This window comes from Serpentinicella sp. ANB-PHB4 (assembly GCF_031432315.1).
Taxonomy (GTDB): domain Bacteria; phylum Bacillota; class Clostridia; order Peptostreptococcales; family Natronincolaceae; genus Serpentinicella.
Genome location: NZ_JAVKGO010000001.1, coordinates 115344 through 230686 on the forward strand (window position 1 = coordinate 115344; position 115343 = coordinate 230686).

The following is a 115343-nucleotide window of genomic DNA, read 5'->3' on the forward strand; positions in this document are numbered from 1 at the left end:
TGGGTTAAAATCAAAGAAGATTGGCGCAATAGTCAATCAACATTAAGAAACTTTGGCTTTGAATAAATTATAACAATTTTTTCAATGAATATTCCTCTTCAACTTACAGAAAATAATGCTAAATATCTGTAAGAAAGGGGACTTAATTTATGATAAATGAACAAATGTGGAAAATATTTAAGGCATCCGGAAATATAGAGGCTTTTATGTATGTAAAAACATATAATGAATTTAATCAGCAACAAAATAATTATAAATCCCAAGAAATCACTCAACTGGATGAAACAAAGTTTGTAAACGAAAGTCAATAAAGAATATGTGGGGCAAAAAAATATGCTTGTCAATACAGATGGAATTGTACTAAAAAGTTCTAAATTCAATGAAAATGATAGCTTAATAGTTATTTTTACAAGAAAATTAGGGAAAATAAGTGCTGTTGCAAAAGGCTCGAGACGTCCAAAAAGTAATTTATTATCAGGTGTACAGCCTTTTTGTCACAGTGAGTTTATACTTTACAAGGGAAAAAGTTTATACACGGTATCACAATGCGATGTCAAAAACATTAACTATAAACTAAGAGAAAATTTAGATGTACTTTCATATGCAACATACTTTCTAGAACTTGTATCAGCAGAAACAAATGAAGGACAAACAAATAATCGTCTATTTAACTTATTAGGAAAAACCCTCTTATTATTATCTAAAGATAACATCGAAATTGATACCATAGTAAGATGCTTTGAATTAAAGTTTCTTGACTATACTGGATACAAACCTCATTTGGAAAGTTGTGTAAATTGCAACTGTTTACGGTCCGAAAAATGGATGTTTAGTTCTGAACGTGGAGGATTATTGTGTGGTCAATGTCAAAATTACCAAGATGGTACCATTATTTCTACTTACACAATTAAATTAGCTAAATACTTACTATTTAAAGATATTACTGAAATTCAAAAACTCAAAATAAGTAATTTTCTAAATGAACAATTAAAAAAAGTTTTAAAACATTATATTTTTGTGCATATTAATAAACATAACTTTAAAAGCTTAAACTTAATTGAAAAAACATATAGGAGTGAGTAGAATGGAAGTAAATTTAGAGATGATAGATACAATTCGAGAAAGAACTGGTGTTTCTTATAGAAAAGCAAAGGAAGCATTAGAAAAAACAAATGGTAATCTTGTAGATGCACTAATAATTATAGAAGAAGAGCCTAAGAAAGATTGGAGTAAAAATGTAAGTGATACAAGCAATGAGATTATAGAAAAATTAAAAAAATTAATAGAAAAAGGAAATGTTACAAAAGTGATCGTTAAAAGAGAAGGCGAAACGCTAATGAATATACCTGTTACAGCAGGTGCTATAGGTGTAATACTTGCTCCTTTGGCAGCTTTATTAGGAGTATCTGCTGCATTGCTAACAAAAACAAAAATTGAAATAGTGAAGAACGATGGAGAAGTGGTTGACCTGGGTAATATAGCAGTAAATAAAATGAACGACGTTAAAAACAACTTTGAAAATATTGAAGAAACATTAGACAATCTAAATGATACAGATTATTAGATCGAATCATTGACAAAAAAGTCATTATTTGATAAATTTTTATTAAGATTTGGAAGATAAGTAAAGTCTTTCGTTCCGGAGTTTGGGGTGAAAGACTTATTTTTAGTTTTTAGGAGGAGAGCAGATGGTAACATCAGAGAAAACGATGGACAAAATAGTATCATTAGCAAAGTCTAGAGGCTTTGTATTTCCAGGTTCAGAAATATATGGTGGGCTAGCAAATACATGGGACTATGGACCTTTAGGAGTAGAATTAAAAAACAACGTTAAAAAAGCATGGTGGAAGAAATTTATACAACAGAGTCCATATAATGTAGGTTTAGATTCAGCTATTTTAATGAATCCTAAGACATGGGTAGCATCAGGGCATGTAGGTGGATTTAATGATCCTTTAATGGATTGTAAAAAATGTAGAGCAAGACATCGAGCGGATAAATTGATAGAAGATTATTACCATAATAAAGGTGAAGATGAAATTGTCGATGGTTGGACTAATGAACAAATGAAGGACTTTATAGAAGAAAATAAAATAGTTTGCCCTGAGTGTGGTAAAAAAGAGTTTACAGATATCAGACAGTTTAACTTAATGTTTAAAACATACCAAGGAGTAACAGAGGATACAAGTACAGAATTATTTATGCGTCCAGAAACAGCACAAGGAATTTTTGTGAATTTTAAAAATGTACAAAGAGCCTCCCGAAAAAAAGTGCCTTTTGGAATCGGACAGATTGGTAAGTCCTTTAGAAATGAAATTACACCAGGTAACTTTACTTTTAGAACAAGAGAATTCGAACAAATGGAGCTAGAGTTTTTCTGCAAACCAGGAGAAGATCTAGAGTGGTTTAAATATTGGTTAGATTACTGTGAAAACTGGTTATTAAACCTAAATATTAATAAAGATAATATAAGACTGAGAGATCATTCAGAAGAGGAGTTATCTCATTACAGCAATGCTACCACAGATATAGAATTTAGGTTCCCATTTGGTTGGGGAGAGCTATGGGGTATTGCAGATAGAACAGACTATGATTTAAAACAACATAGCGAACACTCAGGTATTGACTTTACATATACAGATCCTGTTACAAATGAAAAATACGTGCCTTATTGTATAGAACCATCATTAGGAGCTGATAGAGTTACGTTAGCATTTTTAGTTGATGCATACACAGAAGAAGTTATTGATGAGAAGGATACAAGAGTATTATTAAAATTACATCCTGCATTAGCACCATTTAAAGCCGCTATCCTACCATTAACAAAGAAGCTAAAGGATGAAGCTTTAGAACTTTACAGTACGCTATCAAGTAAATTTGTGGTCGATTATGATGATGCTGGCAGTATCGGAAAAAGGTATAGAAGACATGATGAAGTCGGAACGCCTTACTGCATAACTTTTGATTTTGATTCTCTAGAAGACAAGTCCGTTACCGTAAGAGACAGAGATACAATGAAGCAAGATAGAATAAAAATTGAGGAACTAGAAGCATATTTAGAAGAAAGGTTACAATTCTAAATTAATATTAATCAGTCGAAGTTTCAAAATTCGACTGATTTTTTTACAAAAATATAAAAAATATATAGAAAAAATTGAATAAATGTGGTAAATTATTTATATGCTGTAGCATAATTAATAAATAGTGTATCACAATAGTGAGGTGATCATAATTCAACTTACGAGTAGACAAAAAAAGATAGTTGATATTGTAAAAGAACATCAACCGATAACAAGTGAGCATATTGCAAAATATCTTACAGTAACAAGAGCTGCTTTAAGACCTGACCTTTCAATACTTACTATGACAGGTGTCTTAGATGCAAGACCGAAAGTAGGTTATTTTTATTTAGGACTTCCTAAAAACAATCAACTATTGGAAGAAGTTTCAACCATTAAAGTTAAAGATATTATGTCACTTCCCATTGTAGTTACAGAAGAAACGACTGTTTATGACACCATAGTCACGTTGTTTTTAGAAGATGTTGGTACTATATACGTTAGTTCGGCAGGGGACTTAAGCGGTGTAGTATCTAGAAAGGATTTATTAAAAAGTGTTATTGGCGGAGTCGACATGAATAAGATGCCAGTTGGAATGATTATGACCAGAAAACCTATAATAACAATAACTCAAGAAGAAAATGTGATGATTGCAGCAAATAAAATTATCGAAAACGAAATCGATAGTCTGCCTGTTGTTGAGTTAAGTGATGACGATAATAAAACTAAAACTAAGTACAATGTCATTGGAAGAATTTCAAAAAGTAATATAACTAAACTTTTTGTAGAGTTATGTAAAAGTTAGGAGGCGTTATGGTGGAAAACAAAAACGAACAACTGGTAATTTATATTGTCTCAGATTCAATTGGAGAAACAGCAGAACAAGTTGCTAAAGCAACTATTAGTCAGTTTAATATGACAGATTATGAGATTAGAAGATATCCTTTTATAAGTGAAAAAAATCAAATTAAAGAAATTATAGATGAAGCTAAGGAATTTAAATCAATTATAATTTTCACAATGGTATTAGATGAATTAAAAACTTTTTTAATAGAGTACGGAAGTAAGAACGAAGCAACCTTAATAGACGTACTATCACCAGTGCTTTCAGGGTTTCAAAATGTTTTAAACATAGAGCCTAAAAAAGAGCCAGGATTAATACGTAAGTTAGATGAAAAATACTTTAAAAAGATTGAAGCTATAGAATTTGCAGTAAAATATGATGATGGGAAAGATCCTAGGGGCTTAAAAAAGGCTGATTTAATATTAACAGGAATTTCTAGGACTTCAAAAACACCTTTAAGTATGTATCTTGCACATAAGCATATAAAAGTGGCCAATGTACCTTTAGTTCCAGAAACCCCCATACCAAGGGAATTGTACGAAGTACCACCTTGGAAAATTATAGGATTAACTACTAATCCAATTAAACTAATTGAAATAAGACAAGAAAGGCTAAAGGCTTTAGGTCTAAAAAGTGAAGCAAACTACGCAAGTGTAGAGCGTATTTTAGAAGAATTAGATTATGCAGAAAATATCATGAAAAGACTTAGATGTCCTATTATTGATGTTTCATCAAAAGCAGTAGAAGAAAGTGCAAGTATTATAATAGAAATTTTTAGAGAAAAGGGTCATCAATTTAGTAATGGTAGGTAATAATTAAAAATTTATTATAAATGCTATAAATAATTTTGGAGGTGCTTTTGAGTGGCGAAGTTTGTTTATAATTTCAATGAAGGATCAGCAAAAATGAAATCTTTATTAGGTGGTAAAGGAGCCAATCTTGCTGAAATGACAAAAATTGGTCTTTCAGTTCCAGAAGGCTTTACAGTTACAACTGAAGCTTGTAATGAGTATTACAATCAGGGTGCAAAATTATGGGAAGATCTAAAAACAGAAATTTTTAATCATTTAAATGAATTAGAGAAGATGACAGGAAAACAATTAGGTAGTATTGATAATCCTTTATTAGTTTCTGTTAGATCTGGTAGTGTTATATCAATGCCAGGAATGATGGATACAATACTAAATCTAGGCTTAAATGACAAATCAGTTGAAGGTATGGCAAATGCTACAAATAATCAAAGATTTGCATATGACAGTTACAGAAGATTCATCCAAATGTTTGGAGATGTTGTTTTAGAGATACCTAAATATAAATTTGACAATATATTAGAAAAAAGAAAAATTGATAATAACATAGAAGATGATACACAATTAACTACTGAAGACCTTAAATATATTGTTCAGCAGTATAAAGAAGTAGTAAAAAAAGAGTGTAACATTGATTTTCCACAGGATACTAAAGAACAATTACTTATGGCTATAGAAGCAGTATTTAAATCATGGAATAATCCAAGAGCTATAGTATATCGTAAACATAACGATATCCCGCACCATTTAGGAACAGCAGTTAATATTCAATCTATGGTATTTGGAAATATGGGAGATACTTCTGGTACAGGTGTTGCATTTACGAGAAATCCTTCAACAGGAGAAAACTTACTATATGGAGAGTTCCTATTAAACGCTCAAGGTGAAGATGTTGTTGCTGGTATACGTACACCTAAGCCGATTGCAGAATTAGATCGTTTAATGCCAAAAGTATATAAGCAATTTGTTGATCTTTGCGACCTATTAGAAAACCATTATAGAGATATGCAAGATATTGAATTTACAATTGAAAATGAAAAATTATACATACTTCAAACTAGAAATGGTAAAAGAACAGCAGCTGCAGCAATAAATACTGCGGTAGAAATGGTTGAAGAAGGTTTAATTACAAAAGAAGAAGCAGTAATGAGAGTAGAACCTGCTCAACTTGATCAACTATTACATCCTACTTTTAATCCAGAAGAATTAAAAAATGCACAATTACTAACAAAAGGACTTCCTGCGTCTTCCGGAGCTGCATCAGGTAAAGCGTACTTTAATCCAGAAGATGTTGTAAAAGCTAATAATGCAGGTGAAAAAGCTATACTAGTAAGAGCCGAAACGTCACCAGAAGATATAGAGGGAATGTATGCAGCTCAAGGTATATTAACTGCAAGAGGTGGAATGACTTCTCATGCAGCTGTTGTTGCCCGTGGGATGGGTAAGTGCTGTATTGTTGGAGCTGGAGATATTAGAATAAATGAAGAAAATAAAACTTTCACAATAGGAACAGAGATATATGATGAAGGTCATAACATTTCTTTAGATGGAAATACAGGAAGTGTTTATGAAGGTACAATCGCAACAAAGAGCCCTGAGTTACTAGGAAACTTTGAAGTATTAATGAAATGGTCAGACGAAATTAGAACACTAAAAATTAGAACAAATGCTGACACACCTAGAGATACAAAACAAGCAATAAACTTTGGTGCAGAAGGTATTGGATTATGTAGAACAGAGCATATGTTCTTTGAAGAATCTCGTATTTTTGTTGTACGCCAAATGATATTATCAAGAACTGTTGAAGAGAGAAAAACTGCATTAGATCAATTACTACCAATGCAAAGGCAAGATTTTGAAGAAATTTTCAAAGCAATGGGAAGCAGACCAGTTACAGTTCGTTTACTTGATCCACCGCTACATGAATTCCTACCTCATGAAGAGGACGATATTGTAAAACTTGCAGAAAAAATGAACATGACAACAAAACAATTAAAAGATGTAATCGAAGGACTAGATGAACAAAACCCAATGTTAGGTCATCGTGGATGTAGATTAGCAGTAACTTATCCAGAAATTTATGAAATGCAAGTTAGAGCTATTTTAGAAGCTGCGATAAACCTAAAGAAACGTGATAATATGGAAGTTATTCCTGAAATTATGGTACCTTTAGTAGGACAATTAACAGAGCTAAAATATATAAAAGACCTAATGATAAAGGTAGCGAATGAAGTAATTGAGGAACATGGAACTAAAATAAGTTACTTAATTGGGACTATGATTGAAGTTCCAAGAGCAGCCCTAACAGCAGATGAAATTGCGGAAGAAGCTGAATTTTTCTCATTTGGTACGAATGATTTAACACAAATGACATTTGGATTTTCAAGAGATGATGCAGGTAAATTCATAGGCGAGTATATTGACAAAAACATTTTTGAAAAAGATCCATTCCAGCGTATTGATAGAACTGGCGTAGGAAAATTAATGGACATATCAGTAAAATTAGGTAAACAAACAAGACCAGACATTAAGTTAGGGATATGTGGAGAGCATGGTGGTGATCCATCATCAATAGAATTCTGTTACTTATTAGGTCTAGATTATGTATCATGTTCACCATTTAGAGTACCAATTGCACGATTAGCTGCGGCGCAAGCAGTTATTAAAAATAAATAGTATTAATAATAGATAAAAATAAAATGGAGTTGTCGTAAAGACCTCCATTTTATTTTTTAATTATTAAATAAATCTTTTAAAATTATAATTTATTGGGTACAACAATATAGATTAAACATGCATTGGCTAAAGCATTAATAAGAGGTGATAACTGTGGATGTAATATTTAGAGAACTAACTGAAAATGACGAAAAAGATAAGTTAGCTTCTTATGCTCAATTAAGTAAAGAAACGGTAGGAAGAAAAAAACATGAAGAGAAATGTAATATACGTACATGTTATCAGAAAGATAGAGACAAAATTATACACAGTGAATCATTTAGAAAACTAAAAGGTAAAACCCAAGTGTTTATTGCTAAAGATGACTTTTTTAGGACTAGGTTAACCCATACTTTAGAAGTAAGTCAAATTTCAAGGACTATAGCCAGAGCCTTGAAATTAAACGAAGACTTAGTAGAAGCTATAGCTTTAGGCCATGATTTAGGGCATACATGTTTCGGACATAGTGGAGAACAAGTTTTAAATCAGCTAACAGGTTGTTTTCGTCATAATGAACAAAGTTTGAGAGTTGTAGATCAATTAGAAAGAAAAGGAGAAGGTCTGAACTTAACATATGAAGTAAGAGATGGGATATTAAATCATACCAGAAGTGGTATTCCGACAACATTAGAAGGAAAACTTGTTAAAATAGCAGATCGTTTAACTTATTTATGTCATGATATACAGGATAGTATTAGCGCAGGAATATTAAAAGAAAAGGATATTCCGACCAATATAATTGAAACTTTAGGTAATAGCCATAGTAAAAGAGTTAACAAGTTTGTAAATGATATTGTTAATGAAACTATAAATAAAATAAATCTAGGATACGAAGTAGATATATATCAAAGCAAATACATTGAAAAAATAACATTACAGTTAAGAGAATTTATGTTTAAAGAAGTGTATAACAGTGAATTTTGTTTGAAAGAAAAAGAAAAGGGGACCTATATAGTTAAATTTTTGTTTAATTATTTTGTAGATAACATTGAAAAAATACCTGATCGATATAAAGTGCAACAAAATAATTGTAATGAGTTAGTGGTAGACTATATTGCAACTTTAACAGATAATGATGCTATTAGATTATATCAAAATCTAATTATACCATATCCTGAAAGTAAGCGTAGTATCTAAATGATAAAAAATAAAATTTTATGAAGGATTTTTATCAGTTTATGTCGAATACTTTCTATCTATCTGGAAAATTTAATAACTTTTTATTATATTATGTACAAATTATGAATAAAATAAAAAGTAGACAAGAAGGAGATTTTTAATAAAAGAAGAAGTAATATATATAAATGAAAATTAAACTAGGTGATATTATGGAAGGTTTTCCAGAACATATAATTAATGATGTAAAAGAAAGGAATGAAATTGTAGATGTTATTTCAGACCATATAAATGTAAAGCAAAGTGGGAATACATACAAAGCGTTATGTCCTTTTCATAGTGAAAAAACACCATCTTTTGTAGTAAATAAAGAAAAGCAAATTTATAAATGCTTTGGTTGTGGCGAAGGTGGAGATGCTATTAGTTTCATTATGAAAATTGAGAACCTAGACTTTATTGAAGCAGTAAAGTATTTAGCACAAAGAGTGAATATGCAAATTGACTTTGAAGATACAAACGTATCTAAAGAAACAAGCAGAAACATTAGTAAATATCTTCAAATTAATAAACATGCAGCTAAGTACTATTACCAAAATCTTAAAGTGCCAGGTAATCCTGCTTTGAATTATTTAAAAAATAGAGGGTACTCTATAAGAACTATTAGTCAGTTTGGTATTGGATATGCAAAAGATTCGTGGAATAGCCTAATTTCTCATTTGAAACAGCTAGGATACGCTGAAAGTGAAATTGAAAAAGCTGGCCTTATTATACCTAAAAAAAAAGAAGGCTACTATGATCGATTTAGGAATAGGGTGTTATTTCCTATATTTGACGTTAGAGGCAACGTAATTGCTTTTGGTGGAAGAGTCTTAGACGAGAGTTTACCAAAATATTTAAACTCTCCAGAGACAGAGTTATTTAATAAAAGGAAAACATTATATAACTTAAATAACGCAAGAAAAAATGTCCATAACAACCAGATAATTGTAGTTGAAGGATATACGGACGTAATTGCCTTGTACCAAGAAGGCATAAAAAATGTAGTAGCAACTTTAGGAACTGCCTTCACCAAAGATCATGGAAATACTTTAAAACGATATTGTAATGAAATTGTTATATGTTTCGACGGTGATAGTGCAGGAGCAAAAGCAACTTCCCGGGGAATTGAGACTTTAAAAGAACTGGATATAAGAGTAAAGATAGCTATTTTGCCAGAAAAAATTGATCCAGATGAGTATATAAAAACAAAAGGCAGAACAAAATTCTACGAGTTAATCCACACAGCTATGAGTTTAATTGATTATAAAATCTTTGTTTTAAAACAACAATATAATATAAATATTTTAGAAGAAAAAATTGAGTTTAGCAAAGAAATAGTTAAAGTAATAAAACAAGTTAAGAGCCATATAGAAAAAGATTTATACATTAATAAAGTCCATAGTGAATTTGACTTATCAATTGACGCATTAAAACAAGAAATATATGGGAAAAGGGTATTGGATGATAACAAGAGTAATAATAAGTATACTTATAACAACAAAAGAAATAATAATAAGTATATCGAAGCAGTTTCATATGCTGAACAAAAAGGTCATATAATCGCTGAAAGGCAATTAATCAATATACTAATCAAAAATACAACAAAAGCATTAGATATTGTTAATAAAGTAAAATCAACTGACTTTTTAATAGGAAACCATCAACGAATTGTTGAATATATAAAAGAGAAATTAAATAACAAGATCTTAATAGAAGAGAATATAATTATTAATGATTTACCTGAGCTTAAAAATGATATTTATGAAATAGTAAATTTAAATATGAAACATGTCAATATTGATGTAGTCCTAAATAACTATGAAAAGAACCTTAAGAAATATAAACTACTTTACGAATTAAAAGTATTACAAAAAAAACAACATGAAGTTATGAACAGGAGAAATACTACTAAGGAAGAGGTCGATCAGGAATTGTTGAATATAGGAATACGTATTATGGAAATCAACAGAGATATACAGAGTATTAAATAGCAGAAAGGAGGGAAAAAAGTGAGCAGTATAAAAGATGTGAATAAAGAGTCGATAAAGAAGTTAATAGAAAAAGGCAAAAAAAGAGGTATGATAACGTATACAGAAATCATGGACACATTTGATAACATTAATTTAGATAAGGAACAAATAGATGAATTATATGAACATTTAGCTACTATGGGAATCGATGTTGTCGGAGAAAAAGAGGATATTGAAATAAATGATGCGGATATTAATGCTGATGATATAGAAAAAGAAATTGTAGAAGAAAATATAGAGGATGATATAGCTCTATTAAAAGGTGTCAACATAGATGATCCTGTCCGTATGTATTTAAAAGAAATAGGAAAAGTACCTTTGTTATCTGGAGATGAGGAAATAGATTTAGCCACAAGAATGGAACAAGGTGATGAATACGCAAAGAAAAAACTTGTAGAAGCCAATCTTAGACTAGTAGTAAGTATAGCGAAGAGATATGTAGGTAGAGGCATGTTGTTCTTGGATTTAATACAAGAAGGTAACCTGGGTCTAATAAAAGCAGTAGAAAAATTTGATTATAGAAAAGGCTATAAGTTTAGTACTTATGCAACGTGGTGGATCAGACAAGCAATAACTAGAGCAATTGCTGACCAAGCTCGTACTATCAGAATACCAGTTCATATGGTTGAAACCATTAATAAGTTGATTCGTGTATCTAGACAACTATTACAAGAATTAGGAAGAGAGCCAAAACCGGAAGAAATCGCTGAAGAAATGGACATATCAGAAGAAAAAGTGCGTGAAATTCTCAAAATAGCACAGGAGCCTGTTTCTTTAGAAACACCAATAGGGGAAGAAGAAGACAGTCATTTAGGCGACTTTATTCCAGATGATGACGCTCCAGCACCAGCTGAAGCTGCAGCTTTTTCTCTTCTGAAAGAACAGTTAGTTGATGTTTTAGACACTTTAACGCCAAGAGAACAAAAGGTTTTAAGATTAAGATTTGGTTTAGATGATGGACGTGCAAGAACCCTTGAAGAAGTAGGCAAGAAGTTTGAAGTTACAAGAGAAAGAATTCGACAAATAGAAGCAAAAGCATTAAGGAAGTTAAGACATCCAAGTAGAAGTAAAAAGTTGAAAGATTATTTAGAATAAAAAATAGATTCGCTTAAAGCGAATCTATTTTTCTACCAATATTGTTTTTGTTTACCGTACTCGATTTTTTTATTTAATTCTTCGTTAGTTTCTTGATTGTCTATTTGATCTTGAAGATCATGCATTAGCTGCTCGGACTCTTCTTCCCATTCTTGAGTTCTACCGCCCCAGCTAAATTTTGAAATTTCCTCTGTTGGTTTAATATCTTTGTTCTTTTTATTAGTATGGGTCATATTGATCCCTCCTTAAGTATTAGTTTTTAAAAAGAAACAAAAAATATACAAGATAGAAAGGTAATAAAATAGAAATGCAATTAACGCCAAGACTAAACAAAATAGCAAATGAAATTGAAAAGCAAAGTAAGGTCGCTGATATAGGAACAGATCATGGGTATTTACCTATTTATTTAGTTCAAAAACAAATAAGTAGTTTTGTAATAGCTTCAGATGTAAACAAGGGACCATTACAGACTGCTGAAATTAATGCAAAAAAATACAAATGTCAAGATAGTATTAGTATTCGCCAGGGAAGTGGTCTTGAGACTTTGACAACAGGTGAAGTTGATACAATTATTATTGCAGGTATGGGTGGGATTTTGATAAGTGAATTATTAGAAGCTAATCCCCAAATAACAAAAAGCATAGTGAAGTTTATTCTCCAGCCAATGCAAGCCCAAGATGTACTAAGACGGTATTTAGTACAAAATAATTACAAAATAGATAAAGATATCCTTATAAAAGAAGATGAAAAAATTTATGAAGTTATAGTTGCATCAGAAGGAATACAGCATGTAGAGAAAGAAATTTTTTATGATATAGGGTTTCATATTGAAGATAACAATATAGAATTAGCAATCGAATTTGTTGAAAGAAAGATTCAAAAAGAATCAAGAATTTTAACACAAATCAAGTCTTCTAAAACAAGTGAAAATAACAATATATACGAAAAAAGCATGAGAAAACTGCATTCACTTAAGGAGGTCAAAGCGTGGTTACAGTCAAAGAAATAACAGATATAATTGAACAATTAGCACCAAAAAAATTAGCTTTTAATTGGGATAACGTTGGTCTTCAAGTTGGCAGTAACGGTGATGAAATTAATAAAGTACTGTTATGTTTAGATGTTAATGATGAAGTTATAAACGAAGCCATAGAAGAAGAGGTGCAGCTAATTGTAGCACATCACCCACTAATTTTTTTACCTTTGAAAAATATTTTAGAAGAAGACTATAAAGGTAATATCATACATAAAGCTATAAAGCATAATATTAATATTTATATTGCCCATACAAATATCGATGCAGCAGAAAAAGGGCTCAATGCATATATTGCAAATAAAATAAGACTAAATAACTTACAAGTTTTAGACCCTATTAGCACCCAAACCTATTATAAAATAGTTGTCTTCGTTCCCGAAGAATATGAAGAAAAGGTAGCCAATGCACTTTCAAAAGTAGGAGCGGGACATATTGGAAATTATGACCACTGCACTTTTAGATCAAGGGGGCAAGGTACGTTTAGGCCTTTAGAAGGTACAAATCCTTTTATTGGTGAAAAAGGGGAAATAGTAAAAACAGATGAAGTGAAAATTGAAACAATCGTACCAAAATCATATTTAAGTATTTCGATAAAACAAATGATAGATGCACACCCCTATGAAGAAGTGGCATATGATATTTATAAGCTTGAAAATGAGGAAGAAATACGTAATGGAATTGGTCGAGTGGGAAAACTTAATGAAGCAGTGAGATTTGAAGAATTAATCCATAACTTAAAAGAGACCTTCTCTTTAAATAAGTGTAAAGCAGTTGGAGACTTAGAGGATTTTATAGAAAAAATAGCTATAGTAAATGGGAGTGGAGCTGACTATATAAAACTAGCGTCACAAAAAGGGTGTGACCTATTAGTAACTGGGGATATTAAATACCATGATGCCCAGTTAGCAGCTGAACTTAAACTAAATTTATTAGACATTGGACACTATGAATCAGAAGTTTATTTTAAAGATTTACTTTTTAACTACTTAGAAAAAGAATTTATTAAAAAAGATATAAATGTAAACCTCTTAAAAACAAAAACTAAAAACAATCCATTCTTAAACGTATAGGAGGATAATATATATATATATATATCCGACATTATTGATACCTAAAAGGGTCCCCCTATGGGTTTATAAATATAACTCTTTTGACTAACAGTATAAGATGTGATAATATATAAATTCTTCATCAATGTTCTAGCACCAAAGCGTAATAAGCAATAATATATTAAAATTTATATATTAAGAAGAGTAACACTTTATAAGTTTACAATATTTACATTTTGACAAAAGAACGAAAAACATGTTACGATAGTACTCCTGAAGAACTTAAACAATTAAATATATTAGCGAGTAGGTCAGATGATCGCGGGCACAGATAACTGTGAACGAGGAAAGTCCGAGCTCCGTAGAGCAGGGTGCTGGGTAATACCCAGTAGAGGTGACTCTCAGGAAAGTGCAACAGAAATAGACCGCCCAACATTTAATCTAAGTATTCTAATAATTTACATTATATTATAGTACTTAGATTGAGTGTTGGGTAAGGATGGAAAGGTGAGGTAAGAGCTCACCAGCAACTAGGCGACTAGTTGGCTCTGTAAACCCCACCCGGAGCAAGACCAAGTAGGGAGATTTAGTGCGGCTGCTCGTCGCGTCCCGTGGTAGGTTGCTTGAGTCTATTGGTAACAATAGACCTAGACAGATGATCATCCAAGACAGAACTCGGCTTATAGATCGACTCGCTTAACTTAAAAAACACTTCCTTAATAGAAAGTGTTTTTGTTTTGCCTTAATATATTGTCTGGAAGAATTTTGAGAAATTAACTTTTCTAATTATTGAATATATAGGCGCTTTTTCTTATTAAAGCGTAAATAATACATATAGAAATAATAACTATTCCGATAACAGAACATGCAATAATAGAGGGTATTGATACTGTGCCTTCTGATGTTCTTGTAATATAGATTCCAAATAAAGCCCAATTAATAACTAGCCCATAAAATATATCATTGTGTTTAAATATAAATAAAAGACCCAGTATTATACCTATTGACATGACAATTACTGTCCAAAATGGCTGCGAAATACCAAATCCATTCCAGTCAATTGAAACTAAAAAAGTCGTAATATTAGCAATCGTAGCAATACTAATCCAGCCAAGATAAACACTAAAATTTATAAAAACAAAATAAATTTCTTTTTTTGGTTTAGATCCCTTACCAATACCTAAGTTTCTATAAATCATAATTAAAGAAATAAGCATGACAAGCATAATGATTACAGAAGTTCCTATATAAAGATAGTGCCATGCAAATATCCATGACATATTGCCAATACCAAGAATAATATTCCAAATTCCAATTTTATCTACGAAAGTTTGTTCCTTTTTCTTAGTATTAAAAGCCACTATTAGTTGATAGACAGTAAATATACCAAGTAAGGTATAAATTAAACCCCAAATGGAAAATGTGAATCCAGCTGGTGTAAATAAGTTAGGATAAAGGGCAGATATTTCACCAGTAGTTAGGTTGTTAATGGGCAACTGATTTGCTAAAAAGTTCACAACTATTGTGCCAATAAAAACTAGAAGATTAAAAATACTTAGTACACGCTTCCTATCCATTAATACTACCTCCGTCATAAATCATATTTATAAACTTATACCCATAAATAATATATTCAAATTTAAAAGTATTAAAACATTAAATCAAAATATTTACGTGTTATTATTACATACATGGGGGTATAGGATAAATAAAGATGAAATATCCCATATTCAAAAGAAGTTTCTAGTAATTGACACCCACTAATGTATATAATACGATATAATTTAATGAGAAAATTTATTAGTTAGGGGTCATTTCGTTTTGAAACATAAAAAATTTATAAATATATTAATAATAGTAATGTTGCTTTTGGTTTGTATATATATAAATCAACGGTTAAATTTAAATACCAAAGATGATTTAATGGAGTTATTTGATCAATTTAGAGAAAGTCAGTATATCGGTATTATTTATATTGTTCTGACGGTTATATTGAGTGTTTTATGCGTTCCCATTTCTTGGATGAAAGCTTTAGGTGGAGTTTTATTCGGGGTGAGATATGGTTTTATATATTCACTAACTGCAGCAACGATTAGTGCCAGTATATCTTTTTTTATTTCAAGTCACCTAGGAAAAGAAGCTGTACAGCGGATATATAGAAAACGTATAGTCGATGGTATTAGTAATAAAAATCAAAAGTATTTTAAATTAATACAAGGGATAAAGCCTGTTTATATTGTTTTATTACGAAACATCTATTTTGTACCTTTTTCATTAACGAATTATCTTTTGGGTATTACAAATATTCCCTTCAAAAAATATATTTTATACAGCATTGTAGGGATGGTTCCCGGGACATTTACGTATACTTATTTTTTTGCTAGATCAATTAATATGCATGAAAGTCCAACCGAAATGCTGTTGCCATTATTCATTTCTGCGATATATTTTTTAAGTTTATATATTATTAAGAAAAAAGTAAATTTAAAGGGAATGGCAGAAAAAGATAACTTAGTAGAGAGTAAGTAGTAACAAAATGTTTCAAGTAACAAAACGTTACTTGAATAATTAAACTAGAACTTCAATTAATGAAACAAATTGTTACAAACAGCAATTAACATTTATTAACAGCTTTAAACCATTTAAATTTCAACGAAATAAAGTTTACAAACTTGGCACAGATATTGCAAATTATATTATTATAATCAATAACAGTTAGATTATTAACTATATAAAATCTATTTGGAGGTAATATTATGAAAAAATTTAGAGTTGGATTAGTTGATTACTCAGTTTATTTACCTGAAAAAACAATTACTGCAGAAGAACTTTCCAAAGAAGTAAATATAAGCCCTGAGATTTTAAGAGACAAAATGGGGATTGGTAGAAAATACGTAGGTGGACCTGAGGACCATTCAGGTATAATGGCTACAAAAGCATCTAAAGCAGTAATAGAAAAAGCTAACATAGACCCAAAAGAGATCGACATGATCTTATATGCAGGGGAAACCTATGCTGAATATGTTTGTTGGACAGTAGGAATAAAAGTACAAGAGGAAATAGGTGCAACAAATGCCTATGCATGGGACTTATCCTTTAGATGTGCTGGAACCCCCCTTGCTCTAAAAGTTGCAAAAGACATGATGTTTGCGGATGAAAGTCTAAATACAGTTTTAATAACAGGTGGAAATACAAATGCATACTTAATTGACTATGAAGACCCAAACCAATCATTTATGTTTAATATGAGTCCAGCTGGGTTTGCGATGATTATTAAAAGAGATCATTTTGAAAATGAAATATTAGGATCAGGGATTATAACAGAGTCTTCATTTGCTGAAGATGTAATAGGTAAGTATGGTGGTACTCTATACCCTATCACAGATGAAATTGGACAGGATCCTGAAAAACTAAGAAAAGCAAAACTGATAACGTTAACAGATCCAGAAGGTATGAAGAAAAGACTAGCTACAAAATCATTGCCTTCCTTTACTGGTGCTGTTAGAAAAGCACTAAAAGCTTCCGATTTACAAGAGAGTGATATAGATTTTATTGGTATTAATCACATCAATCCAAAAGCACACTATGCTATTATGGCAGACCTTGGTATTGAGAAAGAAAAAACATCTTATTTGATAAATGACGGTCATTGTGGCCATGCAGATCAACTGATAGCACTAAACCATGGGATTAATGAAAATAAAGTAAAAGATGGTTCTATTTTAGCACTGTTAGGTGCGGGTACTGGTTATGGATTTGGTTGTTCAATAGTTAGATGGGGTAAAGTACAAGAATAAGTTTGTATTATTAAAAACAATAAGGGGGACTAACATGAAGGTCATTGGTATTACAGGCAGTCCTAGAGAAAAGAGTAATACAGAATATTATGTACAATACACACTAGATAAAATTAAAGAACATGGCATAGAAACAGAGCTAATAACATTAAGAGATAAAAAAATTCACCATTGTACCGGTTGTTATGGATGTATAACCGCTAAAGAATGTACACTAGAAAAGGATGACTTCGAAGAAGTATTTAACAAAATGCTTGAAGCGGATGGGATATTAGTAGGCTCTCCCGTATATAATTCTTCATCAACGGCTATCGTAAAAGCTTTACTTGATAGAGCAGGGTTTCTTGGAAGATGGATTAATAATGATATGAAAGATAAATCAGAAAATTACCAGTGGAAAGGAACTGCATTTTCGGGTAAAGTTGCAGCACCTATTACCGTTGCAAGAAGAGCTGGTCAAAACTTCACATTTGCAGAATTAGCTTTATGGATGACAGTAAATGATCTAATAGTAATAGGATCTCATTATTGGAATGTGGGTGTAGCTGGAAAAGGTGGAGCTGTAGATGCAGAAGAGGATTTAGAAGGGGCTAGTATTATGGACCATTTAGCAGATAATATGGCCCATGTAATAAAACAATTAAAAAAATAAATCTGAAAAACCTCCTGTTTTATAAAGTGTACCCTTTGTAAAGGACTTTTTAAAAAAAGACTATGCTACACTAGAAAGATGATTCCTGTACTGTACAGGGGTCATCTTTTTCAAATTCCACTGATATCTGTAGTTGTTGTAATAAGACATGTAACTCTTAATTTCACGCTTTAATTCAGCTAGTGTTTCACAAGGCTTAATAGATGCTTCATCTTTGAAGTGACCAAAAAATGATTCCTGTGGAGCGTTATCCCAGCAGTTTCCTCGTCTCGACATGGATTGTTCTAAACCATATTTCTTAACCATTTTCTGATAGATTGGACTTGTATAATGAAATCCTTGATCTGAATGGATGAAGGCTCCATCTGCAAATTTAACTCTCTTGTTATTTCTCAACTGTAAAAGCGTATCTGTAGCGATATCTAGAGTGATACGATCAGAAACGTTATAAGCTAAAATTTCATTGGTTGAACCATCTTTAATAGTGGATAAATAAGCTTTCTTTCCCTTTCCATAAAATAAATAAGTGATATCTGTTAATAATACTTTTCCAGGTATATTTTGTTTGAACTGTCTATTTAATTTGTTTGGTAATACAGTATGTTCCTTAGTTGCTTTCGCCATCTGACGATATGGATTAGCTTTTCTGATAGGACATATAATGCCATATTTCTTCATAATCCTGCGAATACGTTTTAGGTTGTAATTGATATTAAATTCGCCTTCTAAAGTCATTTTAATTTGACGAGCACCCTTCTTGCGTCTTTTATAGTTAAAGGCTTTAAGTATCTTCTCTTTAGCAAGTTCATCTTGTTTGTCACGTTGTTTTCTTCTCTCAAGTGACGCTAATGAGAAATAATTATAGTATCCTGAAGGGGACACCTTGGCTTGCTTACATAAATACCTCACTTTGTTTTTTAATTTAAACTTTTCAATTACGGATTTAATTAGTTCAAACCTCTGGGATACAGGAATGTTTATTTCCGTTTCTTTTTCAGCCTCCTCTCTGCCATATCGATCTTTTTTAGTAATTCTAACTCTGCTTTTAATAAGCTGTTTTGAGCCTCTAACCTTTCATATTTCTCTTCGATAGAGAGTTGCTTTTCACTTGGTCTACCGGGGTTTTCTTTACGGGTGTCTTGTAAACCCTCTACACCATTTGCTTGGTATGCCGCACGCCATCTTTTCCCTGAAGACTTTATACGGTTTTTTCCGATAATGTCTATATCAAATCCATGTTCGTCAAATATTTGTCTTGGAAATTTACCTTTTTCATTTTCAGTAATAAAAATTCGTTTAAATTCATCAGTATAAGTGATCCCTTTTGCACTAACAGATTTAACGTAGTGATTTTTAGATAATATTTTTATTTCCTTTTCCGTAAACAATCTCTTACTCATTTTATTTCCCCATTTACTATTTTTTCTTAATTATACACAAAAGTACCCTATAAGTAGACTTTTTTTAAGTGTCTACTCTATAGGGTACATTTTATTATATAGGAGGTTTTTTTATATTAATGTAGTATATACTAATATAAATAAGTTTTGAGGGGGAGTCTATAATGAACGATAAGATAGATAAGTTAAAGAAAATAGTAGAGAAATCCAGCAATATTGTTTTTTTTGGAGGGGCTGGGGTATCTACTGAAAGTAATATCCCTGATTTTAGAACAGATAAGGGAATATTTAATAAAAAAGAAGAATATCCTCCAGAGATAATGCTTAGCTATAGTTTCTTTAAAAAGCACCCTGACAAGTTTTACAAGTTCTACATAGAAAATATGGTATATGCCCATGCACAACCTAATGCTGCACATAACGCCTTGGCTAATCTAGAAAAGCAAGGAAAATTAAGGGCTGTCATAACACAAAATATAGATGGGTTACATCAAAAAGCTGGGAGTAAAAATGTACTTGAACTTCACGGAAGTATCTATAAAAATCATTGTATGAGCTGTGATAATGGATATCAGCTAGCAGATGTTGTTGCCAGTAAAGGGGATATACCAAGATGTAATAAATGTAATGGTATTATAAGACCTAATGTTACTTTATATGAGGAAGCTTTAGACAGTAAAGTAATTGAAGATGCAATTAACTATATTAAAAATGCTGAAGTATTAATTATTGGAGGTACTTCTTTAGTTGTATATCCAGCAGCCGGATTAATCAATTATTTTACAGGTTCAAATTTAATTCTGATCAATAAAGATCAAACACCCTATGATAACAATGCAAACCTAGTCATTAATGATAGTATAGGTGAGACACTAAAAAAATTGATATAAAATTGTATATAACTTAATTAAATTTAAAGCTATAAAAGCAACTACACAATGTAGTTGCTTTTATGTTTTTGATAATTCTAGCACATAAAATCCCTAATAATTTGAAACAATAAATTATATCAAAGTTAAATATTAGGAGGATTAAATATGAACAAAAAACAAACTAAGTTTGTTTGTATACTAGTAACATTATTTTTAATATTTATCCAGATAGGTTGTGGAACTGCTAGTGAAGAGGATGATCCACCGGAAACCGGTGAAGAAGAAAGAGCATTAGAAAGGCCACCTATGGAGGAAATGATAGTATCATCGGAGCACTGGAAAGACGAATATCCGTTAATATATCAATCCTTTATCAATACATCCAGGGCAAAAGATTGGGAAATAGAAGACACATCTTTAGGAGGCCTACATCCTATAGACTATCTTGAGAGATATCCAGAAATAGCAATTTTGTATGATGGAATAGGTTTTGGGAAAGAATACTTTGCAGCAAGAGGGCACTACTACTCTTTAGATGATGTTATTAATACATCAAGACCAAAACCAGGTGCTTCATGTTTAGCTTGTAAAACAGGAGAGTATGAATATTTACATGTTAAGTATGGGGATGAAATGTTTGCAATGGATTTTCACACCACTGTACAGGAAGTACAACATCCGATTAGTTGTTATAACTGCCACAGAAATGAACCTGGAAAAAATATTCACGTAACATTGCCACATTTAGATAATGCAATAGAGAATTTAAACCTAGAAATTGATCCTGGAACAAGGGCATGTGCCCAATGTCATGTAGAGTACTTTTTAGAACCCGAAACCAAAGAAGTAATTTTACCTTGGGATAACGGTTTAGGTGTAGATGAAATTGAAGCGTATTTTGATGAAAGAGATTTTTACGATTGGAAACATCCGAGAACAGGGACACCATTGATCAAAGTTCAGCACCCAGAATTTGAAATGTATACTGGTAGTATACATGATGGATTTGGAATAAGTTGTGCAGATTGTCATATGCCAACCATGGAAGAAGAAGGTGAAACATATACATCACACTGGGCAAAAAGCCCTCTAAAAACAGTTGGTGAATCCTGTGGTTATTGTCATGGAGAAGGAGAACAGGAACTTATTGAGTGGGTCGAAGATATACAAAAAGAAATAGATGCAAAAAAAGCAGAAGTGAGTACTTTACTAGTTCAATTAATTGAAGAGTTTGCTGAAGCACTAGAAGAGAGAAGTTTGGATGACGATACAGTTGAAGAACTATGGAGTCTTCACAGGAAATCACAGTACCGTTGGGATTTTGTTTTCGTAGAAAATAGTACAGGATTCCATAACGCCGATAAGTCAAGAAAAACCTTAGAGGATGCAAAACAATATGCAGAGGAAGCACTAGAAATATTAGCAAATCACAGAGAATAAATATCAAACCACCACGATAATAAGTGGTGGTTTAAAAAATAAAAAAAGGAGGGGTTTACCCTATGGGTAAAATGTTAAAATTCCTTAGATCTATGAAGTTAGGGTTAATATTACTTGTAATCATTGGAGTTTTTTCTGTCATAGGTTCTATTATTCCACAAGGTAGAGATGAAGCATTTTATTTATCGAGATACTCGGAAAATATGTCAAGACTTATAGTGAGTACAAAAGCGTATGATATTTTCTATTCAAAATACTTTATTTTTGGATGCATAGCACTAATGATTAATCTGTCACTGTGTAGTATAGTGCGTTTAAATATAATTATCAAAGAAATAAGAAAGATACCAAGTAATAAATCTATGAAACAGATACAGACTGAATTTAGCAATGCACAAGAAATAGCTAAAAAATATGGTTTTAATAAAATTAATCATGAGGAAGATGGGCAGAAGCGTACATACTACTATAAAAAAAATAAAGTGGGATACTTTGGGTCATGGATGATACATCTTGGTGTTTTATTGATTATCTGTTTCTATTCCTACGGTCATTATACTGAATTTACTACCTCTGTATATGGTGTGCCTACAACGTCTAAACCTATAGAAGGTACTGAGTTAAATTTAAGAATCAATGAATTTGATATAGAGTATAGAGAAGATGGTAGTATTGAACAATATATTTCAAAAGTAGATTTGTTAACATCTGATAATCAACATATAAAAAGCGAGAAAATTTATGTCAATAATCCTATGCGCTATGATGGATTAACTTTTTATCAGACAGCTACTGGTTGGGCATCAAATATACAAGTTTATCACAATGACACATTAATAATGGAAGACATATTTTATGAGAGTACTGTTATGTACGAAAATAGAGATGATATTGTAATCCAGTTTAACAAGTTTTACCCAGATTTAATAATGACCCCGCAAGGCTTATTTTCTGCATCTAATGAGATGAACAACCCCCATGTTTTATATACAATTTTTTATAACGGTCAAAGAGTAGATATGAATGTTTCTTCTATAGGTGAAACGATAGAGTGGAACAACTACAAGTTTATATTTGATAATCCTCAGATGTACACATATCTTCAAATTAATGAAATGAAAGGAAAAATGGGGGCTTTGATTGGATCAATTATTATAGTCATTGGACTTGTATTATGTTTTTATTTTAAGCCAAAAGAAATTTTAATACATCAGAAGAAAAATAAAATTGTATTATATGGTAAAAATTTATCAATACAGGTATAGGAGGAGAATTATATGATTAAAGAAGGGAACGCTTTTTTTATAGCTTTAGGCTTGTATAGTTTAGCAACAATCGCTTACATTGTTTTTTTTATGTTAAGAAAAGAAAAGTATGCGAAGTATGGGAGTTTGATAATAAAATTAGGGATTGCATTTCATACCATAGCATTGACAGTACGGACAGTAGAGGCAAGTAGACTTCCATTGTCAAATCAATATGAGTTTGCAACAAGTTTTGCATGGGGTATAGCACTATGCTTTGCTGCATTTGAAAAAAAATATAATTTCAAAGCACTAGGTACATTTGTAACACCACTTATATTATTAATAGCTTTTTATGCAGCTTTACAATCTAGAGAAATAAGACCTCTTATGCCAGCACTTCAAAGTAGATGGATTATAATACACGTTTTAACAGCTGTTATAAGTTATGGTGCTTTTGCCGTAGCGTGTGGTATATCTCTGATGTACTTAATAAGAGATAAGTTTAAAAGTGATAACTTTATTTCAAATCATATACCAGACTTTAAGACTTTAGATACAATTAGTTATAGAGCAACTGCAATTGGATTTATAATGTTAACCATAGTTATAGTAAGTGGTGCGATATGGGCAGAACAAGCTTGGGGAAGATATTGGCAATGGGATCCTAAAGAAACTTGGTCGCTTATTACATGGATTATATACTCCGTCTATTTACATGTAAGACTGACAAGAGGGTGGAAAAACAAAAAGGCCGCAGTTTTTTCTGTATTAGGTTTTATTGCAATACTTTTTACATATATAGGGGTTAATACATTATTGACAGGGTATCATTCATACGCTTTTATAAGTATGTTATAATGTACGAAGTATAAAAAAACTTTATAGACATTATTTAGTAATAATGTCTATAAAGTTTTTAAGGATTTTTGCTGTAAGGCCCCAAATAACTTGATTCTGGTATTGATAAAAATAAATCTCATAAAAATTAGTGCGCCAATCATAATTTCTGCCTCCTTGTATAAGGTGATAAGGAAAATCCTCAGAAAAGTTTAGGCTAAGGTCTATTTTTTGCATAGTAGGTGGATTTTGAATGAAATGAGATAAAGGGACTGTAAATATTGAGTCTACCTCATCTTTATTAAGCTTTAACTTATTTATATTTATGTTTTTGTTTATAGCGCAGAAAGAATAGATGGTTGTATTAAACAGTGTTGAAATTGGTTTAAGTTCACCTACGACTTCTATGTTTTCTTGTTTGATACCAATTTCTTCTTCAGTTTCTCTAATCGCAGAAAATAGAGGTGACTCATTTGGTTCTATTTTACCACCTGGAAAGCAGATTTCACCTGGTTGGTGTTTTAATGTAAATGATCTAATTTCAAATAATAGATGTAGATCATTGTTAATTTCAATAATGGGAATTAATACAGAGTAACTATTAGCGCGATCATTGTTTTTACTATTATTAGAAAAAGCCTTTATAATATCTTGGTAATTCATATTTGACACCACTTTCAATGTTTTATTTAATAGTATCATGTATTAACTAATAATTTCAAATTAGTATGAGGTGATAGAATTGTCTATATACACGAAAATAGGAGATAGGGGCACAACAAGTTCAGGCAATGCACTAAAAGAAAAAGATGATATTTTAATCGAATGTCTTGGTACATTAGATGAGTTAGTATCATTACTAGGAATAACTCGTACACACATAACTGATATACCAGTAAATAATAATATTCTAAATATCCAAAGAAAGTTATTTATAATAGGCGCTGAATTAAGCCAGAATAATAAACAAGGAATTGACCCAAAAGATGTAAAATGGCTTGAAAGTATTATAGACAATACAATGAAAGATCATGTGATTGAAAACTTTATAGTACCTGGAAATAATAAAGAAAGCAGTTATTTACATATGTCACGAGCATTAACTAGAAGATTAGAACGACGGCTAGCTTCACTAAAACGAACAAATAATTTCAATATACTCATCTTAGAGTTTATTAACCGATTGTCAGATGTATTTTTTGCAATGGCAATTGATTTAGAATAACTTTACAAAAGGGGAAGTGTTAAAATGATAAAAAATGTATTAATTAACGAAGAAGTAATAAAGGAAAAGGTTACGGAACTGGGTGAACAAATAACAAGAGATTACAGCCAGCACAATGAAATTGTAGTAATTGGTGTACTTAAAGGTGCTAATGTCTTTATGGCTGACTTAATTCGTAAAATTAAAATCGACACAGTGTATATCGATTTTATGTCTGTATCAAGCTATGGGGATTCTACAGAGAGTTCGGGTGTAGTAAAAATACTCAAGGATTTAGATTTAGATATAAGTGATAAGCATATAATAGTGATAGAAGATATTATTGATACTGGACTGACCCTTGATTATCTAACTAAAAATCTAAAAGATCGAAATGCTAAAAGTATAAAAATATGTACATTATTAGATAAACCTTCAAGACGAAAGTGTGCCATAGAAATTGATTACTTAGGGTTTGAAATACCAGATAAATTTATAGTTGGTTATGGGATAGATTATGCAGAAAAATATAGGAACCTACCATATATAGCAGTTTTAGACTAGTCAAAATCTTTTTTTCATTGTGTATATTATATTAAGTAAGACTCCATACTAGTATTAAACTATTTAGGGGAGGTATACAATGGAAGCTAAATTTGAGGAAGTAAAACAAAATTTCATTAATGCTGATTTAGACGGTAAAATAGAAATTTATACAACGACACAGGGACTTTCAGTGGATCAATTCAAAGAACTATTGAAACATTTTCCTTTGCAACATCTAGATAAACTTGAAAAAGCAATGGCATAGATAACAAATTGAAATCCTCTTTATTAAAAGAGGATTTTAATTTGTTATAAAGTTGTCAATACTTAAATTAGAAAATAATAAAGGAGGACAACATGAAAAATATTAATGCTTTTTTTCAATTTTTAACAGGTCAAGTAAAGGGGTATAGTAAGAATAGAAGTAGTAGTCGAAGGTTTAATGCATATTATATGCAATCTAAAGAGGATCAAAGGAATCAAACAGCAAAAGTATTTGATTATGTTTTAGTACGTTTTATGGTTTTTTTAGTAATATTTACATTTACATATGTGGAGTTTAATAACGTGTATACATCTGGATTAACAGCTTTAGTTATTTTAACAGTAATCCATTTTATTCTAATAAAACATAGAGAAAAAAAACTTAGTAAAAATAAAATCTTAAAACGTAAATCCTTAGCAGGTCAAAAGGTGTATAAAGAATTAACTAATAAAACGCAAGAAGAGGCACAGGATTATATCTATAATTTATTAAGTACATTACATTTTAAAAATATTAAATTTGAGTCGGTTCAAAATAAAGTTATTGAGTTAAATGCAGCATTAAATGGCGAACGTGTTAACATACTATTTTATTTATACAAAGCCGATGTAGATGTTGAATTAAAAGAAGTAAGAGAATTTTTTCAGAATTCAGTTAAAAACGAGGTGAACAAAGGAGTAGTAATAACAACATCAGACTTTACTCAAGATACCTATAATTTCTTAGAACAATTACATGGGAAATTTAAATTGATTCTAATTAATAAAGATATGCTATTACGAGTGATTGATAAATGCAACTTATTTCCTGATGAAGATGAAATAGATGAAATTATTGAAAATAAAATAAGCAAAAAAGAAAGAAAATGGAGTCAATATAAAAATGTGATGTTTTCAGGACAAAAAGTAAAAGGCTATTTTTTACTATCCATATATTTACTTATACTATCCAGACATATACCATATAGTACTTACTATAAAACAGTTGCGTTAACAACCTTACTGTTAGGACTAATTTCATTGGCAGCATATATGTTAAAGAAAAAAAACAAAACAAAAGATGTAATTGATATCGATCAGTTATTTAATAAATAATATAGACTAAAAAATTATAAATATTATAAAGGCTTGTTCATGGGTATAAGTAATATATTAGAAAAATTATCTATTGAATAAGATAGAAAAATAATATAATGAAGATTTTTACGAGCTAGTGTAAAATTATTTAGGAATTGATTTTTAGTGATTTATTTGAGAAACAAATATCTAATGGTTTGATTTTTTGCATCAAAAGACGTATAATTTACTTTGTATGATATACATAAAGGAGGAAAAACAAATGAGTAAAAAGATGATACCAATTGCATTATCAAACAGACATATGCACTTAAGCCAAGAGCATATCGAGATCCTTTTTGGAGAAGGATATGAGTTAACAAAATTTAAAGATCTATCTCAACCAGGACAATTTGCAGCACAAGAAAAGGTTGATGTAGAAGGACCAAAGGGAACAATAAAAGGAATAAGGGTACTTGGACCTGCGAGAAACAGTACGCAGTTAGAGATTTCATTAGCAGATGGGTTCGTATTAGGGATTAACCCACCAGTAAGAGATTCAGGAGATATTGCTGGTAGTCCAGGTGCAAAATTAATTGGACCAAAAGGTGAAGTTGTAATCGAAGAAGGGATTATTGCTGCTGCAAGGCACATACATATGGGTGTTGAAGATGCAGAAAAGCTAGACGTAGTAGACAAAGAGAGGGTACAAGTGAAAACAGAAGGCGAGAGAGCCTTAATATTTGAAAATGTACTTGTAAGAGTTAACCCATCATATGACCTTGAAATGCATGTAGATGTTGATGAAGGTAACGCAGCAGGAGTAAAAAATAGAGAATTAGTAGAGCTTATTAAATACTAATAGAGGTGAATATGATAAAAGATATAGCAAAATACATTGATCATACAGTACTAAAAGCCGAAACCACTGAAAACGAAATTAAAAGATATTGTGATGAAGCTAAGCAATATGGATTTTACTCCGTGTGCATAAACAGTGCAAATGTTGAGTTTGTAGCTAATCAACTAAAGAATAGCCACGTTAAAGTCACTTCCGTTGTCGGATTTCCACTAGGAGCTTCTTCTACAGAAAGTAAAGCTTTTGAAACGACTTTTGCTGTTAAAAAAGGTGCCGATGAAATAGACATGGTTATCAATATTGGAAAGTTAAAGGAAGGCGATACTGACTTTTTACTTAATGATATAAAATCAGTAGTAGAAGCTGCCAATGGCGCAATAGTAAAGGTTATTATAGAAACTGCATTGTTAACGGAAGAAGAAAAAATTCAAGCATGTAAAATATCTAAAAGTGCAGGAGCTCATTTTGTAAAAACATCTACAGGATTTAGTACTGCTGGAGCTAATATTGAAGATATAAAATTAATGAGAGAAGTAGTAGGTCCAGATTTAGGAGTGAAAGCTTCAGGTGGTGTTAGGACATTAGAAAATGCCACAGCGCTTATTGATGCAGGTGCATCCCGTATAGGTGCAAGCGCATCCGTAAATATTGTCTTAGGAACCACTGATAACAATTCAAAAGGATATTAATAAATATAAAAAAAGCCCTGTAATAACAGGGCTTTAAACATTAAATCTAAATAAAATAACGTCACCATCTTTAACAATATAATCTTTTCCTTCAAGTCTAACAAGTCCTTTTTCTTTTGCAGCATTATGACTACCACACGTTACTAAATCATCATAAGCAACCACTTCTGCTCTAATAAATCCTTTTTCAAAATCCGTATGAATTTTCCCGGCCGCCTGAGGTGCTTTAGTACCTTTTTTTATTGTCCAAGCTCGAACTTCCTTAGGTCCTGCTGTTAAATAACTTATAAGACCAAGCAATGAATAGGAGGCTTGTACTAATCGGTCTAACCCAGATTGACTTAAACCAAGTTCTTCTAAAAACATGTCCTTTTCATCATCATCCAACTCAGCAATTTCTGCTTCTATTTTTGCACATATTACAACAACTTCGGCATCTTCATTTTTAGCAAATTCACGTAGTTGCTTAACATAAGGGTTATTACTACCACCTTCAGCAACTTCATCTTCAGAAACATTTGCAATATAGATGATAGGTTTAGAAGATAACAAGTCTATATTTTTTAAAATTTCTTTTTCTTCAGCATTAAATTCTATAGATCTAGCAGATTTTCCTTCTTCTAAAGAAACTACTATCTTTTTGAGTAGAGTTAGTTCGGGAAGTAAACTTTTATCACTTTTAACCAATTTCTCAGTCTTTTGAATTCTTTTTTCCACCATTTCAAGATCAGAAAAAATAAGTTCAAGATTTATTGTTTCAATATCTCTAATAGGGTTAACATCGCCATCTACATGAGTGATATTGGAGTCTTCAAAACACCTTACAACATGGACAATAGCAGCAACTTCACGTATATGTGATAAAAACTTGTTTCCTAAACCTTCTCCTTTACTAGCGCCCTTAACTAGACCAGCAATGTCATAAAACTCAATAGTAGCTGGAAGGACTTTCTCTGATTGATGCATCTCTTCCAATGTATGTAATCGGTGATCTGGTACAGCAACTACACCAACGTTAGGCTCAATTGTACAAAAAGGATAGTTAGCAGATTCTGCACCTGCTTGAGTGATGGCATTAAAAAGTGTACTCTTACCTACATTTGGCAACCCAACAATCCCTAATTTCATTATAATCTTCCTTTCTCATTTCTAAGTCTAAACAACAAAAATAATTATATATGAAGCAGTAAACATTAGCAACCGATATATTATTATTTAGCTTATTATTCCAACAATATGACTTATTAATCTTATTAAAAAATGAAAAAAAAACCAAAATAAAAATAGCAAATCGTGAGAAAATAAGTACAGGAGGTGAATAAATGAAAAACAAAAAAAATCTAATGTTTCTATTTTGTTTAGTACTTGTTTTTGCAGCTTTTGCCACAGGGTGTAGACCATTAGAAAGACCAGATCCTACACCAGCGCCAGACCAAAACCAACAAACAGAGTTGCGTGAGACTACACCTGGAGCTGACACGCCAGAGGGAAATCAGCAACCTAACAACGATATGACAGGTGTAGGTGATTTATCTTCAAGAGCAGATACAATAGCAGATGCTGTAACTGATTTACCAGAGGTTGATAGTGCCACAGTTTTAATAACAGATAACACAGCTATTGTAGGAATAACTACAATGGATGACACCATGGGTGACAATAATGTTGGCCAGAACTTACAAAATGATGTAGAAAGAGTTGTTAGAGAAGCGGATAGAGAAATTGATAGAGTTTCGGTAACGACTGACCCTGATTTATTTACCAGAATTGAAAATATAGCGAATGAAACAGGTCAAGGTAGACCATTAAGTGGTTTTGGAACAGAAATTGAGGAGATACTTCGAAGAATCACACCTACAAACCCAGCAAATTAAGAAATCAAAATGAACGAAGGTGAAGATCATTCTTCTCCTTTGTTCATTTTACATAAGCAATAGTTGATTTGTAAAAAATAAATTTAAGGTATATAATAGCTTCGTAGCAATAATAAGAGGGGGTGACAATTTGAATCCAATAGCATTTGAGTTATTTGGTATACAAGTAGCTTGGTACGGAATACTTATATCTTTAGGTATAATATTAGGTGTTATATTAGCAACTAAAAGAGCTGTGGCGGTTGGGTTGCATGAAGAAACTGTTGTAGATATGTGTTTGCTTGCAATACCTGCTGCCATACTCGGGGCTAGAGCGTACTATGTTATTTTTAAATGGGATTATTATAGTCAAAATTTATCGGATATTTATAGATTTCGCCAAGGAGGGCTTGCGATCCATGGAGGAATAATTGCAGGTGTTGTAGTAGGTTATTTATTTTGCAAGAAGAAGAAAATAAGTTTCTTAAAGTTAGCTGATGTTTGTGCACCCAGTATAATACTTGGACAAGCTGTAGGACGATGGGGTAATTACTTTAATCAAGAAGCTTATGGTAGAGCAACCGAATTGCCTTGGGCAATTGAGATTGATGGAATGATGGTACATCCAACATTTTTATATGAATCTTTGTGGAATTTTGCAGTTTTCTTTTTCTTACTTTACTTTACAAAGAAGAAAAAAGCAGATGGACAACTTTTTTTATTGTATCTAATACTATATTCTGTAGGAAGATTTTTTATAGAAGGGCTTAGGACAGACAGCTTAATGATTGGCCCTTTAAGAGTGGCTCAAGTAATAAGTATTGTTTTAATTATTGTATCTATGGCTTTTTATTATACTTTACAGAAAAAACCAAATTCCAATAAAAAATGATCTATATTTTGCATAATAGTTAGAAATAGAGAATAAAATGATGAAAATAAAAGAATAACAACAAAATTCTTCCAAATATCGACGTAAATTACTTTGACTTAATGCAAGTTTTTGTATAATATATGTGATACCACACTAAAAATATGGGGTGATCATATGATAAAAAATGATATACAAAATATGCAAAGACAATTAAATGAGTTTATTGTAAATGAAGTGGAGTATGAGAAAATATATGATTTAAGTGTTCAACTTGATGAGTTAATCATAAATTATTACAGAGAAGAGAAACTTCCTGTTTAGACTTCGGTAATATAAAACAAAATAAGTATATTCTTACAAAAGTGCTAAAGGGCAATCTGTATACAGATTGCCCTTTAGCACTTTTGTCCTATATTTTAAAAAAATAAAAAAAAACAGATTAGAGAGAAGGAATTTCACAATTGTTAACGAATTTATTAATAAAGTGGTGAAGAGTGGTATAAAGTGGGGGCAAATCCCAAAGGCGGGGTGACAATGTTTATAGGAGAATTTAATCATAATATTGATAGCAAGGGTCGTATAAGCATGCCTTCAAGATTTAGAGAAGAGCTAGGCACTAATTTTATTGTTACTAAAGGATTAGACAATTGTCTATTTGTATATTCTATGGAAGAGTGGAAAATACTTGAGAATAAACTAAAGACTTTACCAATGACAAATAAAGATGCTAGAGCGTTTGTCAGATTTTTCTTCTCGGGTGCAGCAGAATGCGAATTGGATAACCAGGGAAGAATAAGAATCCCCAATAATCTACGTGAACATGCGCTTCTTGAAAAAGAAAGTATCATTATTGGCGTTGCAACAAGAATAGAAATTTGGAGTCAAGAAAATTGGGAAATATATAACAACCAATCTCATTTAAGTTACGATGATATTGCATCAAAGATGGAAGAATTAGGAATTTAAGGATGTGACGATTAGATGGAGTTTTTTCATATGCCAATTATGCTAGAAGAATGCATAGAAAATTTAAATATAAAGAAAAATGGGATTTATATTGACGGGACCCTTGGAGGAGCAGGACATTCAAAAGAAATAGCTAAGAAACTAGATGAAAATGGTTTGTTAATTGGGATTGACCAGGATATTAATGCTATTGAGGTAGCAAAAACCAGATTAGCAGACATGAAATGTAAGATAAAGCTAGTACATAATAATTTTGAAAATATAGCTGGAATTTTAAAAGACTTAAAGATTGATAAGATAGATGGAGTTTTACTAGATCTTGGTGTGTCATCCCCTCAACTTGATAAAGCAGAAAGAGGATTTTCATATATGAATGATGGAGAGTTAGATATGAGGATGAATCAAAGTAGTCCATTGAGTGCAATGGAGGTAGTTAATAATTATTCAGTCAAAGATCTAACTAATATAATATGGAAATATGGTGAGGAAAAGTGGGCCAAACGTGTTGCATTATTCATTGAAGATGAAAGAAAAAAACAGAAAATTGCTACTACTGGACAATTAGTGGAAATTATAAAAAAAGCAATACCTAAATCAGCTAGAAAAGAGGGATCGCACCCAGCAAAGAAAACTTTTCAAGCTATACGTATAGAAGTAAATAAAGAGTTAGACATAATTGACAAGACGATTAAACAAATAACAGAGCATATGGCACCAAAAGGACGTATTTGTATAATTACCTTTCATTCGTTGGAAGATAGAATTGTAAAAAATACTTTTAAAAAATTAAATGATCCATGTATTTGTCCGCCGCAGTTTCCTGTTTGTACATGTAATCAAAAAAAGAAGCTTGAAATTATTTCAAGAAAACCAATAGTACCAAGAAAAGTAGAGCTAGAAAACAACAGCAGATCTAAAAGTGCAAAATTAAGAGTAGCAGAAAGGGTATAGAGTCAAGTTCTAAAGGGATAAAGGGGTGAATAAATTGGTAGTAGCTGAAAAAAAATATGAATACAATTATCATGTAGAAGAAAAACAAAATGAAGTGTTTAAAGAGCAGAAAAGATTAAAAAAACAAAAAAAATATAGTGTTAATAAAGTTGTTTTCTTTTCATTATTGTTTATCGGTGCAGCTGCCTGTTTATTAATTTTAGCTAGGTATGTAGTTATAAGTGGAGAGACACATAATTTAAACGATCTAACTAGACAACTTTCTCAGCTAGAGAATCAAAAACAAACCCTAGAAATTGAATATAAGAGTATGACATCTTCAAGAGTAATACAAACTGAAGCAATAAATCGCTTCGATATGCGTTCTCCAAATGCAAACCAATATGTCCATATTAGTGTGGATAGAGAAGAGGTTAACTATATATCTAAACAATTAGATAATAAATTTAATTCTCAACCTGAGTATAGAAAAAGTACAATTAATCAGATATTTGCCAAGATAACAAGTGCATTCAATATATAACAAAAGGGTAAGACTGAAGGGGGAATTAGATGTCTGTCCCAAATATTTCTACTAAAAAAAGATTATTATTCATTTTTGGTACTGTCATTTTTGCAATTTCTATCTTAACAATTCGGCTCGGCTGGATACAAATAGTCAGAGGAGAGAAACACATAGAGTTAGCCAATATTCAACAAACAAGAGACACACCCCTTAGTCCTGAAAGGGGGACTATATTTGATAGAAATGGCAATATGCTTTCGGTAAGTACTAGTACTTTTATTCTTTGGGCAAGACCTAGTGAAATAAGAGATGCTGATAAAGCAGCGGATGTACTCTCAGAAATTTTAGACTTAGATCGTGAAAAAACATATGAGAAGATAACCTCAAGGGTTAGTTTGGTAAGGATAGCAAGAACAGTCGACGATGATACACGAAGAGAAATTATACAGGCTAGAATTAGAGGGTTATCCTTTGAACCAGATTTTAAAAGAAACTACCCATACGGGGATTTTGCAGCTTATATACTAGGCCATACTTCTGATGATGGAGAGGGCATTGCAGGTATCGAAATGGCTTTTAATAAATATCTTAAAGGTACACCAGGAAGAACAATAAGACTAACTGACGGGAAGGGAAGACAAATTGACAATAGTCCTCTTATGTATCATCCTCCCGAAAACGGATTGAACGTGGTTTTAACAATTGATGAAGTGATACAACATTTTACAGAGAAAGCAGTATATAACGCTCTAATAGAAAATGATGCTAAGCGTGTTATGGCAATAGTTATGGAAGTAAAAACCGGTGACATACTGTCCATGTCTGTAAAACCTGACTACGATCCAAATTCTCCTAGAGTACCTTTAGATGAGAACTTAAGAATTCAATTAGATGAAATGAATAATGATGAGAAACTTGAGACTTGGTTTGACATGTGGCGTAATCCACTTATTAATGACACTTATGAACCGGGATCTACATTTAAGCTATTTACTACATCAGCGGCATTAGAAGAAGACATTGCGACGCCTGATACTGAATTTTACTCGAAAGGTTATGCAATAGTTGGAGGGCGAAAAATAAAGAGTTGGCGATGGTATAATCCTTTTGGACATCAAACTTTAACTGAAGCGGTACAAAACTCAGATAACCCAGTTTTTATTGAATTAGCACAGAGAATGGGTGTAGATACATTTTATAAATATATAGATGCATTCGGATTCACAGAAAGAACAGGTATTGACCTGCCTGGTGAAAGAAGTTCACTTATGTATAATATAAATAATGTAGGACCTGTAGAGTTGGCAACTATGTCTTTTGGCCAAAGTATATCTATAACACCTATCCAACTTATTACTGCAACATCTGCTATAGCAAATGGTGGAAAATTAATGCAACCTAGAATAGTAAAAGAGCTTGTCGACGAAAATAATAACGTTGTACATCATTTCGAGGAAAAGATGGTGAGACAGGTTATTTCAGAAAAAACCTCACAACAAATGCTAGAAATAATGCAATCAGTAGTCTCTACAGAAAATAAAGCTTATATACCAGGGTATAGAATAGGTGGGAAAACAGGTACTGCACAAAAAGTAATTGATGGTGCGTATGCACAAGGAAAACATATTTCTTCATTTGTAGCTGTAGCGCCTTGTGACGACCCAGAAATTGCTGTATTAATCGTAATAGATGAACCAAATGGTTATAGTCACTTTGGTGGAGTGATTGCAACACCAGTAGCTAGAGATATATTAGATGAGACGCTAAGATACTTAGATATTAAACCAAAGTATAGTGAGGAAGATGAGGAAAAATTTGTTCAAAAGGAAGTTGTTGTACCAGATATTCGAAATATATCAATTAAAGAAGCTTCCACAATACTTAATCAAAGTAATTTAAACTACACAACAGATCAAGATTTTTCAGATATGACCGAAACATTAAGTTATGACAATATGACTGTAAGGGATACTTTTCCTAAACCGGGAGCAAAAGTACAAGAAAATTCAACTATAATATTATATACAGAACTAAATACGGAACGATCAAATGAAATTAGAGTACCAGATTTAACGGGAAAAACAATAAGAGAGGTTAATACTATTTTAAACGGGTTAGGACTAAAATTAAAATCTCAAGGAGAAGGCTATGCATCACAACAATCACCTAGTCCTAATGAGTTGGTTAAACAAGGAACCGTAGTGACTGTTGAGTTTAGAAACAATATAAATGGCAACCGAAATTAATATTTCGAGTTGCCATTTTAAAAGAATGCATAAGTTATTATAAACATCTAATTTCAATTTAATAAATAAAGGGGGGGCTATGTTGCTCTTAAAACATTTACTTGAGGGCGTTACTAAAACAAATGATGACATGAAAGTAAACATTGATAACATTTGTTATAACTCAAAAGAATGTAAAAAAAACAGCTTATTTATATGTATTCCTGGCTTTAAAGCTGATGGGACATTATTTATTGATGAAGCTGTGAAAAATGGGGCAATAGCCGTACTTTCAGAAGAGGAAATATCTTCTGAAAATGGAATTATATCGATTTACAGTAAGGATGCTCGCAAGGCAATGGCAAAGATAGCTGCGAATTATTACAATAATCCAAGCAAATCACTAAATCTGATTGGTGTTACGGGTACAAATGGAAAAACTACAATATCTCATATGATTAAAAATATATTAGAAGAAAGCAATGATAAAGTAGGATTAATTGGAACAATATCAAATTGGATAGGAAAAGAGGAAAAACAAGCAGTACGAACAACTCCAGAATCTTTAGATTTACAAGCGCTTTTCAGAAATATGCTTTCAGAAGGTATAAGAACCTGCGTTATGGAAGTATCCTCCCATGCTTTAGTGCTTAAAAGAGTGGATCAAGTGGAATTTGACATAGGTATATTCACAAATCTATCACCAGATCATCTAGACTTTCATAAAACAATGGAAAATTATAGAGATGCAAAAAAACAATTATTTTACAAAACATTAAGGTATAATATTATTAATATGGATGATATTCACGGTGAAAGTATTCTGCTGGATCTAAAGCAAGAAAAAACACCTACTATAAGTTACGGAATGAGTAATTTAGCAGAAATAAGAGCTGAAAACATAAAAATGTCAATAAAAGACGTTAGTTTTGAATTAATAACACCAAAATATAATCAGTTTGTTAATATCCCTACGCCGGGTTTATTTTCTGTATATAATGCATTGGCTGCAAGTGCTACTGCATATGCCCTTGATATAGATAAGAATTTTATAGTGTCAGGTTTAAAAAAATCAATGACACCTGGAAGATACGAGACTATACAAGAAATAAAAGAATTTACTGTAATTATTGATTATGCTCACACAGAAGATGCATTAGAAAATGTTTTGAAATCAGCTAAAAAATTTGCAACGGCGAATCTCATTTGTGTTTTTGGTTGTGGCGGAGAAAGGGATAAAAGTAAAAGAGCGGGTATGGGCAAAGTATCAGGTTTGTACAGTGATTTAACGATTATTACAGCAGACAATCCAAGAAATGAGGATTTAGACAAAATTATTAATATGATAAAAGATGGTATTGATACAACAATAGGCCAGTATATCATTGAAAAAGATAGAAAGAAAGCTATACGATTAGCATTAAAAAAAGCGAAGAAAAGTGATATTATAATTATTGCAGGAAAAGGACATGAAAAAAATCAAACAATAGGAAATAGCATATATTCTTTTGATGATAAGCAAGTAGCGCTTCAAATTGCAAGAGAGGAAGGAATAATACATGATAAAACAAAGGATAGATAATATTTACAGCAAATGTGAAGGTACGATCATTACAAATCCCCAGACAACGATACTAGGAATATCTACTGATACAAGAACGATTAAACCAGGAGAAATGTTTGTTGCTTTAATTGGGAAAAACTTTGATGGGCATAATTATATTGAAGAGGCAATTAAAAAAGGTGCAAGTGCGGTATGCTATGAAAAAGGAAAGTACAATCCTGCTGAGAATGATACTAAATCTGTTTCTTTTATTCAAGTTGAAAATACACTTGCTAATCTTCAAGAAATTTCTACTTATTATCGAAATTTATTTGATGTACCTTTTGTAGGAGTAACAGGAAGTACCGGAAAAACAACAACTAAAGACATGATCAGCCATGTGTTATCACATAAGTACAATACACATAAAAATGAGGGAAATTTTAACAATGAAATAGGATTACCTCTAACACTCTTGAATTTAGATAAGTCCCATCAATATAGTGTATTAGAAATGGGTATGTCGGAAAAAGGTGAAATTGAAAATCTAGCTAAAATCGTAGAGCCAAATATAGCCATTATAACAAACATTGGACTATCCCATATTGAGAATTTAGGTAGTAAAGAAAACATAATGTCAGCAAAGTTAGAAATAAGTACCTTCTTAAAACAAAATGATATTTTACTTTTAAATGGAGATGACGAACTGCTTAAAAATTATACTCCATCCAATAGTTTTAAAACAGTTTTTATTGGATTATCTAAAGAAAATGATTTTTTTGCTGAAGAAATTAACACCGTAAATGAAAATGGATATGAATTTGATGTAGAAATAGGGAAACATAAGTACAGGTTTGAAATTAAACAACCAGGAATTCACAATGTTTATAATGCTTTATTTGCAATTTGGGTTGGTATCTATGCTGAGATGAACCCAGATGAAATAAATACTGCATTAAGTACATTTAAACCGACGAGAATGAGACTGGAATTAATCAAGTTACCTAGATACACAATCATTAACGATGCGTACAACGCCAATCCGGACTCAATGAACGCTGCCTTAAATGTCCTATCAGGCCAAAAAGGCAATAAAAAAATAGCTGTGTTAGGAAATATGTTTGAAATGGGAGAACACGCAGAATATGGTCATCGCATGGTTGGAGAATACGTAATCAAAAACAAAATAGATACCTTAATAACGATAGGAAATATGGCTACATGGATTGCTGATGAAGCTAAAAAATTAGGTTTTGATACTAATAAGATCTATGAAACGCACTCCAATGATGAAGCATTCAAAAAAATTGTCGAGATTACAAATGATGATGATGTCATTTTACTAAAAGGGTCAAGAGGAATGAAAATGGATGAAATTGCAACTAATCTACAAGAGAGGAGCTAATTCATGATACATCAGAAACAGCTTATATATACCATAATTATTGGCTTTTTTATAACTATTATCTTAGGGCCTCTAATTATACCATTTTTAAAAAAACTTAAAGTGGGCCAGACGGTAAGAGATGAAGGGCCAAAAAGTCATTCAATAAAAAGTGGCACACCCACAATTGGTGGAATAATAATTATCATATCAATTTTTATAACATCTTTAACATCAGGAATTATTAATCGGGATTTATGGGTTGCTTTATTTGTTACATTAGCATTTGGAATTATAGGTTTCATAGATGATTTTATAAAAGTTGTAATGAAAAGAAATCTAGGCTTACGAGCGTACCAAAAATTAATTTTACAAATTATTGTAGCTGTAATTTTAGCTATATATAAAACATCACAGTCCCACGAAGCGATCAATACTAAAATATTAATACCTTTTATAGATGGTCAATTTGAAATAGGAAGCCTAAGCATACCGCAGTATCTTGATTTAGGGGTACTATACATACCGTTTATAGTTTTTGTAGTTGTGGCTACAGTTAATAGTGCTAATCTTACTGATGGCTTAGACGGATTAGCATCAGGGGTTACATTAATAATTGCTGCTTTTTTTGGATTTGTAGCAATGCAAGAAGGATTTACTAGCTTAGCTATTTTTGCTAGCGCAGTTACTGGAGCATGCTTAGGTTTTCTGAAATTCAATTCTCACCCTGCTCAAGTGTTTATGGGTGATACTGGATCACTAGCATTAGGTGGCGCAATAGCATCGTTGGCAGTTTTGATGAACGTAACTTTAATAATACCAATTGTTGGAGGAATATATTTTGCTGAGTCTTTATCAGTAATTATTCAAGTTTTCTCTTTTAGGTTAACTGGAAAACGTGTGTTTAAGATGAGTCCATTACACCATCACTACGAGTTGTCAGGGTGGGCTGAAACTAAAGTAGTTACAGTGTTTTGGATTACAACAGTAATACTTTGTTTAATAGGATGGTTAGGTTTGTTTTAGAAAGCAGGTGATTAAGTGGATTTACATAATAAAAATGTTCTAGTGATTGGATTAGCAACTACAGGTATACCTCTTGTAAAAGTATTAGACGACCTAGGTGCAAGCATTATAGTAAATGATGCTAGAAATGAAACTCAACTAGAGGAAACCTTAAAAAAGTTAGGTGAATTTAATGTTAAATATTACTTAGGAAAACACCCTATTAATATTGATGAACTAGGTCATATAGACTTAGTAGTTGTTTCTCCAGGGGTTCCATTGGATATCCCATTTATTAAGCAGATAAAACAAAAAGGTGTGAAGTTGATTGGTGAAATCGAATTAGCCTATCGGCTTATGAAAGGCCAAATAATTGCAATAACGGGTACAAATGGAAAAACTACTACAACCGCATTAACAGGAGAAATATTTAAAAATGCTAATAAGAATGTGTTTATTCTGGGAAATATCGGAACTGCTGCAATATCTAAAGCATTAGACACTAAAGACGATGATTTTATAATTTTAGAAATTAGTAGCTTTCAATTAGAAAGTTGTGATAAGTTCCATCCAAATGTAGCAACTGTTTTAAACATAACTCCTGATCATTTAAATAGACATTATACCATGAATAATTATATAGATATTAAATTTTCTATTTTCCAAAATCAAACTATAACAGATTATAGCATTATTAACTATGATGATTTAGATTGTCGTAATAAAATTGATAGAACAAATGGAAAAGTAATTTACTTTAGTAGAAGACAAGAACTTGAGGAAGGTATATTTGTCAAGGATGATTATATAGTAATTAAGAAAAACGGTATAGAGAGAAAAGTTATAAACACTGCAGATATATTATTACCTGGGAAACATAATTTAGAGAATGCATTAGCAGCAACTGCTATGGCATATATATATGGGATAGATATTGAAATTATTTCAAATTCACTAAAATGTTTTTCAGGTGTAGATCATAGACTACAAGTAATCGCCAATATTAATGGTGTAGAGTTCATTAATGATTCTAAAGCAACCAACGTAGAGTCTGCAAACAAAGCGATTGAAGCAGTTGAGAAACCAATACTTCTAATTGCTGGAGGAATGGATAAAAATACTGATTTTACTTCATTTATTAGAGTTATAAAGAAAAAAGTTAAAGTTTTGTATGTTTTCGGAGAAGTAAGTAAAAAACTCTTTGAAACAGCAAAACTGAATGGTTTCGATTCTGTACATATTGTCAAAGATCTTGATGAAGGAGTATCAAAAGCATATAACCAAGCCAGTGAAGGGGAAGCAATTTTACTATCCCCTGCTTGTGCTAGCTGGGATATGTACACAAACTTTGAAGAACGTGGGAATCATTTCAAGCGCATTGTATCCAAATTAAAGGGGTGAGCTGTATGAAGCAAAAAAAATCCTATGATGAAACAATTTTGATTACAGTAGCTTTGCTCGTGACTTGTGGAATAATTATGGTTTTTAGCTCGAGTTATGAATATGCTAGAGATGTTATGGGGGATGAGTATCATTTCTTAAAAAGAATTCTAATTTGGGCTAGTATAGGGACTGTTGCAATGTGGTATTTCACAAATTATAGCTATTGGAAACTTGCGCGTTTTGCTAACATAATACTAATGATCACAATTGCTCTATTAGTTGTAGTAATAACACCTATAGGTAAGGAAGTTAACGGAGCACAAAGATGGCTTGGGGTAGGTTCATTTACAATTATGCCCTCTGAAATCGCAAAGTTTGCAGTTATTATTTTTGTTCCTGTAAGCATTAGTAAAAAGAAAGAAAAAATGCAGACGTTTATATATGGTTTACTTCCCTATTTAATTTTAGGAAGTATACTATTTGGGTTAATTTTACAGCAACCAGATTTAAGTACTGGGTTTGTAGTTTTTAGTATAATTATTGCAATGGTTTTTGTTGGTGGAGTAAAGTTAACCCATTTCTACGCATTGATGGCAGCTGGAGCTGCTAGTGGAGCTGCTCTATTTACGTACTTATTTGTATCGGGTAATAGTTATAAGGCTAGACGTATTACAGCATTTATTGACCCATGGGCAGATCCAAGTGGTGCAGGTTTTCAAGCAGTTCAATCACTTTTAGCAATAGGTAGTGGAGGGTTGTTTGGAAAAGGTTTTGGTGGTGGGATGCAAAAACGATTTTTTCTGCCAGAGCCTCAAAATGATTTTATATTTGCAATTATAGCTGAGGAATTAGGATTTATTGGAGCAACATGTATAATTTTATTATTTACCATATTAATTTGGAGAGGTATTATGGTTGCTGTAAATGCAAAGGATATGCTAGGTTGTTTAATGGCTACTGGAATAATAAGTATGATTATAGTCCAAGTACTTATAAATATTGCAGTTGCAACTTCTACCATGCCAGTAACAGGTATGCCATTACCTTTTATTAGTTTTGGTGGGAATGCATTAGTTATATTTATGGCTTCTATTGGTATTTTGCTAAATATATCTAAACATTCGAAACTTGAATAGGGGTTGAAAAAAATGAAAGTAATAATCAGTGGAGGCGGAACTGGAGGACATATATATCCAGCAATAGCAATAGCGAATAAAATACGTAAAGAAAATCCTAAAGCGGATATTTTATTTATTGGCACACAAAAGGGACTTGAAAGCGAGATTGTGCCTAAGGCAGGATTTAAAATAAAAACAATTACAGTTAGCTACTTAAAAAGAAAGATTTCTTACCACAATGTAAAAAGCGCCGTGATGCTATTAAGAGGAATAGTTCAAGCGAGAAGTATAGTGAAAAAATTCAATCCAGATATTGTTATAGGAACCGGTGGGTTTGTTTGTGGACCTGTTCTTTTTGTTTCAAGATACTTAGGTATAAAAACAATAATACATGAACAAAATGTTTTTCCAGGATTAACAAATCGAATCTTAGAAAAATACGTAGACAAAGTTGCCATTAGCTTTGATGATGCAAGAAAGCACTTTAAAAGTCAAGACAAATTAGTGCTTACAGGAAATCCAATTAGAGAAGAATTTTTAAATGTTCAATTGTCCGATGCAACCGAAAAGTATAAGGGTGTAAGCTCATTGCCTTTGGTTCTAGTTGTTGGTGGAAGCGGTGGATCCGATAGTGTAAATAAGGCCACTATAGACTTATTAAAAGAATATAATAATAGAAAGTTCCAACTATTATTTGTTACAGGGAAAAATCACTATGAGAGTGTAATGGAGGAATTGAAATCTAACAACAATCTATCCACAGTTGATAAAATTCTACCTTACTTAGATGATATGCCTCATGCATTAAAGGCAGCGGACATTGTTGTATGTAGTGCAGGAGCAATTACTCTCTCAGAAGTAACTGCACTAGGGAAACCTGCAATTATAGTTCCGAAAGCGTACACTGCAGAAAATCATCAAGAATTTAATGCCATTGCCTTAGAGAATAAAGGTGCAGCAGTGGTTATTAAAGAAAATAAATTAACTTCTAAAAATCTTTACGATAGCTTGACATTAATTTTAGATAATAAGACCAAATATAGAGAAATGCAAGAAAGTAGTAAAAAATCCGCTGTTACAAATGCTCTAGAAACAATATACAAAGAGATACAGCAACTTCTAAATGCTTAAAAACAAAAGGTAACACCTCTAGAAATTCACGCATAGTATAGTTATATACATTTTTTTAAATGCAATATTTAACATATGTTTGGATAAATAGTAATAGTTCTGGAGGTGACTTAGTTGAGTAAGCTATTAGTAAAGGGCGGGAACAGGCTTGAAGGAAGTATAAGAGTTAAAGGAGCCAAAAATTCAGTACTACCTATACTTGCAGCCACAGTACTTAATGGTGGTATAAATGTTATACATGATATTCCCAACCTGTCAGATGTAAAACTAATGATAAAAATATTAAAATCAATTGGCTGTTCTGTTAAAAAAGAAGGCAATACAGTGATTGTTGATTCTAGCAAACTTAATAATTATGAAATTCCAGAAGATCTTGTTAGAGAGATGAGATCCTCAATTGTTTTTCTTGGATCAGTTTTGACCAGGTGTGGAAAGGTGCAAATTAGCTATCCAGGAGGCTGTGAATTGGGGCCAAGACCCATTGATCTACATTTAAAAGCATTAAGAGAGATGGGGGCAACAATTAAAGAAGAGCATGGATTTTTATTATGTGATTTAAAAAATAAACTTCAAGGTACGGAAATTCAACTTGATTTTCCTAGTGTTGGAGCAACTGAGAATATAATGTTGGCTGCTGTGTTTGCCGAAGGGACTACAATTATACGAAATGCAGCTAGAGAACCAGAAATACAAGACTTACAGACATTTATAAACCAAATGGGTGGAAAAGTAACAGGAGCAGGTAGTGCAACAATCAGTATTGAAGGCGTCAATAAAAATAAATTAAAAGACGTAGAACACAGAATTATACCAGATAGAATTGTAGCTGGGACTTATCTAATTGCAGCAGCGATAACTCGTGGTGATGTAATATTAAACAACATTATACCAGAACACATACAATCAACTCTATTTAAGCTAAGAGAAGCTGGATCAACAATTATCTCATCTAAAAACAGCATAAGAATAATAGCACCACAAAATATAAGGGCTATTGAAGCGATTAGAACCATGCCTTATCCAGGCTTTCCTACAGATATGCAATCTCAAATGATGACATTAATGGCAATAAGTGATGGAATAACTATATTTAAAGAAAATATTTTTGAAAATCGATATAAACACGCTAACGAATTAACAAGAATGAATGCAAATATTAAAATTGATGGTAGAGTAGCTATTGTAAAAGGTGTAAAAGAACTGAGTGGTGCAACAGTCTCAGCAAATGATCTACGTGGAGGCGCATCGCTTATTTTAGCCGGTTTAGCGGCAGATGGACAGACAATAATTGAAAACTCAAAGCACGTGTATAGAGGATATGATAATATAGATGGAGATTTAAATAATGTAGGGGCGGAAATAGTGAGAATATAATTCCTTACTTTAATAATCATAAAAAATATAATATAATAAGTATAATGGCGGCTCGATTAAGCTTGCCATTTATACAAAAAAAATTTGTACATGCTGTCCTGAAGGTAGGAATAACAATGGAAAAAAAAATAAAAAAAACCAATAAATTTAAATATATATACTTTAAAAAATATATTAAAATAATTGTAATCTTACTTGTTTTTATACTATTGGGAATTTACTATTTATTACAATCAGACTTATTTAACTTAAAAGAAGTTGAAATTACAGGAACAAATTATGTTAGTGATGAAGAAGTAATTGATAGTGGGAAACTAACCCTAGGTAGAAATATACTGAAATATAATCTAAATGATATTGAGAAAAACTTACTAAAACATCCGTATATATCAGAAGTTTTAGCAAGAAAAAGATTCCCAAATAAAGTGAGCATTGATATAAGGGAAAGAGAATATTATGCGATTATACCCAATATGGGTTCCTACATTTATATAGACCATGAAGGATATATTTTAAAAATCGAAAACAATCGCATATATAAAGATAACTATATTCTTATTACAGGATTAATGATAGATAATTTAGAAGTTGGAGAAAAAATTTCAGTACAAAATGATGAAAAATTAATATATATATCTAAGATTATTGAAGCCTCTAACTTACTTGAAATAAATGATTTAATATCAGAAATTAATATATTACAAGAGCCAGATGTAATCTCTCTTATACTTATAAATGAGATTGAGGCATGGATAAACCCTGGTGATGATCCAGCGTACATTGTTACATCACTAAAAGAAATTATGCATCAGTTAATAACAAGTAATAGTTCTAACGTCATTATAGATATGCGATTTGGGGAACGCTTCTCTGTAAAAGAGAAAGATCAGGAGGAATTTTAATGAAAGAAAGAAACGGAAGAATAGCACTGCTAACACTGTGTCTTATTTTGGGCCTTGTTATTTCAATGCAAATACAAGCTGTAAAAAACTCCTCAGATAGTGGGGTAGCTTCTACTCAAAAAGTACAACAACTATCCCTACAACTTAAAGACCTAAGAGAAGAAAAAGAGCAGCTAAATAATGAATTAACGGAACTAGAAGATAGATTAACGGAGTATCAACTCTCAGAAGCAGATGAGAATGTTATTATCAATAACTTAAGGAATGACTTAAATAATTATCAACTATATGCAGGATTTCAACCTGCAATAGGTCCAGGAGTAACAATAGAAATAAATGATCCAGTTCATGAATTTAGCACTGATGAAAGTATAATTATGTATTACTACGATGTGGCTTTGTTAGAACCTATTAACAAACTTAATGCAGCTGGTGCAGAAGCGATTTCTATTAATGGACAAAGATATACTGCTAATACAGAGATTTATTACACATCAAATGGTATACAAATAAATGGAGTTACAACTAAAGCACCATATGTAATAAAAGCTATTGGTAACCCAGATACTTTAGAAGCAGCCTTGAATATGAGATGGGGTATTGTGTGGGAATTAAAGGAAGGGTACGGAATAACCGTTGATATAACAAAGGAAGATTTAATTGAAATACCACGCCTTGGTAAAATTTTCAACTATGAATATGCTAAACCATTACAACAAGAAGGACAAAATTAGAACGGGGGAGGGGAACTTGAAATCTAAAAGAATTATAATATTTTTAATATTTGTAATGTTGGGTTACTCAATTGTTATACAAGTTAAAAATGCCGAAGGTGAGTATAGTCTTGTTACTCTAAGAACAATCAATGATTTGAACGAGTCCCTTGAAAATGAAAAAAGAGAGATATCAAACATGAAAAAAATAATTGAGACTAGGGAAGCTCAACTTATTGAATATCAAGAAGCATTAGAGCATGACGGTAGTATAAGACAGGCAATTGAAAACGAATTGAAGAGCGTAAAACTATCAGCAGGACTAAAAGATGTAGAGGGGCCTGGTGTAGTTGTAACGTTAAATGATAGTGAACGTGAGCTTTATGATTGGGAAGATCCAAATGACCTTATCATACACGATGGAGATGTTCTTACAATATTAAATGATTTAAAAGTTGCCGGAGCAGAGGCAATTTCAATTAACGGACAAAGACTTTTAAGTGATTCTGAGATTGATTGTTCAGGAGCAACAATAACAATTAATGGGATAACCTACGCCCAACCATTCATTATTAAAGCAATTGGAAATCCAAAAACCTTAGATGCTGCGATGAAAGCACCAAACACCTATGCTTGGAATCTTAGAGAAGTATATGGAATAGTTGTCGAGTCTGAAGTAAAGGAACATTTAACTATTGAAAGATATAAAGGAAATATTAATATGAGATATGCACGACAGAGGGAGGAAAATTAATGTTAATTGCACTCATTGGCTTAACGCTAGGTATTGTTCTAGGTCTATTTTTACCTATAACATATCCAGCAGAATACTCGCTATATATATCTGTGGCAATATTGGCTGCACTAGACTCGGTATTTGGTGCACTTAGAGCTAATTTAGAAGATAAGTTTAATTCGGGAGTTTTTATTTCGGGTTTTTTTGGAAATGCGATTCTCGCTGCATTTTTAGCATATACTGGAGATAAGTTAGGAGTTCCCTTATATTATGCAGCCATATTTGCTTTTGGTGTAAGACTTTTTCAAAATTTTGCATATATAAGAAGATATTTTTTCAATACAGGTCAATCGGAATAAAAATGGAAAAAATTTTATAGATAAATTAATTTTTTTTAAAGGAATATATATTTTTATGTTGAATTAATAAGAATATGTATTCTTTTAACTTAAATGTCACTTCAAAAGCATTTTTATAGAGGAGGTTAATATCGTGTTAGAATTTGATTTGAATATGGAACAAGTTGCTCAAATAAAAGTAATTGGTGTTGGTGGTGGAGGTAATAACGCCGTTAATAGAATGATAGATTCAGGACTTCAAGGTGTTGAGTTTATAGTTGTCAACACTGATAAGCAAGCACTTTTTACTTCGAAGGCTGAGCATAAAATCCAAATTGGAGAAAAACTTACAAAGGGATTAGGTGCTGGAGCAAACCCAGAAGTAGGAAAAAAAGCTGCAGAAGAAAGCCGTGAGGATATACATAAGTTATTACAGGGGTCTGATATGGTTTTCGTAACAGCTGGAATGGGTGGCGGTACAGGAACTGGAGCCGCACCTGTTGTTGCAGAAATCGCAAAAGAGTTGGGAATCCTTACAGTAGGTGTTGTTACAAAGCCCTTTATGTTTGAAGGTAAAAGAAGAATGAAAAATGCTGAAGCGGGTATTCAGGAATTAAAAAATAAAGTTGACACATTAGTAACTATACCGAATGATAGGTTGTTACAAATAGTTGAAAAGAAAACGTCTATGCTTGATGCATTTAAAATTGCTGACGATGTACTAAAGCAAGGTGTACAAGGTATATCAGACTTAATAGCTGTACCTGGTCTTGTTAACCTTGACTTTGCAGATGTAAAAACAATTATGTTAGAACAAGGTTTAGCCCATATGGGAATCGGTAGGGCAAGCGGAGAAAATAGAGCTGTAGAAGCTTCAAAGCAAGCTATACAAAGTCCATTACTTGAAACATCTATTGAAGGTGCAAAAGGGGTGTTATTAAATATAACAGGTGGATCAAATTTAAGTTTATTTGAAGTTAACGAAGCTGCAGAACTAGTTACACAAGCAGCTGATGATGATGCAAATATAATATTTGGTGCGGTAATTAATGAAGAACTAAAAGACGAGATAATAATAACTGTAATTGCCACAGGATTTGAACAGGAAGCGACCAAAGGAAACAACGATGAGCAAGTTCAGATTATAGGTAATAGTAATAAAGAAGTAGCTGCTGGCAATGAAGTATATAATAAGGAAAAAAATAGCTACTTAGATATTCCAGAGTTTTTAAGAGGAAGAAAGAACAAAATTTAAGGAACAAAAATAATAGCGACGCAATGTCGCTTTTATTATTTATATAGTTTGATATATTGTCTTCTGGATATAATAACTGTTGACAGAAAATAACTGATTGCTATAATAATATAGTGTTATTAAGTAATTTTAAAAAAGGTGATGAATATGTTTGTCGATAAAGCTAAGATACATATAAAAGCAGGTAAAGGTGGAAATGGCGCCGTTGCCTTTAGAAGAGAGATTTATGTGCCAGCTGGTGGACCTTCCGGTGGAGATGGAGGTAACGGTGGGGATATTATTTTTCAAGTTAATTCAGGTATGAGAACATTGATGGATTTCAGATATAAAAAGCATTATTCTGCTGAAAATGGAGAAGATGGAAAAAATAAAAACATGTTTGGAAAAGATGGTGAAGATCTGGTTCTAAAAGTTCCACCTGGGACAATTGTACGTGATGAGAAAACAAATGAAATAATTGCAGATTTAACAAATGATCAACAAAAAGAGGTTATTGCAAAAGGTGGTAAAGGTGGTAAAGGGAATACTAATTTTAAAACTGCAACTAGACAAGCACCTAGATTTGCTGTTGCCGGCGAACAAGGAGAAGAATTAAGTGTTATACTAGAACTTAAAATGATCGCAGATGTTGGTCTAATTGGATTTCCGAATGTAGGGAAATCTACATTTCTTTCGGTTGTAACGAGTGCTCGACCCAAAGTAGCAGATTATCATTTTACTACATTGGCACCTAATTTGGGTGTTGTTAAAACAAAATATGGGGACAGCTTTGTCCTTGCAGATATACCAGGATTAATCGAAGGAGCCCATGAAGGTACAGGATTAGGGCATGAGTTTCTTAGACATATTGAGCGAACTAAACTATTAGTCCACGTTGTTGATGTAGCGGGTATAGAAGGTCGTAATCCAATAGACGACTTTAAAAAAATCAATAATGAACTAAGGTTATATAATGAAGATCTTACAACAAAAGCACAGGTTGTTGCAGCTAATAAAATAGATATTATTTCCGACTCAGATGAAGAATATTTAAATCTTAAAAAGCATGTCAATGAGCTAGGAATTGACATATTTCCTGTTTCAGCTGTTACAAACCAAGGCTTAGATGAATTGATTTCATACGTTGCTGAAAAACTAAAAGAATTAGAAAAAATAGAAGAAGAAAGAAAAACTCACGTAGTGGAACAGAAAGAGGAAGAAAAAGTCTATAAGTTAGTTGATGAAAATAAATATAACTTCAAAGTTTACAAACACGAAGGAATGTATATAATTGAAGGTGCATTTATACAGCGTTTAATAGAATCAACTAATTTTGATGATATGGAATCTCTAAGCTATTTTCAAAAAGTGCTTAAAGACAAAGGCGTCAATGACGAGCTGAAAAAGCAAGGAATTAAAGAAGGAGACACTGTTAAAATATATGATGCAGAATTTGAATATTTTAATTAAATAAATTATAACTTATGTACTAAATTAAATTTAAGGAGCAATTGATATGTTAACTGGTAAGCAAAGAAGTTATTTAAAAGGTATAGCAAATACAACTAAACCAATAACTCAAATTGGAAAAAACGGCATTACAGAAAGTTTACTTGAACAATTGGATGAGGCTTTGGAAGCAAGAGAATTAATTAAAGTAAATATCCTAGAGACAAGCTTAGTAACCGCACAAAGTGCTGCTGAAGAAATAACGAAAGCTTTAGATGCTGAATTTGTTCAAGCCATAGGTAATAAATTTGTTTTGTATAGAAAGTCACAAAATAATCCTAAAATTGAGTTACCAAAAAGCTAGTGCTTTGCATTAGCTTTTTACTGTACTCTTTACTAAAATAAAAAAAGTATACTATTTTGTTGTAGGTTGTTTTAAAAGGGGGCTATTAAATGAACAAGTTACCGTTGCTACAAATTGGAGACCTAGTTGCTGATAAACCAATTATTCAAGGTGGAATGGGTGTAGGAATATCATTATCGAAACTGTCCTCAGCGGTTGCTAATGAAGGTGGTATAGGAGTTATTTCTGCTGTACAGACTGGATTTAGAGAAGAAAATTTCACTACAAATACGCTAAGTACTAATATTCAAAGTTTAAGATCAGAGATTAAAAAAGCTCGTAAACTTAGTCCCAATGGTATTATTGGGGTTAATATTATGGTAGCCATTAATAATTATAAAGAGACAGTAAAAGCAGCAGTAGAAGAAAAGATAGATATTATTATTTCAGGTGCGGGATTACCTTTAGATTTACCTCTATTAGTAAAAGGAAGCAAAACAAAAATTGCTCCTATTGTATCTTCAGCTAAAGCAGCTAAAGTAATAGCTAAAAGCTGGAGTAAAAAATATAATTATTTACCTGATTTTGTAGTTGTAGAAGGACCAGAAGCCGGAGGACACCTTGGATTCTCAGAGGATCAAATAAACAACAACGAATCTATCTCACTTCCGGAAATTACGAAAGAAGTAATTGAAACACTAGCGCTATTTGAAGAAAAATCTGGACAAAAGATTCCAGTAATAGCAGCAGGAGGAATATTTTCAGGTGCAGATATCGCAAAATACTTAAAATTAGGTGCATCAGGAGTACAGATGGGTACAAGGTTTGTAGCTACTGAAGAGTGTGATGCACATATAGATTATAAGTATGCATATGTAAATGCAAAAGAAAGTGATGTAAGAATCGTAAAAAGTCCTGCTGGACTACCTGGAAGAGCATTAAATAATCCTTTCGCACAAAGGTTTTCTTTTGAAAAAATTACTGTTAAATCATGTTATAATTGTCTTAAAACTTGTAATCCTGCAACTACCCCTTATTGTATTAGTGATGCGTTAATACAAGCTGCAACAGGAAATATTGACGAAGGTTTAATTTTCGCAGGTAGCAAAGTACACTTAATCGATAGAATAATGTCCGTAAAAGAATTAATGGATAGTTTAGTAAAAGATGCTGAATTAGCTTTATAGATTCTTGATAATGCTTAAGGGGAGTAAATACCATGGAAGAAAGGACTACAATGAATAAGTTAGGCATAATGGGTGGTACTTTTGATCCTATTCATATAGGACATCTATTTATAGCTCAGACGGCTTTAAGCTGTTTAAAATTAGATAAGGTGTTGTTTATACCAACAGGAATAACACCACATAAAAACAACCAAGAAATAAGCAGCCCATTAGATAGATTTAATATGACGTCACTAGCGATTAATAATAATAATCACTTCGACATATCTTCAATAGAAATAGATAAAAATGAACGAAGCTATACAATCGATACTATTCTAGAGCTACAAATAAAGTATCATTTATGTAAGTTATACTTTATTACTGGTACAGATACTTTGATCAGCTTGGAAAAATGGAAAAAATTTCAGGAGTTATTTAAAGCTATAGATTTTATTGTTATTACAAGGCCAGGCTATGACACAGAAACTTTAGAAGAAAAAATACAGTACTATACTGATGAATATTGTGCAAATATTACAAAAATAAATGTTCCATTATTAGATATATCTTCAACGGATATTAGAATGAGAGTTCGCCATAATAAGTCTATTAAATATCTTGTTCCTCAATCAGTAGAAAAATATATTTACAACAATAATTTATATACAAATGAAATAGGAGATTTATATGACTAGCCTGTTCTCGAATATAGAAAATGCACTTTTAGAAGTACTATCAGAAAAGCGCTTACAGCATACATTAGGGGTTGTAGAATCTGCAACTAGATTAGCAGATATTTATAATCAAGATATGGATGAGGCCAAAACTGCTGCTTTGCTTCATGACTACGCAAAAGATCTTACACATAATCAAATGTCATATTTTAAACGACTGTATAATATAAAAATGGATGAAGTAATACAATCTACTCCTGAATTACAACATGGTATTGTTGCTGCAAGAATCGCCGAGGATAAATTTCGTATAACAAACAAAAATGTGCTAAATGCAATTGAATACCATACAACTGGCAGAATAGAAATGACAAAATTAGAGAAGATTATTTACTTAGCGGATTTTATTGAACCAAATAGAGACTATAAAGGTGTTGATGAACTCAGAAAAGTTGCTATAGAAGATCTTGACAAGGCGGTCTTCATGGCACTTAGTAATACAATTATATACGTAGTTAACATTAAAAAAATATTGCATCCAAATACATTACATGCCAGAAACTACATGTTAAAAAATATAGAATAATTGGATAGCTAAACTGTAGTCCCTACTTCAACATATATGAATATAAAAATAAATACTTAAATTAGACATATATTAAGAATTATCAAATATATTTTTAACGAATGGCAGTTCATAGTATATGACTTGGGAGGGTATTATGGAGAATATTTTAATTGTAGTGCTCTTTATAATAGGATTAATTACTATAATAAAAGGTGGGGATTGGTTCGTTGATGCTGCAGTTTGGTTAGCAAAAGTAACGGGAGTACCCAATGTGTTTATTGGTTCAACAATAGTAAGTGTGGCTACCACGCTACCTGAACTCTTTGTGTCATCTATTGCTACATATCAGGAACACTACGACGTTGCATTAGGTAACGTTGTTGGATCAATTGTGTGTAATATTGGTCTTGTTTTAGGGATTACAGCATTACTTGCACCAATTAATCTTAAACAGACAACCTTTAAAACAAAAAGTTTATTTATGCTAATCAGCTGCTTACTACTACTTTTTTTTGTCAGGGACACCATACTATCGTCAACTGAAGGCTCAATTTTAATTATAGTATTTCTAATATATATTTTTATTAGCGTTTTAGAATATTATAAAAATGAAAAAACGCAAAAAAAATCAAAAGAAACCGTTGTAAGCACTATGGTTATAGCCAAGAACATAGGTAAATTTTGCTTCGGTGCAATCTTTATAACTGTTGGTGCAAAATTATTAGTAGATAATGGCGTTGCCCTAGCTAATATAATTGGTGTACCAGAACAAATTGTAAGCTTAACCTTAATAGCGCTAGGAACTTCACTACCTGAACTTACAACAGCAATATCTTCGATAATTAAAAAAGAAGCTGGTATATCCATAGGAAATATTTTAGGTGCCAACATACTTAATATAGTAATGGTATTAGGAATATCCTCAAAAATCAGTGGTAGAGGAATATTTATAAGCTTTCAAAATGTTATGATTGGAACGGAAATATATGCTATACCACAGACCCTTTATTTTGATATACCTGTAGCCCTATTACTAATGATTATATTATTTATCGGAGGATTAATATTTAAAAAAGTTAATCGAATTATGGGATTTTTACTAATTACTACATACATATTATATATTGGAGCATTAGCAAAGTTCTTTTTATAAGCATTAAAGATTGGAGGATTTAGATGAACCAAATCACAAAAGAGATTGCAGAAAAAATGATTCATGCAATAGATGATAAATTAGGTAAAGATACGATGATGATTGACATATCACAAATATCGTCAGTAGCCGATATCTTCATTATAACTACGGCAGATTCTGAACGACAAACAAAAGCTATTGCAGATAATATAAGAAAAAATTTAGAAGAAATAAATATGATCCCTCTCCATAAAGAAGGATATAATGATGGAAAATGGATATTACTTGATTGTGGGGATTTAGTTGTTCATATACTTCATCAAAATGAGCGACAATTTTATAATATAGAAGGAATTTGGAAAGATGGTAATATAATTGATATTGACAACACCTTTAATCGTAATATATAATCTTTAGAAATAGTTTAAATTGATTGTTTAAAATAAATATATGATTTAACAGTTTAAGGAGTAGTAAGTATTGCGCTTTTTTCAGAGAGTCAGTGGTTGGTGAGAACTGATATAGCTAAGTACAGAACTTGCCTTAATTTAACTGAAAGGATAGCTAACTTTAATAGCTGTTAAGTGGACTTCTGTCAATTAGGGTGGTACCGCGGAGTAATCCGTCCCTATATGATGTGAAGTTTTTTTGTTTTTATATAAAAAAGACCAATACATAAGTTCTTAGGAGGTAAAAATGGATAATTATAATACAAAGCAGGTAGAAAAAAAGTGGCAAGAACACTGGGATCAAAACAAGGTATTTACAGTATCAGAGACAACGGACAAACCTAAATATTACGTTTTAGAGATGTTCCCATATCCGTCCGGTAAAATTCATATGGGACATGTGAGAAATTATTCAATAGGGGATGTTATAGCACGCTATAAAAAGATGAAAGGATACAATGTACTTCATCCTATGGGATGGGATGCATTTGGATTACCTGCAGAAAATGCGGCTATAAAACATGGTATACACCCTGACAATTGGACAACCCAAAATATAAAGGATATGAAAGAGCAACTTAAATTATTAGGTTTAAGTTACGACTGGGACAGAGAGATTGCAACATGTAATAAAGATTATTATAAATGGACACAATGGTTATTTTTACAATTTTATAAAAACGACTTAGTTTATAAAAAAGAATCAAGAGTAAACTGGTGCCCATCATGTGAGACTGTTCTAGCTAATGAACAAGTAGTAAGTGGAAGCTGTGAAAGATGTGACAGTGCCGTAGGAAAGAGACTGCTTAGTCAATGGTACTTTAGAATAACTGATTATGCAGATAAACTGTTAAAGGATCTAGACGCGTTACCAGGTTGGCCAGATAAAGTTAAAACCATGCAGGGTAATTGGATTGGAAAGAGCGAAGGAGCAGAAATTGAATTTAAAATAGATGGGTTAGCAAAAAACATAAAAGTTTTTACAACAAGACCAGATACAATTTACGGTGCCACATATATGGTACTAGCACCGGAACATGCATTAGTAACCGAGTTAGTTAAAAATACAAATTTTGAAGAAACTGTGAATGAATTTATTAATAAATTACAACACGTATCAGATATCGAGAGAACATCAGCTGATACAGAAAAAGAAGGCGTATTTACCGGACGCTATTGTATTAATCCTATAAGTAATAAAAAGATACCTATTTATATTGCGAATTATGTTTTGGCAGACTATGGGACTGGAGCTATTATGGCGGTTCCTGCACATGACCAACGAGATTTAGATTTTGCTCGAAAGTATAACATTGAAGTCATTCCAGTTATTTCATCTAGTATAGATGGAGAAACAAACATTGAAAATGAAGCATATACACAAGATGGCTACATGGTAAATTCAGAAGAATTTAATAACATGACAACAAAAGAAGCTTTTCCTAAGATATGTGAAAAAATTGAAAGCATTGACGCTGGTAAAGTAACAACTAACTATAGACTAAGAGATTGGCTGCTGTCAAGGCAACGTTACTGGGGAACACCAATTCCAATAATATATTGTGAAAAATGTGGGACAGTGCCAGTAGAAGAAGAAAACTTGCCAGTGCAACTTCCAATTGATGTTAAGTTTACAGGGAAAGGCTTGTCACCCCTTACCACTAGTGAAACGTTCATGAATGCAAAATGCCCTAAGTGCGGAATAATGGGAAAAAGAGAAACCGATACTATGGACACCTTTGTTGATTCCTCATGGTATTTCTTAAGATACACTGACTCACAAAATGATAAGTTACCGTTCTCAAAAGAAAAATCTAAATATTGGATGGGTGTGGATCAGTATATAGGTGGGGTTGAACATGCAATATTACATTTGTTGTACTCTAGATTCTTCACGAAAGTATTTAAAGATTTAGATTTATTAGATATAAAAGAACCGTTTAAAAATCTATTAACACAGGGAATGGTATTAAAAGACGGTGCAAAAATGTCTAAATCTAAAGGTAATACCGTCAGCCCAGAAGAAATTATAGAAAAATATGGAGCAGATACAGCTAGACTATTCGTTCTTTTTGCTGCACCACCTGAACGAGATTTAGAGTGGAGTGATCAAGGAGTCGAAGGTTGTTACCGCTTCTTAAATAGAGTATGGAGATTAGTAGCTGAATCAATTGAAAAAGACTTATTTAAAAGGACGAAAGAGGATATTGACAGTCAAGATAAAGAATTAAGATATAAAATACACAGTACTATTAAAAAGGTTACAGAAGATTTAGATACTCGATTTAACTTTAACACAGCTATTAGTAGCATAATGGAATTAGTAAATGAATTGTACAAGTATAAAGAGCAGAGTAAAATTTTAGATGGAAATCTATTTAAAAATGGAATAGAGACAATAGTTACACTTATAGCACCATTTTCACCCCACATAGCAGAAGAATTATGGGAGCTAATTGGCAATAAGACAAGTATTTCAAATTTAGCTTGGCCAGAATATGAAAGAGATGCATTAGTAAAGGATGAAATTGAAGTAGTATTTCAAGTTAATGGGAAGCTTAAAAACAAAGTAAACGTATCTACAAATATAGATAAAGAAGAATTAGAGAAGCTTGCATTACAAGATGAGAAAGTGAAACTTGCCATAGGTGAAAAAAATGTAATAAAAGTAATTGTAGTGCCGAAAAAGCTAGTCAATATAGTTATCAAATAAGGGGGAAGAAGAGTGGAGAGAAAAATTCATCCAATTATAAAGGCGATGATTCCGGTTGCCGAGGGGATAGCAAAAACATTTGGAAAAAACTGTGAGGTTGTAGTGCACGAAATAAATAATAAAAGAAAAGGGATAGTTGAAATTTATAACGGTCATGTTTCAGGTAGAACAAACGATGGCCCGATGATGGAAATTGGCATACAAGCCCTTAGTCAAGAGGATGGGGTTAAAAACATTGTAAATTACAGCAACAAGAGTTGTAATGGAAAGGCATTAAAATCATCTACCATGTTTATAAGGGATGAAAATGAAGAAATAATTGGCGCTATGTGTATAAACATGGATGTATCGGAATTTATTGTAGTACAGAATGTATTAGAAAATCTAATACAGACAGATGTAAAAGATCAAGTCAATATAACAAATACAACCAACAATATAAACGATGTGTTAATTAATATCGTGAAGGATATTTTAGATGATTTTGGCAAACCAGTAGCTTATATGAACAAAGAAGAAAAAGTAAATATAGTTAAAAGTCTCGATGAACAAGGAGCTTTCCTAATTAAAGGGGCAATTGATTATGTGGCTAAAATACTGTGTGTATCAAGGTATACAATTTACAATTATTTAGATGAAATAAGAGTTAATATATAGAGGATAAAGGTGAAAAGAATGAAACAAGAAATAACCTCAAAAAATGCTCCAACTGCAATTGGACCATACTCACAAGGAATTAAAGTTAATAATATTTTGTTTGTATCAGGTCAAATTCCTTTAGATCCTCAAACGATGCAAATTATTTCAGAGGACATCGTGCAACAAACAAAACAAGTATTAAATAATGTTGAAGCTGTTTTATCAGAAGCTGGTAGTAGTTTAAGTAATGTTGTAAAAACAACAATATTTATTAAAAACATGGATGACTTTGATTTGATTAATGATGTTTATAGCATGTACTTTAAAGAAAATAAGCCGGCTAGATCTTGTGTTGAAGTATCAAGATTACCTAAAGATGTAAAAGTCAAAATAGAAGTGATTGCAATAGTATAAAAAAATGACCAATTTAAATTGGTCATTTTTTAATGACTAATACATTAAATGAACATAATAAATTATATATTTACAGAAGGAGAGAAAAAAATGAAAGAGTACAGCATATTTGATATAATTGGACCTAGTATGGTTGGACCATCAAGTTCACATACGGCAGGAGCATGTAAGCTAGGTAAAGTTGCTTCCAAGATTGCTGAGAAAAATATAAAAGAAGTTAAATTTTTACTACATGGATCATTTGCAAAAACCTATATAGGGCATGGAACAGATAAAGCACTATTAGCCGGAGTTCTTGGGTTTGACACAGACGATGAAAGAATAAAGCAAGCGTTTGAAATCGCAAAAATTAAAGGAGTTAAATATTGCTATAAAGAAGCAGATTTAGGAGATGTTCATGAAAACACGGTAAAAATTATTATAAAAAAGGCTAATGACGAGACCGTTGATTTATTGGGATCTTCAATAGGAGGCGGAAGTATTGTAGTTACACAAATTAATGGCCTAGAGCTTGAATTTACAGGAGAGTACACAACACTCATCATTTCCCATCAAGATAGACCTGGGGTGATTTCAAAAGTATCTACCATTTTATCAGATTTTCATGTTAACATTGCCTTTATGAGAGTATATAGATATGGTAAAAGAAAAAATGCATTTATGATTATTGAGACAGACGATGGTATAGAAGCGTCCATAATGAAAAACATAAAAGATGTGGAAGGAATATCGAAAGCTTATTTAGTTACAATTTAATATAAAGTATACAATAGGTTGTAGATGATTAAAATTAAAATTATTAGAATAGGGTGAACACAATGGATTTTACAACAGGAAAAGAGTTGCTTGAAGTTTGTAAAGTTTCAAATATGTCTATATCAGAGGTAATGCTTGAAAAAGAAGTAGCTTTAACAGAGAAGTCAAAAGTAGAAATAAGAAGTAAAGTTTATGAGAGTTTAAAAATAATGAAAAGTGCTATTCATGATGGATTACAAGGAGAAATGAAGTCAAATAGTGGTTTAATTGGTGGAGAAGCAAAGAAAGTTTTTGAAAGAAATGAAAACAACAAGTCAGTTTGCGGATCAATTATGAGTATAGCCATAAGTAGGTCAATGGCGGTACTCGAAGTAAATGCAGCAATGGGAAAAATAGTTGCAGCACCAACAGCTGGCTCATCTGGGATAATTCCAGGTGTATTAGTAACAATTGGAGAAGCCTTTGAAATTAGTGATGAAATATTAGTAGAAGGATTAATAGCTGCTAGCGCTATAGGACTAATTATTACTAGAAATGCAACAGTATCTGGTGCATCAGGTGGATGCCAAGCCGAAACTGGGTCAGCAGCAGCCATGGCTTCTGCTGCGATAGTTGAGCTAATGGGTGGAACACCCAAAGCAGCATTAGACGCTGCAGCGATTTGTATAAAAAATATGCTAGGATTAGTCTGCGATCCAATTGCTGGTTTAGTTGAGGCGCCTTGTCAAAAGAGAAATGCTATAGGAGCAGCTAACGCTTTAATTAGTGCTGAGATGGCTTTAGCAGGTGTTGAAAGTATTATCCCATTTGATGAAGTAGTAGATACAATGTATCGTGTCGGTAAGTGTATACCGGTAGAATTAAGAGAAACAGCAATGGGTGGCCTGGCAGCAACTCCAACTGGGAAAAAATTAATGAATGATATTTTAAAAAATAAACAAAAATAAAAATAATACTATTTAAATAGAAAATAACCTTCAAGATAAAGAACCATAAAGGAATCGTTTATTGAAGGTTATTTTTATTTTTGACCTTTATAAATTTACTTCAAAAGGTTTCTATTAATTTTGTAAGATCTTTTAAAATGGCTACTCAAGTATTTACGTTGCCTTTTTCTTTTCGATCTTAAAATAAATATAAAACATTGCCATAATAAAAATACACCAATTATAACTCTAAAAACATTATTATCTACTAATCTTTGAAAAAAAGGTTTCAAAGGAATAGCTTCCATTGCTAATAAATTAGTACTTATAATTTGGTTATTCTTTAAAAATCTAATTTCTCCAATTAGCTGTCCTTCTTCAATCGGTGCAATAAGATCTTCATTCAGCACTATTTGTTTTTCATAAGGAACTTCATGTGTGTTTATAGAAACGGCTGCCCATAAATCACTTTCAGGAAAGGCAGTTAAACTATTCGAGGTACCGTTCTTAATCATCAAATTATCAATTTGCTCTACTGAGCTCTTGTTTATTAAATTTAATAGCTTATAGTTATCAAAACCATAGTCTAATAAGGTTCTAGAATCAAGATATACGTTGGTACCTACTGTACCAAGAACGACAGAAATTAGTCTTTGATCTTCATTTACAGCAGAAGAAACAAGACAATTTCCAGCTTGACCAGTATACCCAGTTTTAATACCATCAACTTTATCGTATTTTATATCGATGTATTGCCCATTATATAATATTTGATGTGCGCCACCTGTTCCCCACAAGAAGCGATTAGTATTTCTGAAGTATCTAGTTTCAGGTGTTTGTTCAGTCGGGTCGAAGGTTAAACGTGTAGTATTTACTATTTCTCTAAATCTTTCATTTTCCATAGCGGACCTAGAAATTAGTGCTAGGTCGTAAGCAGTTGAAACATGATTGTCGTCAGGTAAACCATGAGGGTTAGTAAAATGACTATCAGAAGCACCAAGTTCTTCAGCACGTTGATTCATTAGATCAGCAAACGCTTCTACAGAGCCTGATATATGTGTTGCAAAAACTTCTGCTACATCGTTGGCAGAACGAATTAATAAAGCTTGAAGTAATTCATCTACTGTAAAGGTTTCACCTTTCTTTAAATACATGCTAGACCCGATAACAAATAAGTCTTCATCTACTGTAATATATTCATTTAAGTCTAAATTTTCTAAAACAATTAAAGCAGTCAGTACCTTTGTTGTACTAGCTGGATAAGCAGGAGTATGGGCATTTTTTTCATAGAGAATTTCACCCGTTTGATAATCCATTAAGATAGCATTAGGTGCGGTGATTTGTGGACTTGCAGAAACAGAAGAAGCAGTAATTATAATAAAAAGTAAAGTGGTTATAAAAGTAGTTAGTTTTATTTTCAAAATATCACCAATCTTTCTAAGTATATAAAAGATACATTATATAGTATATCAAAATTTAGAAAAAAAATTAATAAAAAATTATTACTAAAAAAAGGAAGTGCTAAAATATTTGTCGAATAAAAAAATAATAAATGAAAATCCAGGAGGAAACTCATGATTAATTTAACAAAAAAACATAAGCACATTATAGGTGGTATTGTAATATTGATTATAATTTGTTTTTTTATTAATGAGCAAGTAATAGAAAGGCGAAAAGTGTATGTGTTAAGTGAAATAGATGAAAATTCAAAAAAACAGGAAGAAATAATTATTGATGAAGAAAATAGCTCGCCAACTTTAAGTGAAGTCATTGACAATAATATGATCGTTCATGTTGAAGGAGCTGTAAAATTTCCGGGAGTATACGAATTAGCTGGATCTTCAAGAACGATAGATGCAATAGAAGCTGCAGGAGGACTACTTCAAAGTGCGGATAGGACAAGGGTAAACTTAGCCGAAAAGATTTATGACGAAGCATTTATTTACATTCCTATGTATGAAGAAGAAGTAGTAGTTCCTCTACATATTAACAATAGAAATGACAATTCTGGCTTAATAAATATAAATCATGCGACAAAAGAAGAATTACAAAGTCTTCCTGGAATAGGACCTGCTTTATCAGAAAGAATAGTTTCATATCGTGAACAACATGGTGAATTTTCTACATTGGAAGAATTGAAAAGCGTTAGTGGTATAGGAGAAAATAAGTACACTGAAGTTGAAAGCTTAATAACCCTCTAATAAAAAATATAGCGGATAAATAAATCCGCTATATATATTTTTTAAAATATCTATTCTTCAACAGAATTTCTTTCTCTAAACAATAAGGATATACAGTATGCACCAGAAATACCAACTAATGTATAAACTACTCTACTTAAAAGAGCAGACTGTCCTCCAAAAATCGATGCAACCAAATCAAATTGAAATAATCCAATAAGGCCCCAATTTAAAGCACCGATAATAACTAAAACTAAAGCAAGTCTATCCATATCAACGCCTCCAATTTTATTTTAATAAATTAGATGAAGCTTATATATAGTATGTTTCATTATTATAAATTAATACATATGACTAAATACTTTAGCTGAATAAAAAATATAGAAATGGTTAAAATAACCTCCTAAATAGATAAGGAGGATATTATCATGATGAGGAGAAGAAGAAATCGTTCTTTTTTTATTTCCTTTATTGTAATTGCAGTTCTTTTCACATCTCTAGGATATGGAATTGGTTATTATAGATTTGGAAGATCGATAAATAATAATATTAATAATGAGACAGCTGAACATTTAAAGACTGAAGAAAATATTGATACCAATGAAGATGATCAAGATAGTACAGATGAGCAAATAGTTACTAATATGGCAGAAAGTATAGATGAAAATACGAATTTAGTATTGCGTACAAGCTACTTGAGGTGTGGTTCTACACAAGAAGAAATGCTATTAGTTGAAAATAATATGATTGGATTAAAGGAAGAAGAACTTATAGTTTATTTTAAAAATATATATGATAGTTTTAGTATTGAATCGTTCTCAAAAGAAGAAGTTATCATATACAGAGAAGATAAAAATATTTGTCCAAACCATTTCTTAGTAACAGAAGAAAATGGATACATCATTGTCTATAAGTTTAACGAAAATGGTGAAAAGATAAAATTTAAAGAAACCCAAGCTTCAATAGCGAGGTTGCCACTAAAGGATCAATCGTTACTAAAAGAAGGCATTGTAAAAAGTTCAATAGATGAAGTTCATCAACTGTTAGAAGATTATAGTAGCTAATTTAATTAAACATTAAACTGCTTTAAAAAAGAGAGATAGCAAGGGCTAACTCTCTTTTTCTTGATTTTACACTTCATTGTGTTAAACTATTTATGATAATTTTAGTAAATGAGGAAATTCCATAATTATGTTTGACAAATTCGAAGCAGGAATATTTTTTATATATATTCGTCCAAATTTAATTATGCAATTTCCTAAATATTATTGGAAAAGGAATAATGAGGTGATGATTTGTTTGAATTCCTAAAAGGTAAAGTAACAGATATCTTTTTAGATAAAGTTATTTTAGAAGTAAATGGAATAGGATATCGGATTAACAGTACAATGAATAGTGCATCAAACTTAACAAGAAATGAAGATGTTTTAATGTATACATACCTCCAGGTTAGAGAAGACGAGTTAAATTTATATGGATTTGTGTCTAGGGATGAACTAGAAATGTTCAAAAAACTAATATCAGTCTCTAAAATTGGACCCAAAGTTGCTGCAACAATACTATCTACATATACTACAGTCCAGTTACGTGCATTCATAATTAATAAGGATATAGCTGCAGTATCAAAAACATCAGGAGTTGGAAAAAAAACTGCTGAAAGGATAATACTAGAATTAAAAGATAAGATTTCATTAGATGAATCAGAAACGACTCCAGAAAATGCAGTAATTTATAATGAAACAGATAAACACAAAGAAGTTTTAGAAGCACTTTTAGCTCTTGGATATTCGAAAAGTGAAATACATTCGATTGTAAAATCCCTTGATCAAGAGTTGTCAGTAGAAGAAATGATAAAATATGTACTTCAGCAGTTGATGTAATTAGATAAGAGGTGAACAGGATGACCTTTAATGAGGTAAGAGATGAACGTATAATAACCACATCTTCACGGGAAGAAGACAAGGATATTGAGAGTGGGCTTAGGCCAAAACAGCTAATAGACTATATTGGACAAGACAAGGCAAAAGAAAAGCTAAATATTTTTATTGAAGCTGCCCTTAAACGAAAAGAGCCTTTAGATCATGTGTTATTGTATGGACCACCAGGGCTAGGAAAAACAACTTTATCTAATATAATCGCACAGGAAATGAATGTAAATATTAAGATTACATCTGGTCCAGCTATTGAACGACCAGGAGACCTAGCTGCAATATTAACAAATTTGGCTGAAAATGATGTCTTGTTTATTGATGAAATACACAGATTAAATAGATCTTTAGAAGAAATACTCTACCCTGCAATGGAGGATTTTGCTCTCGATATTGTAATAGGTAAGGGAGCGAGTGCAAAGTCAATTAGATTGGAGCTTAATAAATTTACACTTATAGGAGCCACAACAAGAGCAGGACTGTTGACATCTCCACTTAGAGATAGATTTGGTGTCATATGTAAACTAGAACTATATAATTACAAGCAGTTGGGGCAAATTATAAAAAGATCCGCTAGAATACTGGATGTTAAAATTGACGAAGATGGTGCTAAAGAAATAGCACTTAGGTCCAGGGGGACGCCGCGTATTGCCAATAGACTACTCAAGAGAGTTAGAGATTTTGCCCAAGTTCGAGCTGATGGTAAAATATCAAAACAAGTTGCATGTGAAGCTTTGAACTTGTTAGAAGTAGATCCATTAGGACTTGACGTGGTTGATAAAAATATGATAGAGACAATAATTAATAATTTTAACGGTGGCCCAGTTGGGTTGGACACCTTATCTGCATCTACAGGAGAAGAAAGGACAACCATAGAAGATGTTTATGAACCGTATTTACTACAGATTGGTTTTATAAATAGAACGCCGAGAGGTAGAATAGTTACTGAAAAAGCATATAAACACTTCAATATTGCATGCAGGGAGTAAAGCCAATGGATACTTTAGCAAAAACAATTATTTTCATAGGAGTAATACTTATTGTAATAGGACTTTTAGTAATGGGAGGATCAAGATTTGGTTTAGGGAGGTTACCCGGGGATATTTTTTTAAAAAGGGGTAGACTTACAATTTATTTTCCTATCGTAACAAGTATTATTATAAGTATTATATTGAGTTTTTTACTCAATACTTTTTTTAGAAATCGTTAATACTAAATTAAGAAATGATTTAATATATAATACATAGCTAACTTACGAAAAGCAATCCAGTGAAAAAATGGAATTAATAAAAAACCAACTAAGGGAGAGTAACATGGAGACAAAAGACTTTGATTTTAAATTACCTGAAGAACTTATAGCGCAGCAACCATTATCTAAAAGAGATCATTCAAAATTAATGGTGCTTGATAAAAAAACAGGTGCAATTTCACATGATTATTTTTATAACATTTTAGACTATTTAAACCCAAATGATTGCTTGGTTCTGAACGATACAAGAGTTTTACCTGCCCGTCTTATCGGTTCTAAAAAAGATACCGGGGGAAAAATAGAATTTCTATTATTAAAACGAAAAGATTTAAACCAGTGGGAAACACTAGCTAAGCCCGGTAAAAGAGCTAAAGTAGGTACAAAATTTACATTTGGGGATGGTGTTTTAGAAGCTGAAGTAGTTGGTATAGGTGACGAAGGATCAAGAATCATTGAATTTAAATATGAAGGTGTTTTTGAAGAAATACTAGATGGACTAGGAAAAATGCCTTTGCCACCATATATAACGCAGGAATTAGAGGAGTCTGAACGCTATCAGACTGTCTATTCAAAACATACTGGTTCAGCAGCAGCTCCTACTGCAGGGTTACATTTTACAAATGAATTATTAAATAAAATTAAGGATAAAGGGGTACAGGTTATATATATAACTTTACATGTTGGATTAGGTACTTTTAGACCTGTAAAAGTTGAGAATATATTCGATCATAAAATGCATTCAGAATATTATTCCATTACAGAAGAAACAGCAAATATAATTAATAAATGCAAACAACAAGGCAATAAAGTTGTTGCTGTAGGGACAACTAGCTGTCGTACATTAGAGTCAGCAACTGACGATACAGGGAAAGTTTTAGCTAAAAATGGTTGGACAGATATATTTATATATCCTGGTTATCAATTTAAGGTATTAGATGGTTTAATTACTAACTTTCATCTGCCCGAATCAACTTTAATAATGTTAGTTAGTGCGTTGGCAGGAAAAGAAAAAACATTGAATGCTTATAAAGTAGCTGTAGAACAGGAATATAGATTTTTTAGCTTTGGAGATGCTATGATAATAAAGTAGAGAGGTAGGGTCATTAATGGCAATAAAATATGAACTAATAAAAGAATGTAAACAAAGTGGTGCTCGTTTAGGTAAAATTCATACACCCCATGGAATTATAGAAACACCAATATTTATGCCAGTAGGGACGCAGGCAACGGTTAAAACGATGACAAAAGAAGAATTAGAAGATATAAAGTCCCAGATAATTTTAAGTAATACATACCACTTATATTTAAGACCTGGCCATGAATTAATTAAGCAAGCTGGTGGTCTACATAAATTTATGAATTGGGATAAGCCAATATTAACAGACAGTGGCGGTTTTCAAGTATTTAGTTTAGGAGACATGCGTAAGATTAGAGAAGAGGGTGTTGAGTTCAGGTCACATTTAGATGGCTCAAAACACTTTATTAGTCCAGAAAAAGCAGTTGAGATTCAAAACGCCCTTGGATCAGACATTATGATGGTCTTTGATGAGTGTGCACCTTATCCTGCTGATAGAAAATATGTCTTAGACTCCCTTGAAAGAACAACTCGTTGGGCTAAAAGATGTAAAGAAGCCCATAATAATACGGCAAACCAAAGCTTATTTGGAATCATTCAAGGTGGAATGTATAATGACCTTAGAAAAATAAGTGCGGAACAAATTATAGATTTAGATTTTCCAGGATATGCAGTAGGGGGATTAAGTGTCGGGGAACCTAAACCATTAATGTACGAAGTATTAGAACACACTACACCATTAATGCCTAAAGACAAACCAAGATACTTAATGGGCGTAGGAAGTCCAGATTGTTTATTAGAAGGTGTAATAAGAGGGATAGATATGTTTGACTGTGTTTTACCTACAAGAATTGGTCGAAACGGGACTGCTATGACTTCACAAGGCAGAGTTGTTATAAAAAATGCAAAACATGTAGATGCATTTGAACCCTTAGATCCAGAATGTGGCTGTTATACATGTCAAAATTACTCTAAAGCTTATCTAAGACACTTAATTAAAGCAAATGAAGTTTTAGGATTAAGGTTAATGACTTATCATAATCTATATTTCTTACTAAAACTTATGGAAGAAGTTAGAGAAGCCATTAAAGAAGATCGATTATTAGATTATAAGAGAAATTTTTTTACTAAGTACGGTTATAACTAAATTTAACCACATGATCAGTAAATGAAGTACCCTCAGACAGTTATGAAAATATTTATAAAAAATTAATTGTGTAGTAAAATAGAGGAATTTAAAAATATTTATTGAATATAAAAATAGAGAGAAATTTTATATGCTAGGAGGAAATTTGAAATGCCAGCGGAGTTAACAGGTTTAATATTACCTATAGGGTTTTTAGCTTTCATTTACTTTCTTGTAATCAGACCACAACAAAAGAAAGAAAAGAAAGTAAGAGAAATGAGAAACAATTTAAAAGTAGGAGATTCAATTATTACAATTGGAGGGATCTACGGTAATATAGTAAAGATTAAAGAAGATTTAATTACCATAGAGGTAGGAGCAGATAAAACAAAGTTATCTGTTGCAAAGTGGGCTATTGGTAATATAACAACAGAAAATGAATAAAAAGTGATTGTATATAAAAAGCAATAGACAAACGAGTCTATTGCTTTTATATATGTATTACTATAATAGTAAAGGTTTACATTAAAATTATATAAAAACTTTAAAACTACAATAGTACTCGAATATTAGTCCATATAATGGAATATTTATTATTATAGAGAATATTAATAAATTAAATTATATGGAGGTGTAGAATGAATACACATGTTAAAAATTCACCTAAAAGTGCTTTAATAAAGACGTACGGTAAAGGGCTAATACGGTCTTATGTAGTATCCTTAATATTATTTCTAATAAGTGCTATTTTGGTCACATATACAGGGGTTTCAGAGCAAATGGTTCCAGCCTTAGTTTCCTGTGTTACAATTGTAAGTGTTGCTTATGCTTCAATTTATGTTTCAATACATTCAAAGAGTAAAGGCTGGGTCCATGGAGCAGTAGTTGGAATCTTATACATGATTGTTATAATACTTTTGAGTGCTATATTTATCCCTGAATTTGTTTTAGATCGGGTTGTTTACTACAAAATAGGAATATGCTGTGTATCCGGTGTAGTTGGTGGAATGATCGGTGTAAATGTAAGTTCATGATACAGTCTAAGCAAAAGGCGTAGGAGGTTAATTATGAAATGACTAAATGTAAAATATAATGCTTTTGAATAATTTTTCTTTCAATTTATGATAAATTTTGTTATAATTTGATATAGTTACATTTATAATGAAAGGAAGTAGGCATAATGAAACATATTAAAACGATAAGTGGGGCTACTTTAGCTAAGAGTGCATCAAAAGGTGGCTGTGGAGAGTGTCAAACCTCTTGTCAGTCTGCATGTAAAACATCATGTACTGTAGGAAATCAAGAGTGTGAGAACCAATAGAAAAATACATATTAAAACAGCAGCTTTTAAAAATCTGCTGTTTTTTTCATGGAGATAAATAATTAAGCGTATACAACGAAAGGAGAAAAGGACATAATGATTCATAAATTCACCTCAGATAATGTAAATGTAGTTATAGATGTTAATAGCGGGGCAGTACATGTAGTAGATAAAATAGTTCATGATCTATTAGACTACTATCCTAAACACAGCCAAGAAGAAATAATTGATAAAATAGGAAACCTATATTCAACAAAAGACATAAAAGAAGCAATAAATGAAATAGATACCTTGACTAAAGAGGGGTTACTCTTCAGTAAAGAGCGTTACATAGAGCATTTTGACAAACATAAAGGAGATCCAGTCATAAAAGCACTTTGCTTACATATTGCTCATGACTGTAATATACGATGTCAATATTGTTTTGCATCACAAGGAGACTTTGAGGGACAGAGAAGTTTTATGTCATCAGAAATCGGGAAAAAAGCAATTGATTTCTTATTAGAAAATTCAGGCTCTAGAAGAAATTTAGAAGTTGATTTTTTTGGAGGAGAGCCACTAATGAACTTTAATGTTGTAAAAGAGATTGTTGATTATGGTAAAGCCAAAGAACAACAATATAATAAAAATATTAGATTCACTATTACAACAAATGGACTTTTACTGGATGATGAAAATATGGACTACATAAACAATCAAATGCACAATGTTGTCTTAAGCTTAGATGGTAGAAAAGAAACAAATGATAAGATGAGATACACAATAAATGGTGGTGGTACATATGATCACATTGTTCCTAAGCTACAAAAGATGGTGAAACTTAGAAAAGGTAAAAATTACTATGTTAGAGGAACTTTTACAAAGCACAATAAAAATTTTGCTCAAGATGTTCTCCATTTAGCAGATCTAGGGTTCCAAAATATATCAGTAGAACCTGTTGTAGCTGGTCCAGAGCATGACTATGCAATTGCTAAAGAAGATTTACAATTAATTAATGATCAGTACGATTATTTAGCGAAAGAAATGACCAAACGTAATGGAAGCAAATCAGCCTTTAATTTTTTTCATTTTAATATAGATCTTAATCAAGGTCCTTGTGTAATCAAAAGGTTGCTAGGCTGCGGTGCCGGAGCAGAATATCTAGCTGTTACCCCTGAAGGTGATTTATATCCTTGTCATCAATTTGTAGGAAATAAAAAATTCCTGATAGGTAATATTATAGATAGTAGCGTTGATACGACCTTATATAATTATTTTCAAGAAGCGAATGTATACAACAAAGAAAAATGCGACGAATGTTGGGCAAAGTTCTATTGTAGTGGTGGCTGTCATGCTAATGCATACAATTTCAATGATGATATATACAAGCCCTATGACATTGGTTGTGAAATGGAGAAAAAAAGAATTGAGTGCGCTATTATGATCAAGGCGAAAGAAGCAAACTAAAATAAGGAGGAAATTCAAATGATTAAAGAGTATAAAGGTAAAAAACCAATTATTAATGATAGTTGCTTTACTGCGGATTCCGCGGATATTATAGGAGATATAGTTATTGGTGAACATTCAAGTGTTTGGTATAACGCTGTTTTGAGAGGCGACGCAAATCAAATAAAAATAGGTAGAAATACAAATATACAGGATAACACAGTCGTACACGTTAGTGATATTTATCAAACAGAAGTTGGTGACAATGTAACAATTGGCCATAGTGCAATTATTCATGCGTGTAAAATTGGTGATGACACATTAATCGGTATGGGCGCAATTATTTTAGATGGTTCAGAAGTGGGTAGTCAAACAATTATTGGTGCAGGAAGTCTAGTACCTCAAGGAAAAAAAATACCTTCAGGAGTTTTGGCTGTTGGTTCACCGGCAAAAATAATAAGAGAATTAACAGAGGATGAGAAAAAGTCTTTACTAAAATCAGCACAAGAGTATGTCCAATATGCTGAAAACCATAAAAAGTAGTATTTTATTGACTACAATACAGCAAAACATTTATAATGAAAGATATGAATTTAGTTGGGGGGAAGAAGTATGAGAATAAAAAATCTAGCAATATTTCTGCTAATAATTATAGTAGCAGGATTATCAACTTTTACTGCATTTAATGGATTACGAATAGGGGAATTTGAAATTAGCCCTATAAGTGAGGTCGCAAACTTGGGACTTGATCTTAAGGGTGGTGTTTTTGTTGTATACGAAGCAGATACAGATGCTACAGGTCGAGAATTAGACGAGCAGATTACTCAAACTATTGAAGTTTTTAGACGACGTGTTGATTCAATGGGCCTAACAGAACCTTCCATAGTAAGAGAGGGAGATAACAGAATTCGTGTAGAATTACCCGGTGTAGAAGATGCTCAAGAAGCACTAGATATGATAGGTAGAACTGCTCAATTGCAATTTTTAACACCAGAGGGCGATGTTATACTAACTGGGGGAAATGTAAGAAGATCAGAAGTAACCTATATAAAAGGACAAGCTAATCCGGTTGTTAATCTTGAGTTTGATAGTGAAGGAACTAGAAACTTTGCAGAAGCAACAGAAGAATTTTTAGGCCAAAGCATATTCATTGTTCTTGATGATGAAGTAATTTCAGACCCCACAATTCGAACAGTTATATCGAATGGAGTGGGTCATATAGATGGTGGCTATACCGTTGAGGAAGCATCAACCTTAGCATCTTTAATACGTGCCGGGGCATTACCAGTGGAACTAGAAGAAGTTAGGTCATCCACTGTAACTGCTTCTTTAGGGGTAAATGCACTACAAAGTAGTGTAAGAGCGGCTCTAATAGGGATAGTTCTTGTACTATTATTTATGTTAATAGTTTATGTGATACCAGGTTTTATAGCAAATATAGCTTTGATTTTCTATATCCTTTTTGTTGTTGGTATTATGGTTGTTCTAAATGCTACTTGGACATTACCAGGGATTGCAGCACTAATACTATCTGTAGGTATGGCAGTAGATGCAAATGTAATTATTTTTGAGCGTATAAAAGAAGAAATAAGACTAGGTAAGACGATTAGATCATCAATAGATGCAGGATTTAAAAGAGCCTTTAGAGCAATACTTGATTCAAATGTTACCACGCTTATTGCAGGCGTTGTATTATATCAATTTGGAACAGGCCCAATTAGAGGTTTTGCAATTACACTAATGATTGGTATTGTAGTAAGTTTATTTACAGCAATTGTTATAACAAGGTTCTTATTAAAACTTACAGTAAATATGAACTTGACAAACAATATAAGATACTTTGGGGTACAGGGGGGATCATATGAAAATAATAGAAAATAGAAAAATATGGTTTACGATATCAAGCATCATTATTGTACTCGGGTTAGTTATGACAGCACTATTCGGCATGAATGTTGGTATAGATTTTAGTGGTGGGACAGAACTTCAAATAGAGTTCGATCAACCAGTTGAAATAGATGAAATTCGTCAAGTAACCGATAACTTTGATCCTAATGCAAATATAAATTTTATTGGACCGGAGAGAACAATTGTACAAATTCAAACAGTGGATAATTTAGACAGTGAGGCAAGACAAGAAGTATTTAATGATTTTAAAGAGCAGTATGAACACCTAGACCAAGCAAAAGACTTCAATGCAGATTTTATTGGTCCAAGAGTAGGTAGAGAAATAAGAAATAGAGCATTACTTGCAATGCTTATATCTGCCATTGGTATGCTGCTTTATATCTCTTATAGATTTGAATTGCGTTTTGGTCTTGCAGCAATAGCCGCTTTAATACATGACCTATTAGTTGTCCTAGCAATATATGCAATTTTTAGAATACCATTAAATATATCCTTTGTTGCTGCAATGCTTACTGTACTAGGTTACTCTATAAACGATACAATTGTCGTATTTGATAGAATTCGAGAAAACACTCGTTTTATAAAAAAATCGAATTATGAGGAGATAGCTAATAATAGTATTTCTCAAACGATTACTCGTTCTATTAATACATCAATCACAACATTACTAACCATAGGAGCACTCTTTATTATTGCGCCACAAATCCGAGAATTAACTCTTCCGTTAATTGCAGGGGTTCTAAGTGGAACATACTCTTCAATATTTATAGCAAGTCCAGTATGGGTAATGTTAAAGGAAAGACAGAAACAAAAGAAAACAGGTTATACTCCAAAAAACTAAGAAAAACAATATAGGCAGCTTAGGCTGCCTTTTTCTAATACTGCTACAACAAATTAGTTAGGGGGAGAATTTTGCATAAATGGTTATTGAAAAATATAGTAGCTGACTACGATAAGATTAGTAAAAAATTAAATATAAGCACTACTATGTGTAGGCTATTATTTAATCGTAATATTAGAGATTACAATCAAATAGTTACTTTCCTTAGTCCTACTTTAGATAAATTACACAATCCAAGAAAGATGAAAGACATAGAAAAAGGGTCAAGTATTATATTAGATGCAATTGTTCATCATAAAAAGATAAGAATTAGTAGTGATTATGACTCAGATGGTGTAGTAAGTTTAACCGTATTATTAATTGCACTTCAAAGGTGCGGTGCAGATGTAGACTATGTTATTCCAGATAGAGTAAAAGATGGTTATGGGATAAATGAAAGAATAGTTACAGAAGCTAAGAAAGATGGTATTGATGTAATATTGACATGCGATAATGGCATAGCCGCTGTTGAATCAATACAACTAGCTAAAGACTTAGGGTTAAAAGTGATAGTAACAGATCACCATGATGTTCCATTTCAAGAAGATGAAAAGGGTAATAAGACTTATATTTTGCCACCAGCAGATGCGATTATTAATCCAAAACGATCTGATTGCAGTTATAAGTTTGACAAGCTTTGTGGTGCAGGTGTAGCATTAAAACTGATACAAGTTGTTTTTGATGAACTAAATATACCGCAAATTGAAGCATACCAATTATTACAATTTGTTGCAATAGCAACAGTTTGTGATGTAGTGGATTTAGTTGATGAAAATCGTATTATAGTAGATGAAGGGTTAAAACATATAAATAGTACAAGTAATATTGGTCTGCGTGCACTTATAGAAGCAACAGGATTAGATGAAAAAAAAATAGGTACTTACGAACTGGGTTTTAAATTAGGACCATGTATAAATGCATCCGGAAGGCTTGAAAGTGCAGAAATTGCTACAGAATTATTTATGACCAAAAGCCCTGAAAAAGCAAAAGAATATGCAAAGAAATTATATGAACTTAATGAACAAAGAAAAGAAATTACAGTACAAGGGATTGACTCCGTTATCAAGTCTATAGAAAGTTCTAGCATATGTAATGATAAAGTTATTGTTGTATATGAACCTACGATACATGAAAGTATTGCAGGTATTGTTGCAGGTAGAATAAAAGAAAAGTACAATAAACCAACTGTTATATTAACCAACTCGAATGATTTAATAAAAGGTTCTGGTCGATCCATAGAAGTATATAACATGTTTGAGGAGCTATCAAAATGTAAAGATATACTTGTGAAATTTGGTGGTCATCCCATGGCAGCTGGGTTATCATTAGAAAAATCCAATATAGACTTGTTAAGAAATAAATTAAATAATGCAGTAACATTAACAGATAATGACTTAATTCCTACGTTGAAATTAGACCTACAATTAGATATTAATGAAATTAATTACATGTTAATAGAAGAATTAAAGGAACTTGAACCTTTTGGAAAAGCAAATCCAAGACCTATTTTTGGAGCGAAAAATATTAAGGTAATTCAAGCAAATGTTTTAGGAAAAAATAAGAATGTAATAAAGTTAAAGTTTCAATTAAAAGGAAGAGGATATATTGAGGCGATCTATTTTGGCGAAATAACTGAGTTTGAAAATCTCATAAGGAAAAAAATAGGAGAAAAAGCGGTTGCAAAATTGCATGATGGTGGGATTACAACGGACATATTAATAGATATAGCATATAGACCAGAGATCAATGAATTTCGTGGCAATAAAAAGATCCAACTTATTATTGATAATTTTAAATAAATATTAAAAATATTCAAAAAACTATTGTAAAATATAAAACAATAACCTGTACAAATGTTGATAAACTTTGATGAAAAATATATAATTAGTATTGTATATTTTGACATAAGAATGAGGAGGAAACAATAATGAATTTAAAACCAAAAATAAGAGAGATACAAGACTTTCCTAAGGAAGGGATTAATTATAAAGATATTACACCATTACTTAAAGACAAAGAAGCATTTAAATACACGATAGATACAATATCTGAACAGTTAAAAGATCTTGATGTTGATGTAATTGTAGGCCCAGAGTCAAGAGGTTTCTTGTTTGGGACACCCGTAGCCTATAATATAGGTGCAGCCTTTGTACCCATAAGAAAACCTGGAAAGTTACCTTCAGAAACATTGAAATATGAATATGAACTAGAATATGGCACAGATACACTAGAAATACACAGAGATTCAATAAAAAAAGGACAAAGAGTTGCAATAGTAGATGATTTACTTGCTACAGGAGGTACGGTGCTAGCAACAGCAAAATTAATTGAACAACTTGGTGGAGAAGTTGTATCAATGAACTTTTTAATAGAATTAGACTTTTTAAATGGTAGAAAGTTATTAACAAACTATAATATTTCATCTTTACTTAAATACGATAAATAAATCAAAATATTGTAGAAAATATAATGATTGCGTAAAGATGCTATTGAAAAGAGTGATTAAATTATGATTGACAATCTTATAGCAATGATAGAATCGTATAATCCAAATTGTGATGTTGATTTGATAATAAAAGCTTACAATTTTTCTGAAAATGCTCATGAAGGACAAATGAGAAAGTCAGGTGAGCGTTTTTTTACCCATCCTATAGAAGTAGCTAAAATATTAATTCAACTTCAGCTTGATAGCAGTACAATTGCAGCAGGGTTATTACATGATGTCATTGAAGATACTAGCCATACATATAACGAAATTAGTCAGGAGTTTTCGGAAGAAGTTGCACAACTAGTAGATGGTGTTACTAAATTAACCCGACTAACATTTGATTCGAAAGAAGAGCGGCAAGCCGAAAATCTAAGAAAAATGTTTATTGCTATGGCAAAAGATATACGAGTTATCTTAATTAAACTAGCAGATAGACTTCATAATATGAGAACTCTTAAGTTTCAGAGCGATGAGAAAAAGAAAGAAAAAGCCTTAGAGACATTAGAAATATTTGCTCCAATTGCAAATAGGCTTGGTATTTTTAAAATAAAGTGGGAATTAGAAGATCTTTGCCTGCGTTATATAGACGCAGAAGGCTATTACGATCTAGTTGAAAAGGTTGCACAAAAAAGAAAAGACAGAGAGCAATTTATTACTGATGTAATCTCACAATTAGAAAATCGGCTCGATGAGTTTAATATAACTAATGAAATATCAGGTAGACCTAAACACTTTTACAGTATATATAGAAAAATGAAATATCAAGGAAAATCCTTTGATGAAATTTTTGATTTTTTAGCCGTAAGAATACTAGTAAATTCCATCAAAGATTGCTACGGTGTATTAGGAGTTGTGCATACCCTATGGAAGCCCATACCAGGCCGATTTAAAGACTATATCGCCATGCCTAAACCTAACATGTATCAGTCATTACATACAACTGTAATAGGCCCAAAAGGGGAACCCTTTGAAATACAAATCAGAACATACGAAATGCATCATATATCTGAATATGGTATTGCTGCTCACTGGAAATATAAAGAGAGTAAGCCTCACGCACCAAGTATGGAAATGGATGACAAATTAGTTTGGTTAAGACAAATGCTTGAATGGGAAAAAGAAACGAAAGACCCAAAAGAGTTTATGGAATCATTGAAAATTGATTTATTTACAAATGAGGTTTTTGTTTTTACACCGAAAGGAAAAGTTATTAACTTACCATTGGGATCAACTCCAATTGACTTTGCCTACAAAATTCATTCTGATATTGGAAATAAGTGCGTAGGTGCAAAGGTTGACGGCAGGATTGTTCCATTAGACTATAAACTGAAAAATGGGAACATTATAGAAGTCTTAACATCTACGAATAGTAATGGCCCAAGTCGTGATTGGTTAAAGGTAGTTAAAAGCTCTCAAGCTAATGCTCGTATAAAACAATGGTTTAAAAAAGAGCGTCGAGAAGAAAACCTTATTAAAGGTAAAGAGATGGTCGAAAAAGAAATACGACGAAAAGGCATTACGGTTACAGAATCTTCTTTAAATAGAATGCTTAATAGTATTTCAAAGAAGCTTAGTTTAAGTAACGAAGAAGATCTATATGCTACAATTGGTTATGGGGGAATTACACTAAACCAAGTAATTCCTAAAATTAGAGAACAAATTAAAAAAGAAATGCCCAAGGAAGAACAAGAAAAAGAAATTATTGAACCCCTGATTAAAAACAATAACACTGATAAAAAGAAAAATAAAGGTCAAGGGGTTACTGTTAAAGGCATCGATAATATAATGGTTAGATTTGCACGTTGCTGTAATCCAGTACCTGGGGATGATATCATGGGATATATTACTCGTGGGAGAGGGGTCTCTATTCATAGAAAAGACTGCCCTAGTTTACATGAAAGTGCAGAAACCGTCGAACGTTTTATAGAAGTTAACTGGGATAGTACGAAGCCTATTGCCTTTAATGTAGAGTTACAGGTTAAGGCGACAGATAGAAAAGGATTACTTTCTGAGCTGACAAAAATACTGTCTGATGCAAGGGTGACAGTGAGTTCTTTAAATGCAAGAACGAATAAAGAAAAAATAGCTTTATTAAATCTTGTTTTAGAAATAAATGATACTGAAGACCTAAATAAAATTATGACCAAATTTAAAAATGTTAAAGGCGTAATAGATGTATTTAGAGTATTAACATAAGTCGGAGGAATAGATATGAGGGCGGTTGTTCAAAGAATTAGTCAAGGAAAAGTCGAAGTTGATCATAAAGTTACAGGTCAAATACATAAGGGGTTATTAGTCTATCTAGGAATATCAGAGGAAGATACAATAGATGATATAAAATATATGATAGAAAAAATAACAAATCTAAGAATTTTTGAAGATGATGATGAAAAGCTTAACTTATCTGTGAAAGATGTAGGCGGCAAATTATTAATTGTATCACAATTTACATTGATGGGAGATTGTCGTAAAGGAAGACGACCTAATTTTTCAAATGCTGCTAAACCGGAATTTGCGAAAAAATTATATAATCTTTTTATTGAAGCATGCCAAAAAGTAGGGATAGAAGTTCAGACCGGAGTATTTCAAGCTCATATGATGGTACATTCAACTAATGACGGACCAGTTACAATAATGATCGATAGTAAAAAAACATTTTAGGAGGAATCTTTGATGATTTTTGAAAGTTTAGTAGTGGGTACTTATGGTGTTAACACTTATATATTAGCAGATGATGTTACTAAAGAAGGCGTTGTTTTTGATCCAGGTGGAGAAGCACAGAGAATTCTTGAAATAATTAAAAAAAATAATATAACAGTAAAATATATTATTTTAACCCATGCACATGGAGATCACATTGGTGCATTAGAAGCATTAAAAGACTACACAGGTGCAGATGTATTAATTAACAAAGAAGATGAAAACATGCTAAAAAATAAACGTATGAATTTATCAGATCTTATTGGTGGCAACGGAATAGAGATGTCTCCAGATGGGTATTTAGTAGATGGTGGAACGATAAAATTAGGAAGCCTTGAGCTAAATATTATTCATACACCTGGTCACTCAAAGGGTGGCACATGTATTTTAATTGACAATATTTTAATAACAGGAGATACCTTATTTGCAGGCTCAATAGGAAGAACAGATTTAGAAGGTGGTAACTATGATCAACTTATCCAATCAATAAAGACAAAACTTATGGTTCTAGACGATAAAATAACTGTATTACCAGGACATGGGCCAGCATCAACTATCGGATCAGAAAGAGTCTCAAATCCTTTTTTAAAGTAACTAAAATTATGCTGTGACTCTCAGAAGTTATTCTGAGAGTTGTCATTTTTAGCACTGCTGGAAGTAAGGTAGTAGATAGTTCAAATGTGTTTTTATAATATGAAAATTAAAATAAGAGGTAGTAAAATGGTACAACTAAAAATTATAGGCCACAGTCATATATATGAAGTTAAGGAATTGCTAAAAACCTTTTATAATTCTAGTGAATTTAACGTATTAGAGCCTGAAATGGATCAGGTAACTAGCAAGTTATCTCAAGACACCAATGAAGTTTTAAGCATAGTGAAAAGAGTTGAGAATCAAAAACAGGTTATAACAAAAATAAATGATGATACCATTGAGAATATTGTAGAGTCCTTTACTGTAACTGACAATACCTTAGAAGAGAAACGTAAAGAAATAAAAAGTATTAAAAGAGGCATTTATCTGATTTTAAAAAAACTAACTAAAAAAACAGTACCTTGGGGCATATTAACAGGTATTCGTCCAACAAAGATTGTACATGAATTGTTTTCACAAAATAAAGATGAGCTTGAAATAAGCTATATTCTAAAAAATGAATATTTAGTTAACGACAATAAGGTACAGTTGTTAATAGATGTTGCTAAAGTTGAGAACAAATATGTATATCCAATTGATGCAAATAAAATTAGTATTTACATTAGCATTCCTTTTTGCCCAACACGGTGCACCTACTGTTCATTTCCATCAAATCCTATCAATAGATGGGATCATAAAACAGATGCTTATATTGCTGCATTGTGTAAAGAGATAGAAATGACATCTAAAGTTGGAGGAATACAAGATAAAATAATAGAGAGTCTCTATATAGGTGGCGGAACACCAAGCACATTAAATCTAGAACAAATCACAAGATTGTTCAACTGTTTAGAAAAAAGTTTCATATTAGATAATGTCAAAGAAATAACTTTTGAAGCTGGGCGTCCAGAAACCATTACATTAGACAAATTGAAACTCCTTAAAAAGTTAAAAGTTAATCGTCTAAGTATAAATCCTCAAACGATGAATAATTGCACATTAGAAACAATTGGTCGAAACCACACATCAGAACAAATTGTTCAAGCATATAAATTAGCTTTAGAAGTAGGTTTTGACAATATTAATATGGATGTTATAATTGGCCTGCCTAATGAAACTGTAGAAATAGTAGAACAAACTATGAACGGTATTAAAAAATTATCACCGACCAACATAACGGTTCATACCCTAGCAATAAAAAATACATCCGATCTGAAGCAATACGATTATTCTAAGGAAAAATCAAGTGATAAAATCATAGATATGATCTCGTTAACCAGTCAATGTGCGAAAGAGATGGATCTAAAGCCTTACTATATGTACCGCCAAAAGCATATGGTTGGCAATCTCGAAAATGTAGGTTATAGTAAAGAAGGTTATGAATGCATTTATAATATTCAAATGATAGAAGAAAAACAGACAATAATTGCATTAGGTGCAGGAGCTATTACTAAAGTTGTTTCCCAAAAAGAGAACAGGTTTGAAAGGGTTCCTAATGTAAAAAATCTAGAGCATTATATAGACCGAGTAGAAGAAATGGTAGAAAGAAAAAGAAAAGCATTGGAGGAATAGAGCATGATAACAAAGGCACCAAGAGGTACTCATGATGTATTACCAAGTGATGTATATAAATGGAATTATATAGAAAACATAGCTAAAAGCGTAGCAGAGAAATATGGTTTTAAAGAAATGAGAACACCTGTTTTTGAACATACTGAACTTTTTGAAAGAGGTATTGGTGAAACAACAGATGTAGTTGAAAAAGAGATGTACACTTTTGAAGATAAAGGAAAAAGAAGTATTACATTAAAACCTGAAGGGACGGCATCCGTAGTAAGAACCTTTATAGAGCATAAACTATACGCCGATAGTCAGCCCACAAAGTTATTTTACATAACACCAGTTTTTAGATATGAAAAACCTCAAGCAGGAAGGTACAGAGAGCACCATCAATTTGGAGTAGAGGTTTTTGGCGCATCAAATCCTTCAATTGATGCAGAAGTAATAAATTTAGCCATGACCATCTATCAAAGCTTGGGGATAAAACAATTAGAGCTAAGGATTAATAATATTGGCTGTCCAATTTGTAGAGAAGCGTACCATAAAGAGCTAAAGAACTATCTATCAGAAAAAGTTAATAATCTTTGTACAACCTGTCTAAGTAGATATGACCGTAATCCTATGAGAATTATTGACTGTAAAGTGGATAAATGTCAAGAACAACTTACTGAAGTACCACTTATGATAGATCATATATGTGATGAGTGTCATGATCATTTCAACGAGCTGAAAAAATACTTGGAAGCATTAGAGATTAACTATACTGTAGACCCTAAAATTGTAAGAGGTTTAGATTACTATACTAAAACTGCTTTCGAAATTATAACCGAAGAAGCTGGGAAAAAGGGAACATTATGTGGTGGTGGTCGATATGATAAACTTGTTGAGGACTGCGGTGGACCTAAGACTCCAGGAGTTGGATTTGGAATGGGATTAGAACGGGCTCTATTATCTTTAGAAAATCAGCAAATTGATATACCTAAACCCAAAAATACAGATGCTTTTATTGTTACAATGGGTGAATCAGCTTCATTAGTAGGGTTCAAACTTTTAAAAATGATGAGAGACCAATCGATAAAAGCAGATCAAAATCATGTAACACGAAGTGTAAAAGCCCAGTTTAAATATGCAGATAAATTAAGTGCGACATATACGATTGTAATTGGCGATGAAGAAGTAAATAATAATGTCGTTTTATTAAAAAATATGCTTACTGGTGAACAAGAACAAGTTAGTTATGATGATGTTGTTAATATTCTTAAGGAAAGACTTATTGAAGGGGAGTAGATTATGAAGAGGACGCATATGTGTGGTACACTAAATAACGAAAATATCGGTGACATTATAACCATAAGTGGATGGGTACAAAAAAGAAGAGATTTAGGTGGATTAATATTCGTTGATCTAAGAGACCGCTCTGGAATTGTACAAGTAGTATATGATACTGATGTTTCAAAAGATGCTTTTGAACTAGCCGAACAACTTGGATCAGAGTACGTTATAACAGTTACAGGAAAAGTTCATAAGAGAGAGTCTATCAATCCAAATATGCCTACGGGACAGATTGAAGTGTTTGCAACTGATATGACTATACTGAACAAATCAGAAACACCACCAATTTATATAAAAGATGATGATGATGTATCAGAAAATCTAAGATTAAAGTATCGGTATTTAGATTTAAGAAAACCATCTATGCAAAAAAACCTAATGATGCGTCATAAAGTGGGTAACACCATTAGAAACTTTTTAACTGAAGAAGGCTTCATAGAAATAGAAACGCCAATGCTAACAAAAACCACACCTGAAGGCGCGAGAGACTATTTAGTGCCAAGTAGAGTGAACCCAGGTAATTTTTATGCGTTGCCTCAATCTCCACAACTTTTCAAACAATTACTCATGGTTTCGGGCATGGATCGATACTTTCAAATTGTGAAATGCTTTAGAGATGAAGACTTACGAGCAGACCGGCAGCCAGAGTTTACTCAAATAGACTGTGAATTATCCTTTGTAGATACAGAAGATGTAATCGAAATAAACGAAAAACTAATAAAAAAAGTATTTAAAGACACCCTAGATGTAGACATTCAATTACCATTTAAACGACTAACATATGAAGAAGCTATGCGTCGTTATGGGTCAGATAAACCGGACACACGTTTTGGGTATGAATTAGTTGATGTTTCTGAACTAGTAAAGGAAAGTAACTTTAAAGTATTCTCTTCAACTGTTGAAAGCGGTGGAAGTGTTCAGTGTATTAATATTGAAAATCAGGCAGATAAATTTAGCCGAAAAGATATACAATCTTTAGAAGAATATGTTAAAAACTATGGTGCAAAAGGGTTAGCTTGGATGAAAGTAACAGAATCAGGAGTGAATTCACCTATAGCTAAGTTTTTCAATGAAGAAGAAGTAAATGAACTATTGAAGTTAACAAGTAGTACAGAGGGAGATTTACTTTTGTTTGTAGCAGATAAGCTACCAGTTGTACACGATGCTTTAGGACATTTAAGGCTTGAAGTTGCAAAAAGATTAGACATATTAAATCCACAGGAGTATAATCTACTATGGGTTACTGAGTTTCCACTACTTGAGTATGATGAGGAAGAAAAAAGATACGTAGCAAAACATCATCCTTTTACTTCTCCAATGGATGAAGATATTGATTTACTTGAAACAGAGCCAGGCAAAGTTAGAGCTAAAGCTTATGATATTGTCTTAAACGGACATGAAATAGGTGGCGGCAGCATGCGAATCTACTCATCGGAATTACAACAAAAAATGTTTAGTGTACTAGGTTTTACAAAAGAAGAATCTTGGGAAAAGTTTGGTTTCCTAATGGAAGCTTTTAAATATGGAACACCACCTCATGGTGGAATTGCATTTGGTTTTGATAGATTAGTAATGCTGTTAAGTGGTGAAGAAAATATACGACAAGTAATAGCATTCCCTAAAAATCAGAATGCAATTTGTCCTTTGACAAATGCACCTTCAAATCCTGATTTAAAGCAATTAGATGATTTGAAAATTAGCGTTAAAAACGAACAACATTGATAAATGTCGAAAAGTATGCTATTATAGACTAAGAAAATTAATTAATTAAAAACCTGCTGTGTGTGGTATACTCGTATAGTTTTGATCCAACATATTTACATTGGGAACTCGGGTTTGATTGTGGAATAAATGCCACCTTGGAGTGGAATTATGAAGGAATTAACAGAGTACCCACCTTCGAAAGAGGGTTTCAAAACAACCGAGTTACGGCATGGCGGGTAAAACTTAAGTTTTTAGATTCCTAATATTATTAACGATTAGGAATTTTTTGTGTTTAAATATTAAGATAAAAGAAAAAATATAACGAATGTGATATACTTTATATAAGAAAAGAATTAAGCATCAAGGGAGGAAGACAATGGCACTACATTCTTTTTCAAGGTCAGAACTACTTATTGGAACAGAAGGGTTAGATAAGTTAAAAAAATCAAAGGTTGCAGTTTTTGGCATAGGAGGAGTAGGAACATTTACTGTAGAAGCGTTAGCTAGAACAGGAGTAGGCAGTTTTGTGCTTATAGATGATGATGACATATGCTTAACAAATATAAATAGACAAATACATGCTACTCGCTCAACAGTGGGAAAAGCAAAAGTCGAAGTAATGAAAGATCGTATTTTAGACATAAACCCTAAAGCAAAAGTAACTGTATTTAAAGAGCTATATACAAGTGAAAGTGCTGAAAGGATCCTAGATGATAGTTATGACTATGTAGTCGATGCTATCGATATGGTTACATCAAAAATAGACTTAGTAGTGAGATGTAAAGAGAAAAGTTTACCTATTATAAGTAGTATGGGTGCAGGTAATAAATTAGATCCTACAAAATTTGAAGTATCTGATATCTACAATACGACAATATGTCCTTTAGCAAAAGTTTTGAGAAAAGAATTAAGAAAACGAAATGTAACAGATCTGAAAGTCGTTTATTCAAAAGAAAAACCCATAGTCCCACATACAATAAAAAGTGATTGCAAAACAGATTGTATATGCACAAATAAGGAGCGTACTTGTACAGTAAGACATCAAATACCAGGTAGTGTTGCTTTTGTACCATCAGTAGTAGGCCTTATATTAGCATCAGTGGTAGTTAGAGATTTAATTAGCAAATAAGGAGTGGTATTTTGAAACGACAAGGAACAGTAACACAAATTTTAGGAGATAATGCAAAAGTTCAAATAAGAAGACATTCAAGCTGTGAAAAATGTAATGCATGCAGTGCCGGCCGTGAAAAATCAATGGAAGTAATTGCAATTAACAAGGTAAATGCACAGGTTGGTGAAGAAGTTAGCCTTGATCTAGAGAGCCAAAACGTACTAAAAGCAGCATTTATAATATATATGATACCTTTAATTACACTTCTTGTAGGAATTTCAATATCTATGGCATTATTTAGTAGACTGGATACTAGAATTAATGTAGAAATGATATCAGCAATCATTGGGGTTTTATCAATGGCATTAACATTTGTTATAATACGGTCAAAAAACAAGCAATTAGAGTCAAAAGGAAAGTATACACCAATTATAAGTGAAATCATTTAAAGATAGACTATAATATTCTATAGAAAAACACTTGCATTATACTTTAACGCAAGTGTTTTTTTCTATAAGGTTTTCTACTTTTTCTAAATGTGTTTATTGAAAGAACAATAGTAAGGGCACCTGCAATTGCAATTGAAATGAGTAAAGATTCGCTTCCATAAGTAGCTGCAGAATCATAATTTTTATCAATGATCGAGAGCATTGTGTAGTATAATCCGTAGCCTGGAACCAAAGGCACAATCCCAGGTATAATATACATAGTTATAGGATTTCTATATAATACTGCAAATATCTCACCTATGACTGCTATAGCAAAAGAAGCTACAAAAGTGGCTAATACGGATGAATCAGTTAAGTTAAAAAATAAATTATATAATACCCATCCAACGCCCCCGCCTAAGCCAGCTTTAAATAAAGATGATTTGGGAACATTAAATAACACGCCAAAACCAACAGTACAAATTATAGCAAAAAAGAAGTTATAAATATAAATCATATTAATTGGCCTCCTGTTATTAGAATCCAGACTTGTAAAACAAATCCGACGCCGAAAGCGATAGAAGTAGCAATTATTAGAGCTTCAATTCCCTTAGCCAAACCAGAAACTAAATCCCCAGTAATAGAGTCCCTAACTGCATTAGTTATAGCTACACCAGGAACCATAACCATAATTGCGCCGACAATGACAACATCAACATTAACATTGACACTAATATAAGAAGTTAATATTGCCCCTAATGCAGCTACAACCCCTCCAGATATATTTGTTAAGAAAGGAGGAAAATAGATTTTATATAAACTTTTAACGACGAAGGTAACAATTATACTAGTTAAAAGAGCTGCTGCAAACTCGTAAATATTAGCACCAAACAATATAGAAACGAATGCACTTGCAATCCCACCACATAGAGCATGTACTAGAGTTGAGTAGGGTTCAATAGCATCAATTTCTTTTAAGGTTTTCATGGCTTCTTCAATAGTCATTTCACCTTGTACAAACTTTCTAGAAAAGTCATTAACCTTAGCAACTTTGTTTAGATTTATACTTCGTGTGTTAATTCGTTTTATATAGCTTGTGATATCCTCAGTACGTTCTCCTTCATTATCAATGGTAACAAAGATCCCTGTTGGCGTAACATACGAATCAATATATCTAAATTTTCTAGAATGACATAATCTATAAATGGTATCCTCTACTCTATAAGCTTCGGCACCACTTTTAAGCATAATTTCCCCTGCGTATAAAGCCATTATTAATAATTTTTTATTAAAAGTAGAACTCATATATATAACCCTCCGAAAAATATTACAATTTCCATAATAATTAATGTTATCATAGGATATGAAAAAAATAAAATACTAATACTAAAATATATATTATATTTTACATAGAGTTAAAATCTTGTCAATTGTTGCAATATTATGTAAAAAAAACTATAATGTATTTAATGTTTAGTATGAAGGGAGTACATATATATGGATTTTAATGAATTGAAAAAAACAGATTCAGAAATATTTGAGGTAATAGAAAGAGAAACAAATAGACAAAGAGAAAAAATTGAATTGATTGCCTCAGAAAATTTTGTTTCTAAATCAGTAATGGAAGCAATGGGCAGCCAATTAACAAATAAATATGCTGAAGGGTATCCAGGTAAAAGGTATTATGGTGGTTGCGAGGAAGTAGATATAGCTGAAGATATAGCAAGAAATAGATTAAAGAAGTTATTTAATGCAGATCATGCAAATGTACAACCCCACTCAGGAGCTAATGCAAATCTTGGTGTTTATTTAGCAGTATTAAATCCTGGAGATACTGTTCTAGGTATGAACCTGTCTCATGGAGGACACTTAACTCATGGAAGTCCTGTTAACATTTCAGGGAAATACTATAATTTTGAATCTTATGGAGTAGACAGCAAATCCCAAAAAATCGATTATGAAGAAGTTAAGAGAATAGCGAAAGAAACACAACCAAAACTTATTGTAGCTGGAGCAAGTGCATACCCAAGGAAAATTGATTTTAAAATTTTTAGAGAAATAGCAGATGAGGTCGGTGCATATCTAATGGTAGATATGGCACATATAGCCGGTTTAGTTGCTGCTGGATTACACCAAAATCCTTGTGATTATGCAGATTTTGTTACTACTACAACCCATAAAACATTAAGAGGCCCCCGAGGAGGAGCTATTTTGTGCAAAGAAAAATATGCGCAAATGATTGATAAAGCAATTTTTCCTGGGTTACAAGGTGGTCCTTTAATGCATGTTATTGCTTCTAAAGCAGTTTCATTTAAAGAAGCACTTAGCCCAGCGTTTAAATCTTATCAAGAACAAGTAGTCAAAAACGCAAAAATACTAGCTGAAGAATTAATAAATAAAGGCTTTGATCTAGTATCTGGAGGAACAGATAATCATTTAGTCTTGATAGATCTGAGAAATAAAAATATAACTGGAAAAGATGCAGAGATTCTACTAGATGAAATAGGCATTACAGTAAATAAAAACACAATTCCATTTGATCCACAAAGTCCATTTGTTACAAGTGGAGTCAGAATAGGCACCCCAGCGGTAACCACTAGAGGTATGCTGGAAAATGACATGAGTACTATTGCGGATATTATATCAACAATTATTACTAATCCTGAAGATAAAGTAAAAGCAAGATCAATGGTAAAAGACCTATGTGATAAATATCCTTTATACTAATTATGTTAGATAAAAAAGACAATTATATTTCTATATAATTGTCTTTTTTTTGTAATATATTTTCCCCCTTAAAAATAATATTTTACTACTGGGGGTGTACACATGAAAAACCAAGAAGAAAGAAAAATAATGGAAATACTATATAAAGACATTTCATTAAAGTGTATGCAAAATAACATTGATTTAACGGAGTTTACTAATTTTTTATATGAAAAATCTACAAATCCAATAAAAAATAAAGATACAAAAAGTTATATGATAAAAGAACTTAAAAATTTAATTAAAAAAGTAGAGATGATTAATGAAAATGATCAAGATAAATTAGAACTTAAAAAAGGTAAAGACAGTATTCTAGTAATGCCTTTAAGCACAGTCAAAAGAAAAATACCTGAATATATTGTTTTTGAGATAGAAAAATTAAAATCTTTAAATTTATATGACGAGAAATTTTTCTATTTGATTATTACAAGGAAAGATATAGTAGGTTATATAGGCATGAATAAAAACAATGAGCCCTTACCATATGGAAGTTATATGTTTATTCATACACTTAAAATAGATAATCAGTACTTAAACAAACTGAATTTAAGCTATGTATTTAATTATTTAGAAAAGGTGATAAAAAAAGAAAAAATATATAATATTGACATTAGTACAAAGTATATTGAAAAAAATATATTTCAATATTTTGGATATAAACCTTTTGCAACAACAATTGTATACGCCCATGCTATAACGAAAAACAGTTTAAAGAATAGTGAAATAATGCTAGAGGAAGTAGCGTTTTCCCTAGACTTTATTGAATCATCCATAAGTCTAAATCATTGCGAACCAGTTAAATCAATTAGCAATGTATTTAAACAAACAAATAAAAAAAATATTAAAAAATACATTTGTAAAGAAAATGATGTTAACATAATACTGTTATTGTCAAATAAAGTTGTTCATATATATTTCTTTGCAAGCGCAGACTTTATTTTTATAAATAATGATGGATTAAATTTATTGGATAGAATGCTAAAACATCTAGTAGATAATGATAGCTTTTTCAAAAATGAAAACGCTTCAAAATACTTAGTAGGTATGCCACAGGAGTTTATCCGTCTAGAAAATCCAGAAAAAATATCAGAGTATCAATGGTTTCGTAAATTTTTATCTAAATAAAAAAACCTCCAAAGCAGACTCAGTAATTTTTAAAATTACTGAGTCTGCTTTGGAGGGATCACATAACACCATCACCACTTTTTTTATAGGATTATAGAACTGCAAGAACAAGAAGTAGTATATATAAAAAATGAACATGATCTTTATAATTCTTTACCTGACGTTTTAACGAATCATTTTCTTCTTCTAATGTTACTAATTCTTTTTCTAAAACTTTCATAGTATCTGAGTTGGAATTACTGTCAATAACAGTGATTTTACTTTTTTCTGTAGTATTACGTAACGTGGTATCATACGCTTCTCTTAATTTCTCGAGCTCAAAATCTTTACTTTTTAAGCTGTTTCGTGCTTGTTCTAATTCCTTTTTTAAGTATAATAACTCATTATCTAATTCGTTATTGGTTGTTTTTTTGTCATAAGGTTTATTCAAATCTAATGATTTTTCTTTACTATTTGCCAAAGCGTTATCCTGCATCTGTTTACCTTTATCCTTAGGGATAAAATTATAATTAGAAATTTCATATTTCATCATAATTAACACCTCCTTGAAAAGTCTAAGAACTTGTCGCTTTATACAAAATATATGCAAAAGCAAAAATAAAAATAACAAGAATAGCACTTAATCAAGCTATAAATCATATTTTACAGTAAGCGAGTAATTAATATTAGTTGATAAAATTAAAGGAGGAGTTATCAAATGTCTAATAATGAAAACCTAAATATTGAGGCTATGCAAGTAGATGAGCCTTGTTGCATTTCAAACACTGGTTGTACATTCGATGGTTCATTAAAAGATGTAGTTGGAGAGTGTATTTTCGTAGATAAAGTTTATGATTCAGTAACATTTAATTTACAAGGACTACAATCTGTCGCAAAGGTTCCTTTCGGTGCATTACCAGTTTCAAAATGTGGTCCAAAATCTAGAATAGTTCGAGTATTAGATATTAGAGCAAGAAAAGCATTTAACCCAAACAATATAAATGATCCAAGAAATCTAACAATAACACCGAATACTACTTTGTCGGGAGCACAATTTGTACTTGATGGTAAGGGATGTCCAGTTACAGTACCGGGTCCAGCAGGGCTACTTCAGTATTTAATTTATACTGATACAACAGATTGTGATGAAGAAGGTTTAGGAACACCAATTTTCGGATCACAAGAAATTACAGTAAGTGGAAATGTTAATATTGAGATGGATGTTGAGTATATTGATGGAGCTGGAAATACACAATTTACAACACTTAGAGGTAGAGCCCCTATTAATCAAGTATTAACAAACTTCTTTGAACTATGTATGCCATCAGTATTTGATTCCGCATTTTTACCACAATTTACAGAGTTCTGTAATGCATTATTCTTAGGTAGACTTGCAACTCAAAGTATAGCAAGGGATATTGTATTTAACCCTGCTACAGGAGAGGTAGCGGCAAACTTAATTATTGCAATTTGTATTACCTGTGAAAAGAAAATTAAAGTTCCAGTACAGTTATGTGTGTTAAGTACAGGTTTCTGTGCACAAGAGCCAAGAGTAAGACAGATTTGTGGTGACGAATTCCCACCGTTATTCCCTCCACAAGTTAATGAACCTTTTGTTAGTCCACCTGAATGCAGATAAAACTTTTCTAGTTTATTAAAGAAGAAAAAGACTGTTGCACCTTAATTGGTGTAACAGTCTTTTTTCATTCTTGCGATTTAAAAATGTTTTCCCATATTATTGATATATTTCGAAAGGATATATAAAGAAGTAAGTCGAAACTATACAATATGAGGACAAAAAACATCACTTTAGTGATAGAACCCTTTAATTATAATATAAAAGCGTATAGATGAAATATAAAAAATACACACCTTAAGCCTCGGTTATCATCTGTTAATCCGTATAATTGTTTTACAAAAAAAAACAATTTGAAGAGATGATGTACTGTTTATGAATCTCATCAAATTTAATGATGCTGCAATAAGCACTTATATAGGGATGAAAGAGAAAGAGAGGGTCAATATATGAAAATTAGTGAAGAAGAAGTGAAACATATAGCACAACTAGCAAAACTTTCATTTACAGAAAAGGAAATTATAGAATTTACAAAAAAATTTGGCCATATAGTACAGTTTTTTAATCCTGCTAATGAATCTGAAACAGAATATGAATTAATGGATATAGAAATGGTAAAAGAAAAAAATGAATATAGAAAAGATATTGTTTTATCAGAGAATAACCAAGAAAAACTTTTTAGAAATACTAAGAATATGGAAAATGGTTTGATCAAAATACCTAAAATAATAGAGGATGAGTAATGATGAATTTTGATGAACTAACGATAAACGATATTAAAAGGGATTTATTAACAAAAAAATACTCAGTAGAACAGTTGGTTAAAAATATATTTTTAAGAATATATGAAATAGACAATGAAATAGGGGCTTATTTAACATTATGTGAGAAGTCAGCAATTAAGCAAGCAAAAGAAATCGATAAAAAGTATAGAAATGGTGAAAAGTTAGGGCAGTTAGCAGGTATACCAATAGCTATAAAAGATAATATTTGCACTGAAAACTTAAAAACGACTTGTGGTTCAAAAATGTTAGAAGACTTCATTCCACCCTATGATGCTACTGTAGTGAAAAAGTTAAAAGAAGCGGAAGCAATCATTATAGGAAAAACTAACTTAGATGAATTTGCTATGGGATCTTCAACAGAAAACTCAGCTTATAAAGTTACTAAAAACCCAAGGGATTATACACGTATTCCTGGAGGATCTTCCGGAGGATCTGCCGCATCTGTAGCTTCAGGCTTATCTTTCATGTCATTAGGAAGCGATACCGGAGGTTCTATAAGACAGCCAGCTTCATTTTGTGGCGTTGTTGGTTTAAAACCAACATATGGTTTGGTATCAAGATATGGATTAGTTGCATTTGCATCTTCATTAGATCAAATTGGTCCTATTACTAAAAACGTAAGAGATTGTGCCTTAACATTAGATGTAATGGCGGGCAAAGATATACTAGATCCAACAACAGTAGAGACTAATAAAGAGAAAAGTTATTTAGATAGTATAAAAGAAGAAATAAAAGACATTAAAATTGCAATGCCAAAAGAGTTTTTTCCTAAGAAACTTGATATCCAAATAAAAAATAAAGTAAAAGATAGTATTAAATTACTAAAATCCACAGGTGCAACAATAGAAGAAATTTCTTTACCAATAACACGACAGAGTTTATCCGCCTATTATATAATATCCTCCGCTGAAGCAAGTTCGAACCTAGCAAGATTTGATGGTATAAGGTATGGGTATAGAAGTGAAAATTATAAAAATATTAATGAATTGATGGTAAATACGAGAAATGAAGCTTTCGGTAAAGAAGTAAAGCGTAGAATAATGTTAGGGACATATGCATTAACGTCAAAGCATTACAATTCATGGTACAATAAAGCACAACATCTACGAAATAAAATAAAAAAACAATTCGAATGTGTTTTCCAAAATTATGACCTAATAATAAGTCCCACTTCACCAATATTACCATTCTCCATTGGTGAAAAGATTTTCGATCCATTGGATATGTACTTATCTGACCTTTATACAGTTAGTGCAAATTTAGCCGGTTTACCTGCATTATCCATGCCATGCGGTTTTTCAAATTCAAATTTACCAATAGGAATTCAAATAATTGGACCCCGCTTTAGTGAATCAAAAATTCTACGAACAGCTTATGCCCTAGAACAAGAACTAGCTATTAAACAATCCAGATGATAACGTCAAAAGGAGAGTAATAAAATGGTTTGGGAAACGATTATTGGAATAGAAATCCATGCCGAATTAAAAACGAATTCGAAAATATTTTGTAATTGCCCTACTAAGTTTGGTGCGGAAAAAAATAAGAATACTTGTCCAGTATGTATTGGACTACCTGGTACATTGCCTAGACTAAATAAAGAGACAATACATTTAGCCATAAAAGCAGGATTATCTTTTAACTGCAAAATTAATAATTTTAGTAAAATGGATAGAAAGAATTATTTTTATCCAGATACACCCAAAGCATATCAAGTTTCACAAAACGATAAACCGATTTGTTTTGATGGATTTGTTGATATTAACAAAGGAGCTGATTGTGTTAATAGAATAAGGATTAATCGGATACATATTGAAGAAGATGCAGGCAAATTAGTACACTTAGAAAGAGAACCTCACACATTAATTGACTACAATAGAGCAGGGATACCATTGATAGAAATAGTATCAGAACCTGATCTGCGTTCACCAACTGAAGCAGTAGAATATGTAAAAGCAATCAAAAATATATTGATGTATCAGGAAATTTCAGACTGTCGTATGGAAGAAGGTTCATTACGCTGTGATGCAAATATTTCTATTCGTAAAAAAGGTGAATACAAATTAAATACAAAAGTTGAATTAAAGAATATAAACTCTTTTAAAGAATTACAAAAGGCACTCGAAAATGAAGAACAAAGACAAAAAGAGTTATACATCAACAATCAAATGGACAAGGTGATGCAAGAAACTAGACGATGGGATAGTGTGAAGGGTAAAACAATTTCTATGCGAAAAAAAGAAGAATCCCAGGATTATAGATATTTCCCAGAACCTGATATTCCCATAATAACAATAGACAAATCATGGATTAATTGCATTAAAAAACAATTATCAGAATTTCCGAATGAAAGGAAAATAAGGTATATCAATAACTATAGGTTAAAAGAAAAGGATGCTGAACTTTTAACATCAGATAAAGCATTGGGCAATTACTTTGAAAAAATTGTAGCTTCAGGTGCAGATCCGAAAACAACAGTCAATTGGATTTTGGGAGATTTTTTAAAGTTATTAAAAGCTAATGAAATAAGTGTAGATCAGGTTTTAATAAAAGAATCTGACTTTGCTGAATTAATAAATTTAATAAAACGAGAAGATATTAGTCAAAAAATTGGGAAAGTAGTATTTAAAATTATGTTTTTAACAGGCAAAAGGCCAAAAGTAATTATAGAAGAAAAAGGGTTGAAACAAATTAAAAATAAAGATGCGTTAGAAAAAATAGTTAACGAAGTGCTAACCAGTAATACTAATCCAGTAAATGATTATTATGAAGGAAAAACACAAGCAATAGGTTACTTGATGGGACAAATTATGAAAGAAACAAACGGACAAGCTAATCCACAATTATCAAAGGAACTATTATTATTGAAATTATCATGTAAAGAATATCTCCCCATACACAATAATGACGAACAATAAATCAACAACATAAAATAAAGTTCGTATATTTACAGAAATATATTATACAATACAAAAATATTTAAAATTTAAATTAATAGTAACAAATATATGTTGTCAAATTGATATTATAGCAAATGGTGAAGGTTTTGAAAAAAATAAAAATCGACATTTATTCTGAATTTTATAAATTTTATGTGACAAAATACGAAGTTTCATGTATAATATACAATGAGTATAATTATACAGAACTATACTTTACTTAATTGCCATGTTATTTGAACATGGCAAATTTTATATGCTTATACTTATGAGGGGGATGAGAGAGTAAGTTAACTTTTAAAATTTCGAAAAAATAATATTAGCATAAAAACAAAAAATAGAGGTGATAAAAACATGTCAATTAAAAATTTTAAAAGAGTTCTAGTTGCTAATCGTGGAGAAATTGCTATACGAATCTTTAGAGCATGTAAGGAGTTAGGTATTCGTACAGTCGCAATTTACTCAAACGAAGATAAAACAGCATTATTTAGAACAAAGGCAGATGAGTCGTATTTAATAGGTAAAAATAAGGGTCCAATAGATGCTTACTTAGATATCGACGAAATTATAAGCTTAGCATTAAAAAAAGGTGTTGACGCAATCCATCCAGGATACGGTTTTTTAGCTGAGAACCCAGAGTTTGCAAGAAAATGTCAAGAAGCAGGCATTGTATTTATAGGGCCTACAAACAAAATGATTGAAAGTTTAGGGGACAAAATACAATCAAAATTAGTTGCAATTGAAGCTAATGTTCCAGTTATTCCAGGTGTTGAGAAGCCTATTAGGTCTGAAAAGGATGCAAAAGAATTTGCAGATCAATGTGGATATCCAGTTATGATAAAGGCAGCTGCAGGTGGCGGTGGCCGTGGTATGAGAATTGTACATAGAGAAAAAGATCTTATAGAATCATTTAGAAGTGCGCAGAATGAAGCTAAAAAAGCCTTTGGTAATGATTCAATCTTTATAGAGAAGTTTTTAGAAAAACCTAAACATATAGAAGTACAGATTTTAGGTGATCAGTATGGCAATACAGTACATTTATTTGAAAGAGATTGTTCAATACAAAGAAGATATCAAAAGCTTGTAGAATTTACCCCTTCAATCTCTTTATCTGAAGAAAAGCGACTAGAGATTTGTGCCGATGCAATAAAAATTGCAAAAGCGGTTGATTACTGTAATGCAGGAACAGTTGAGTTTCTTGTAGATAAACACAATAATCACTACTTTATTGAAATGAATCCAAGAATCCAAGTAGAACATACTGTCACTGAACTAGTTACAGGTATTGATTTAGTACAAAGTCAAATATTAGTTGCACAGGGATATTCTTTAGATTCTAATGAAGTAGGTATTGCAAACCAAGAAGATATTAAAGTTAGAGGATATGCGATACAATGTCGTGTAACGACAGAGGATCCAACAAATCAATTTGCCCCAGATACAGGAAGAATTGATGTTTATAGAACAGGTTCAGGCTTTGGCGTCCGTTTAGATGGTGGTAATGGATATACAGGAGCAGTTATTAGTCCATACTACGATAGTTTATTAGTAAAAGTTAGTTCATACTCTAGAACCTTTGAAGATGCAGTAAGAAAGTCGACTAGGTCATTAAAAGAGTTATCGATTTCTGGAATCAAAACGAATACTGGTTTCCTCATAAATGTATTAAACCATGAAGATTTCCTTGCGGGCAACTGTCACACAAACTTTATAGCAGAAACCCCATCTTTATTTGAAATTGCTGCAAAATCAAACAAAGAACTTAAGCTATTAAAGTTTATTGGTGATAAAGTTGTTAATGAAACACAAGGGAACAAACAAGAGTTTGATGTTCCAGTAGTTCCAAAAGTTGAAAGACCGGAAGGATTAGAAGGAACAAAACAAATTTTAGATACTCAAGGTCCAAAAGGATTAGTTAATTGGATTAATCAACAAGATAAACTATTGTTAACAGACAGCACTATGAGAGATGCCCACCAATCATTAATGGCAACAAGAGTTAGAACAAAAGACATGACTAAAATTGCAAAAGCAACTTCAGTTTTAGGAAAAGATCTTTTCTCTTTAGAAATGTGGGGAGGAGCAACCTTTGACGTAGCGTATCGTTTCTTAAAGGAATCACCATGGGAAAGATTAGAAGAGCTACGCCGAAAGATACCAAATGTATTATTACAAATGCTTATAAGAGGAAGTAATGGTGTAGGATACAAAAACTATCCAGATAATGTTATTAGAGAGTTTATAAAACAGTCTTCTTCATCTGGAATTGATGTCTTCAGAATATTTGATTCTCTTAACTGGTTAAAAGGTATGGAAGTGGCAATTGATGAAGTACTTAACAATAATAAAGTTGCTGAGGCATGTATTTGTTATACTGGCGATATTTTAGATGAAACAAGGGATAAATATACATTAAAGTACTATGTTGATATGGCAAAAGAAATAGAAAAAACAGGTGCTCATATACTTGGAATTAAAGATATGGCGGCGTTATTAAAACCATATGCTGCTGAAAAACTGATCAAAGCCTTAAAACAGGAAATTAGCATACCAATTCATTTACATACACATGATACAAGTGGTAATGGAGTAGCAACACTACTTATGGCTGCTGAAGCAGGCGTCGATATCGTAGACACGGCGTTCAATAGTATGTCCGGATTAACAAGTCAACCAGCCCTTAATTCAATTGTAGCTGCTTTAGAAAACACTAAAAGAGATACAGGAATGAACTTAGAGGCTATGGAAGAAATATCTAGATACTGGGCTGCTGTTAGACCTGTATATAGTCAATTCGAATCTGACTTAAAATCAGGAACTACTGAGGTTTACAAATATGAAATACCAGGTGGACAATATTCTAACCTTAAGCCTCAAGTGGAAAGTTTTGGTTTAGGACATCGATTTAAAGAAGTAAAAGAAATGTACAAAACCGTTAATGATATGGTAGGGGATATTACAAAGGTAACGCCATCATCTAAATTTGTAGGTGATCTAGCAATATTCATGGTTCAAAATGATTTAACACCTGAAAACATATATCAAAAAGGCAAAGATATGACTTTCCCAGACTCTGCTGTATCTTACTTTAAAGGTATGATGGGGCAGCCAATGGGAGGATTCCCAGAAGAACTACAAAAGCTGGTGCTTAAAGGTGAAAAGGCAATTACCTGTAGACCAGGAGAATTGCTTGAATCAGAGGACTTTGGTGAGATTAAAAATTACCTAGCTACAGAGTACAACTTTGAGCCAACTATGAAAGAAATCTTAAGTTGCGCTTTATATCCTAAAGTGTATGAAGATTATCTAAAATTCCTTAAAGAGTACGGTGACTTTAGCCGTATGGGAAGTGACGTATTCTTCCATGGATTACAAGAAGGCGAAACATGTGAAGTGGAAATAGCTGAAGGAAAAATTTTAGTTGTCAAACTTCTAGAAATAGGTAAAATTTCACCAGATGGCATGAGAAGTATAGCTTTTGAAGTAAATGGAAATAGACGTGAAATTACAGTACACGATCGTGCAAGTGGCGTGGATGCAAAAGAGAATTTTGTAAAAATGGCTGATCCAGATAATGAAAAAGAGATTGGCGCAAGCATACCAGGCACAGTATTAAAAGTACTTATAAATGAAGGTGAAGAAGTTAAAGAAGGACAAAGTTTATTAATTGTAGAAGCGATGAAAATGGAAACAAATATCATTGCTTCAGCTGACGGTATAATTGATGCAGTGCTTGTAAAAGAAAACCAACAAGTACAATCAGGTGAATTACTACTAACTTTAAAATAAACCATCAAAAAAAGTAAGGGAGGGGTAAAACCTTTCCTACTTTTTTTGAAAAAAATTAGATAATAAAATTATCTCCTATAATTATAATTAGTTATTATAAAAAGTTATCTTGTATGTTTAATTTGAAAGAAATTAGGCAAGACTTATTTTATGACAAATTGATTATATTCAATAATAAATTGGATATAAAATGGTTTTAGGAGGGAACATGATTTTATGAATATGCTAGAGTTTCAAGAAAATTTCACAAAGCAATATTTTGACATGCAAAAAAAGGCTATGAATGCCGTTGGGGATGGTTTCTCACCCAATTTTATGGAGCAAATACCAAATTTTTTTACGGGTAACAAAGAGATGGCCGAAAATATGAAGCTTACTGTAGAAATGTATAATCGATTGTATGAATCTATTAATAATTTTTGCAGGAATACTGGCAATAAGCTTCCTGGTTATAGTACATGCGTCGAATTTTTTAATGATATGTTGGAGACGGTAGATGGTCAAAAAACTTTAAAAAATTATTATGAAGAAACATTAAATAAACTAGAAGATAATATAAAAACTGAAACAGATATACTATCATTAAATCTGAAGTCATTTGAAATATTCAGTCATTTTATTGATAATTTTTCTCCTTACTTACCCCAACCTGTTCAAAACTTTTTTCATGAAAATTTACTCTTACAGGAAATGTTTATTAATACAGCCAGAGGTGTTTACCAACCTTGGTATGATAGTATGGCTGGTATGCAAAAATCATTAAGCAAATGGATGGCAGGAGATGTAAACGGATTACGTGACTATATGCGTCTATGTAATGACAATTATCAAAAAACTTTTAAAAAACTGACAACAATACCTAAATTTAATTCCTCCGACAATAATATAATGGCAATACAAATGGAAAGTGCAAATATACTTATTGAACTTTATAATTATTTTAATGATACAAGAGAAAAGACAGTAAATGATACTTATGAAATTATGGACTCCATAATGAAGAAATATAACGAATTTTTTAGAAAAGGAATAAATGCAGACGCGATCAACAAATTCAACAACTATTTTATTTCAAAAAGCGAAGACCTATATAAAAAAGTTACAAGTTCCTATGATTCAACTGACTTAATGAGGCAAATGACTAATACAAGTAAAGATTTTGCATCTAAATTTCAAAATACTATTGATACGGGATTAGAAAATCAGCCCTTTGCAACTAAGCAGGATATAGATCACTTAAATGAAAAATTAGACAGATTAACGGAAGCTATGGAAAAGCTTAACTCAAAATAAAATATATAAGATAAGTAGTAATACCCCATGGGATTTGAAATTCCTGGGGTATTATTTTTATTAGGTATGACTTGCTTTAAATTTAGACGTAACTATGATAAAATTAAATTTTAAAGTTATGAATTTAAGATATAATTATTTTAATAAAGAAAGAGGGACGAGGGTGCAATTAATCGCAAAAATGAACCATCATATAATGAAAGAAAAAGAGGCCAGAGTATTTGAACGAAAATCTGCGAGAGCAATTATACTAAAAGGTACAAAAATTTTATTACTATATACAAAAAGATATGACGACTATACTTTCCCAGGTGGTGGTATAGAAACAGATGAAGACCGAATCGATGGATTAAAGCGAGAATTAAATGAAGAAATCGGTGCAGAAAAGATTAAAGTAATCAAGGAGTTTGGATACACAGATGAATACGTACCGTACTATAAAACAGAGTATGACTATATGCATATGCTATCCTATTTCTACATATGCGAAGCAGATGAGAATTTTGATAACATCAAACTGGAAGATTATGAACTAGCCAATGGGACATCCCCAGTATGGATAGATATTAATGATGCAATAAAACACAACAATGAAGTAATGGCAACGAAACAATCTACAATGGGATTAACAATTAAGAGAGAAACCTTGGTACTTGAGCTTATTCTAGAAGAATTACGTGCTAAAAACAGCATTGCATAATATAAAACAAAAGATAAAGTCAGGTGATTAAAATGGATTTATTTGATATAGCAAAAGAGATAAATATTGAGAGTACTGCGCCCTTGGCAGACCGAATGAGGCCAAATAATCTCCATGATATAATTGGTCAAAAACATATATTACAGAGCAATAAATTTTTAATAAAATGTATAAAAGCAAAGAGATTGCCTTCTCTTATCTTTTATGGGCCTCCAGGAACAGGTAAAACGACCCTAGCCAGATTATTAGCGAAGGAAATAAAGGGAGAATTTTTCCAATTAAACGCAGTTAATAGTGGGATAAAAGAGATTAAAGAGTTGGTAAACCATATAAAAGAAATAAAAACAGTAAGTAAGAAGGACTGTATATTATTTATTGATGAGATTCATCGCTTTTCTAAGAATCAACAGGATGCATTATTGCCCCATGCTGAAAGCGGACTCTTAATATTAATCGGTGCTACTACTGAAAATCCATATTTCCAAATAAACAATGCGCTTCTATCCCGTCTTACTTTAATAAAGTTAGAAGAATTAACAGATGAAGATATTCAAGATATATTAAAAAGGGCCATAAGAAATAAAGAAAAAGGACTAGGTAATCTTTATTTAGATATAACTCAAGAAGCATTAAACCATATTGTAAATATGTCAAATGGGGATGCAAGAAAAGCATTAAATGCACTTGAAATTGCATGTTTAAGTACAAGTCCAAACAAAGAAGGTAAAATTTTTGTAGATATCCATGTGGCCCAAGAGTCGATACAACAAAGGGTATTAGATTATGATAAGAATGGTGACAACCATTACGATGTGATCTCTGCTTTTATAAAAAGCATACGAGGAAGTGACCCAGATGCTTCTTTACATTATTTAGCTAAGATGATAGCTGCTGGGGAAGACCCAGAATATATAGCCAGACGTTTAATCATAAGTGCTTCGGAAGACATAGGGAACGCAGACCCACAAGCACTTCAAATTGCAGTTTCAACCCACACCGCAATACAAATAATCGGTATGCCTGAAGGAAGAATTCCACTAGCCCAAGCAACTGCGTATTTAGCATCTGCACCGAAAAGCAATGCATCTTACGTAGCCATAGATAAAGCATTAGAAGACATATCAAATGTACATACAATGGTACCAACCCACCTAAGAGATGCACATTATAAAGGTGCAAAGAACCTAGGGCATGGTTTAAATTATTTATACCCACATAATTATCCGAGTAATTATGTGGAGCAACAATATCTACCTGATGAAATAAAAAATAAAGTGTATTACAGACCATCTGAGCAAGGTTATGAACAAAAAATAAAGACTAAGTTAGCTAATTTTAGAAAACCATTAACTGATAAATACTAAATAAAGGAAAAACAACCATCTAAATTTTAGATTTTAGATGGTTGTTTTTTCCGTAACAAGTTTGTTTAGTATTCATATATTAATAGTATAAAAAAGTACCAAATATAGAAGATGACAGAAAAGATAAGGGGGATTTAAATGGGTCAATTATATAATGAATCAAATTATTTTATAGCTGTATTTAATTCAAGAAATCATGCCATTCAACTGTATCAGTTGTTGAAAAAGAGTAAATTTAATCAATTTCAACTTATATCAACACCCTGTAGAATCAAATCAGGCTGTAGCTATTCAATAAAATGTCTAAAAGAAAAAGATGTACTTATACTGAAAGAGCAAGCAGATAAAATTAATAAAAATATATCTATAATTTATGAAGTTAGACGTATTAATGGTAGAAAAACTTTTACAAAAGTGAATATGCTTTAAAACTATATAACACATTAAAGATTTATAACAAGAAATTAATTCTAGACTAAAGATTTAATATATATTTAAGAAGTAAATTGAACACCATTTTTCAAACTGTTTAACCCACTAAATTTTAATTATACAATCTCCTAAACTAAGTAATTCGTTGATTACTTAGTTTTTAAAATACTTTAGAACTTTATTAAAAAAGCCTGATTCTTCTTTAAGTATATTATTAATGTCATTCTCAATGATTAAATATTGTTTCTTTAAATCGACTAATTTGTTATCAAAAATATCGATTTTTTTGCAGTAACTTGACAAATTATTTTTTAAATCCGCTTGTTCAGACTCTATATTAGCATATTGAGTATTTAGATTTTCAAGAGCAAACACTAGTCGATCGACAGTTTTAGAGTATGAAATAAAACTTTCATCCGTAGGATCATTAGTTATAGATGCTTTAATTTTTTTCAACTTATTAATCTGTTCTTGCATGTCATTAATATAACATTCAATATCATCTACTATACTTTCTATCCTTAGATTTATATTTTCTTTATTATCATGAGAAAGATTATTGTCAGACGAGGTAGTCATTTCAATTTCATTATTATTATTTTTATTGATATTTAACTGAGTAGTTTTATCTGTTGCAGTTTTTGAACTTTTGTAAGACTTGTTAAAAGGACATAAAGAAAATGGGTAATTTTCTTCACCATATAAATAGTTAGCTTTCCATCTTCCTTCCTGGTTCACACAACTCTTGTACCTATAAAGAATAGGATTTTCAAGCTTAGGTGATGTATTAGTCTCACTCCAACTTAAACCTTGATTATCTGTTACTAAAGACAATATACTTTTATTTTGTTTATAGTAAATTTTTATATTATCTTCATCCTCAAGAAATACAGGAAGAATACAGTTACAATTTTTATCCGTTAAATTTATAACATCTGACCATGTAGACTTAAAGTTAATAATATGCTTTTTTTGTCTATATTTTAAAACCAAATTATTATCCACTACCGAGGTCCAAACTAAGTGCAAAGTGTCTTTTTTGTCTATTAGCATAGAGGGGTGAGAGTGATCCTCTAAAATATTTGAAATATGTTCTCTAGAAGTCCATTTTTGACTATTTTCAGAGAATTTATAATAATATAACTGATGGTTTCCTTTATGTAATACCTTATATACAATATGGAAGTTTCCTAAACTATCTACATCAAAAAAGAAAGGACTGGGGTATTTACCTGGCATATATGAAGTAACCGTATGTTTTTTTGGCTTACCAGAATCCCAAAAAGTATGTTCTAAAGAAACTATCATAGAATTAAGTATATTTTGCTTAAGACAAAGCAAATGGGTAAAACCTTTTTGAACATGGATAGTTAAGTATCTATAAGTATTAGATTGAATATCTAGTTTGCCTAAAGTTTTAGAACTATAACTAAAATCTCTCTTTATCATATAAGTTAAGTTTCCTGAAGAATCAATATAAATTAAATGTACAACATCATCTTCATCTACGGTAACACCAAACTCTATAATAGGTTCAGAGACTAACGCTTTATTTTCAATTAAATTTAACTGTTGGTCATAAGAACTGAAAAATAATTTTTTTTCGTCATTTACATAAAAGTAATAGATAAGATTGGATTGATTTCGTATAAGGTAATGTAGATGTGTAGGACTCATAACATACCCCTCCTTTTGCAATTTATTTCTCTATATAATAGTATCTAAGCATTTTTTAAGATTGCACAAATCCCTTCTTAATCCATACTATGTTAATATAAAATATTTTATTATCATTTAAATGAAGTTGTTTGTAAAAGGTAAAGACATAATGTAACAGAATATTGAGGAATTCATATACTGGTATTGTATAACTAAGAAAAGAATATATATAAGGGGGCAAAAAAATGGATAATATGAACCAAATTGATCCTTATCTTCCAGATTTTAAGTCAGAGTGTATTATCGCTAAAAAAGTTTACGCACAATGTCAACAAAGAGCGTGTTTTGAAAATTTAGAAGTAAAACTTCCTTGTGATGGAACATACGAGTTTGTTGACATAAAATTTCTGCCAGGAAAAATCTTTGACGAAGTAATTACACCAATACCAAACCGAACAAACTTTAAGAGAGCAAGATTTAGAGTAGTAATAAAATACAGATTACGTGTAAGAAACATAGAAACAGGTTCTATCGTTGAAATAAAAGGACAATTACCTGACATATTAAAAGATATCGTCCTATTTATGCCGGAATCTAGAGATGAATTTAATTTTAAACTAGTACTTGAAACAGCAACACAATTATTAGCAGATCCTTTTGATAACAGTAAAACCCTTGTTCTAGCTGTAGGCGTATTTATAATTGTAAAAGTAGTAGGCGAAGTACAACTACTCATCCCTGCATTTGGATTCTGTCCAGAGCCTGATGAATGCGAAGCATTTTTACCTGATGATGTATGTAAAGATTTTGATGTAGCCCCATTCCCAGATTTTTTCCCAAAACAATTTGAAGATATATATGATGATGAGGAAAACGATTTTATATAAAAAAACTGCCATAAAGGCAGTTTTTTTATTCTAATATCTTTATTTTTGAATAAACATTTGAGTATAGTAACCGTTGTAAATACCTATTCCTATATGAGTAAAGTTAGGGTTTAAAATATTTTTTCTATGACCATCTGAATTCATAAGGCCATTGTGAGCAGACTCAACACTATGCGTTCTTGCAATATTTTCAGCTGCAGCTCGGTATTGTATACCAAAGCTTCTCATCATATCAAAAGGAGACCCATAAGTCGGTGATGTATGTGAGAAATAGTTATTATCATGCATGTCTAGAGACTTTACTCTAGCAGTATATGATAAGTCAACATCAATTGCTAGGGGTGCTAAACCAGCTTCAGCCCTTGCTTGATTTACGTATTCTACAAGTCTAACTTCTTTATTAGATAAAGTATGGCGCTCGTTTGAATGTGGAGTATTTTCTGTAACTTCAGGTGCTACAGGATCATCTGATTTTGGTTCCGCTGGAACTGGTGTTGTTACTACTGGACTTGGAACAGATGAATCCTTATCTGTCACTGTATTATCTTCAGGTGTTGGAGCGGGTACAGCTTCTTCCTTGTCTTGAGGAATGTTTATTTCATCTTTTTCTGGTACATTTACATCATAATCTGAGGTGTTTTCTTGGGGTTGCACTCGTTGAATATTAATTCTAAATGCATTTCTAAAAGATTGTAAAAGGGAGTTCTCAGATGTGCTATTTTGAATGTCAAATAGTCTTACGATCTGTTTGTTATTCCTATTAAACACAAATCTTCTATTAACATTATGCGTTGATGCGCTAGCAAATGATACGGATGAAATAATAAATGTAGCGGTTAAAACAGATACCATTACTTTTTTTGTTGAACTTTTAAACATAATATATGCTCCTTCCAAAATTTAAATGCATTATGTTAACTTACTTAAATATAATCATATCGAACATTGAATGTTTTTCAAGGAAACCAGCAGAAAAGCCACAAACAATTTATAGAATTATGTAAACTGAACACTTGCTTGTCTTGACATTACTGACTAAAGAGGGGGGCGTTTATTGAAAGTACTAATGTATATAAGGCGAGACTATCAAACTAATTTAGCAGGAGATAGTATTCAATTAATTAAAACAAAACAATATTTAGAACAAAGAGGTATTGACATAACAGTTTCAAGTAATTTGAATGAAGATTTAAGACCTTACGATTTAATTCACTTATTTAATACAATTAGAATAGAAGATACATATCATTACTTATCAAACGTAATTAAATATAAAAAAAAGGTTGCTTTAACTCCAATCTATTGGAATTTAATAAAGTACCTACCTTACACAAAGAAAAATGAACTACTACGTTTAAAATGGAAAAAACTAAATGCTATGAGAAGCAAGGTTTTTAAAAATGTAGATATAATCTTACCAAGTTCCGAAACGGAAATGGAAGCAATAAGAGAAGAGTTTGACGTAAAAAATCCATATATTATAGTTCCTAATGGAGTCGATAAAGCTTTCGAAACTGGTAATCAAAGTAAGTTTAGAAAGTTATACAATATGAAAGATTTTGTTTTATGTGTCGGAAGAATTTGTCCTCATAAAAATCAATTAGCACTTGCAAAAATAACAAAGAAATTAGAAATCCCCCTAATGCTTCTAGGACCAATAAATGATCCAGATTATTTTAATTTATGCATGAGCGCCAACAACAACATCGTTCATGTACCTATCGTTAAACATCACGACATATGCCATTATTATAAAGCGGCAAAAGTTCATGCCCTAATTAGCTGGTATGAAATACCAGGCTTAGTTAACTTAGAAGCAGGTTTAACAGCCTGTAATATTCTTACAACTGAAGGTGGCAGTACAAAAGATTACTTTAAAAACTATGCTGAGTATAGTAAGTACTATGATATAGATAATATTGAAATAAAACTAAAACAATTATTAAAAAGAGGTAAAAATACAGATCTTCAAAAACATATTAAGGAAAATTACTTATGGGAGTCGGTTACAGAAAAAATATTACTAGCCTATGATTATTTACTTTAATTTACAATTAGTCTAGAGGGGAGGCTAAAACATGAAAATATGCATACTTGGAGGGATGGGACAATTAGGCTATGAGCTAAAAAAAATTTATCAAGACCACGAAGTATTCAACTACAGAAAAAATGAATTAGATATAACAGACCAAGATAAACTATACAATATACTAAAAGAACTTCAGCCAAATGTTGTTGTAAATGCAGCAGCGATTACTGACATAGACTTATGTGAGGAAAAGAGGAAAGCAGCATTTAATGTAAATACAAAGGCTGCAAAAAATATCGCGGAAATAACAAACGAAATTGGTAGCGAGTTAGTTCATATAAGTACGGATTATGTTTTCGACGGAAATAAATTAACTGCCTATGATGAGTATGATATACCAAACCCAATTAATGTTTATGGATTATCGAAATATAAAGGAGAGGAAGAAGTAAAAAAAAGCACGAACCAGTATTATATTGTAAGGGTGTCTTGGCTATATTCCCACAGAGGGTATAATTTTATTAATAGTATGCTAAACTTAAGTAGTAACCACACAATCGTAAAGGTGGTTAACGATCAACGGGGTTCTCCAACCTATTCCTTCGATGTAGCTTATGGAATAAAAGAAATGATTAGAAATAAAAAACACGGTATCTACCATCTTGCAAATAAGGGAAGTTGCACTTGGTATGAACTTGCCCTTGAAGTTTGTAAATTAAAAAATATTAAGGCAAAAATTTTGCCTATAAATTCTAATGAGATAGAAACAAAAGCACGAAGACCTAAAAATACATCCCTAAATAATAATTCAAATATTACAATGAGACCTTGGAACGAAGCGCTTAAAAGTTATTTAAGTAAGTAAGATATCGAACATAATTGCTTAAGCTAAAGGATATAAAAATGAGAAGTTTACCCAACTTCTCATTTTTATTTGTCTAAATATAATATGGGATGTTAATCACTGTAAATATAAAAATATATTACAATAATAAAGGAGAATGTTGACAAAAATAGTAGGGTATAATATACTGTGTTTAATCCCAATTAGTTTACTTGGAATTAAAGAGAGGTAGAGTAAAAATGAAACTATCTACTAAGGGAAGGTATGGGCTTAAAGCCATGTTTCAGTTGGCCATACACTATGGTGAAGGACCGATTTCGCTAAAAAACATAGCTGAGAAACAAAAAATATCTGACCACTATTTAGAACAACTGATTGCTAGTCTAAGGAAAGTCGGTTTAGTAAAAAGTGTTAGAGGTGCACAAGGCGGCTATATGCTAGCACATTCTCCCCAAAACATTACTGTTGGAGACATTATCCGCACCTTAGAAGGACCTTTGGCGCCTTCAGACTGCGTAATTGAAGATGATACATCAGGCTGTGACAGAAAAGACTGCTGTATTACAAGAACTGTATGGACGAAAATAAGAGATAGTATCAGTGATGTAATTGACGCAATTACATTGCAAGATATGTTAGATGATTATAACAACATGCAAGATAAAGATGATTTTATCATATGACCTAAATGATTAAAAACAAAGAAACAAAGTATAAAAGGACATAAGTTAAAAGGAGAGCTGCGATATGAAAAAAGTTTACATGGATTATGCTGCAACTACACCTGTAAAAAAAGAGGTATTAGATGAAATGATGCCTTACTATACCACTCACTTCGGAAATCCATCAAGCATACATTCTTTTGGCAGAGAAACAAGAAAAGCTGTTGATCAAGCAAGAGACCGAATTGCGAAAACATTAGGTACAAAATCCGATGAAATATTTTTCACAGGTGGGGGAACAGAGTCAGACAACTGGGCAATAAAAGGTGTGGCATATGCCTTGAAAAATAAAGGTAATCATATTATAACCACAAAAGTAGAGCATCATGCTGTTTTACATACATGTCAGCATCTTGAAAAAGAAGGTTTTGAAGTCACTTATTTAGAAGTAGATGAGTATGGCCTTATAAATTTAGAAGATCTTAAAAAAGCAATTAAAGATGAAACAATACTAATCACGATTATGTATGCAAATAATGAAATCGGAACAGTACAACCAATTAAAGAAATTGGTAAAATTGCAAAAGATAATAAAATTATTTTTCATTCAGATGCAGTCCAAGCATATGGAAGTTTCCCTATAAATGTAGATGAACTAGGTTTAGATTTAGTTTCTATTTCTGCACATAAAATTTACGGTCCAAAAGGCATAGGTGCTTTATATGCTAGACGAGGAACAAAGATATTTCCTATGATACATGGTGGTGCACAAGAAAGAAGAAGACGAGCAGGTACAGAAAACATTGCTGGTATAGTTGGATTTGGAAAAGCAGCAGAACTAGCTAACGAAAATATAGAAGCACACAATAAAAAAATAATTACACTCAGAGATCAACTCATTAATACACTTATGGAAAAGATTCCATACTCCAAATTAAATGGACATCCAACAAAACGACTACCGGGAAATGCGAATATCTCTTTTGAGTTTATTGAAGGCGAAGCATTGCTATTAAGTTTAGATATGGTTGGTATTGCCGGGTCAAGTGGCTCAGCATGTACTTCTGGATCATTAGATCCTTCTCATGTCTTAATGGCAATAGGTTTAAGTCATGAGATTGCCCACGGTTCATTAAGGCTTACAGTAGGCGACTTCACAACAACAGAAGAAGTAGATTATGTAATAGAACAGTTACCGAAAATTGTTGATAGATTACGACAGATGTCACCTTTGTATGAAGGAGTAAAAGGAGGAAATAATAATGTATAGTGATAAAGTAATGGATCATTTCACCAATCCAAGAAATGTAGGAGAAATAAATAATGCAGATGCAGTTGGACAAGTAGGAAATGCTAAATGTGGCGATATTATGAAAATGTACTTAAAAATTGAAGATGACGTAATTGTTGATGTAAGGTTTAAAACTTTTGGGTGTGGATCTGCCATTGCAACATCAAGTATGGCAACTGAATTAATAAAAGGAAAAACCGTAAAAGAAGCATTAAACCTAACAAATAAAGCAGTAGCAGAAGCCCTAGATGGTTTACCACCTGTAAAAATGCATTGTTCCGTTTTAGCAGAACAAGCTGTTAAAGCTGCCATATATGAGTATGCTAAAGAAAACGATTTATATTTTGAAGAATTAGAAGGCTTCGATCCTGATGATGACCATGATCATCATGACGATATACAAGAAGAATATTAATAAAAAAGAAAACTATTACTTTAAATGCAGGTTATACCTGCATTTTTTTTGTTTTAAATCAAAAAATAAAACAAAGCCTAAAAAAAAGGGGAATTCAAAATGCGCATCAGTGAGGTAATTGGTCTTAAAGTATTAAACAAAAACAATCAAATTATGCCTTACTTTATAAAAGAACCTATCTATTCTTATAAGAATTTAAGTGTAGTGGCTTTTTTAGTTCAACATACCTTTATCTCAAAAGATAAAGAGAAAATTCTCTGTTATAACAAAATTTTAAATTTTACTAATAACGGTGTCATAACACTTAATGCTAAAAGTCTGATAGGTTTAGATCAAAGAGATGATATTCTAAAACTTTATAAAAATCCCCTTAAACTATCAGAGTTTGAAATTTATACAAAAGACGGAGAATTAGTGGGGATTGTTAGGGATGCGATTATAAATCAAAATAATGGAAAAGTAGACGCATTAATTATACACGAAGGATTCTTTACAAATATGTATAACGGATATTCTGTTTTAGTCCTTAGTGAAAATAGCTTGTTAGAAGAGGCTACAAGCAATAAATTAATTATCAAAGAAGAAGATAAAGACGAGATTTACTACGAAGGTGGAGGAATAAAAAAAATACTACGCATAGATTAATTGAAATAACAAAAAATAAAATAAATAAAAATATTTCTATAGAAAGGAGAAATTTTATGAGGAATATGCCAAGTAAATTGATAGCAGGAAGTCTATTTGGAGCAGCTGTAGGAGTTATTGCCCTTTCATCAATAAAATCAAGAAACAGAAGAAAATTAATGAGTAACAGCCAAAAATTATTAACAAGAGCGTCCAATCTCATAGACACAACATTCTAAATTAAAAAGCAGCTTTTGCTGCTTTTTAATTTTAAGTCAATACAAAATTGTATTTTTTAAAATTAAAAGAATAATATATAAATAAGGCGAAATAAGGTCACCACATTCATTATATGTTCAAAGAGTTATCACCCATTTAAACATTAGGGAGTTGCATTGTATGGATCATCCTGTAGCGGAAACAACATCAAGAAATATTGACGTTTTCCTAGGTCAGAATGTAATCGCAGATATATTAAACTATTTAATACAAATAGGTTTAATAATATTGATCTGTGGCTTCCTCTATTATTTAGTACATATTGGGAATCAACATGTAGATGAAAATAAAAGAATAAGTATAACGAAAAAGCATTTATTATTTACATTTATAGGCTTAACAATTATTTTATTGCTAGCATTTATGCTCAGAGCTAGAGCGGTACTATTACAGCTTTTATCACCATTTATCTTTGCCTTTGTTTTTGCCTATTTATTAAATCCAATTGTGCAATATTTAAATAATAAGGGCATTAGTCGACTTATATCTGTTTTGCTTGTTTATCTAGGTATAGCCATAAGTATATTTATATTTTCCATTACGTTAATACCCCACATAGTAGAAGAAATAAAAGATCTTATTGAACTACTCCCTAAGTACAGCAATGAAAGCTATGATTATTTATATAACCTATATATGAAGTATGCTAAAAACTTTGAAAGATTACCAGATGAGTTAGATGCAGTTAAAAATTTACTAACTGTTAATATAGGTCGTTTTCAAAATACTATTTTCAACCTATTGTCTAGAGTTACAGAAAGTCTATTATCTATTTTCACAAAGGCTGTTGGGCTAATATTAGTTCCTATAATTACTTTTTATTTTTTAAAAGATAAAAATAAATTTAAAAAAGGAATTATTTTATTAATCCCTAAATCATGTCGAAAAGTCACCCTGACCATAGCTAGAGATATTGACCAAGTATTGAGCAACTTTGTTAGAGGACAACTAACCGTCGCAGTATTTATTGGTGTCCTTACAATAGTAGCTATGTTAATACTTAGAGTAGAATTTGCTGTCTTAATAGGCATTATAGCCGGCATAGCGAATGTCATTCCCTATTTTGGTCCCGTAATAGGTATTATACCAGGCGTTATTTTTGCCCTCATGGATGGACCACTAAAAGCACTTTGGGTAATCATAACCTTTACAATGATTCAACAGATTGAAAGTGGTATAGTAGCACCTAAAATCGTAGGTAAGAGTGTAGGACTTCATCCTGTTTTTGTAATGCTATCCCTTATATTAGGTGGACGTTTTTTCGGCATAATTGGTCTGTTAATTGCAGTTCCAACAGCTGCTGTTATAAAAGTGTTATTTAAACATATACTAAAATTAATTGTTAAGTATTAACCGATATTGACAAAAATCCTGTTATTCTATATAATTCAAGTAAATTTAATGGAATTAATTGCTCTCGTCCAAAGGATGAGGGCTTTTTCGTAAAATAAGGAGGCGCTTCATGAAAAACATAGGATTAAATGAACTAAGAAAACTTTTTTTAGACTTTTTTGAATCTAAAGAACACCTCGTACAACCAAGCTACCCCCTAGTACCGCAAAAGGATAAGAGTTTATTATTAATTAATGCAGGAATGGCACCATTAAAACCTTATTTTGCTGGTAAAGAGGAACCACCTAAAAATAGAATGGCAACATGTCAAAAATGTATTAGGACTGGTGACATTGAAAATGTTGGAAAAACAGCAAGGCATGCTACTTTTTTTGAAATGTTAGGTAATTTTTCATTTGGAGACTATTTTAAAGAAGAATCTTTAAAATGGGGATGGGAGTTTGTTACAGAATACTTACAAATGCCTATCGATAAACTTTGGGCAACCGTATACGAAAATGATGACGAAGCCTTCGAAATTTGGGAAAAACAAATAGGTATACCAAAAGAACAAATTGTACGGCTAGGAAAAGAAGATAACTTTTGGGAAATAGGTATAGGTCCTTGTGGCCCATGTTCAGAACTTTATTTTGATCGTGGTGAAAAATTTGGATGTAACGATCCAAACTGTAAGCCTGGTTGCGAATGCGACCGTTATGTAGAATTCTGGAATCATGTATTTACCCAATTTGATAAAGATGAAGAAGGGACATACAATCCATTACCAAATCCAAACATTGATACGGGTATGGGCCTTGAACGTGTTGCCTGTATTATGCAAAATGTAGACTCAATTTTTGAAATCGACACAATGAAACATATCTTAAATAAAGTTTGCTTACATACGAATACAAAATACAATGAAAATAAAATATCAGACGTATCCATTAGAATAATTACGGATCACATCCGTTCAATTGTATTTTTGATTAGTGATGGGGTTTTACCAAGCAATGAAGGTAGAGGCTATGTACTTAGACGCTTAATAAGAAGAGCAGCTAGACATGGAATTCTACTAGGTAAATCAGATAGTTTCCTAAATGATGTTGTAGAAGCAGTAATTGCAACCTATGGCGAAACCTATACAGAACTAGTTGAAAAGCAAGACTATATTACAAAAGTAATAAAAGTAGAAGAAGAACGTTTTCAAGAAACAATTCATGCTGGCTTAGAAATATTAAATAATTTTGTTAAGGAATTAGAGCTAAACAACGAAAAACTTTTAAAAGGCGAGCATGCCTTTAAACTATATGACACCTATGGATTCCCCCTTGATTTAACAAAAGAAATACTAGAAGAGAAAAATTTAGATGTAGACGAAGTTGGATTTAACGATGAAATGAACAAACAAAGAGAAAGAGCAAGAAAAGCCCGTACAGGCAATAATACAGCAGGATGGGAAGAAGATGTATATACAACCCTAGATAAAAAAATCACAACTTCATTTGTGGGCTACAATGACATTAAAAATAAAACAAAGATAAATGCGATTGTAGTAGACAATGAAGTCGTATCACAATTAAACAAAGACCAAAAAGGAACCGTTATACTTGAAAGCAGTGCTTTTTATGGAGAAAGTGGTGGTCAAGTTGGTGATACAGGATTAATTTATAATCAAACCTTTAGAGGCAGCGTTATAGATACAAAAAAAGGCCCTAATAATCAAACACACCATGTTGTAGTTGGAGAAGAAGGTACTATTCAAGTAGGGGATGAAATTTACACCGAAGTAAACGAGCTGAATAGAAATAACACCTCAAAAAATCATACTGCAACTCATTTACTACACAAGATTCTAAAAGAAGTTATTGGTGATCACGTTCAACAGGCAGGGTCCCTTGTAACACCGGATAGATTAAGATTTGATTTTACTCATTTTGAATCACTAACACCAGAACAATTAAATACAATTGAACATAAAATAAACGAAAAGATACTACAGGCATCAAAGGTACAAACCTTTGAAACATCCCCTGAAGATGCAAAACAATTAGGCGCAGAAGCCTTATTCGGTGAAAAATATGGGGATATCGTTAGAGTCGTAAAAGTGGGAGATGAAAGCATAGAGCTTTGTGGAGGAACCCATGTTGAAAATAGCAGTGAAATTGGCCTGTTTATACTTATAAATGAAAGTGGAGTTGCCTCTGGAGTTAGAAGAATAGAAGCAATTACAGGACTAGAATCTTATAAGTATGTAAAAAAACAACAGGATACAATTAATAAAGTCACAGAGGCCTTAAAAACAACACCAACAAATATGCTATCAAGATTAGATGCATTATTACTAGATATAAAAGAGAAAGAAAAAGAAATTGAAAAATTAAAAAGTCAAATTTCCCTTGGTTCAGTTGATGATTTAATAAATAAAGCAGAAAAAATTAACGGCGTATCCACAATCGTAACAAAGGTTTCCGACCAAAATATGAATGATTTAAGGAAACTAGGAGATACCCTTAAAGATAAGTTACAATCAGGTGTAATTCTGCTATCATCAACAATAGACGGAAAAGTGAATTTTGTATCAATCGTGACAAAGGATATAACACAAAAAGGACTTAACGCTGGTAAAATTGTAAAAGAGGCCGCTACAATAACAGGTGGTGGCGGTGGTGGTAGACCAGACATGGCCCAAGCCGGTGGTAAAAATCCAGAAAAAATTGATGAAGCCCTAGAAAAAGTAAAACAAATTTTAATAGAATCCCTTAAATAAATCTAAATATTCACTAGAACAAATAGACATAGGATACCTCCAAGTAGATCGTCTAATTAGTAAACAGACGATCTACTTGGAGGTTTTTGTATAAAATACAAGAAGAAATTCCTAATTCCATTATTAATATGAATTTTATTATGCAATTTCTAATTATTAAAATCTAATCTGCAAATTATCAATTTGACATGGTATAATATAGATACAAATGAAAAAAATAAGAAAGGGGAGAATAACATGTCTGAAAAATTTAATCACACAATGAAATTTAATATAGAACAAGAGCAAGAATACAAAGCAAAAGATGTGATTTTAACAGTTTTTGAAGCACTTCAGGAAAAAGGTTATAATCCTACGAATCAATTTATAGGATATATTCTTTCTGGAGACCCAACCTATATAACAAGCCATAATAGTGCAAGAAGTATTATCAGAAAAATTGAACGAGACGAATTATTAGAGGAATTATTAAGGTTTTATTTAGCAAACAATAGGAGCGAATAGATTTGAGAAGGACTAAAATTTGTTGTTTTATAGTGATAATATATCTACTACTTTCTCAGTACCAAGTTGCACATGGCAAAACACAATCTAATACAAATGAAGCTATAGATGATAAATTTGTATTAGTTG

General features: G+C 31.7%; 116 protein-coding genes, 2 other RNA genes and 1 other annotated feature (2 of these 119 cut by a window edge). Of the genes, 106 read left to right on the top strand and 12 right to left on the bottom strand.

Annotated elements, in window-relative coordinates:
* The 11 genes from era to rpoD all read left to right on the top strand — a co-directional run.
* A protein-coding gene (gene era / locus RH915_RS00660; protein ID WP_310477310.1) for a GTPase Era crosses the window boundary here: on the top strand, positions 1-66 show its final stretch. Its footprint begins 822 nt before the window's first position; only the last 66 of its 888 coding nucleotides appear in the window; its start codon lies beyond the left edge, outside the window; it ends in the stop codon at positions 64-66.
* Between the two features lie 83 nt (positions 67-149).
* Positions 150-311, top strand: a complete 162-nt coding sequence (locus RH915_RS00665; RefSeq protein ID WP_310477311.1) for a hypothetical protein — start codon at positions 150-152, stop codon at positions 309-311.
* Positions 312-333: 22 nt separating this feature from the next.
* Positions 334-1083, top strand: a complete 750-nt coding sequence (gene recO, locus RH915_RS00670; RefSeq protein ID WP_310477312.1) for a DNA repair protein RecO — start codon at positions 334-336, stop codon at positions 1081-1083.
* Position 1084: 1 nt separating this feature from the next.
* A complete protein-coding gene (locus RH915_RS00675) occupies positions 1085-1564 on the top strand; it encodes a DUF4342 domain-containing protein (protein ID WP_310477313.1) in 480 nt (159 codons plus the stop codon).
* 124 nt (positions 1565-1688) lie between these two features.
* A complete protein-coding gene (locus tag RH915_RS00680; RefSeq protein WP_310477314.1) occupies positions 1689-3080 on the top strand; it encodes a glycine--tRNA ligase in 1392 nt (463 codons plus the stop codon).
* Positions 3081-3222: 142 nt separating this feature from the next.
* Positions 3223-3864, top strand: a complete 642-nt coding sequence (locus RH915_RS00685) for a helix-turn-helix transcriptional regulator (RefSeq protein WP_310477737.1) — start codon at positions 3223-3225, stop codon at positions 3862-3864.
* An 11-nt stretch (positions 3865-3875) separates the two neighbouring features.
* Entirely contained in the window at positions 3876-4715 is an 840-nt protein-coding gene (locus RH915_RS00690; protein WP_331618228.1) for a pyruvate, water dikinase regulatory protein, read from the top strand.
* A gap of 93 nt (positions 4716-4808) precedes the next feature.
* Complete coding sequence (gene ppdK / locus RH915_RS00695) at positions 4809-7388, top strand: pyruvate, phosphate dikinase (RefSeq protein ID WP_442985493.1); 2580 nt, start codon at positions 4809-4811, stop codon at positions 7386-7388.
* A gap of 153 nt (positions 7389-7541) precedes the next feature.
* Complete coding sequence (locus RH915_RS00700) at positions 7542-8564, top strand: deoxyguanosinetriphosphate triphosphohydrolase (RefSeq protein WP_310477318.1); 1023 nt, start codon at positions 7542-7544, stop codon at positions 8562-8564.
* A 167-nt stretch (positions 8565-8731) separates the two neighbouring features.
* On the top strand, positions 8732-10573 hold the full coding sequence (gene dnaG, locus RH915_RS00705; protein ID WP_310477319.1) for a DNA primase: 1842 nt from the start codon (positions 8732-8734) through the stop codon (positions 10571-10573).
* Between the two features lie 18 nt (positions 10574-10591).
* Positions 10592-11707 (top strand): RNA polymerase sigma factor RpoD, encoded by a 1116-nt coding sequence (gene rpoD, locus RH915_RS00710; RefSeq protein WP_331618230.1) that lies wholly within the window; start codon positions 10592-10594, stop codon positions 11705-11707.
* 32 nt (positions 11708-11739) lie between these two features.
* Here the strand turns inward: rpoD and RH915_RS00715 are convergent, their stop codons facing one another.
* Positions 11740-11940 (bottom strand): hypothetical protein, encoded by a 201-nt coding sequence (locus tag RH915_RS00715; protein WP_310477320.1) that lies wholly within the window; start codon positions 11938-11940, stop codon positions 11740-11742.
* Between the two features lie 74 nt (positions 11941-12014).
* Here RH915_RS00715 and RH915_RS00720 point away from each other — a divergent pair, with 74 nt between their 5' ends.
* The 3 genes from RH915_RS00720 to rnpB all read left to right on the top strand — a co-directional run bounded on the left by RH915_RS00720 (position 12015) and on the right by rnpB (position 14491).
* Complete coding sequence (locus RH915_RS00720; RefSeq protein ID WP_310477321.1) at positions 12015-12716, top strand: tRNA (adenine(22)-N(1))-methyltransferase; 702 nt, start codon at positions 12015-12017, stop codon at positions 12714-12716.
* Entirely contained in the window at positions 12695-13813 is a 1119-nt protein-coding gene (locus tag RH915_RS00725; protein WP_310477322.1) for a Nif3-like dinuclear metal center hexameric protein, read from the top strand. The genes RH915_RS00720 and RH915_RS00725 overlap by 22 nt, the downstream gene beginning before the upstream one ends.
* A 282-nt stretch (positions 13814-14095) precedes the next feature.
* An RNA gene (gene rnpB, locus RH915_RS00730) (RNase P RNA component class A) lies at positions 14096-14491 on the top strand.
* A gap of 83 nt (positions 14492-14574) precedes the next feature.
* Here rnpB and RH915_RS00735 read toward each other — a convergent pair.
* Entirely contained in the window at positions 14575-15369 is a 795-nt protein-coding gene (locus tag RH915_RS00735) for a tryptophan-rich sensory protein (RefSeq protein WP_310477323.1), read from the bottom strand.
* Between the two features lie 244 nt (positions 15370-15613).
* Between RH915_RS00735 and RH915_RS00740 the strand changes: the two genes are divergently transcribed.
* The 3 genes from RH915_RS00740 (at position 15614) to RH915_RS00750 (ending at position 18241) form a co-directional block, all read left to right on the top strand.
* Positions 15614-16321 carry a TVP38/TMEM64 family protein gene (locus tag RH915_RS00740; RefSeq protein ID WP_310477324.1) on the top strand — a complete coding sequence of 236 codons (708 nt, stop codon included), beginning with the start codon at positions 15614-15616 and terminating at the stop codon, positions 16319-16321.
* A gap of 227 nt (positions 16322-16548) precedes the next feature.
* Positions 16549-17589 carry a 3-oxoacyl-ACP synthase gene (locus RH915_RS00745; protein WP_310477325.1) on the top strand — a complete coding sequence of 347 codons (1041 nt, stop codon included), beginning with the start codon at positions 16549-16551 and terminating at the stop codon, positions 17587-17589.
* 34 nt (positions 17590-17623) lie between these two features.
* The gene (locus RH915_RS00750; RefSeq protein WP_310477326.1) at positions 17624-18241 is read left to right on the top strand and encodes a flavodoxin family protein; all 618 of its coding nucleotides are present in this window, start codon (positions 17624-17626) and stop codon (positions 18239-18241) included.
* A 60-nt stretch (positions 18242-18301) separates the two neighbouring features.
* Here RH915_RS00750 and RH915_RS00755 read toward each other — a convergent pair.
* Positions 18302-19641 (bottom strand): IS3 family transposase gene (locus RH915_RS00755; RefSeq protein ID WP_310477328.1). Its coding sequence is split into 2 segments (ribosomal slippage): positions 18302-19248 and positions 19248-19641, totalling 1341 coding nucleotides; the frame shifts between segments, so codons are not numbered across the junction.
* A gap of 164 nt (positions 19642-19805) precedes the next feature.
* Here RH915_RS00755 and RH915_RS00760 point away from each other — a divergent pair.
* The 4 genes from RH915_RS00760 to ccsB all read left to right on the top strand — a co-directional run bounded on the left by RH915_RS00760 (position 19806) and on the right by ccsB (position 24058).
* Positions 19806-20531: an NAD-dependent protein deacylase gene (locus RH915_RS00760; protein WP_310477329.1), complete on the top strand. Its 726-nt coding sequence runs from the start codon at positions 19806-19808 to the stop codon at positions 20529-20531.
* 147 nt (positions 20532-20678) lie between these two features.
* Positions 20679-21953 (top strand): ammonia-forming cytochrome c nitrite reductase subunit c552, encoded by a 1275-nt coding sequence (locus tag RH915_RS00765; protein ID WP_310477331.1) that lies wholly within the window; start codon positions 20679-20681, stop codon positions 21951-21953.
* 62 nt (positions 21954-22015) lie between these two features.
* Positions 22016-23218 (top strand): cytochrome c biogenesis protein ResB, encoded by a 1203-nt coding sequence (locus RH915_RS00770; RefSeq protein ID WP_310477332.1) that lies wholly within the window; start codon positions 22016-22018, stop codon positions 23216-23218.
* A gap of 12 nt (positions 23219-23230) precedes the next feature.
* On the top strand, positions 23231-24058 hold the full coding sequence (ccsB, locus tag RH915_RS00775; RefSeq protein WP_310477333.1) for a c-type cytochrome biogenesis protein CcsB: 828 nt from the start codon (positions 23231-23233) through the stop codon (positions 24056-24058).
* Positions 24059-24088: 30 nt separating this feature from the next.
* On the opposite strand, the gene RH915_RS00780 is transcribed toward ccsB, so the two are convergent.
* Positions 24089-24700 carry an NUDIX hydrolase gene (locus tag RH915_RS00780; protein ID WP_310477334.1) on the bottom strand — a complete coding sequence of 204 codons (612 nt, stop codon included), beginning with the start codon at positions 24698-24700 and terminating at the stop codon, positions 24089-24091.
* A 79-nt stretch (positions 24701-24779) separates the two neighbouring features.
* Here RH915_RS00780 and RH915_RS00785 point away from each other — a divergent pair, with 79 nt between their 5' ends.
* From RH915_RS00785 to deoC, 6 genes are all read left to right on the top strand, one after another.
* On the top strand, positions 24780-25262 hold the full coding sequence (locus tag RH915_RS00785) for a cob(I)yrinic acid a,c-diamide adenosyltransferase (RefSeq protein WP_310477335.1): 483 nt from the start codon (positions 24780-24782) through the stop codon (positions 25260-25262).
* Positions 25263-25286: 24 nt separating this feature from the next.
* Complete coding sequence (gene hpt, locus RH915_RS00790) at positions 25287-25805, top strand: hypoxanthine phosphoribosyltransferase (RefSeq protein WP_310477336.1); 519 nt, start codon at positions 25287-25289, stop codon at positions 25803-25805.
* A gap of 79 nt (positions 25806-25884) precedes the next feature.
* The gene (locus tag RH915_RS00795) at positions 25885-26052 is read left to right on the top strand and encodes a hypothetical protein (protein ID WP_310477338.1); all 168 of its coding nucleotides are present in this window, start codon (positions 25885-25887) and stop codon (positions 26050-26052) included.
* Between the two features lie 92 nt (positions 26053-26144).
* Positions 26145-27146 carry a restriction endonuclease gene (locus RH915_RS00800; RefSeq protein WP_310477339.1) on the top strand — a complete coding sequence of 334 codons (1002 nt, stop codon included), beginning with the start codon at positions 26145-26147 and terminating at the stop codon, positions 27144-27146.
* 244 nt (positions 27147-27390) lie between these two features.
* The gene (gene pduL / locus RH915_RS00805; protein ID WP_310477340.1) at positions 27391-27969 is read left to right on the top strand and encodes a phosphate propanoyltransferase; all 579 of its coding nucleotides are present in this window, start codon (positions 27391-27393) and stop codon (positions 27967-27969) included.
* An 11-nt stretch (positions 27970-27980) separates the two neighbouring features.
* Positions 27981-28655, top strand: a complete 675-nt coding sequence (deoC, locus tag RH915_RS00810; RefSeq protein ID WP_310477341.1) for a deoxyribose-phosphate aldolase — start codon at positions 27981-27983, stop codon at positions 28653-28655.
* A gap of 33 nt (positions 28656-28688) precedes the next feature.
* On the opposite strand, the gene ychF is transcribed toward deoC, so the two are convergent.
* Entirely contained in the window at positions 28689-29783 is a 1095-nt protein-coding gene (gene ychF / locus RH915_RS00815; RefSeq protein ID WP_310477342.1) for a redox-regulated ATPase YchF, read from the bottom strand.
* Between the two features lie 194 nt (positions 29784-29977).
* Between ychF and RH915_RS00820 the strand changes: the two genes are divergently transcribed.
* The 31 genes from RH915_RS00820 (at position 29978) to sdaAA (ending at position 60146) form a co-directional block, all read left to right on the top strand.
* Positions 29978-30529, top strand: a complete 552-nt coding sequence (locus RH915_RS00820) for a YhcN/YlaJ family sporulation lipoprotein (RefSeq protein WP_310477343.1) — start codon at positions 29978-29980, stop codon at positions 30527-30529.
* Between the two features lie 130 nt (positions 30530-30659).
* Positions 30660-31400 (top strand): prolipoprotein diacylglyceryl transferase, encoded by a 741-nt coding sequence (lgt, locus tag RH915_RS00825; protein WP_310477344.1) that lies wholly within the window; start codon positions 30660-30662, stop codon positions 31398-31400.
* 156 nt (positions 31401-31556) lie between these two features.
* On the top strand, positions 31557-31703 hold the full coding sequence (locus RH915_RS00830; protein WP_310477345.1) for a Spo0E family sporulation regulatory protein-aspartic acid phosphatase: 147 nt from the start codon (positions 31557-31559) through the stop codon (positions 31701-31703).
* A 213-nt stretch (positions 31704-31916) separates the two neighbouring features.
* Entirely contained in the window at positions 31917-32348 is a 432-nt protein-coding gene (gene mraZ / locus RH915_RS00835) for a division/cell wall cluster transcriptional repressor MraZ (protein ID WP_310477346.1), read from the top strand.
* A 15-nt stretch (positions 32349-32363) separates the two neighbouring features.
* Complete coding sequence (gene rsmH, locus RH915_RS00840) at positions 32364-33299, top strand: 16S rRNA (cytosine(1402)-N(4))-methyltransferase RsmH (protein WP_310477347.1); 936 nt, start codon at positions 32364-32366, stop codon at positions 33297-33299.
* A gap of 25 nt (positions 33300-33324) precedes the next feature.
* Entirely contained in the window at positions 33325-33822 is a 498-nt protein-coding gene (locus RH915_RS00845; RefSeq protein ID WP_310477348.1) for a cell division protein FtsL, read from the top strand.
* 29 nt (positions 33823-33851) lie between these two features.
* Positions 33852-36050 (top strand): penicillin-binding transpeptidase domain-containing protein, encoded by a 2199-nt coding sequence (locus RH915_RS00850; RefSeq protein ID WP_310477349.1) that lies wholly within the window; start codon positions 33852-33854, stop codon positions 36048-36050.
* An 82-nt stretch (positions 36051-36132) separates the two neighbouring features.
* On the top strand, positions 36133-37611 hold the full coding sequence (locus RH915_RS00855; protein WP_310477351.1) for a UDP-N-acetylmuramoyl-L-alanyl-D-glutamate--2,6-diaminopimelate ligase: 1479 nt from the start codon (positions 36133-36135) through the stop codon (positions 37609-37611).
* Complete coding sequence (locus RH915_RS00860; RefSeq protein WP_310477352.1) at positions 37589-38977, top strand: UDP-N-acetylmuramoyl-tripeptide--D-alanyl-D-alanine ligase; 1389 nt, start codon at positions 37589-37591, stop codon at positions 38975-38977. Before RH915_RS00855 ends, RH915_RS00860 begins: the two co-directional genes overlap by 23 nt.
* Positions 38978-38980: 3 nt before the next feature.
* Entirely contained in the window at positions 38981-39982 is a 1002-nt protein-coding gene (gene mraY, locus RH915_RS00865) for a phospho-N-acetylmuramoyl-pentapeptide-transferase (protein ID WP_310477353.1), read from the top strand.
* Positions 39983-39997: 15 nt separating this feature from the next.
* Positions 39998-41362 (top strand): UDP-N-acetylmuramoyl-L-alanine--D-glutamate ligase, encoded by a 1365-nt coding sequence (murD, locus tag RH915_RS00870; protein WP_310477354.1) that lies wholly within the window; start codon positions 39998-40000, stop codon positions 41360-41362.
* Positions 41363-41367: 5 nt separating this feature from the next.
* The gene (gene ftsW / locus RH915_RS00875) at positions 41368-42480 is read left to right on the top strand and encodes a putative lipid II flippase FtsW (protein WP_310477355.1); all 1113 of its coding nucleotides are present in this window, start codon (positions 41368-41370) and stop codon (positions 42478-42480) included.
* 12 nt (positions 42481-42492) lie between these two features.
* Positions 42493-43593: an undecaprenyldiphospho-muramoylpentapeptide beta-N-acetylglucosaminyltransferase gene (gene murG, locus RH915_RS00880; RefSeq protein ID WP_310477356.1), complete on the top strand. Its 1101-nt coding sequence runs from the start codon at positions 42493-42495 to the stop codon at positions 43591-43593.
* Between the two features lie 114 nt (positions 43594-43707).
* Complete coding sequence (murA, locus tag RH915_RS00885) at positions 43708-44967, top strand: UDP-N-acetylglucosamine 1-carboxyvinyltransferase (protein WP_310477357.1); 1260 nt, start codon at positions 43708-43710, stop codon at positions 44965-44967.
* Between the two features lie 116 nt (positions 44968-45083).
* On the top strand, positions 45084-45869 hold the full coding sequence (locus tag RH915_RS00890) for a cell division protein FtsQ/DivIB (protein WP_310477358.1): 786 nt from the start codon (positions 45084-45086) through the stop codon (positions 45867-45869).
* Positions 45869-46603: a DUF881 domain-containing protein gene (locus RH915_RS00895; RefSeq protein WP_310477359.1), complete on the top strand. Its 735-nt coding sequence runs from the start codon at positions 45869-45871 to the stop codon at positions 46601-46603. Before RH915_RS00890 ends, RH915_RS00895 begins: the two co-directional genes overlap by 1 nt.
* A 16-nt stretch (positions 46604-46619) precedes the next feature.
* Positions 46620-47336: a DUF881 domain-containing protein gene (locus RH915_RS00900; RefSeq protein WP_310477360.1), complete on the top strand. Its 717-nt coding sequence runs from the start codon at positions 46620-46622 to the stop codon at positions 47334-47336.
* Positions 47336-47677 (top strand): small basic family protein, encoded by a 342-nt coding sequence (locus tag RH915_RS00905; protein WP_310477361.1) that lies wholly within the window; start codon positions 47336-47338, stop codon positions 47675-47677. Before RH915_RS00900 ends, RH915_RS00905 begins: the two co-directional genes overlap by 1 nt.
* Before the next feature lie 133 nt (positions 47678-47810).
* Positions 47811-48911, top strand: coding sequence for a cell division protein FtsZ (gene ftsZ, locus RH915_RS00910; RefSeq protein ID WP_310477362.1), 1101 nt, complete (start codon positions 47811-47813; stop codon positions 48909-48911).
* Positions 48912-49058: 147 nt separating this feature from the next.
* Positions 49059-50360 carry a GTPase ObgE gene (obgE, locus tag RH915_RS00915; protein WP_310477363.1) on the top strand — a complete coding sequence of 434 codons (1302 nt, stop codon included), beginning with the start codon at positions 49059-49061 and terminating at the stop codon, positions 50358-50360.
* Positions 50361-50406: 46 nt separating this feature from the next.
* Complete coding sequence (gene yhbY, locus RH915_RS00920; protein WP_310477364.1) at positions 50407-50703, top strand: ribosome assembly RNA-binding protein YhbY; 297 nt, start codon at positions 50407-50409, stop codon at positions 50701-50703.
* 89 nt (positions 50704-50792) lie between these two features.
* Positions 50793-51869 (top strand): NAD(P)H-dependent flavin oxidoreductase, encoded by a 1077-nt coding sequence (locus RH915_RS00925; RefSeq protein WP_310477365.1) that lies wholly within the window; start codon positions 50793-50795, stop codon positions 51867-51869.
* A gap of 32 nt (positions 51870-51901) precedes the next feature.
* The gene (gene nadD, locus RH915_RS00930; RefSeq protein WP_310477366.1) at positions 51902-52546 is read left to right on the top strand and encodes a nicotinate-nucleotide adenylyltransferase; all 645 of its coding nucleotides are present in this window, start codon (positions 51902-51904) and stop codon (positions 52544-52546) included.
* Positions 52539-53111 carry a bis(5'-nucleosyl)-tetraphosphatase (symmetrical) YqeK gene (gene yqeK, locus RH915_RS00935; RefSeq protein WP_310477367.1) on the top strand — a complete coding sequence of 191 codons (573 nt, stop codon included), beginning with the start codon at positions 52539-52541 and terminating at the stop codon, positions 53109-53111. The genes nadD and yqeK overlap by 8 nt, the downstream gene beginning before the upstream one ends.
* Positions 53112-53247: 136 nt before the next feature.
* Positions 53248-54246, top strand: a complete 999-nt coding sequence (locus RH915_RS00940) for a calcium/sodium antiporter (protein ID WP_310477369.1) — start codon at positions 53248-53250, stop codon at positions 54244-54246.
* A gap of 23 nt (positions 54247-54269) precedes the next feature.
* The gene (gene rsfS / locus RH915_RS00945; protein WP_310477370.1) at positions 54270-54638 is read left to right on the top strand and encodes a ribosome silencing factor; all 369 of its coding nucleotides are present in this window, start codon (positions 54270-54272) and stop codon (positions 54636-54638) included.
* Between the two features lie 47 nt (positions 54639-54685).
* Positions 54686-54861 (top strand) — a binding site (T-box leader).
* A 63-nt stretch (positions 54862-54924) separates the two neighbouring features.
* Complete coding sequence (gene leuS, locus RH915_RS00950; protein WP_310477371.1) at positions 54925-57390, top strand: leucine--tRNA ligase; 2466 nt, start codon at positions 54925-54927, stop codon at positions 57388-57390.
* A gap of 12 nt (positions 57391-57402) precedes the next feature.
* On the top strand, positions 57403-58047 hold the full coding sequence (locus RH915_RS00955; protein ID WP_310477372.1) for a helix-turn-helix transcriptional regulator: 645 nt from the start codon (positions 57403-57405) through the stop codon (positions 58045-58047).
* A gap of 18 nt (positions 58048-58065) precedes the next feature.
* On the top strand, positions 58066-58443 hold the full coding sequence (locus tag RH915_RS00960; RefSeq protein ID WP_310477739.1) for a RidA family protein: 378 nt from the start codon (positions 58066-58068) through the stop codon (positions 58441-58443).
* A gap of 90 nt (positions 58444-58533) precedes the next feature.
* The gene (gene sdaAB, locus RH915_RS00965) at positions 58534-59199 is read left to right on the top strand and encodes an L-serine ammonia-lyase, iron-sulfur-dependent subunit beta (protein ID WP_310477373.1); all 666 of its coding nucleotides are present in this window, start codon (positions 58534-58536) and stop codon (positions 59197-59199) included.
* A gap of 62 nt (positions 59200-59261) precedes the next feature.
* Positions 59262-60146: an L-serine ammonia-lyase, iron-sulfur-dependent, subunit alpha gene (gene sdaAA, locus RH915_RS00970; protein WP_310477374.1), complete on the top strand. Its 885-nt coding sequence runs from the start codon at positions 59262-59264 to the stop codon at positions 60144-60146.
* A 95-nt stretch (positions 60147-60241) separates the two neighbouring features.
* Here sdaAA and RH915_RS00975 read toward each other — a convergent pair whose 3' ends face one another.
* Positions 60242-61546, bottom strand: a complete 1305-nt coding sequence (locus tag RH915_RS00975; RefSeq protein ID WP_310477375.1) for a D-alanyl-D-alanine carboxypeptidase family protein — start codon at positions 61544-61546, stop codon at positions 60242-60244.
* A 153-nt stretch (positions 61547-61699) separates the two neighbouring features.
* Between RH915_RS00975 and RH915_RS00980 the strand changes: the two genes are divergently transcribed.
* Positions 61700-62326 carry a helix-hairpin-helix domain-containing protein gene (locus RH915_RS00980; protein ID WP_310477376.1) on the top strand — a complete coding sequence of 209 codons (627 nt, stop codon included), beginning with the start codon at positions 61700-61702 and terminating at the stop codon, positions 62324-62326.
* 50 nt (positions 62327-62376) lie between these two features.
* Here RH915_RS00980 and RH915_RS00985 read toward each other — a convergent pair whose 3' ends face one another.
* The gene (locus RH915_RS00985) at positions 62377-62577 is read right to left on the bottom strand and encodes a DUF378 domain-containing protein (RefSeq protein WP_310477377.1); all 201 of its coding nucleotides are present in this window, start codon (positions 62575-62577) and stop codon (positions 62377-62379) included.
* Between the two features lie 156 nt (positions 62578-62733).
* Between RH915_RS00985 and RH915_RS00990 the strand changes: the two genes are divergently transcribed.
* The 24 genes from RH915_RS00990 (at position 62734) to RH915_RS01105 (ending at position 85194) form a co-directional block, all read left to right on the top strand.
* On the top strand, positions 62734-63369 hold the full coding sequence (locus RH915_RS00990; RefSeq protein WP_310477378.1) for a hypothetical protein: 636 nt from the start codon (positions 62734-62736) through the stop codon (positions 63367-63369).
* A gap of 231 nt (positions 63370-63600) precedes the next feature.
* Complete coding sequence (ruvA, locus tag RH915_RS00995) at positions 63601-64185, top strand: Holliday junction branch migration protein RuvA (protein ID WP_310477379.1); 585 nt, start codon at positions 63601-63603, stop codon at positions 64183-64185.
* A 20-nt stretch (positions 64186-64205) separates the two neighbouring features.
* On the top strand, positions 64206-65222 hold the full coding sequence (gene ruvB, locus RH915_RS01000) for a Holliday junction branch migration DNA helicase RuvB (protein ID WP_310477380.1): 1017 nt from the start codon (positions 64206-64208) through the stop codon (positions 65220-65222).
* Between the two features lie 5 nt (positions 65223-65227).
* Positions 65228-65443, top strand: coding sequence for a DUF2905 domain-containing protein (locus RH915_RS01005; RefSeq protein ID WP_310477381.1), 216 nt, complete (start codon positions 65228-65230; stop codon positions 65441-65443).
* 103 nt (positions 65444-65546) lie between these two features.
* Complete coding sequence (gene queA / locus RH915_RS01010; protein ID WP_310477383.1) at positions 65547-66572, top strand: tRNA preQ1(34) S-adenosylmethionine ribosyltransferase-isomerase QueA; 1026 nt, start codon at positions 65547-65549, stop codon at positions 66570-66572.
* 16 nt (positions 66573-66588) lie between these two features.
* On the top strand, positions 66589-67704 hold the full coding sequence (gene tgt / locus RH915_RS01015) for a tRNA guanosine(34) transglycosylase Tgt (protein ID WP_310477384.1): 1116 nt from the start codon (positions 66589-66591) through the stop codon (positions 67702-67704).
* 150 nt (positions 67705-67854) lie between these two features.
* Positions 67855-68127 (top strand): preprotein translocase subunit YajC, encoded by a 273-nt coding sequence (gene yajC / locus RH915_RS01020; RefSeq protein WP_310477387.1) that lies wholly within the window; start codon positions 67855-67857, stop codon positions 68125-68127.
* 194 nt (positions 68128-68321) lie between these two features.
* Positions 68322-68717 carry a TIGR04086 family membrane protein gene (locus RH915_RS01025; protein ID WP_310477389.1) on the top strand — a complete coding sequence of 132 codons (396 nt, stop codon included), beginning with the start codon at positions 68322-68324 and terminating at the stop codon, positions 68715-68717.
* A 146-nt stretch (positions 68718-68863) separates the two neighbouring features.
* Positions 68864-69004 carry a six-cysteine ranthipeptide SCIFF gene (gene scfA, locus RH915_RS01030; protein WP_310477391.1) on the top strand — a complete coding sequence of 47 codons (141 nt, stop codon included), beginning with the start codon at positions 68864-68866 and terminating at the stop codon, positions 69002-69004.
* Positions 69005-69100: 96 nt separating this feature from the next.
* The gene (gene scfB / locus RH915_RS01035; protein ID WP_310477392.1) at positions 69101-70450 is read left to right on the top strand and encodes a thioether cross-link-forming SCIFF peptide maturase; all 1350 of its coding nucleotides are present in this window, start codon (positions 69101-69103) and stop codon (positions 70448-70450) included.
* Positions 70451-70468: 18 nt separating this feature from the next.
* Positions 70469-70972: a gamma carbonic anhydrase family protein gene (locus RH915_RS01040; protein ID WP_310477393.1), complete on the top strand. Its 504-nt coding sequence runs from the start codon at positions 70469-70471 to the stop codon at positions 70970-70972.
* 69 nt (positions 70973-71041) lie between these two features.
* Entirely contained in the window at positions 71042-72310 is a 1269-nt protein-coding gene (gene secD / locus RH915_RS01045) for a protein translocase subunit SecD (protein ID WP_310477394.1), read from the top strand.
* A complete protein-coding gene (gene secF / locus RH915_RS01050) occupies positions 72291-73178 on the top strand; it encodes a protein translocase subunit SecF (protein WP_310477395.1) in 888 nt (295 codons plus the stop codon). Before secD ends, secF begins: the two co-directional genes overlap by 20 nt.
* 71 nt (positions 73179-73249) lie before the next feature.
* Positions 73250-75016, top strand: a complete 1767-nt coding sequence (gene recJ, locus RH915_RS01055; protein WP_331618235.1) for a single-stranded-DNA-specific exonuclease RecJ — start codon at positions 73250-73252, stop codon at positions 75014-75016.
* Positions 75017-75144: 128 nt separating this feature from the next.
* Positions 75145-75663 (top strand): adenine phosphoribosyltransferase, encoded by a 519-nt coding sequence (locus RH915_RS01060; RefSeq protein ID WP_310477396.1) that lies wholly within the window; start codon positions 75145-75147, stop codon positions 75661-75663.
* 63 nt (positions 75664-75726) lie between these two features.
* Positions 75727-77901 carry a RelA/SpoT family protein gene (locus tag RH915_RS01065; protein WP_310477397.1) on the top strand — a complete coding sequence of 725 codons (2175 nt, stop codon included), beginning with the start codon at positions 75727-75729 and terminating at the stop codon, positions 77899-77901.
* Between the two features lie 15 nt (positions 77902-77916).
* Entirely contained in the window at positions 77917-78366 is a 450-nt protein-coding gene (gene dtd, locus RH915_RS01070; RefSeq protein ID WP_310477398.1) for a D-aminoacyl-tRNA deacylase, read from the top strand.
* A gap of 12 nt (positions 78367-78378) precedes the next feature.
* A complete protein-coding gene (locus tag RH915_RS01075; protein WP_310477399.1) occupies positions 78379-78999 on the top strand; it encodes an MBL fold metallo-hydrolase in 621 nt (206 codons plus the stop codon).
* A gap of 126 nt (positions 79000-79125) precedes the next feature.
* On the top strand, positions 79126-80610 hold the full coding sequence (hemZ, locus tag RH915_RS01080) for a coproporphyrinogen dehydrogenase HemZ (protein WP_310477400.1): 1485 nt from the start codon (positions 79126-79128) through the stop codon (positions 80608-80610).
* A gap of 3 nt (positions 80611-80613) precedes the next feature.
* Complete coding sequence (hisS, locus tag RH915_RS01085) at positions 80614-81885, top strand: histidine--tRNA ligase (protein ID WP_310477401.1); 1272 nt, start codon at positions 80614-80616, stop codon at positions 81883-81885.
* 3 nt (positions 81886-81888) lie between these two features.
* Entirely contained in the window at positions 81889-83652 is a 1764-nt protein-coding gene (gene aspS / locus RH915_RS01090) for an aspartate--tRNA ligase (protein WP_310477402.1), read from the top strand.
* Between the two features lie 47 nt (positions 83653-83699).
* A non-coding RNA gene (ssrS, locus tag RH915_RS01095) (6S RNA) lies at positions 83700-83877 on the top strand.
* 133 nt (positions 83878-84010) lie between these two features.
* On the top strand, positions 84011-84763 hold the full coding sequence (locus RH915_RS01100) for a tRNA threonylcarbamoyladenosine dehydratase (protein ID WP_310477404.1): 753 nt from the start codon (positions 84011-84013) through the stop codon (positions 84761-84763).
* Positions 84764-84774: 11 nt separating this feature from the next.
* Complete coding sequence (locus RH915_RS01105; protein WP_310477406.1) at positions 84775-85194, top strand: SoxR reducing system RseC family protein; 420 nt, start codon at positions 84775-84777, stop codon at positions 85192-85194.
* A 43-nt stretch (positions 85195-85237) separates the two neighbouring features.
* Here the strand turns inward: RH915_RS01105 and RH915_RS01110 are convergent, their stop codons facing one another.
* On the bottom strand, positions 85238-85690 hold the full coding sequence (locus RH915_RS01110) for a threonine/serine exporter family protein (RefSeq protein ID WP_310477407.1): 453 nt from the start codon (positions 85688-85690) through the stop codon (positions 85238-85240).
* The gene (locus tag RH915_RS01115; protein WP_310477408.1) at positions 85687-86478 is read right to left on the bottom strand and encodes a threonine/serine exporter family protein; all 792 of its coding nucleotides are present in this window, start codon (positions 86476-86478) and stop codon (positions 85687-85689) included. The genes RH915_RS01110 and RH915_RS01115 overlap by 4 nt, the downstream gene beginning before the upstream one ends.
* A 192-nt stretch (positions 86479-86670) precedes the next feature.
* Here RH915_RS01115 and glyA point away from each other — a divergent pair, with 192 nt between their 5' ends.
* On the top strand, positions 86671-87900 hold the full coding sequence (gene glyA / locus RH915_RS01120; protein ID WP_310477409.1) for a serine hydroxymethyltransferase: 1230 nt from the start codon (positions 86671-86673) through the stop codon (positions 87898-87900).
* Between the two features lie 102 nt (positions 87901-88002).
* Positions 88003-89064 (top strand): hypothetical protein, encoded by a 1062-nt coding sequence (locus tag RH915_RS01125; protein ID WP_310477410.1) that lies wholly within the window; start codon positions 88003-88005, stop codon positions 89062-89064.
* A 91-nt stretch (positions 89065-89155) separates the two neighbouring features.
* On the opposite strand, the gene RH915_RS01130 is transcribed toward RH915_RS01125, so the two are convergent.
* The gene (locus RH915_RS01130) at positions 89156-89596 is read right to left on the bottom strand and encodes a hypothetical protein (RefSeq protein WP_310477411.1); all 441 of its coding nucleotides are present in this window, start codon (positions 89594-89596) and stop codon (positions 89156-89158) included.
* Positions 89597-89761: 165 nt separating this feature from the next.
* Here RH915_RS01130 and RH915_RS01135 point away from each other — a divergent pair, with 165 nt between their 5' ends.
* The 9 genes from RH915_RS01135 (at position 89762) to RH915_RS01175 (ending at position 101915) form a co-directional block, all read left to right on the top strand.
* Positions 89762-90682 (top strand): hypothetical protein, encoded by a 921-nt coding sequence (locus RH915_RS01135; RefSeq protein WP_310477412.1) that lies wholly within the window; start codon positions 89762-89764, stop codon positions 90680-90682.
* A 386-nt stretch (positions 90683-91068) separates the two neighbouring features.
* Complete coding sequence (gatC, locus tag RH915_RS01140; RefSeq protein ID WP_310477413.1) at positions 91069-91362, top strand: Asp-tRNA(Asn)/Glu-tRNA(Gln) amidotransferase subunit GatC; 294 nt, start codon at positions 91069-91071, stop codon at positions 91360-91362.
* Between the two features lie 2 nt (positions 91363-91364).
* Positions 91365-92819: an Asp-tRNA(Asn)/Glu-tRNA(Gln) amidotransferase subunit GatA gene (gene gatA, locus RH915_RS01145; protein WP_310477414.1), complete on the top strand. Its 1455-nt coding sequence runs from the start codon at positions 91365-91367 to the stop codon at positions 92817-92819.
* 24 nt (positions 92820-92843) lie between these two features.
* Positions 92844-94319, top strand: a complete 1476-nt coding sequence (gene gatB / locus RH915_RS01150) for an Asp-tRNA(Asn)/Glu-tRNA(Gln) amidotransferase subunit GatB (RefSeq protein ID WP_310477416.1) — start codon at positions 92844-92846, stop codon at positions 94317-94319.
* Positions 94320-94694: 375 nt separating this feature from the next.
* Positions 94695-98129, top strand: coding sequence for a pyruvate carboxylase (locus tag RH915_RS01155; RefSeq protein ID WP_310477417.1), 3435 nt, complete (start codon positions 94695-94697; stop codon positions 98127-98129).
* 216 nt (positions 98130-98345) lie between these two features.
* The gene (locus RH915_RS01160; protein ID WP_310477418.1) at positions 98346-99422 is read left to right on the top strand and encodes a poly(R)-hydroxyalkanoic acid synthase subunit PhaE; all 1077 of its coding nucleotides are present in this window, start codon (positions 98346-98348) and stop codon (positions 99420-99422) included.
* Positions 99423-99585: 163 nt separating this feature from the next.
* Positions 99586-100122 (top strand): NUDIX domain-containing protein, encoded by a 537-nt coding sequence (locus RH915_RS01165; RefSeq protein ID WP_310477419.1) that lies wholly within the window; start codon positions 99586-99588, stop codon positions 100120-100122.
* A 32-nt stretch (positions 100123-100154) separates the two neighbouring features.
* Positions 100155-101486: a replication-associated recombination protein A gene (locus tag RH915_RS01170; protein WP_310477420.1), complete on the top strand. Its 1332-nt coding sequence runs from the start codon at positions 100155-100157 to the stop codon at positions 101484-101486.
* 138 nt (positions 101487-101624) lie between these two features.
* Positions 101625-101915, top strand: coding sequence for a DUF3343 domain-containing protein (locus RH915_RS01175; RefSeq protein ID WP_310477421.1), 291 nt, complete (start codon positions 101625-101627; stop codon positions 101913-101915).
* A 156-nt stretch (positions 101916-102071) separates the two neighbouring features.
* Here the strand turns inward: RH915_RS01175 and RH915_RS01180 are convergent, their stop codons facing one another.
* Positions 102072-103595: a hypothetical protein gene (locus RH915_RS01180; RefSeq protein ID WP_310477422.1), complete on the bottom strand. Its 1524-nt coding sequence runs from the start codon at positions 103593-103595 to the stop codon at positions 102072-102074.
* Positions 103596-103822: 227 nt separating this feature from the next.
* Here RH915_RS01180 and RH915_RS01185 point away from each other — a divergent pair, with 227 nt between their 5' ends.
* Entirely contained in the window at positions 103823-104464 is a 642-nt protein-coding gene (locus tag RH915_RS01185) for a hypothetical protein (RefSeq protein ID WP_310477423.1), read from the top strand.
* A gap of 39 nt (positions 104465-104503) precedes the next feature.
* On the opposite strand, the gene RH915_RS01190 is transcribed toward RH915_RS01185, so the two are convergent.
* Positions 104504-105343, bottom strand: a complete 840-nt coding sequence (locus RH915_RS01190) for a CAP domain-containing protein (RefSeq protein ID WP_310477424.1) — start codon at positions 105341-105343, stop codon at positions 104504-104506.
* Between the two features lie 175 nt (positions 105344-105518).
* Between RH915_RS01190 and RH915_RS01195 the strand changes: the two genes are divergently transcribed.
* The 11 genes from RH915_RS01195 to RH915_RS01245 form a co-directional block, all read left to right on the top strand.
* A complete protein-coding gene (locus tag RH915_RS01195) occupies positions 105519-106511 on the top strand; it encodes a glycosyltransferase (RefSeq protein WP_310477425.1) in 993 nt (330 codons plus the stop codon).
* A 31-nt stretch (positions 106512-106542) separates the two neighbouring features.
* On the top strand, positions 106543-107358 hold the full coding sequence (rfbD, locus tag RH915_RS01200) for a dTDP-4-dehydrorhamnose reductase (protein WP_310477427.1): 816 nt from the start codon (positions 106543-106545) through the stop codon (positions 107356-107358).
* Positions 107359-107576: 218 nt separating this feature from the next.
* On the top strand, positions 107577-108020 hold the full coding sequence (locus RH915_RS01205) for an RrF2 family transcriptional regulator (protein WP_310477428.1): 444 nt from the start codon (positions 107577-107579) through the stop codon (positions 108018-108020).
* A 64-nt stretch (positions 108021-108084) separates the two neighbouring features.
* Positions 108085-109269 (top strand): cysteine desulfurase NifS, encoded by a 1185-nt coding sequence (gene nifS, locus RH915_RS01210; RefSeq protein ID WP_310477429.1) that lies wholly within the window; start codon positions 108085-108087, stop codon positions 109267-109269.
* Complete coding sequence (nifU, locus tag RH915_RS01215; RefSeq protein ID WP_310477741.1) at positions 109259-109705, top strand: Fe-S cluster assembly scaffold protein NifU; 447 nt, start codon at positions 109259-109261, stop codon at positions 109703-109705. Before nifS ends, nifU begins: the two co-directional genes overlap by 11 nt.
* A 99-nt stretch (positions 109706-109804) precedes the next feature.
* Complete coding sequence (locus tag RH915_RS01220; protein WP_310477430.1) at positions 109805-110350, top strand: PRC-barrel domain-containing protein; 546 nt, start codon at positions 109805-109807, stop codon at positions 110348-110350.
* 56 nt (positions 110351-110406) lie between these two features.
* The gene (locus RH915_RS01225; protein WP_310477431.1) at positions 110407-110568 is read left to right on the top strand and encodes a hypothetical protein; all 162 of its coding nucleotides are present in this window, start codon (positions 110407-110409) and stop codon (positions 110566-110568) included.
* 160 nt (positions 110569-110728) lie between these two features.
* Positions 110729-111961: an AI-2E family transporter gene (locus RH915_RS01230; RefSeq protein WP_310477432.1), complete on the top strand. Its 1233-nt coding sequence runs from the start codon at positions 110729-110731 to the stop codon at positions 111959-111961.
* 109 nt (positions 111962-112070) lie between these two features.
* Complete coding sequence (gene alaS / locus RH915_RS01235) at positions 112071-114710, top strand: alanine--tRNA ligase (protein ID WP_310477433.1); 2640 nt, start codon at positions 112071-112073, stop codon at positions 114708-114710.
* A gap of 237 nt (positions 114711-114947) precedes the next feature.
* Complete coding sequence (locus RH915_RS01240) at positions 114948-115214, top strand: IreB family regulatory phosphoprotein (RefSeq protein WP_310477434.1); 267 nt, start codon at positions 114948-114950, stop codon at positions 115212-115214.
* 2 nt (positions 115215-115216) lie between these two features.
* A protein-coding gene (locus RH915_RS01245) for a hypothetical protein (RefSeq protein ID WP_310477435.1) crosses the window boundary here: on the top strand, positions 115217-115343 show its beginning. 2063 nt of this gene lie beyond the right edge of the window; 127 of the gene's 2190 nt are visible here — the first part of the coding sequence; it begins with the start codon at positions 115217-115219; its stop codon lies beyond the right edge, outside the window.

Bases quoted from the DNA above. Each gene is read 5' to 3' on its own strand.
- obgE (WP_310477363.1), top strand. From the start codon at position 49,059: ATGTTTGTCGATAAAGCTAAGATACATATAAAAGCAGGTAAAGGTGGA.
- RH915_RS01220 (WP_310477430.1), top strand. From the start codon at position 109,805: ATGCGCATCAGTGAGGTAATTGGTCTTAAAGTATTAAACAAAAACAAT.
- deoC (WP_310477341.1), top strand. From the start codon at position 27,981: ATGATAAAAGATATAGCAAAATACATTGATCATACAGTACTAAAAGCC.
- ccsB (WP_310477333.1), top strand. From the start codon at position 23,231: ATGATTAAAGAAGGGAACGCTTTTTTTATAGCTTTAGGCTTGTATAGT.
- RH915_RS00860 (WP_310477352.1), top strand. From the start codon at position 37,589: ATGATAAAACAAAGGATAGATAATATTTACAGCAAATGTGAAGGTACG.
- RH915_RS01065 (WP_310477397.1), top strand. From the start codon at position 75,727: ATGATTGACAATCTTATAGCAATGATAGAATCGTATAATCCAAATTGT.
- RH915_RS01225 (WP_310477431.1), top strand. From the start codon at position 110,407: ATGAGGAATATGCCAAGTAAATTGATAGCAGGAAGTCTATTTGGAGCA.
- hisS (WP_310477401.1), top strand. From the start codon at position 80,614: ATGATAACAAAGGCACCAAGAGGTACTCATGATGTATTACCAAGTGAT.
- RH915_RS00990 (WP_310477378.1), top strand. From the start codon at position 62,734: ATGATGAGGAGAAGAAGAAATCGTTCTTTTTTTATTTCCTTTATTGTA.
- queA (WP_310477383.1), top strand. From the start codon at position 65,547: ATGGAGACAAAAGACTTTGATTTTAAATTACCTGAAGAACTTATAGCG.
- RH915_RS00820 (WP_310477343.1), top strand. From the start codon at position 29,978: ATGAAAAACAAAAAAAATCTAATGTTTCTATTTTGTTTAGTACTTGTT.
- RH915_RS01240 (WP_310477434.1), top strand. From the start codon at position 114,948: ATGTCTGAAAAATTTAATCACACAATGAAATTTAATATAGAACAAGAG.
- RH915_RS00735 (WP_310477323.1), bottom strand. From the start codon at position 15,369: ATGGATAGGAAGCGTGTACTAAGTATTTTTAATCTTCTAGTTTTTATT.
- RH915_RS00830 (WP_310477345.1), top strand. From the start codon at position 31,557: ATGATAAAAAATGATATACAAAATATGCAAAGACAATTAAATGAGTTT.
- RH915_RS00795 (WP_310477338.1), top strand. From the start codon at position 25,885: ATGGAAGCTAAATTTGAGGAAGTAAAACAAAATTTCATTAATGCTGAT.
- RH915_RS01100 (WP_310477404.1), top strand. From the start codon at position 84,011: ATGGCACTACATTCTTTTTCAAGGTCAGAACTACTTATTGGAACAGAA.
- sdaAA (WP_310477374.1), top strand. From the start codon at position 59,262: ATGGATTTTACAACAGGAAAAGAGTTGCTTGAAGTTTGTAAAGTTTCA.
- RH915_RS01160 (WP_310477418.1), top strand. From the start codon at position 98,346: ATGAATATGCTAGAGTTTCAAGAAAATTTCACAAAGCAATATTTTGAC.
- RH915_RS00675 (WP_310477313.1), top strand. From the start codon at position 1,085: ATGGAAGTAAATTTAGAGATGATAGATACAATTCGAGAAAGAACTGGT.
- RH915_RS00765 (WP_310477331.1), top strand. From the start codon at position 20,679: ATGAACAAAAAACAAACTAAGTTTGTTTGTATACTAGTAACATTATTT.
- pduL (WP_310477340.1), top strand. From the start codon at position 27,391: ATGAGTAAAAAGATGATACCAATTGCATTATCAAACAGACATATGCAC.
- RH915_RS00905 (WP_310477361.1), top strand. From the start codon at position 47,336: ATGTTAATTGCACTCATTGGCTTAACGCTAGGTATTGTTCTAGGTCTA.
- ruvB (WP_310477380.1), top strand. From the start codon at position 64,206: ATGACCTTTAATGAGGTAAGAGATGAACGTATAATAACCACATCTTCA.
- RH915_RS01115 (WP_310477408.1), bottom strand. From the start codon at position 86,478: ATGAGTTCTACTTTTAATAAAAAATTATTAATAATGGCTTTATACGCA.
- RH915_RS00745 (WP_310477325.1), top strand. From the start codon at position 16,549: ATGAAAAAATTTAGAGTTGGATTAGTTGATTACTCAGTTTATTTACCT.
- RH915_RS01175 (WP_310477421.1), top strand. From the start codon at position 101,625: ATGGGTCAATTATATAATGAATCAAATTATTTTATAGCTGTATTTAAT.
- yhbY (WP_310477364.1), top strand. From the start codon at position 50,407: ATGTTAACTGGTAAGCAAAGAAGTTATTTAAAAGGTATAGCAAATACA.
- RH915_RS01125 (WP_310477410.1), top strand. From the start codon at position 88,003: ATGAAAAACCAAGAAGAAAGAAAAATAATGGAAATACTATATAAAGAC.
- RH915_RS00665 (WP_310477311.1), top strand. From the start codon at position 150: ATGATAAATGAACAAATGTGGAAAATATTTAAGGCATCCGGAAATATA.
- RH915_RS01040 (WP_310477393.1), top strand. From the start codon at position 70,469: ATGATTAAAGAGTATAAAGGTAAAAAACCAATTATTAATGATAGTTGC.
- gatB (WP_310477416.1), top strand. From the start codon at position 92,844: ATGGTTTGGGAAACGATTATTGGAATAGAAATCCATGCCGAATTAAAA.
- aspS (WP_310477402.1), top strand. From the start codon at position 81,889: ATGAAGAGGACGCATATGTGTGGTACACTAAATAACGAAAATATCGGT.
- RH915_RS00800 (WP_310477339.1), top strand. From the start codon at position 26,145: ATGAAAAATATTAATGCTTTTTTTCAATTTTTAACAGGTCAAGTAAAG.
- RH915_RS00715 (WP_310477320.1), bottom strand. From the start codon at position 11,940: ATGACCCATACTAATAAAAAGAACAAAGATATTAAACCAACAGAGGAA.
- RH915_RS01110 (WP_310477407.1), bottom strand. From the start codon at position 85,690: ATGATTTATATTTATAACTTCTTTTTTGCTATAATTTGTACTGTTGGT.
- RH915_RS00940 (WP_310477369.1), top strand. From the start codon at position 53,248: ATGGAGAATATTTTAATTGTAGTGCTCTTTATAATAGGATTAATTACT.
- RH915_RS01135 (WP_310477412.1), top strand. From the start codon at position 89,762: ATGTCTAATAATGAAAACCTAAATATTGAGGCTATGCAAGTAGATGAG.
- dnaG (WP_310477319.1), top strand. From the start codon at position 8,732: ATGAAAATTAAACTAGGTGATATTATGGAAGGTTTTCCAGAACATATA.
- RH915_RS00985 (WP_310477377.1), bottom strand. From the start codon at position 62,577: ATGGATAGACTTGCTTTAGTTTTAGTTATTATCGGTGCTTTAAATTGG.
- secD (WP_310477394.1), top strand. From the start codon at position 71,042: ATGAGAATAAAAAATCTAGCAATATTTCTGCTAATAATTATAGTAGCA.
- rsmH (WP_310477347.1), top strand. From the start codon at position 32,364: ATGGAGTTTTTTCATATGCCAATTATGCTAGAAGAATGCATAGAAAAT.
- RH915_RS00680 (WP_310477314.1), top strand. From the start codon at position 1,689: ATGGTAACATCAGAGAAAACGATGGACAAAATAGTATCATTAGCAAAG.
- RH915_RS00760 (WP_310477329.1), top strand. From the start codon at position 19,806: ATGAACGATAAGATAGATAAGTTAAAGAAAATAGTAGAGAAATCCAGC.
- RH915_RS00780 (WP_310477334.1), bottom strand. From the start codon at position 24,700: ATGAATTACCAAGATATTATAAAGGCTTTTTCTAATAATAGTAAAAAC.
- rsfS (WP_310477370.1), top strand. From the start codon at position 54,270: ATGAACCAAATCACAAAAGAGATTGCAGAAAAAATGATTCATGCAATA.
- scfA (WP_310477391.1), top strand. From the start codon at position 68,864: ATGAAACATATTAAAACGATAAGTGGGGCTACTTTAGCTAAGAGTGCA.
- RH915_RS00770 (WP_310477332.1), top strand. From the start codon at position 22,016: ATGGGTAAAATGTTAAAATTCCTTAGATCTATGAAGTTAGGGTTAATA.
- RH915_RS00750 (WP_310477326.1), top strand. From the start codon at position 17,624: ATGAAGGTCATTGGTATTACAGGCAGTCCTAGAGAAAAGAGTAATACA.
- yajC (WP_310477387.1), top strand. From the start codon at position 67,855: ATGCCAGCGGAGTTAACAGGTTTAATATTACCTATAGGGTTTTTAGCT.
- mraZ (WP_310477346.1), top strand. From the start codon at position 31,917: ATGTTTATAGGAGAATTTAATCATAATATTGATAGCAAGGGTCGTATA.
- hpt (WP_310477336.1), top strand. From the start codon at position 25,287: ATGATAAAAAATGTATTAATTAACGAAGAAGTAATAAAGGAAAAGGTT.
- RH915_RS00890 (WP_310477358.1), top strand. From the start codon at position 45,084: ATGGAAAAAAAAATAAAAAAAACCAATAAATTTAAATATATATACTTT.
- ppdK (WP_442985493.1), top strand. From the start codon at position 4,809: ATGAAATCTTTATTAGGTGGTAAAGGAGCCAATCTTGCTGAAATGACA.
- RH915_RS01205 (WP_310477428.1), top strand. From the start codon at position 107,577: ATGAAACTATCTACTAAGGGAAGGTATGGGCTTAAAGCCATGTTTCAG.
- tgt (WP_310477384.1), top strand. From the start codon at position 66,589: ATGGCAATAAAATATGAACTAATAAAAGAATGTAAACAAAGTGGTGCT.
- yqeK (WP_310477367.1), top strand. From the start codon at position 52,539: ATGACTAGCCTGTTCTCGAATATAGAAAATGCACTTTTAGAAGTACTA.
- ftsW (WP_310477355.1), top strand. From the start codon at position 41,368: ATGAAGCAAAAAAAATCCTATGATGAAACAATTTTGATTACAGTAGCT.
- RH915_RS01170 (WP_310477420.1), top strand. From the start codon at position 100,155: ATGGATTTATTTGATATAGCAAAAGAGATAAATATTGAGAGTACTGCG.
- RH915_RS00960 (WP_310477739.1), top strand. From the start codon at position 58,066: ATGAAACAAGAAATAACCTCAAAAAATGCTCCAACTGCAATTGGACCA.
- RH915_RS01075 (WP_310477399.1), top strand. From the start codon at position 78,379: ATGATTTTTGAAAGTTTAGTAGTGGGTACTTATGGTGTTAACACTTAT.
- recO (WP_310477312.1), top strand. From the start codon at position 334: ATGCTTGTCAATACAGATGGAATTGTACTAAAAAGTTCTAAATTCAAT.
- leuS (WP_310477371.1), top strand. From the start codon at position 54,925: ATGGATAATTATAATACAAAGCAGGTAGAAAAAAAGTGGCAAGAACAC.
- RH915_RS00895 (WP_310477359.1), top strand. From the start codon at position 45,869: ATGAAAGAAAGAAACGGAAGAATAGCACTGCTAACACTGTGTCTTATT.
- scfB (WP_310477392.1), top strand. From the start codon at position 69,101: ATGATTCATAAATTCACCTCAGATAATGTAAATGTAGTTATAGATGTT.
- mraY (WP_310477353.1), top strand. From the start codon at position 38,981: ATGATACATCAGAAACAGCTTATATATACCATAATTATTGGCTTTTTT.
- gatC (WP_310477413.1), top strand. From the start codon at position 91,069: ATGAAAATTAGTGAAGAAGAAGTGAAACATATAGCACAACTAGCAAAA.
- sdaAB (WP_310477373.1), top strand. From the start codon at position 58,534: ATGAAAGAGTACAGCATATTTGATATAATTGGACCTAGTATGGTTGGA.
- alaS (WP_310477433.1), top strand. From the start codon at position 112,071: ATGAAAAACATAGGATTAAATGAACTAAGAAAACTTTTTTTAGACTTT.
- murG (WP_310477356.1), top strand. From the start codon at position 42,493: ATGAAAGTAATAATCAGTGGAGGCGGAACTGGAGGACATATATATCCA.
- glyA (WP_310477409.1), top strand. From the start codon at position 86,671: ATGGATTTTAATGAATTGAAAAAAACAGATTCAGAAATATTTGAGGTA.
- RH915_RS01230 (WP_310477432.1), top strand. From the start codon at position 110,729: ATGGATCATCCTGTAGCGGAAACAACATCAAGAAATATTGACGTTTTC.
- ychF (WP_310477342.1), bottom strand. From the start codon at position 29,783: ATGAAATTAGGGATTGTTGGGTTGCCAAATGTAGGTAAGAGTACACTT.
- dtd (WP_310477398.1), top strand. From the start codon at position 77,917: ATGAGGGCGGTTGTTCAAAGAATTAGTCAAGGAAAAGTCGAAGTTGAT.
- nadD (WP_310477366.1), top strand. From the start codon at position 51,902: ATGGAAGAAAGGACTACAATGAATAAGTTAGGCATAATGGGTGGTACT.
- RH915_RS01155 (WP_310477417.1), top strand. From the start codon at position 94,695: ATGTCAATTAAAAATTTTAAAAGAGTTCTAGTTGCTAATCGTGGAGAA.
- RH915_RS01025 (WP_310477389.1), top strand. From the start codon at position 68,322: ATGAATACACATGTTAAAAATTCACCTAAAAGTGCTTTAATAAAGACG.
- hemZ (WP_310477400.1), top strand. From the start codon at position 79,126: ATGGTACAACTAAAAATTATAGGCCACAGTCATATATATGAAGTTAAG.
- RH915_RS01185 (WP_310477423.1), top strand. From the start codon at position 103,823: ATGGATAATATGAACCAAATTGATCCTTATCTTCCAGATTTTAAGTCA.
- RH915_RS01190 (WP_310477424.1), bottom strand. From the start codon at position 105,343: ATGTTTAAAAGTTCAACAAAAAAAGTAATGGTATCTGTTTTAACCGCT.
- RH915_RS00980 (WP_310477376.1), top strand. From the start codon at position 61,700: ATGATTAATTTAACAAAAAAACATAAGCACATTATAGGTGGTATTGTA.
- RH915_RS01005 (WP_310477381.1), top strand. From the start codon at position 65,228: ATGGATACTTTAGCAAAAACAATTATTTTCATAGGAGTAATACTTATT.
- RH915_RS00720 (WP_310477321.1), top strand. From the start codon at position 12,015: ATGCAATTAACGCCAAGACTAAACAAAATAGCAAATGAAATTGAAAAG.
- RH915_RS00925 (WP_310477365.1), top strand. From the start codon at position 50,793: ATGAACAAGTTACCGTTGCTACAAATTGGAGACCTAGTTGCTGATAAA.
- RH915_RS01180 (WP_310477422.1), bottom strand. From the start codon at position 103,595: ATGAGTCCTACACATCTACATTACCTTATACGAAATCAATCCAATCTT.
- RH915_RS01130 (WP_310477411.1), bottom strand. From the start codon at position 89,596: ATGATGAAATATGAAATTTCTAATTATAATTTTATCCCTAAGGATAAA.
- rfbD (WP_310477427.1), top strand. From the start codon at position 106,543: ATGAAAATATGCATACTTGGAGGGATGGGACAATTAGGCTATGAGCTA.
- RH915_RS00850 (WP_310477349.1), top strand. From the start codon at position 33,852: ATGTCTGTCCCAAATATTTCTACTAAAAAAAGATTATTATTCATTTTT.
- RH915_RS01060 (WP_310477396.1), top strand. From the start codon at position 75,145: ATGAATTTAAAACCAAAAATAAGAGAGATACAAGACTTTCCTAAGGAA.
- secF (WP_310477395.1), top strand. From the start codon at position 72,291: ATGAAAATAATAGAAAATAGAAAAATATGGTTTACGATATCAAGCATC.
- nifS (WP_310477429.1), top strand. From the start codon at position 108,085: ATGAAAAAAGTTTACATGGATTATGCTGCAACTACACCTGTAAAAAAA.
- gatA (WP_310477414.1), top strand. From the start codon at position 91,365: ATGAATTTTGATGAACTAACGATAAACGATATTAAAAGGGATTTATTA.